The 115,343-nt window shown below is 60.3% G+C and carries 104 protein-coding genes, 2 tRNA genes and 2 pseudogenes (1 of these 108 cut by a window edge); 54 read left to right on the top strand and 54 right to left on the bottom strand.

Annotated features, from left to right (window positions below; translation table 11 throughout):
• The 8 genes from AC1RP7_RS07420 to AC1RP7_RS07385 all read right to left on the bottom strand — a co-directional run.
• Positions 1-1,492 carry the 5' portion of an AAA family ATPase gene (locus AC1RP7_RS07420; protein WP_493181536.1) on the bottom strand. 110 nt of this gene lie to the left of the window's left edge, so only the first 1,492 of its 1,602 coding nucleotides appear in the window; it begins with the start codon at positions 1,490-1,492; the stop codon falls past the left edge of the window.
• Between the two features lie 10 nt (positions 1,493-1,502).
• Positions 1,503-2,603 (bottom strand): 3-dehydroquinate synthase, encoded by a 1,101-nt coding sequence (gene aroB / locus AC1RP7_RS07415; protein WP_007989324.1) that lies wholly within the window; start codon positions 2,601-2,603, stop codon positions 1,503-1,505.
• A gap of 151 nt (positions 2,604-2,754) precedes the next feature.
• Complete coding sequence (aroK, locus tag AC1RP7_RS07410; protein ID WP_057712350.1) at positions 2,755-3,273, bottom strand: shikimate kinase AroK; 519 nt, start codon at positions 3,271-3,273, stop codon at positions 2,755-2,757.
• A 4-nt stretch (positions 3,274-3,277) separates the two neighbouring features.
• Positions 3,278-5,347 carry a type IV pilus secretin PilQ gene (locus tag AC1RP7_RS07405; RefSeq protein WP_493181535.1) on the bottom strand — a complete coding sequence of 690 codons (2,070 nt, stop codon included), beginning with the start codon at positions 5,345-5,347 and terminating at the stop codon, positions 3,278-3,280.
• Between the two features lie 13 nt (positions 5,348-5,360).
• On the bottom strand, positions 5,361-5,888 hold the full coding sequence (locus AC1RP7_RS07400) for a pilus assembly protein PilP (protein ID WP_150811961.1): 528 nt from the start codon (positions 5,886-5,888) through the stop codon (positions 5,361-5,363).
• Complete coding sequence (gene pilO, locus AC1RP7_RS07395; RefSeq protein ID WP_493181534.1) at positions 5,885-6,508, bottom strand: type 4a pilus biogenesis protein PilO; 624 nt, start codon at positions 6,506-6,508, stop codon at positions 5,885-5,887. The genes AC1RP7_RS07400 and pilO overlap by 4 nt, the downstream gene beginning before the upstream one ends.
• Entirely contained in the window at positions 6,505-7,071 is a 567-nt protein-coding gene (locus tag AC1RP7_RS07390) for a PilN domain-containing protein (RefSeq protein ID WP_493181533.1), read from the bottom strand. Before AC1RP7_RS07390 ends, pilO begins: the two co-directional genes overlap by 4 nt.
• Entirely contained in the window at positions 7,071-8,135 is a 1,065-nt protein-coding gene (locus AC1RP7_RS07385) for a pilus assembly protein PilM (RefSeq protein ID WP_493181532.1), read from the bottom strand. The genes AC1RP7_RS07390 and AC1RP7_RS07385 overlap by 1 nt, the downstream gene beginning before the upstream one ends.
• Before the next feature lie 218 nt (positions 8,136-8,353).
• On the opposite strand from AC1RP7_RS07385, the gene AC1RP7_RS07380 reads away from it, so the two are divergent.
• Complete coding sequence (locus tag AC1RP7_RS07380; protein ID WP_493181620.1) at positions 8,354-10,792, top strand: penicillin-binding protein 1A; 2,439 nt, start codon at positions 8,354-8,356, stop codon at positions 10,790-10,792.
• A gap of 230 nt (positions 10,793-11,022) precedes the next feature.
• Here AC1RP7_RS07380 and AC1RP7_RS07375 read toward each other — a convergent pair whose 3' ends face one another.
• From AC1RP7_RS07375 to rpmE, 3 genes are all read right to left on the bottom strand, one after another.
• The gene (locus tag AC1RP7_RS07375) at positions 11,023-12,291 is read right to left on the bottom strand and encodes a malic enzyme-like NAD(P)-binding protein (RefSeq protein WP_008047852.1); all 1,269 of its coding nucleotides are present in this window, start codon (positions 12,289-12,291) and stop codon (positions 11,023-11,025) included.
• Between the two features lie 183 nt (positions 12,292-12,474).
• On the bottom strand, positions 12,475-13,263 hold the full coding sequence (locus AC1RP7_RS07370; protein WP_407515054.1) for a thermonuclease family protein: 789 nt from the start codon (positions 13,261-13,263) through the stop codon (positions 12,475-12,477).
• 35 nt (positions 13,264-13,298) lie between these two features.
• Complete coding sequence (gene rpmE / locus AC1RP7_RS07365) at positions 13,299-13,517, bottom strand: 50S ribosomal protein L31 (RefSeq protein ID WP_008047849.1); 219 nt, start codon at positions 13,515-13,517, stop codon at positions 13,299-13,301.
• A gap of 289 nt (positions 13,518-13,806) precedes the next feature.
• Between rpmE and AC1RP7_RS07360 the strand changes: the two genes are divergently transcribed.
• From AC1RP7_RS07360 to AC1RP7_RS07315, 10 genes are all read left to right on the top strand, one after another.
• A complete protein-coding gene (locus AC1RP7_RS07360; RefSeq protein ID WP_493181531.1) occupies positions 13,807-16,026 on the top strand; it encodes a primosomal protein N' in 2,220 nt (739 codons plus the stop codon).
• A gap of 251 nt (positions 16,027-16,277) precedes the next feature.
• Entirely contained in the window at positions 16,278-18,014 is a 1,737-nt protein-coding gene (gene argS / locus AC1RP7_RS07355) for an arginine--tRNA ligase (protein WP_493181530.1), read from the top strand.
• A gap of 1 nt (position 18,015) precedes the next feature.
• Positions 18,016-18,723 (top strand): SPOR domain-containing protein, encoded by a 708-nt coding sequence (locus tag AC1RP7_RS07350; RefSeq protein WP_150726570.1) that lies wholly within the window; start codon positions 18,016-18,018, stop codon positions 18,721-18,723.
• A gap of 233 nt (positions 18,724-18,956) precedes the next feature.
• Positions 18,957-19,487 carry an ATP-dependent protease subunit HslV gene (gene hslV / locus AC1RP7_RS07345; RefSeq protein WP_007975582.1) on the top strand — a complete coding sequence of 177 codons (531 nt, stop codon included), beginning with the start codon at positions 18,957-18,959 and terminating at the stop codon, positions 19,485-19,487.
• A gap of 54 nt (positions 19,488-19,541) precedes the next feature.
• The gene (gene hslU / locus AC1RP7_RS07340; RefSeq protein WP_340312431.1) at positions 19,542-20,879 is read left to right on the top strand and encodes an ATP-dependent protease ATPase subunit HslU; all 1,338 of its coding nucleotides are present in this window, start codon (positions 19,542-19,544) and stop codon (positions 20,877-20,879) included.
• A 143-nt stretch (positions 20,880-21,022) separates the two neighbouring features.
• Positions 21,023-21,394, top strand: coding sequence for a gamma-butyrobetaine hydroxylase family protein (locus AC1RP7_RS07335; RefSeq protein ID WP_057712361.1), 372 nt, complete (start codon positions 21,023-21,025; stop codon positions 21,392-21,394).
• 259 nt (positions 21,395-21,653) lie between these two features.
• Positions 21,654-23,333: a class II poly(R)-hydroxyalkanoic acid synthase gene (gene phaC / locus AC1RP7_RS07330; protein WP_223501796.1), complete on the top strand. Its 1,680-nt coding sequence runs from the start codon at positions 21,654-21,656 to the stop codon at positions 23,331-23,333.
• Positions 23,334-23,490: 157 nt separating this feature from the next.
• The gene (gene phaZ, locus AC1RP7_RS07325) at positions 23,491-24,345 is read left to right on the top strand and encodes a poly(3-hydroxyalkanoate) depolymerase (RefSeq protein ID WP_057712363.1); all 855 of its coding nucleotides are present in this window, start codon (positions 23,491-23,493) and stop codon (positions 24,343-24,345) included.
• A 115-nt stretch (positions 24,346-24,460) separates the two neighbouring features.
• The gene (phaC, locus tag AC1RP7_RS07320; protein WP_090452657.1) at positions 24,461-26,143 is read left to right on the top strand and encodes a class II poly(R)-hydroxyalkanoic acid synthase; all 1,683 of its coding nucleotides are present in this window, start codon (positions 24,461-24,463) and stop codon (positions 26,141-26,143) included.
• A gap of 59 nt (positions 26,144-26,202) precedes the next feature.
• Positions 26,203-26,823, top strand: a complete 621-nt coding sequence (locus tag AC1RP7_RS07315) for a TetR/AcrR family transcriptional regulator (RefSeq protein ID WP_493181529.1) — start codon at positions 26,203-26,205, stop codon at positions 26,821-26,823.
• A gap of 192 nt (positions 26,824-27,015) precedes the next feature.
• On the opposite strand, the gene AC1RP7_RS07310 is transcribed toward AC1RP7_RS07315, so the two are convergent.
• The 3 genes from AC1RP7_RS07310 to AC1RP7_RS07300 all read right to left on the bottom strand — a co-directional run bounded on the left by AC1RP7_RS07310 (position 27,016) and on the right by AC1RP7_RS07300 (position 28,806).
• Complete coding sequence (locus tag AC1RP7_RS07310) at positions 27,016-27,852, bottom strand: phasin family protein (RefSeq protein WP_154861190.1); 837 nt, start codon at positions 27,850-27,852, stop codon at positions 27,016-27,018.
• Positions 27,853-27,862: 10 nt separating this feature from the next.
• Positions 27,863-28,285, bottom strand: coding sequence for a phasin family protein (locus AC1RP7_RS07305; protein WP_493181528.1), 423 nt, complete (start codon positions 28,283-28,285; stop codon positions 27,863-27,865).
• Positions 28,286-28,530: 245 nt separating this feature from the next.
• Positions 28,531-28,806 carry a polyhydroxyalkanoic acid system family protein gene (locus tag AC1RP7_RS07300; RefSeq protein WP_150811973.1) on the bottom strand — a complete coding sequence of 92 codons (276 nt, stop codon included), beginning with the start codon at positions 28,804-28,806 and terminating at the stop codon, positions 28,531-28,533.
• Between the two features lie 155 nt (positions 28,807-28,961).
• On the opposite strand from AC1RP7_RS07300, the gene ubiE reads away from it, so the two are divergent.
• The 12 genes and pseudogenes from ubiE (at position 28,962) to AC1RP7_RS07240 (ending at position 37,361) form a co-directional block, all read left to right on the top strand.
• Positions 28,962-29,732, top strand: coding sequence for a bifunctional demethylmenaquinone methyltransferase/2-methoxy-6-polyprenyl-1,4-benzoquinol methylase UbiE (gene ubiE, locus AC1RP7_RS07295; protein ID WP_007975568.1), 771 nt, complete (start codon positions 28,962-28,964; stop codon positions 29,730-29,732).
• Complete coding sequence (locus AC1RP7_RS07290; RefSeq protein WP_057712368.1) at positions 29,732-30,355, top strand: ubiquinone biosynthesis accessory factor UbiJ; 624 nt, start codon at positions 29,732-29,734, stop codon at positions 30,353-30,355. Before ubiE ends, AC1RP7_RS07290 begins: the two co-directional genes overlap by 1 nt.
• Entirely contained in the window at positions 30,352-31,956 is a 1,605-nt protein-coding gene (gene ubiB / locus AC1RP7_RS07285; RefSeq protein ID WP_090452651.1) for a ubiquinone biosynthesis regulatory protein kinase UbiB, read from the top strand. Before AC1RP7_RS07290 ends, ubiB begins: the two co-directional genes overlap by 4 nt.
• 81 nt (positions 31,957-32,037) lie before the next feature.
• Positions 32,038-32,439, top strand: a complete 402-nt coding sequence (gene hisI / locus AC1RP7_RS07280) for a phosphoribosyl-AMP cyclohydrolase (protein ID WP_007989281.1) — start codon at positions 32,038-32,040, stop codon at positions 32,437-32,439.
• Positions 32,432-32,764 (top strand): phosphoribosyl-ATP diphosphatase, encoded by a 333-nt coding sequence (locus AC1RP7_RS07275; protein ID WP_007975564.1) that lies wholly within the window; start codon positions 32,432-32,434, stop codon positions 32,762-32,764. Before hisI ends, AC1RP7_RS07275 begins: the two co-directional genes overlap by 8 nt.
• A gap of 25 nt (positions 32,765-32,789) precedes the next feature.
• Entirely contained in the window at positions 32,790-33,062 is a 273-nt protein-coding gene (locus tag AC1RP7_RS07270; protein ID WP_057712370.1) for a twin-arginine translocase TatA/TatE family subunit, read from the top strand.
• A 10-nt stretch (positions 33,063-33,072) separates the two neighbouring features.
• Positions 33,073-33,516 (top strand): Sec-independent protein translocase protein TatB, encoded by a 444-nt coding sequence (gene tatB, locus AC1RP7_RS07265; protein ID WP_150811974.1) that lies wholly within the window; start codon positions 33,073-33,075, stop codon positions 33,514-33,516.
• Positions 33,513-34,307, top strand: a complete 795-nt coding sequence (tatC, locus tag AC1RP7_RS07260; protein ID WP_057712372.1) for a twin-arginine translocase subunit TatC — start codon at positions 33,513-33,515, stop codon at positions 34,305-34,307. The genes tatB and tatC overlap by 4 nt, the downstream gene beginning before the upstream one ends.
• The gene (locus tag AC1RP7_RS07255; protein ID WP_493181527.1) at positions 34,304-35,011 is read left to right on the top strand and encodes a 16S rRNA (uracil(1498)-N(3))-methyltransferase; all 708 of its coding nucleotides are present in this window, start codon (positions 34,304-34,306) and stop codon (positions 35,009-35,011) included. Before tatC ends, AC1RP7_RS07255 begins: the two co-directional genes overlap by 4 nt.
• A 225-nt stretch (positions 35,012-35,236) precedes the next feature.
• A pseudogene (locus AC1RP7_RS07250) lies at positions 35,237-36,298 on the top strand (methyl-accepting chemotaxis protein); the annotation flags it as partial.
• Positions 36,281-37,153 carry a methyl-accepting chemotaxis protein gene (locus AC1RP7_RS07245; protein WP_493181619.1) on the top strand — a complete coding sequence of 291 codons (873 nt, stop codon included), beginning with the start codon at positions 36,281-36,283 and terminating at the stop codon, positions 37,151-37,153. The pseudogene AC1RP7_RS07250 and the gene AC1RP7_RS07245, both read left to right, overlap by 18 nt.
• 10 nt (positions 37,154-37,163) lie before the next feature.
• Positions 37,164-37,361, top strand: a complete 198-nt coding sequence (locus AC1RP7_RS07240) for a hypothetical protein (protein WP_493181526.1) — start codon at positions 37,164-37,166, stop codon at positions 37,359-37,361.
• Here AC1RP7_RS07240 and mdoH read toward each other — a convergent pair.
• The 18 genes from mdoH to hutC all read right to left on the bottom strand — a co-directional run bounded on the left by mdoH (position 37,349) and on the right by hutC (position 60,609).
• Positions 37,349-39,919: a glucans biosynthesis glucosyltransferase MdoH gene (gene mdoH / locus AC1RP7_RS07235; RefSeq protein WP_493181525.1), complete on the bottom strand. Its 2,571-nt coding sequence runs from the start codon at positions 39,917-39,919 to the stop codon at positions 37,349-37,351. The genes AC1RP7_RS07240 and mdoH overlap by 13 nt on opposite strands.
• Positions 39,912-41,726 (bottom strand): glucan biosynthesis protein G, encoded by a 1,815-nt coding sequence (locus tag AC1RP7_RS07230; RefSeq protein WP_057712377.1) that lies wholly within the window; start codon positions 41,724-41,726, stop codon positions 39,912-39,914. Before AC1RP7_RS07230 ends, mdoH begins: the two co-directional genes overlap by 8 nt.
• Positions 41,727-42,047: 321 nt before the next feature.
• Positions 42,048-42,485 carry a D-aminoacyl-tRNA deacylase gene (gene dtd / locus AC1RP7_RS07225; RefSeq protein WP_057712378.1) on the bottom strand — a complete coding sequence of 146 codons (438 nt, stop codon included), beginning with the start codon at positions 42,483-42,485 and terminating at the stop codon, positions 42,048-42,050.
• Positions 42,482-43,453 carry a prolyl aminopeptidase gene (pip, locus tag AC1RP7_RS07220; protein WP_493181524.1) on the bottom strand — a complete coding sequence of 324 codons (972 nt, stop codon included), beginning with the start codon at positions 43,451-43,453 and terminating at the stop codon, positions 42,482-42,484. Before pip ends, dtd begins: the two co-directional genes overlap by 4 nt.
• Positions 43,454-43,557: 104 nt before the next feature.
• Complete coding sequence (locus AC1RP7_RS07215; protein WP_493181523.1) at positions 43,558-44,475, bottom strand: alpha/beta hydrolase; 918 nt, start codon at positions 44,473-44,475, stop codon at positions 43,558-43,560.
• A 161-nt stretch (positions 44,476-44,636) separates the two neighbouring features.
• Positions 44,637-45,593: a choline ABC transporter substrate-binding protein gene (locus AC1RP7_RS07210; RefSeq protein WP_493181522.1), complete on the bottom strand. Its 957-nt coding sequence runs from the start codon at positions 45,591-45,593 to the stop codon at positions 44,637-44,639.
• A 264-nt stretch (positions 45,594-45,857) separates the two neighbouring features.
• Positions 45,858-46,661, bottom strand: a complete 804-nt coding sequence (hutG, locus tag AC1RP7_RS07205; protein WP_154861203.1) for an N-formylglutamate deformylase — start codon at positions 46,659-46,661, stop codon at positions 45,858-45,860.
• A 10-nt stretch (positions 46,662-46,671) separates the two neighbouring features.
• Positions 46,672-47,877, bottom strand: a complete 1,206-nt coding sequence (hutI, locus tag AC1RP7_RS07200; protein WP_154861204.1) for an imidazolonepropionase — start codon at positions 47,875-47,877, stop codon at positions 46,672-46,674.
• A 17-nt stretch (positions 47,878-47,894) separates the two neighbouring features.
• Entirely contained in the window at positions 47,895-49,301 is a 1,407-nt protein-coding gene (locus AC1RP7_RS07195; protein WP_008002958.1) for an amino acid permease, read from the bottom strand.
• Between the two features lie 109 nt (positions 49,302-49,410).
• Positions 49,411-50,943, bottom strand: a complete 1,533-nt coding sequence (hutH, locus tag AC1RP7_RS07190; protein WP_090452629.1) for a histidine ammonia-lyase — start codon at positions 50,941-50,943, stop codon at positions 49,411-49,413.
• A gap of 119 nt (positions 50,944-51,062) precedes the next feature.
• Positions 51,063-52,586 carry a histidine ammonia-lyase gene (gene hutH / locus AC1RP7_RS07185; protein ID WP_090452628.1) on the bottom strand — a complete coding sequence of 508 codons (1,524 nt, stop codon included), beginning with the start codon at positions 52,584-52,586 and terminating at the stop codon, positions 51,063-51,065.
• Between the two features lie 150 nt (positions 52,587-52,736).
• Positions 52,737-53,567 carry a quaternary amine ABC transporter ATP-binding protein gene (locus AC1RP7_RS07180; protein WP_052961897.1) on the bottom strand — a complete coding sequence of 277 codons (831 nt, stop codon included), beginning with the start codon at positions 53,565-53,567 and terminating at the stop codon, positions 52,737-52,739.
• Positions 53,564-54,415 carry an ABC transporter permease gene (locus AC1RP7_RS07175; RefSeq protein ID WP_057712387.1) on the bottom strand — a complete coding sequence of 284 codons (852 nt, stop codon included), beginning with the start codon at positions 54,413-54,415 and terminating at the stop codon, positions 53,564-53,566. The genes AC1RP7_RS07180 and AC1RP7_RS07175 overlap by 4 nt, the downstream gene beginning before the upstream one ends.
• Before the next feature lie 70 nt (positions 54,416-54,485).
• On the bottom strand, positions 54,486-55,454 hold the full coding sequence (locus AC1RP7_RS07170) for an ABC transporter substrate-binding protein (protein ID WP_218495268.1): 969 nt from the start codon (positions 55,452-55,454) through the stop codon (positions 54,486-54,488).
• A 69-nt stretch (positions 55,455-55,523) separates the two neighbouring features.
• Positions 55,524-56,993 carry a purine-cytosine permease family protein gene (locus AC1RP7_RS07165; RefSeq protein WP_057712389.1) on the bottom strand — a complete coding sequence of 490 codons (1,470 nt, stop codon included), beginning with the start codon at positions 56,991-56,993 and terminating at the stop codon, positions 55,524-55,526.
• Between the two features lie 164 nt (positions 56,994-57,157).
• A complete protein-coding gene (hutU, locus tag AC1RP7_RS07160) occupies positions 57,158-58,840 on the bottom strand; it encodes a urocanate hydratase (protein WP_349734694.1) in 1,683 nt (560 codons plus the stop codon).
• A 492-nt stretch (positions 58,841-59,332) separates the two neighbouring features.
• On the bottom strand, positions 59,333-59,902 hold the full coding sequence (locus AC1RP7_RS07155) for a HutD/Ves family protein (RefSeq protein ID WP_090452625.1): 570 nt from the start codon (positions 59,900-59,902) through the stop codon (positions 59,333-59,335).
• Positions 59,899-60,609 carry a histidine utilization transcriptional repressor HutC gene (hutC, locus tag AC1RP7_RS07150; protein WP_173677901.1) on the bottom strand — a complete coding sequence of 237 codons (711 nt, stop codon included), beginning with the start codon at positions 60,607-60,609 and terminating at the stop codon, positions 59,899-59,901. The genes AC1RP7_RS07155 and hutC overlap by 4 nt, the downstream gene beginning before the upstream one ends.
• 146 nt (positions 60,610-60,755) lie before the next feature.
• On the opposite strand from hutC, the gene AC1RP7_RS07145 reads away from it, so the two are divergent.
• Positions 60,756-62,120 carry a formimidoylglutamate deiminase gene (locus AC1RP7_RS07145; protein ID WP_493181521.1) on the top strand — a complete coding sequence of 455 codons (1,365 nt, stop codon included), beginning with the start codon at positions 60,756-60,758 and terminating at the stop codon, positions 62,118-62,120.
• A gap of 114 nt (positions 62,121-62,234) precedes the next feature.
• On the opposite strand, the gene AC1RP7_RS07140 is transcribed toward AC1RP7_RS07145, so the two are convergent.
• Together AC1RP7_RS07140 and AC1RP7_RS07135 are read right to left on the bottom strand one after the other, a co-directional pair.
• Complete coding sequence (locus tag AC1RP7_RS07140) at positions 62,235-62,804, bottom strand: lipocalin family protein (protein WP_057712393.1); 570 nt, start codon at positions 62,802-62,804, stop codon at positions 62,235-62,237.
• A gap of 30 nt (positions 62,805-62,834) precedes the next feature.
• Entirely contained in the window at positions 62,835-63,089 is a 255-nt protein-coding gene (locus tag AC1RP7_RS07135; RefSeq protein WP_007975531.1) for a hypothetical protein, read from the bottom strand.
• A gap of 281 nt (positions 63,090-63,370) precedes the next feature.
• Here AC1RP7_RS07135 and AC1RP7_RS07130 point away from each other — a divergent pair.
• A pseudogene (locus AC1RP7_RS07130) lies at positions 63,371-64,405 on the top strand (HAMP domain-containing protein); the annotation flags it as partial.
• Positions 64,406-64,498: 93 nt separating this feature from the next.
• Positions 64,499-65,263: a methyl-accepting chemotaxis protein gene (locus AC1RP7_RS07125; RefSeq protein ID WP_493181618.1), complete on the top strand. Its 765-nt coding sequence runs from the start codon at positions 64,499-64,501 to the stop codon at positions 65,261-65,263.
• Between the two features lie 117 nt (positions 65,264-65,380).
• On the opposite strand, the gene AC1RP7_RS07120 is transcribed toward AC1RP7_RS07125, so the two are convergent.
• The 5 genes from AC1RP7_RS07120 to AC1RP7_RS07100 form a co-directional block, all read right to left on the bottom strand.
• Positions 65,381-65,983 carry a DUF924 family protein gene (locus AC1RP7_RS07120; protein WP_493181520.1) on the bottom strand — a complete coding sequence of 201 codons (603 nt, stop codon included), beginning with the start codon at positions 65,981-65,983 and terminating at the stop codon, positions 65,381-65,383.
• Between the two features lie 3 nt (positions 65,984-65,986).
• A complete protein-coding gene (locus tag AC1RP7_RS07115; protein ID WP_150811990.1) occupies positions 65,987-66,997 on the bottom strand; it encodes a class 1 fructose-bisphosphatase in 1,011 nt (336 codons plus the stop codon).
• Between the two features lie 230 nt (positions 66,998-67,227).
• The gene (locus AC1RP7_RS07110) at positions 67,228-68,601 is read right to left on the bottom strand and encodes a DUF3999 domain-containing protein (protein WP_493181519.1); all 1,374 of its coding nucleotides are present in this window, start codon (positions 68,599-68,601) and stop codon (positions 67,228-67,230) included.
• Entirely contained in the window at positions 68,598-71,804 is a 3,207-nt protein-coding gene (locus AC1RP7_RS07105; RefSeq protein ID WP_493181518.1) for a DUF2339 domain-containing protein, read from the bottom strand. Before AC1RP7_RS07105 ends, AC1RP7_RS07110 begins: the two co-directional genes overlap by 4 nt.
• Before the next feature lie 290 nt (positions 71,805-72,094).
• Complete coding sequence (locus AC1RP7_RS07100) at positions 72,095-74,545, bottom strand: glycogen/starch/alpha-glucan phosphorylase (protein ID WP_493181517.1); 2,451 nt, start codon at positions 74,543-74,545, stop codon at positions 72,095-72,097.
• Between the two features lie 255 nt (positions 74,546-74,800).
• Here AC1RP7_RS07100 and AC1RP7_RS07095 point away from each other — a divergent pair, with 255 nt between their 5' ends.
• A complete protein-coding gene (locus AC1RP7_RS07095) occupies positions 74,801-75,238 on the top strand; it encodes a YkgJ family cysteine cluster protein (RefSeq protein ID WP_007970630.1) in 438 nt (145 codons plus the stop codon).
• Positions 75,239-75,457: 219 nt separating this feature from the next.
• On the opposite strand, the gene typA is transcribed toward AC1RP7_RS07095, so the two are convergent.
• Entirely contained in the window at positions 75,458-77,278 is a 1,821-nt protein-coding gene (typA, locus tag AC1RP7_RS07090) for a translational GTPase TypA (RefSeq protein ID WP_057712399.1), read from the bottom strand.
• Between the two features lie 139 nt (positions 77,279-77,417).
• The gene (gene thiI / locus AC1RP7_RS07085) at positions 77,418-78,872 is read right to left on the bottom strand and encodes a tRNA uracil 4-sulfurtransferase ThiI (protein WP_057712400.1); all 1,455 of its coding nucleotides are present in this window, start codon (positions 78,870-78,872) and stop codon (positions 77,418-77,420) included.
• A 328-nt stretch (positions 78,873-79,200) separates the two neighbouring features.
• Between thiI and glnA the strand changes: the two genes are divergently transcribed.
• The 6 genes from glnA to ntrC all read left to right on the top strand — a co-directional run bounded on the left by glnA (position 79,201) and on the right by ntrC (position 85,112).
• A complete protein-coding gene (gene glnA / locus AC1RP7_RS07080) occupies positions 79,201-80,607 on the top strand; it encodes a type I glutamate--ammonia ligase (RefSeq protein ID WP_008002929.1) in 1,407 nt (468 codons plus the stop codon).
• Positions 80,608-80,785: 178 nt separating this feature from the next.
• Positions 80,786-81,208: a cupin domain-containing protein gene (locus AC1RP7_RS07075; RefSeq protein ID WP_340312476.1), complete on the top strand. Its 423-nt coding sequence runs from the start codon at positions 80,786-80,788 to the stop codon at positions 81,206-81,208.
• Between the two features lie 25 nt (positions 81,209-81,233).
• The gene (locus AC1RP7_RS07070; RefSeq protein ID WP_493181516.1) at positions 81,234-81,749 is read left to right on the top strand and encodes a DUF4124 domain-containing protein; all 516 of its coding nucleotides are present in this window, start codon (positions 81,234-81,236) and stop codon (positions 81,747-81,749) included.
• Positions 81,746-82,366 carry a DUF4124 domain-containing protein gene (locus AC1RP7_RS07065; RefSeq protein WP_057712403.1) on the top strand — a complete coding sequence of 207 codons (621 nt, stop codon included), beginning with the start codon at positions 81,746-81,748 and terminating at the stop codon, positions 82,364-82,366. Before AC1RP7_RS07070 ends, AC1RP7_RS07065 begins: the two co-directional genes overlap by 4 nt.
• Positions 82,367-82,593: 227 nt before the next feature.
• Positions 82,594-83,679, top strand: coding sequence for a nitrogen regulation protein NR(II) (glnL, locus tag AC1RP7_RS07060; protein WP_057712404.1), 1,086 nt, complete (start codon positions 82,594-82,596; stop codon positions 83,677-83,679).
• A complete protein-coding gene (ntrC, locus tag AC1RP7_RS07055) occupies positions 83,676-85,112 on the top strand; it encodes a nitrogen regulation protein NR(I) (protein ID WP_046040882.1) in 1,437 nt (478 codons plus the stop codon). The genes glnL and ntrC overlap by 4 nt, the downstream gene beginning before the upstream one ends.
• 556 nt (positions 85,113-85,668) lie before the next feature.
• Here ntrC and AC1RP7_RS07050 read toward each other — a convergent pair.
• Positions 85,669-86,109, bottom strand: coding sequence for a hypothetical protein (locus tag AC1RP7_RS07050; RefSeq protein WP_340312484.1), 441 nt, complete (start codon positions 86,107-86,109; stop codon positions 85,669-85,671).
• Between AC1RP7_RS07050 and trmL the strand changes: the two genes are divergently transcribed.
• Positions 86,108-86,563, top strand: a complete 456-nt coding sequence (gene trmL, locus AC1RP7_RS07045; protein WP_090452600.1) for a tRNA (uridine(34)/cytosine(34)/5-carboxymethylaminomethyluridine(34)-2'-O)-methyltransferase TrmL — start codon at positions 86,108-86,110, stop codon at positions 86,561-86,563. The genes AC1RP7_RS07050 and trmL overlap by 2 nt on opposite strands.
• Positions 86,564-86,679: 116 nt before the next feature.
• Here the strand turns inward: trmL and secB are convergent, their stop codons facing one another.
• Genes secB through AC1RP7_RS07030 form a run of 3 tightly spaced genes read right to left on the bottom strand, consistent with a single transcriptional unit; the run spans position 86,680 to position 87,891 of the window.
• The gene (secB, locus tag AC1RP7_RS07040; protein ID WP_057397192.1) at positions 86,680-87,165 is read right to left on the bottom strand and encodes a protein-export chaperone SecB; all 486 of its coding nucleotides are present in this window, start codon (positions 87,163-87,165) and stop codon (positions 86,680-86,682) included.
• Between the two features lie 56 nt (positions 87,166-87,221).
• The gene (gene grxC, locus AC1RP7_RS07035; RefSeq protein ID WP_008047737.1) at positions 87,222-87,476 is read right to left on the bottom strand and encodes a glutaredoxin 3; all 255 of its coding nucleotides are present in this window, start codon (positions 87,474-87,476) and stop codon (positions 87,222-87,224) included.
• Between the two features lies 1 nt (position 87,477).
• Positions 87,478-87,891: a rhodanese-like domain-containing protein gene (locus AC1RP7_RS07030; RefSeq protein ID WP_008047735.1), complete on the bottom strand. Its 414-nt coding sequence runs from the start codon at positions 87,889-87,891 to the stop codon at positions 87,478-87,480.
• A gap of 153 nt (positions 87,892-88,044) precedes the next feature.
• Between AC1RP7_RS07030 and gpmI the strand changes: the two genes are divergently transcribed.
• From gpmI to AC1RP7_RS07010, 4 genes are all read left to right on the top strand, one after another.
• Complete coding sequence (gpmI, locus tag AC1RP7_RS07025) at positions 88,045-89,574, top strand: 2,3-bisphosphoglycerate-independent phosphoglycerate mutase (protein ID WP_349734715.1); 1,530 nt, start codon at positions 88,045-88,047, stop codon at positions 89,572-89,574.
• 253 nt (positions 89,575-89,827) lie between these two features.
• Positions 89,828-91,123, top strand: a complete 1,296-nt coding sequence (locus AC1RP7_RS07020) for a murein hydrolase activator EnvC family protein (RefSeq protein ID WP_057712408.1) — start codon at positions 89,828-89,830, stop codon at positions 91,121-91,123.
• Between the two features lie 34 nt (positions 91,124-91,157).
• Complete coding sequence (locus tag AC1RP7_RS07015; protein ID WP_057712409.1) at positions 91,158-92,477, top strand: S41 family peptidase; 1,320 nt, start codon at positions 91,158-91,160, stop codon at positions 92,475-92,477.
• 1 nt (position 92,478) lies between these two features.
• Positions 92,479-93,255, top strand: coding sequence for a divergent polysaccharide deacetylase family protein (locus AC1RP7_RS07010; protein ID WP_493181515.1), 777 nt, complete (start codon positions 92,479-92,481; stop codon positions 93,253-93,255).
• Positions 93,256-93,403: 148 nt separating this feature from the next.
• On the opposite strand, the gene AC1RP7_RS07005 is transcribed toward AC1RP7_RS07010, so the two are convergent.
• The 7 genes from AC1RP7_RS07005 to AC1RP7_RS06975 form a co-directional block, all read right to left on the bottom strand.
• Positions 93,404-94,159 carry a substrate-binding periplasmic protein gene (locus AC1RP7_RS07005; RefSeq protein WP_090452595.1) on the bottom strand — a complete coding sequence of 252 codons (756 nt, stop codon included), beginning with the start codon at positions 94,157-94,159 and terminating at the stop codon, positions 93,404-93,406.
• A gap of 78 nt (positions 94,160-94,237) precedes the next feature.
• Positions 94,238-95,008, bottom strand: a complete 771-nt coding sequence (hisF, locus tag AC1RP7_RS07000) for an imidazole glycerol phosphate synthase subunit HisF (RefSeq protein ID WP_007972752.1) — start codon at positions 95,006-95,008, stop codon at positions 94,238-94,240.
• Between the two features lie 9 nt (positions 95,009-95,017).
• On the bottom strand, positions 95,018-95,755 hold the full coding sequence (gene hisA, locus AC1RP7_RS06995; protein ID WP_027617356.1) for a 1-(5-phosphoribosyl)-5-[(5-phosphoribosylamino)methylideneamino]imidazole-4-carboxamide isomerase: 738 nt from the start codon (positions 95,753-95,755) through the stop codon (positions 95,018-95,020).
• Between the two features lie 42 nt (positions 95,756-95,797).
• The gene (locus AC1RP7_RS06990; protein WP_150812003.1) at positions 95,798-96,055 is read right to left on the bottom strand and encodes a DUF2164 domain-containing protein; all 258 of its coding nucleotides are present in this window, start codon (positions 96,053-96,055) and stop codon (positions 95,798-95,800) included.
• On the bottom strand, positions 96,056-96,694 hold the full coding sequence (gene hisH, locus AC1RP7_RS06985) for an imidazole glycerol phosphate synthase subunit HisH (RefSeq protein WP_057712412.1): 639 nt from the start codon (positions 96,692-96,694) through the stop codon (positions 96,056-96,058).
• Complete coding sequence (hisB, locus tag AC1RP7_RS06980; protein ID WP_003218037.1) at positions 96,694-97,287, bottom strand: imidazoleglycerol-phosphate dehydratase HisB; 594 nt, start codon at positions 97,285-97,287, stop codon at positions 96,694-96,696. Before hisB ends, hisH begins: the two co-directional genes overlap by 1 nt.
• A 266-nt stretch (positions 97,288-97,553) precedes the next feature.
• Positions 97,554-99,218 carry an OFA family MFS transporter gene (locus AC1RP7_RS06975; RefSeq protein WP_154861220.1) on the bottom strand — a complete coding sequence of 555 codons (1,665 nt, stop codon included), beginning with the start codon at positions 99,216-99,218 and terminating at the stop codon, positions 97,554-97,556.
• Between the two features lie 229 nt (positions 99,219-99,447).
• Between AC1RP7_RS06975 and AC1RP7_RS06970 the strand changes: the two genes are divergently transcribed.
• From AC1RP7_RS06970 to AC1RP7_RS06950, 5 genes are all read left to right on the top strand, one after another.
• On the top strand, positions 99,448-99,852 hold the full coding sequence (locus AC1RP7_RS06970) for an acetyl-CoA sensor PanZ family protein (RefSeq protein ID WP_057712414.1): 405 nt from the start codon (positions 99,448-99,450) through the stop codon (positions 99,850-99,852).
• Between the two features lie 78 nt (positions 99,853-99,930).
• Complete coding sequence (locus AC1RP7_RS06965) at positions 99,931-102,162, top strand: AsmA family protein (protein WP_493181514.1); 2,232 nt, start codon at positions 99,931-99,933, stop codon at positions 102,160-102,162.
• On the top strand, positions 102,159-103,226 hold the full coding sequence (gene mutY / locus AC1RP7_RS06960) for an A/G-specific adenine glycosylase (protein WP_150812006.1): 1,068 nt from the start codon (positions 102,159-102,161) through the stop codon (positions 103,224-103,226). Before AC1RP7_RS06965 ends, mutY begins: the two co-directional genes overlap by 4 nt.
• Positions 103,223-103,495 carry an oxidative damage protection protein gene (locus tag AC1RP7_RS06955; RefSeq protein WP_057397205.1) on the top strand — a complete coding sequence of 91 codons (273 nt, stop codon included), beginning with the start codon at positions 103,223-103,225 and terminating at the stop codon, positions 103,493-103,495. The genes mutY and AC1RP7_RS06955 overlap by 4 nt, the downstream gene beginning before the upstream one ends.
• Before the next feature lie 103 nt (positions 103,496-103,598).
• A tRNA-Phe gene (locus AC1RP7_RS06950) sits at positions 103,599-103,674 on the top strand.
• Between the two features lie 139 nt (positions 103,675-103,813).
• On the opposite strand, the gene AC1RP7_RS06945 is transcribed toward AC1RP7_RS06950, so the two are convergent.
• Positions 103,814-104,263: a carboxypeptidase regulatory-like domain-containing protein gene (locus AC1RP7_RS06945; protein ID WP_493181513.1), complete on the bottom strand. Its 450-nt coding sequence runs from the start codon at positions 104,261-104,263 to the stop codon at positions 103,814-103,816.
• A 253-nt stretch (positions 104,264-104,516) separates the two neighbouring features.
• On the opposite strand from AC1RP7_RS06945, the gene AC1RP7_RS06940 reads away from it, so the two are divergent.
• The 4 genes from AC1RP7_RS06940 to AC1RP7_RS06925 all read left to right on the top strand — a co-directional run bounded on the left by AC1RP7_RS06940 (position 104,517) and on the right by AC1RP7_RS06925 (position 107,532).
• Entirely contained in the window at positions 104,517-105,575 is a 1,059-nt protein-coding gene (locus AC1RP7_RS06940) for a PDDEXK nuclease domain-containing protein (protein ID WP_493181512.1), read from the top strand.
• Positions 105,576-105,643: 68 nt separating this feature from the next.
• Positions 105,644-106,618, top strand: a complete 975-nt coding sequence (locus tag AC1RP7_RS06935) for an alpha/beta hydrolase family protein (RefSeq protein WP_218495314.1) — start codon at positions 105,644-105,646, stop codon at positions 106,616-106,618.
• 38 nt (positions 106,619-106,656) lie between these two features.
• Positions 106,657-107,073, top strand: a complete 417-nt coding sequence (locus AC1RP7_RS06930) for a hypothetical protein (protein WP_008058485.1) — start codon at positions 106,657-106,659, stop codon at positions 107,071-107,073.
• 6 nt (positions 107,074-107,079) lie between these two features.
• Positions 107,080-107,532, top strand: coding sequence for a hypothetical protein (locus AC1RP7_RS06925; protein ID WP_057712423.1), 453 nt, complete (start codon positions 107,080-107,082; stop codon positions 107,530-107,532).
• A 71-nt stretch (positions 107,533-107,603) separates the two neighbouring features.
• On the opposite strand, the gene gabP is transcribed toward AC1RP7_RS06925, so the two are convergent.
• Positions 107,604-108,995 (bottom strand): GABA permease, encoded by a 1,392-nt coding sequence (gene gabP / locus AC1RP7_RS06920; RefSeq protein ID WP_057712424.1) that lies wholly within the window; start codon positions 108,993-108,995, stop codon positions 107,604-107,606.
• Between the two features lie 564 nt (positions 108,996-109,559).
• Here gabP and AC1RP7_RS06915 point away from each other — a divergent pair.
• The 7 genes from AC1RP7_RS06915 to AC1RP7_RS06885 all read left to right on the top strand — a co-directional run bounded on the left by AC1RP7_RS06915 (position 109,560) and on the right by AC1RP7_RS06885 (position 115,082).
• The gene (locus AC1RP7_RS06915; protein WP_007972784.1) at positions 109,560-110,333 is read left to right on the top strand and encodes an ABC transporter ATP-binding protein; all 774 of its coding nucleotides are present in this window, start codon (positions 109,560-109,562) and stop codon (positions 110,331-110,333) included.
• A 13-nt stretch (positions 110,334-110,346) separates the two neighbouring features.
• Positions 110,347-111,096 carry an ABC transporter substrate-binding protein gene (locus tag AC1RP7_RS06910; RefSeq protein WP_015093061.1) on the top strand — a complete coding sequence of 250 codons (750 nt, stop codon included), beginning with the start codon at positions 110,347-110,349 and terminating at the stop codon, positions 111,094-111,096.
• Positions 111,097-111,168: 72 nt separating this feature from the next.
• Complete coding sequence (locus AC1RP7_RS06905) at positions 111,169-111,864, top strand: ABC transporter permease (protein ID WP_057712425.1); 696 nt, start codon at positions 111,169-111,171, stop codon at positions 111,862-111,864.
• Positions 111,861-112,550: an ABC transporter permease gene (locus tag AC1RP7_RS06900; protein WP_057712426.1), complete on the top strand. Its 690-nt coding sequence runs from the start codon at positions 111,861-111,863 to the stop codon at positions 112,548-112,550. The genes AC1RP7_RS06905 and AC1RP7_RS06900 overlap by 4 nt, the downstream gene beginning before the upstream one ends.
• Entirely contained in the window at positions 112,531-113,760 is a 1,230-nt protein-coding gene (locus AC1RP7_RS06895) for a methyltransferase (RefSeq protein WP_493181511.1), read from the top strand. The genes AC1RP7_RS06900 and AC1RP7_RS06895 overlap by 20 nt, the downstream gene beginning before the upstream one ends.
• Positions 113,761-114,103: 343 nt before the next feature.
• Entirely contained in the window at positions 114,104-114,928 is an 825-nt protein-coding gene (locus AC1RP7_RS06890) for an FkbM family methyltransferase (protein ID WP_493181510.1), read from the top strand.
• A gap of 78 nt (positions 114,929-115,006) precedes the next feature.
• A tRNA-Thr gene (locus AC1RP7_RS06885) sits at positions 115,007-115,082 on the top strand.
• Positions 115,083-115,343: the final 261 nt, after the last annotated feature.

The raw sequence follows: 115,343 nt of genomic DNA, 5'->3' as shown, positions 1-115,343 counted from the left end.
GATTGGCGAAGTTGCCGTAGGTGATCACGTAGAGCGGCTTGCCATTGAGGACTTTCTTGAAATAACGGTACTCGCCGCCCTGCTCCTTGACGAAGCTTTGTGCGGCGGTTTCGGAGCTGGTGCCGAGGATTTGCACTACATAGTTACCCGGTGCCTGACCGGCGTACCAGGTGCCGCCAGCGGCCTTGGCCGCCGGAGCCGGTTTCTCGGCAGGCTTGGCCGCCGCGGCAACGACTGGCTTGGCTGGCGCTGGTGCAGGCTTGGCCACTGGAGCAGGCGCTGGTACAGGCGCTGGCTTGGCGGTGGCGACCTGAGTCGGCGCAGGCGTCGGCTTGGCCGCTGGTGTCGGCGCAGGGCCGGCAGGAACGCCCACAGGCGGCGCAGTGGTGGTCACGGTCGGCGGAGTGGCGCTGGAGCCTTCAACCGGCACGCCGTCGTCACCTTCGGTAATGCCACCTGCCGCTTCAGCCAGCGGACCGCGCATTACCGGTTGCGAGTTACCGACCAACGGCAATGGCATCGGCTGCGTGTTGCCAGCGAATTCTACGGCCGGAGCGCCGCCATTCGCTGTTGGCTGACCCTGGCCAAGCGGCAGTTGCGCCTGTTCATTGGCCGGCGCACCGGCGGTCGGTGCCTTGTTGCGACCTGGAATCAACCAGGCGGCAGCTACCGCGACCACGACCACGGCGGAAATCGCCAACACGTGTTTCTTCGGCATATTGAACCCCATTTTTGGACGCTTGACCGCTGAGCGGCTGGCGATCATGGCTTCGATCATTGCATCGCGGGCGACCTGATTGATGCTGCCAGGCCAACCTTCGGAGCTTTCGTGAATATCAGAGATCTGATCCGCGGTGAAAAGTTCGATACCGCGACCAGCGCCTTCGAGCCGCTGCTCCAGATATTCGCGGGTTTCCTCTTCGGTGTAGGGCTGCAGCTCGATGACGTGGAAACGCTCTTCCTCGAGATGCAAAGCCTCAAGCTGAGCAATCAGCGAGGTCTCACCGAACAGGAACACATGCGGGCGGCCTTCCGGCGCACCGGCAGCCAGGACCATCAGAGCCTCAAGGGCGGACTCGTCGAGTTGTTCGGCGTCATCGACCAGCAGATAGACTTCCTGCCCGGTCAGTGCAAGCTGCACCACCTGGGCCAGAATAGCGTCGGCATCAGCCTGGCCGACGTTCAACGCCTGGGCCACCAGACGCAATACCCCGGCCGCATCGCTGGCGCCGCGGGCAGAAACCACCACGCTTTGTACCGATTGCTTGTTGGTGCTGGCGACCAGAGCCTGACGCAACAGGGTCTTGCCACTGCCTTCTGGGCCAGTGACCACCAGCAGCAACTGACTGTAACGGGCCAGGTGATGCAGTTGTCCCAGCACAGGTTTGCGCTGGGCCGGGAAAAATTTGAAGCCAGGCACCCGTGGAGCAAAAGGGTCATGACTCAACTGGTAATGGCCGAGGAAGGCCTCGTCGGCATGCAAACTAGTCATTGTGTTCTTATTAACCTTTAAGCTGAGCCAGGGCGCGGTAGTCTGCCCCCAGCGTGGCCTGTAGAACCTCTTTCGGATAATCGTCGGTCACCACCGCTTCACCCATGTGGCGCAGCAGCACCAGGCGTAAACGACCGTCGATCACTTTTTTGTCAATGGACATATGTTCGAGGAAATCGGCTTCTGTCATTTCTTCTGGCGGAACGACCGGCAGCCCCGCACGCTGGAACAGACGAATGCCGCGATCGCGTTCCTGCTCGCTGATCCAGCCCAGCCGCGTGGACATTTCCAGCGCCATTACGGTGCCAGCAGCCACTGCCTCACCATGAAGCCACACACCATAGCCCATGTGGGTTTCAATGGCGTGGCCAAAAGTGTGGCCCAGGTTCAGGGTGGCACGAACGCCTGTCTCTTTCTCATCGGCACCGACCACTGCCGCCTTGGCCGCACAGGAACGCTCGATGGCATAGGTCAGGGCTTGCTGGTCCAGATTGCGCAGGCGATCGACGTTGTCTTCGAGCCAGGTCAGGAACGGCTCATCACAGATCAGCCCGTACTTGATGACTTCGGCCAGCCCGGCGGACAACTCGCGCGCCGGCAGGGTATTGAGGCTGGCGGTATCGATCAGCACCACGTTCGGCTGATAGAAGGCGCCGACCATGTTCTTGCCCAGCGGATGGTTGATCCCGGTCTTGCCGCCCACCGAGGAGTCGACTTGCGACAGCAGCGTGGTCGGAACCTGGATGAAATCGACGCCGCGCTGGTAGCAGGCGGCGGCAAAGCCGGCCATGTCACCGATCACACCGCCGCCAAGGGCGATCACCGTGGTGCGGCGGTCATGCCGGGCGGTCAGCAGACCGTCGAAAATCAGTTGCAGGGTTTCCCAGGTCTTGAAGGCTTCGCCGTCGGGCAGTACCACGGAAATCACCGAGAACTGCGCCAGGCTGCGGGTCAGACGCTCGAGATAGAGCGGCGCAACAGTCTCGTTGGAGATGATCGCTACTTGCCGTCCGCGAATGTGCGGGGCCAGCAGCTCGGGCTGATCCAACAAACCTTCGCCAATATGAATCGGGTAGCTGCGCTCGCCTAGATCGACCTTGAGTGTCTGCATGTGTCCCCACAGTGAAGATGGAATCAGGCGTACTGCCTTGAGTTAACGAATATCCACGGCCTCTGCTGGTGTGACGCCGTTCGGTAGCCATCCGCCACAACCTCGAACGGTCATGGCGGGACGCCGAGGATAGCGCATTTCGCGCGGCGCTTTAACGGGGTGGCAACTGCTGCAGACGCTCTAGAATGTCGAGTACGACCATTCGTGGCGGTCGCTCATCGGTTTCGACCACCAGGTCGGCAATTTCCCGATAAAGCGGATCGCGGATCGCCAGCAGATCCCGCAGGGTCTTGGCCGGATCGGCGGTGCGCAGCAATGGCCGATTACGGTCGCGGGACGTGCGGCCGACCTGCTGCTCGACTGACGCATGCAGATAAACCACCCGCCCACCGGCATGCAGTGCCCGACGATTGGCTTCGCGCATGACCGCGCCCCCGCCTGTCGCCAGCACCACACCGTCGCAATCGCACAGCTCGGCAATCATTGCCTGCTCGCGATCACGAAAACCCGGTTCGCCTTCCTTATCGAAGATCCAAGGGATATTGGCGCCCGTGCGCAATTCAATTTCCTTATCGGAATCTTTGAATGGCAGACGCAGCTCTTTGGCCAGCAACCGGCCGATGGTGCTTTTTCCAGCACCCATCGGTCCAACAAGAATCAAATTTCGCACAGAATCAATGACTCACAGCAATCGCCCGATTATTCATGATACGCGGAGTGAGGAATACCAACAGCTCGGATTTTTTCTCCGAAACCACATCACGCCGGAAAAGGCGGCCAAGATACGGCACATCGCCAAGAAATGGCACCTTATCTACAACCTTGCTTTGAGTATTTGAGAAAACACCACCAATGACGATGGTCTCGCCATCGTTGACCAGGACCTTGGCGTTGACTTCGTTTTTCTTGATGGGGGGTACATCCTGAACCTTGTTCAGGTAGTCCGGTTCGTCCTTGGTCACTTTGACTTCCATGATGATCCGGTTGTCGGGCGTGATCTGCGGTGTCACTTCCAGCGACAGCGAAGCCTCCTTGAACGACACCGAAGTCGCGCCGCTGGAACTGGCTTCCTGATAGGGAATCTCCGTGCCCTTGAGGATTTTGGCGGTCTCCTTGTCGGACGTGACCACCTTGGGCTGGGAGACGATTTCCCCGTTGCCGGTTTTCTCCATGGCCGTCAGCTCCAGGTCCAGCAAGACGTTATCGGTGATGAAGGCGATGCCGATTCCCGAGGTGTTGTTGGCTACGCCCATGTCGACGAACGGTGAGTTGGTGCTGGTACTGCCGGGCGTGCCAATGGTCGATGACCCATTGAGTCCATTGCTGACGCCGGAGGTGTTCCAGTTGCCCTTGTTCTGTATCGAGCCACCCCAGCGCACCCCGAGGCTTTTGTCATAGTCGACGTTAGCTTCGACAATGCGCGCCTCGATCATCACCTGACGCACAGGGATATCCAGCTGCGTGACGATCCTGCGCAGCTCATCCAGCCGGTCCTGGGTCTGATAGGCAATGATGTTGTTGGTGCGTTCATCGACGGTGATTGATCCCCGTTCGTCGGGTTTCGCTTCGGCACTGGTCACCGACTGGAAGAGCTTGGCGATATCCGCCGCCTTGGCGTAATTGACCTGCAACAGCTCCCGACGCAACGGCGCCAGATCGGCAATCTGCTTCTGCGATTCGAGCTCCTGACGCTCACGGGCAGCAATTTCATCGGCCGGCGCAACCAGCAGGACATTGCCGACCTTGCGCTTGTCCAGCCCCTTGGTTTTCAGCACCAGATCCAGCGCTTGATCCCACGGTACGTTCTGCAAGCGCAGGGTAATTCCCCCCTGGACCGTGTCGCTGGCCACCAGATTGAGGTTGGTGAAATCGGCGATCAGTTGCAGCACCGAGCGCACATCGATGTCCTGGAAGTTCAGCGATAGCTTCTCGCCGCTGTAGGCCTGTTGCCCGGCATTGCGTTTTTGCAGTTCATCGACCGTCGCCGGGCGAACGCTGACCGTGAGCTTATTGTCGGTCTGATAGGTCGAGTAATCGAACGTGCCGCCGGGTTCAATGCTGATGGTGGCTCGATCGCCGCTCGCGCTGGCATTGACGAACTGCACGGGCGTGGCGAAATCCTTCACATCCAGGCGCACGCGCAATCGCTCGGGCAATAAGGTCTTGGCAAATCCGACGATGATCCTGCCTTCGCGCTCTTGTATGTCGGGCGCAATCGATGGATCCGACAAGTCGATCACCACGTTGCCTTCGCCCTGGGCTCCCCGCTGGAAATCCACACCCCGAATGGCCTTGCCTGCCGTCGCGACGGCTCGTGCCGGAACCGGCGTTGCAGCGGCTGCGGGCTTGGATGTCGACGGTTTGACTCCCTGCCCGACAACAACCAGCAGATTGTTACCTTCTATTCGCGAGTCGTACGGGGCCGGCTGGGTCAGGTTGATGATCAATCGCGTACGGTCCCGGGCTTCCACCACCGTCGCACTTCGGGCATTTCCACTGCCCAGATCGTGAGTCTTGCTCGCCAGCTGACTGGCGACACCCGGCAAATCCAGGGCAATCCGGGCTGGCGAATCCGTCGTGTAGCCGTGGGGCACCGGGGGCGGCGCATCGAACGACAACTTCAACTCGACACGGTCACCCGGCAGCGCTGCGACATCCAGCGCCTTGAGATTGGCCGCTTGTACCATCGGCGACAACAACGCTATCCATAGCGAAAGGCCGACGGTGGAAAGAATCCTGTTCATTATTGGAGTTCCACTATGAGTGCTCTTTCAAAGGGATGGTCCGGGGACGCTCCAGCCACGCACCCTGACCATCGGGGACAATTTCAACCATATCGACTTGAGAGCCACTGATCGCAACGATCCGTCCGTGGTTACGCCCCAGGTAATCGCCGACTTTCAGCCGGTGCACCCCACCCGCCCCGCGCAGCAGGGCATAGGAGCCCGTTGCATTGGAAAGGGTGCCGACCATTTCAAACTGCTCGATGTTGAAGCCTTCGAGGTATTGTTTGACCCGACCCGGGTCGGGCTTGACGTTACCCGAACCCCGCCGCCGGGCCGCCAGATCGGTGCTGATCTGCGGCGAAAACGGGCTGCGCAGATTCGCCGCGTTGTAAGTGAATGCAGGGTAAGACTGGAATACTGGCGTTGGTTCAATCTTCCCCGGCCCGTGCAGGCGCATTTCGTTCATGTACGCGTCCAGATCGGTGTAGTCATCCCCCCCGCCACAACCGGACAGGGCAGACAGCAATACCACCACCGAAAAACTACGTGCCGGGCTCATTGATGCTGTCCCTTGTCGTTGTAGCGGTAGGTCTTGGCGAGGATGGTCAAGCGCAGTTTCGGACCACCCTCAGGGCTGACAGGAGCCAGATCGAAATCGTGCAAGGTAACGATTCGCGGCAACCCGGCCACACCACTGACGAAGGTGGCCAGGTCGTGGTAATCCCCGGTGACCGTGATCTGGATCGGCAGCTCGATGTAGAACGGCTGGGCCACCTCCGGCAGCAACTTGATCTCTTCGAACTCCAGGCCACTGCCGAGGCCCGTACGCGTGATGTCTTCGAGCAAGCCGGGCACTTCCGTATCACTGGGCAGTTGCCGCAACAGCACGACGAAGGTGTTCTCCATCTCTTTCAACTGCCGGGTATAGAGATCCAGGTTCGCCGCCATGCGGGCCTTGCTGGCGAACTGCTCCTTGAGTGTCGACTCTTCCTCGCGCTTGAGATCGAGCTGGCTCACAAGGTCGCGGGTGGAAAAGTTATAGCCAAAGGCCAGCACCAGAAGCACGAGCAAAGCAGCCACCAGACACTTGATCGCCAGCGGCCAGGCGCCCATGTTGCTGGTATCCAGATCATTGATGTCGATCTTGCGCAGCCCTTCGAACCATTCGGACAGACTCATTTGCCCCCCTCCGGTGTTGCGGGTTGAGTCTGGCGGACGGTCAACTGGAAGACGTTTGCCTGCTCCAACTGGCCGGCAGCCGTGGCCTTGACTTCGCTCAGGCTCGGCGCCTCGAACCAGTCTGATGCCTCGAGGTTGCGCATCAATTCTGAAACGCGGTTGTTGGATTGCGCGGCACCGGTGATGGACAAAGTCTTTGCGGTCATTCTCACTTCGGTGAAATACACGCCGTCGGGCAGGGCTCGCGCCAACTGGTCAAATATTCGCCCGCTGATTTGGCGATTGCCTTGCAGGCCCTGGATGACACCCATGCGCTCGACCAATTGCTGACGGCGCGCCTTGAGATCATTGATCTGGCTGATTCGCTCATCGACCACGGCGACTTGCTTGCCGATGTAATCGTTACGGGCGACTTGCTGGTCGATGGCACCGCTAATGACCTGGTTCGCAACCAGCACCGCCCCCATCGCGCCCACCATTGCCGCCACCAGGGCCAGCAGGAAGCGCTTGCGGCGGACTTCACGTCGCTCCTCGCGCCAGGGTAAAAGGTTGATCCGTGCCATCAGTCGAAGCTCCTGAGGGCCAGACCGCAGGCGATCATCAACGCCGGGGCATCACTCGCCAGGGCAGCGCCATTGACCTTGCTGCCCAGAGTCATTTCGCAAAACGGGTTCGCGACCTGGGTCGGCGTGCCCAATTGCTGCTCGATCAAACGGTCCAGCCCCGGGATCGACGCCGTACCGCCGGCCAGCAGGACATGATCGACGGCGCTGTACTGGCCGGAAGCCAGGAAGAAGTGCAACGAGCGCGATACCTGCTGCACCAGCGCCTCTCGAAACGGCTGCAAGACCTCAGCGGCATAGTCATCCGGCAACCCGCCCTTCTTTTGCGCCAGCCCCGCCTGCTCGAGCGTCAGGCCGTAGCGACGCTGGATTTCCTCGGTCAGTTGCCGACCGCCGAACAGTTGTTCGCGAGTGTAGATAATCCGCCCGTTGTGCAGCACGCTCAGGGTGGTCATGGTGGCGCCGATGTCCACCACTGCGACCGTCAAAGGTTTCTCGGAAACCGCGAGTCGACTGGTCAGAAGTTCGAATGAACGCTCCAGCGCGTAGGCCTCGACATCGACCACGCGGGCGGTCAGCCCCGCCAGGGCCAGGGCGGCCTCGCGGACTTCGACGTTTTCCTTGCGACAAGCGGCGAGCAGCACGTTGACGCGCTCAGGATTACGCCCGGAGGTGCCCTGGACTTCAAAGTCGATCGCGACTTCGTCCAGGGGATAAGGAATGTACTGGTCAGCCTCGATTTTCAGCTGGCTTTCCATTTCGTCTTCGCAAAGACCGGCATCCATCTCGATGGTCTTGGTGATCACCGCTGAGCCCGCCACGGCCACGGCCACGTTCTTGAGGGCGGTTCTGGCCTTGGCCAGCGCGCGAGTGAGGGCCAGCCCCACACCTTCGAGCTCGGCGATATTCTTTTCGATCACCGCGCCGACCGGCAATGGTTCGACCGCATAGGCCTCGACCCGGTAGCGCTCACCCTGACGGCTCAACTCAAGAAGTTTCACCGAGGTGGAACTGATGTCGATTCCCAGCAGCGTATTGGATTTTTTCTTGAAGAGTCCTGGCACTACCAATTCCCTATGACTTTCCGTGAGTTACGGACTCTGCAATGTCCATTGCGTTCAATCCACCCGTCTTGACAGCAGCGCCAGCCACGCTCCCGATCAGAAAAATGCTTATAATGCCCAGCGTTTTTTTCCGCTTTTTGCTCAAGCGCGGGTCGTTCTCGTTTAGCCTGAACCCTGTTGCCCAATTCATTTTTTACCCTGGATATCCAAAAGCCTTGATTCGTCTGCTGAAGTTTTTCGGTTGGTCCATCGTCGCGGTTTTCTGCGGACTCCTTCTGGGTCTGAGCGGGGCGTACCTTTACCTTAGTCCCGGACTACCGTCCGTGGAGGCGCTGAGAAGCATCCAGTTGCAGATCCCTTTGCGGGTCTACAGCAGCGATAACAAGTTGATCGCAGAATTTGGCGAAATGCGCCGTACACCGATCCGTTTCGCCGACATTCCCCCCAATTTCATCAATGCGTTACTAAGTGCTGAAGACGACAATTTCGCCAACCACTACGGCGTCGATCCGAGCAGCCTGATGCGTGCCGCGACCCAACTGGTCAAAAGCGGACACATCCAGTCCGGCGGCAGCACGATCACCATGCAGGTGGCGAAGAACTTCTTCCTGACCAGCGAACGCAGCTTTTCACGCAAGACCACCGAGATCCTGCTGGCCCTGCAGATCGAACAGCAGCTGACCAAGGACGAGATCCTCGAGCTGTACGTCAACAAGATCTATCTGGGTAACCGCGCCTACGGCATCGAGGCGGCGGCGCAGGTCTATTACGGCAAATCGATTCGCGATGTCAGCCTGGCGCAGATGGCGATGATCGCCGGCCTGCCCAAGGCGCCGTCGCGCTTCAACCCGCTGGCCAACCCGGCGCGCAGCAAGGAGCGTCGCGACTGGATCCTGGGGCGCATGTACAAGCTCGGAAAAATCAGCGAGGCCGACTACACCACTGCAGTCAACGAGCCACTGAACGCCAGCTATCACGTGCCGACCCCGGAAGTGAACGCCCCGTACATCGCCGAAATGGCCCGTGCCGAAATGGTCGGGCGTTACGGTAGCGACGCGTATACCGAAGGCTTCCGCGTCACGACCACGGTACCGAGCGACCTCCAGGAGCTGGCCAACACCGCGGTCCACGAAGGCCTGATGACCTACGATCAGCGTCACGGCTATCGCGGGCCAGAGTCGCGGCTGCCGGGCAAGACCCGCGAGGCCTGGGCAACCGAGCTGACCAAACAACGCATCATCAGCGGCCTGGAACCGGCCATCGTGACCCAGGTCGACAAGACCGGCCTGCAGGTGCTGACCCGCACCGGCCAGGAACACGTGAACTGGGACACCATGAAGTGGGCCCGGCCGTTCCTGAACACCAACAGCATGGGCGCCAACCCAAAACAACCGTCGGACGTGGCCCAGGTCGGCGATCTGATTCGCGTGCAGCGTCAGCCGGACAATTCGCTGAAGTTCAGCCAGATCCCGCAGGCCCAGGGCGCCCTGGTGTCCCTGGACCCGCAGAACGGCGCCATTCGTTCGCTGGTGGGCGGCTTCGCCTTCGAACAGAGCAACTACAACCGCGCATTGCAGGCCAAGCGCCAGCCGGGCTCGAGCTTCAAACCGTTCGTCTACGCCGCCGCACTGGATAGCGGCTACACCGCCTCCAGCCTGGTGAACGACGCACCGATCGTGTTCGTCGACGAGTACCTGGACAAGGTCTGGCGCCCGAAGAACGACACCAACACCTTCCTCGGCCCGATTCGCCTGCGTGAAGCGCTGTACAAGTCGCGCAACCTGGTGTCGATCCGCTTGCTGCAAGCGATGGGCGTCGGCAAGACCATCGACTACATCACGCGCTTCGGTTTCAACAAACAGGACTTGCCACCCAACCTGTCCCTGGCGCTGGGCACCGCGACCCTGACGCCGATGGAAATCGCCACCGGCTGGAGCGCCTTCGCCAACGGCGGCTACAAGATCACCCCGTACATCATCGACAAGATCGAAAGCCGCAACGGCGACACACTGTTCGTCGCCAACCCGCCGAGCGTGCCTCAGGGCGGCGCTGCCAGCGATGGCATTGCCGTGCCAGCCGCCCAAGCCTTCACGGTCAACGCAACGCCGGGCGAGGCACCGGGCACTACGCCGACACCACAAGCACCCGCCGTGGCCGAACGCATCGTTGATGGGCGCACCACGTACATCCTCAACAGCATGCTTGAGGATGTGATCAAGCTCGGCACCGGTCGCCGCGCGCTCGCCCTGGGCCGCCCTGACATTGCCGGCAAGACCGGTACGACCAACGAATCCAAGGACGCCTGGTTCTCCGGCTACAACGCCGATTACGTGACGACCGTGTGGACCGGCTTCGATCAACCGGAAAGCCTGGGTCGCAAGGAATTCGGCGGCACCGTCGCGCTGCCGATCTGGATGAACTACATGGGCGCCGCGCTCAAAGGCAAACCACCGCATACTCAACCGGAGCCCGAAGGCATCCTCAGCCTGCGAGTCGATCCGATCAGCGGTCGCGCGGCCAGCCCAGGCACCCCGGGGGCCTACTTTGAACTGTTCAAGGTCGAAGATACGCCACCGTCCGGGAACGAGCTGGGCAACGGTCTGGCACCTGGCAGCCCGCTACCGGCGGATGAACAGGCGCCGATCGATTTGTTCTGATTGCAGGACCAACATAAAGCCCCGCTCTTCTGTAGAAGGCGGGGCTTTTTTGCATCCGGGTTTCCTGTCATATCGCCATCGCGAGCAAGCTCGCTCCCACAGGGGTACGCATTCCAATGTGGGAGCGGGCTTGCTCGCGAAGAGGCCATCAGAAACCCCACAAAACCTTCAGGCACAAAAAAGCCCCGACTCTCACAAGCCGGGGCTTTTCGTTGAAGCGCTACAACGGCTTAGCCGTTGAACACGTCATCCACGCTTTTGAGCGGGTAGTTCTTCGGATACGGCAGGGTCGCCACGCCGGTCTCGATGGCAGCTTTGGCCACGGCATCGGAGATCAGGGTGATCAGACGGGCATCCATTGGCTTCGGAATGATGTACTCACGACCGAATTCCAGCTTGATGCCGCCGTAGGCGTCGCACACTTCCTGAGGTACCGGCAGCTTGGCCAGTTCACGCAGGGCGTTGGCCGCAGCCACTTTCATTTCTTCGTTGATGCGCTTGGCGCGAACGTCCAGGGCACCGCGGAAGATGAACGGGAAGCCCAGTACGTTGTTGACCTGGTTCGGGTAGTCGGAACGACCGGTGGCCATGATCACGTCGCTACGGGTAGCGTGCGCCAGCTCCGGGGAGATTTCCGGATCAGGGTTCGAGCAGGCGAACACGATCGGGTTAGGCGCCATCGACAGCAGGCCTTCAGCACTCAGCAGGTTCGGGCCGGACAGACCAACGAACACATCAGCGCCTTGCAGGGCGTCAGCCAGGGTGCGCTTGTCGGTCGCGTGAGCGAACACCGCCTTGTACTGGTTCAGGTCGTCACGGCCGGAGTGGATCACGCCGGTGCGGTCGACCATGTAGATGTTTTCGATGTTGGCGCCCATGCTCACCAGCAACTTCATGCAGGAGATGGCGGCAGCGCCGGCACCCAGGCAGACGATCTTGGCTTCCGGCAGGGTTTTGCCAGCGATTTCCAGGGCGTTGATCATGCCGGCGGCGGTCACGATAGCGGTGCCGTGCTGGTCATCGTGGAATACCGGAATATCGCACTGCTCGATCAGAGCGCGCTCGATTTCAAAGCACTCTGGTGCCTTGATGTCTTCCAGGTTGATGCCACCGAAGGTGATGGAGATGCGCTTGACGGTGTCGATGAAGGCTTGCGGGCTTTCGGAGTCGACTTCGATGTCGAAAACGTCGATGCCGGCGAAGCGCTTGAACAGTACGCCTTTGCCTTCCATCACTGGCTTGGAAGCCAATGGGCCGAGGTTACCCAGACCGAGAATCGCGGTGCCATCGGAAATGACTGCAACCAGGTTGCCTTTGCCGGTGTACTTGTAGGCCAGTTCAGGATCGCGGGCGATCTCGCGTACTGGTTCGGCTACGCCCGGGCTGTAGGCCAGCGACAGGTCGCGAGCGGTAGCAGTGGCCTTGGTGAGCTCGACACTCAGCTTCCCTGGACGAGGATTGGCGTGATATTCGAGAGCGGCAGTTTTCAGATCAGACATTTTGGCATTCCGCTTTTTACTGTTGGACAGACTGGTCAGCGAGGATACGCGCCTCGCAAAGTCCCCACAAGACTGACTGGTCACCCCTGTCAAGCGCCCGGCCCTACGACTTTGGGCCAAGAGCCACGGCAGACAAGGGTTAGACTGTTCACAATCAGCGCAAAAAATGTCTACAATTTTTTATCACTGCACGACTTGAAACATCGCCGGGTCGGTCAAGGGCAACATCCAGCGCGCCTGACCTTCTTTCAGTCCGCCACGTCGCGAACGATCCAGCACCCAACCGCGCGCCTCGATCTGCTTGCCTTCGAGCCTTTCCAGCAAGGCCGTATCAAACCGCCCCAGCAGATTGGGTGCAACGCGCAATACAACCGAATCCTGTAACTCGATCCAAACCCCGCCGCGATTGCGTTGAACCTTGCTCACACGACCGCTGAGCACGGCGAAACCGGAAGTGCTGATCTGCTCCGCCTTCAGTACAGGCGACTGGCGCCATACACCGAGCCCGGCCTGTCGAGCGCTGGTTTCTGCAGCTTGCTGACAGGCGACCAGATCGACATTTGGCGCCACGGCCACCTGAAAACCCAGGCCTTCGGCGAGCATTTGCGCTTCGAGGTTGACGCCATTGGCACCGTAGACATGAGCCAGGGTGCGGCCGTAATGGTCCTTGCCTTCTTTGCCAGGCAGCAAACCAACCTGCCCGTCGCTAGCCGCCACCAGGGCTTCGAGTCGCTTGCGCGCGACCACGGCGAACGGTTCGTCGGAACGGCCATTCTTGCCCAGCTCCGGCGTGTTCAAGCCGATCATGCGCACACTGCGGCCATCGCTCAGGCGCAGGGTGTCGCCGTCCACCACCCGCTGCACCGCGACGGGCGCCAGGCCGCTGGGTGCCGGGCAAAATGCCTGGGCGCCGGATAGCCAAATCGCGGACATAAAAAAGGCGCCCGCGAGGGACGCCTTTTTCATCAGCATGGAAAAACCGCAACGGCTTCCCAAGTTGATTGGCCTTAGGCCTTTTTCGCGCCGAAAGCACCGAAACGGTCGGCGAAGCGCTGTACGCGGCCGCCAGTGTCCAGAGTCTTCTGCTTACCGGTGTAGAACGGGTGGCATTCGTTGCAAACGTCGATCGCCAGGGCTTTGCCGAAGGTCGAACGGGTTTCGAACTTGTTGCCGCAGCTGCAGGTAACAGCAACTGCTGGGTATTCTGGATGGATATCAGCTTTCATGGTGTCTTCCTCAGGCTAGCGTGCCGCCACCCAACACTATTGTTGAATACCGCACGTAATTAGGCCGCGGATTCTACCAGACAATGCCAATCACGCAAGCTGTCCCTGAGACCGACCGTCTGCTAGGCTCCCGGCCCAATACGCGATCCCTGTGGGAGCGAGCTTGCTCGCGATGAGGGTGTGTCATTCGGCATATGCGTTGCCTGACACGGCGCTATCGCGAGCAAGCTCGCTCCCACAGGGGGACATGCAACCCCGCTTTTATCTTCCGCTGATCGAGATCCCCCGCGTGCCCGACGCCATTTTGCGCCTCGCCCTGCCTTCGCCGCTGCGCCGCCTGTTCGACTACCGCGCTCCGGCCGGTATCCTGCGCGCCCAGTTGCACCCCGGCATGCGCCTGCGGGTACCGTTCGGCCGACGGGAGATGATCGGTATTCTGGTGGAAGTCACCGACACCAGCGAAGTGCCGGTCGAGAAACTCAAGCCGGCCCTGGCCCTGCTCGACGCTACGCCACCGCTGCCGCCCGCGCTGTTCAAGCTGTGCCTGTGGACGTCCCAGTATTACCAGCACAGCCTCGGCGACACCTTGAGCTGGGCGCTGCCGGTTTTGCTGCGCCAGGGTGAATTAGCCGAAGCACGCCAGGAGCGCTTCTGGTCCGCCGCCCCTGGGGCCAGCCTCGACGATCCGCGCATCGCCCGCGCCCCGCGCCAGCGTGAAGCCCTGGCCACGCTGGCCCAACATCCCCATGGCGTCGCCCATCAATTGCTGAGCAAACTGATGCTGAGCAAGGACAGCCTGGATTTGCTGCTGGCCAAGGACCTGGTGCAGGTCGAGATCCGCCGGCACGCCCCGGGCGCACGCCACGAACACTGGCTGGCGCAACCGGAACTCCCCCTAAACCCGGAGCAGCGCGCCGCCTATGAGGCGATTCGCGCCGGCTTCGACAGTTATCACGCGTTCCTGCTGGCCGGCGTCACCGGCAGCGGCAAGACCGAAGTCTATCTGCAGTTGATCCGTGAAACCCTCGAGGCTGGCAAGCAGGCGCTGGTGCTGATCCCGGAAATCAACCTCGGCCCGCAGACCCTGGCGCGCTTCGAACAGCGTTTCAATGCCCGTATCGCGCTGATCCATTCGGCGGTCAATGACCGCGAACGCCTCGAGGCCTGGCTGGCCGCGCGGGACGGTGAGGCCGACATCATTATCGGCACCCGCTCGGCCCTGTTCACACCGATGAAGAACCCCGGCCTGATCATCATCGACGAAGAGCACGACGGCTCCTATAAACAGCAGGAAGGTTTGCGCTACCACGCCCGTGATCTGGCATTGGTGCGAGCGCGACAGGAAAACATCCCGATTGTCCTCGGTTCCGCCACCCCTTCGCTGGAAAGCCTGCACAACGCCTACACCGGCCGCTACGGGCTACTGCGCTTGAACGAGCGAGCCGGCGGCGCCAAACAGCCGCGCTTCCTGCGTCTGGACGTGAAAAGCCGCCCGCTGGACAGCGGCATTTCCGGGCCGATGCAACAAGCCATCGGCCAGACTCTGGCCGCCGGACAGCAAGTCCTGGTGTTCCTCAACCGCCGCGGCTTCGCCCCGACCCTGCTGTGTCATGACTGTGGCTGGATGTCCGAGTGCCAGCGCTGTGACGCGCGAATGACCGTGCACCAGCGTTACGGCGAGTTGCGCTGCCACCATTGCGGCTACGTCGAACGCGTGCCGCGCCAGTGCCCGAAGTGCAACAAGGTCGATCTGCGCCCCGTTGGCGCCGGCACCGAACGGGCCGAGGAGCGCCTGGCGATTCTGTTCCCGGACTATCCGGTGCTGCGGGTCGACCGCGACAGCACATCGCGCAAGGATGCGATGAACCAGTTGTTCGCGACCATTCAAAAAGGCCAGCCGTGCATCCTGATCGGCACGCAGATGCTTGCCAAAGGTCACCACTTTCCACGGGTGACGCTGGTGTCGATCCTCGACGCCGACGGCGGCCTGTTCTCCGGCGACTTCCGCGCCAGCGAGCGCATGGCTCAATTGATCGTGCAGGTCGCCGGCCGCGCAGGTCGCGCCGAAGAGCCGGGCAAGGTGATTATCCAGACGCACCTGGCCGACCATCCGCTGCTGGTGCAATTGACCGAGCAAGGCTATTTCGCCTTTGCCGAACAGGCCTTGAGCGAACGCCGCTCGGCCGGTCTGCCGCCGTTTGCGCACCTGGCGCTGCTGCGGGCCGAGGCGCATAAACCGGGTCAGGCCGAAGGCTTCCTGGATGAGGCTTGCAGCGAGGCGGAGCGTTTGCTGGCCGAGCAGAATCTGACCGGGATCGAGTTATTGGGACCGGTCCCGGCACCGATGGAGCGCCGGGCCGGGCGTTATCGTGCACAGCTGTTGGTACAGGCTACGGCGCGAGCACCCTTGCATCGATTGCTGGCCAGTTGGTTGCTGGTGCTGGAGCAGATGCCGAGCGGGCGGGCGGTGCGTTGGTCCTTGGATGTTGATCCGGTCGATTTGTATTAATTTGGAGATTGCCATCGCGAGCAAGCTCGCTCCCACAGTGGTTCTCTGGTGGAACTAAATTTTGTATCCACCTCAAAACCTGTGGGAGCGGCGGTGCGACGATTCGACTTGCTCGCGAAGAGGCCCTAATTGTCACCACACATCCACATCCTGCCTGCTAAGGTTGGCAAGCCCGTCTTCGCAACGGATAATGCCCAGTTTTTCCACCAGCGCATGATGCGCCGCCGCGCCTGCGGTCGAAAGAGAAGACCATGAAAGACACCATTCGCCAGCTGATCCAACAAGCCATCACCCAACTCGTCAACGAAGGTGTGTTGCCTGAAGGCCTGTCGCCGGCGATCCAGGTGGAAAACTCCCGCGACAAGAAGAACGGCGATTTCGCCAGCAACATCGCCATGATGCTGGCCAAGCCCGCTGGCATGAAGCCCCGCGACCTGGCGGAAAAAATCATCGCCGCCCTGCCGGCTGACGAAAATGTCGCCAAGACCGAAATCGCCGGCCCGGGCTTCCTGAACTTCTTCCAGAACACCGACGCCCTGGCCGCACGCCTGGACGCGGCCCTGGCCGACACCCACATCGGCGTGCACAAGGCCGGCCCGGTGCAGCGCACCGTGGTCGACCTGTCGGCGCCGAACCTGGCCAAGGAGATGCACGTCGGTCACCTGCGTTCGACCATCATCGGCGACGGCGTGGCCCGCGTGCTGGAGTTCCTCGGCGACACCGTGATCCGTCAGAACCACGTCGGCGACTGGGGCACCCAGTTCGGCATGCTGATGGCTTACCTGCAGGAAAACCCGATCACCAGCGACGAGCTGTCGGACCTGGAGAACTTCTACCGCGCCGCCAAGCAACGCTTCGACGAATCCGAAGAGTTCGCCGACCGTGCCCGTGGCCTGGTGGTCAAGTTGCAGGCCGGCGACGCCGATTGCCTGGCCCTGTGGACCAAGTTCAAGGACATCTCGCTGTCCCACTGCCAGAAGATCTACGAACTGCTCAACGTTAAACTGACCATGGCCGACGTGATGGGCGAAAGCGCCTACAACGACGACCTGATCAACGTGGTCAACGACTTGAAGGCCGCAGGCATGCTGGTCGAGAGCAACGGCGCCCAGTGCGTGTTCCTCGACGAGTTCAAGAACGCCGACGGCGACCCGCTGCCGGTGATCATCGTCAAGGCTGACGGCGGCTACCTCTACGCCACCACCGACCTGGCGGCCGTGCGCTACCGCAGCGGCAAGCTCAAGGCCGATCGTGCGCTGTACTTCGTCGACCAGCGTCAGGCCCTGCACTTCCAGCAAGTGTTCGCCGTGGCGCGCAAGGCCGGTTTCGTGACCCATCCGATGGAAATGGAACACATGGGCTTCGGCACCATGAACGGCGCGGACGGTCGTCCGTTCAAAACCCGTGATGGCGGCACCGTGAAGCTAATCGACCTGCTGACCGAAGCCCAGGAGCGCGCCTACACCCTGGTCAAGGACAAGAACCCGGAACTTGCCGAAGCCGAGTTGCGCAACATCGCCAAGGTGGTGGGCATCGGCGCAGTGAAGTACGCCGACCTGTCCAAGCATCGCACCAGTGACTACAGCTTCAACTTCGACCTGATGCTCAACTTCGAAGGCAACACCGCACCGTACCTTCTGTACGCCTACACCCGCGTGGCCGGCGTGTTCCGCAAGCTCGGCAAGGACTTCAGTGAAGTCGACGGCCAGATCGTCCTCGAAGCGGCGCACGAACATGAACTGGCGGCGAAGCTCGCGCAGTTTGGCGAAATCCTGAACAACGTGTCCGAAAAAGGCACCCCGCACATCCTTTGCACTTACCTGTACGACGTCGCCGGCCTGTTCTCCAGCTTCTACGAGAACTGCCCGATCCTCGCCGCCGATACCCCGGCACAAATGCAGAGCCGCCTGCGCCTCGCCGCGCTGACCGGACGCACCCTCAAGCAAGGCCTGGAACTCTTGGGCCTGGAAACTCTGGAGCGTATGTAAGTTGGCTGCCAAGAAAAAACCTGCACCCAAGCGTGGCGCCAGCCGTTACCAAGCTCCTGCAAAGCAACCGATTCCGGGTTGGTTGTGGATGGTCATCGGCCTCACGGTCGGTGCCTTCCTTGTGTTTTTGATGAAACTGGAGCCGGGCAAGGGCAGCGACACGGTCAAGCGTGAAAAGGTCGAGCAACAGCAGAAAGCCAGCAAGATCGCCGAGGCCAACAAGACCCCGCCGAGCCCGACGCAACCGGTGAAGCCGAAGTACGACTTCTACACCTTGCTGCCGGAATCGGAAGTCATCGTGCCGCCGGATGCCGTGCCGGAAAAAACCCTGCCGACGCCGCAAGTGCCGGCCATCCCGACCACGCCGGTCACCCCGGCCGAAGCGGCGAAGATCGACACCGCACGGGCCCAGGCTGCCTTGGCCGGGATTACTCCGCCTCCTGCACCACCGGTCAAGGCTGCGCCTGTGACGAAGTTTTTCCTGCAGGCTGGCTCGTTCCGCAAAGAGACTGATGCGGACAAGGTGCGGGCGCAGATCATCCTGCTGGGCCAGGCCGTGGCGGTTGAGTCCGGCACGGTGAAAGACGAAACCTGGTATCGGGTATTGGTCGGACCGTTCAGCAACCGTGAGCAACTGACCACTGCGCAGAAGCAACTGGCTGGCGCAGGTTTCAGCAATCTGCTGTTACAACAACGCCAGAGCCGCTGATCGATTGCCCCAGACACCGCGTCATCGTTCTTCGCGAGCAAGCCCGCTCCCACATTCGACCGCATTCCAATGTGGGAGCGGGCTTGCTCGCGAAGGCGCCCTGGTAAACACCACAGACTCCATCTGACTCACACCGCTCGTCCCCCGCCGCGTCCTACAGTTGAAATCCTCTCCACCACCCCCATATGAATGGGCATAAGGCATTTTCGCCCCGCTGCGTGGAGACTCTTCCCTTGACCACCATCGTTTCAGTTCGCCGCCACGGCAAAGTCGTCATGGGCGGCGACGGCCAGGTTTCCCTTGGTAATACCGTGATGAAAGGCAACGCGAAAAAAGTTCGCCGCCTGTACCACGGTCAGGTCATCGCCGGTTTTGCCGGTGCCACCGCTGACGCCTTTACCCTCTTCGAACGCTTCGAAGGCCAGCTTGAAAAACACCAGGGTCACCTGGTGCGCGCCGCCGTCGAACTCGCCAAAGAATGGCGCACCGACCGTTCCCTGAGCCGCCTTGAAGCCATGCTCGCGGTCGCCAACAAGGACGCCTCCCTGATCATCACCGGCAACGGCGATGTGGTTGAGCCCGAAGACGGCCTGATCGCCATGGGTTCCGGTGGCGCCTACGCCCAGGCCGCGGCCAGCGCGCTGCTGAAAAAGACCGACCTGTCAGCCCGGGAAATCGTCGAAACCGCCCTCGGTATCGCCGGCGACATCTGTGTATTCACCAACCACACCCAGACCATTGAGGAGCAGGACTGCGCCGAGTAAGCCCGTGCAGCCATCGCACCACGGCTCATTCTTGCTTGAGGTCCACTGAATATTATGTCCATGACTCCCCGTGAAATCGTCCACGAACTCAACCGCCACATCATCGGCCAGGACGATGCCAAGCGCGCCGTCGCCATTGCCCTGCGCAACCGCTGGCGCCGCATGCAACTGCCCGAAGAGCTGCGCGTTGAAGTAACGCCAAAGAACATCCTGATGATTGGCCCGACCGGTGTCGGTAAAACCGAGATCGCCCGTCGCCTGGCCAAACTTGCCAATGCGCCGTTCATCAAGGTCGAAGCGACCAAGTTCACTGAAGTCGGCTATGTCGGCCGCGACGTCGAATCGATCATTCGTGACCTGGCCGATGCAGCGATCAAGCTGCTGCGCGAACAGGAAATCGTCAAGGTTCGCCACCGCGCCGAAGACGCCGCCGAAGAGCGCATCCTCGATGCACTGCTGCCACCGGCGCGCATGGGTTTCAGCAACGACGATGCCCCAACTGCCGATTCCAACACCCGCCAGCTGTTCCGCAAGCGCCTGCGTGAAGGTCAGCTGGATGACAAGGAGATCGAAATCGAGGTCGCCGAAATGGCCGGCGTCGATATCTCCGCGCCACCGGGCATGGAAGAAATGACCAACCAGTTGCAAAGCCTGTTTGCCAACATGGGCAAGGGCAAGAAGAAAGCCCGCAAGCTCAAGGTCAAGGAAGCGCTCAAGCTGGTGCGCGACGAAGAAGCCGGTCGCCTGGTCAACGATGAAGAGTTGAAGGCCAAGGCCCTGGAAGCGGTCGAGCAGCACGGCATCGTGTTCATCGACGAAATCGACAAGGTCGCCAAGCGTGGCAACTCCGGCGGCGTCGATGTGTCCCGCGAAGGCGTGCAGCGCGACCTGCTGCCGCTGATCGAAGGCTGCACCGTCAACACCAAGCTGGGCATGGTCAAGACCGACCACATCCTGTTCATTGCTTCGGGTGCGTTCCACCTGAGCAAGCCGAGCGACCTGGTGCCAGAGCTACAAGGCCGTCTGCCGATCCGTGTCGAACTCAAGGCCCTGACCCCTGAGGATTTCGAACGCATCCTCAGCGAGCCTCACGCCTCGCTCACCGAGCAATACTGCGCTCTGCTGAAAACCGAAGGCCTGGGCATCGAGTTCCAGCCGAGCGGCATCAAGCGCATCGCGGAGATCGCCTGGCAGGTCAACGAGAAAACCGAAAACATCGGTGCCCGTCGCCTGCACACCCTGCTCGAGCGCCTGCTCGAAGAGGTGTCGTTCAGCGCCGGCGACCTGGCCAGCGCCCATGACGACAAGGTGATCCAGATCGACGCCGACTACGTCAACAGCCACCTGGGTGAATTGGCACAGAACGAAGACCTTTCCCGTTATATCCTGTAAGCCATACTTACAGCGATAGAGATCCTGTGGGAGCGAGCTTGCTCGCGATGAGGCCATCTCATTCGACATAGATGTTGAATCTGATACCGCTATCGCGAGCAAGCTCGCTCCCACAAGGTTCTGCACAAGACGGACATCTGGCCATGATCCCCACCGACATCAAGCTGCACAAAGCCTCGAAAACCCTGACGCTCAAATACGCGTCCGGCGAGGAGTACACCCTGCCCGCCGAGTTCTTGCGCGTGCACTCTCCTTCCGCCGAGGTCCAGGGCCACGGCAAACCCATCCTGCAATTTGGCAAGATCAACGTAGGACTGACCAAGGTAGAACCCGCCGGTCAGTACGCACTGAAATTGACCTTCGATGACGGCCACGACAGCGGCTTGTTCACCTGGGAATATCTGTACGAGCTGGGGCGACGTTATGACGCACTCTGGGAAGATTATCTGGCCGAGCTAAAAGCCGCCGGAAAAACCCGCGATCCGAACGAATCCGTCGTCAGGCTGATGCTCTAATCCGAGCCTCTTGCTCATTAGAGGGCATTTTCTAATTTCATCTGTTTGAATGCTCCGCTCCAGGGCCGCCGATTGGCCTGCTTGCGAAAAAAATTAAACTCGGGTAACCAATGGAACTGGCAAGTTCCCTGCAGTGCTCTCTGCATTAAAAAAGCAGCGATGCAGTATTAACGGTCACCCCGAGCAGTAGTACCTGGCATTGGCTGTGTGACTACACAGCAGGACCCGGTACTCGTCTCAGGACAATGGAGCGTCGTAGATGAGTAACAAGAATAACGATGACTTGAAGAGTCAAGCCTCGGAAAACACCTTGGGGCTGAATCCTGTCGTTGGACTGCGTGGAAAGGATCTACTGGCTTCTGCTCGAATGGTGCTCAGGCAGGCCATCAAGCAACCGATACACAGCGCCAGGCATGTCGCTCATTTCGGCCTTGAACTCAAGAACGTGCTGCTCGGCAAATCCGAGCTGCTGCCGACCAGCGATGACCGTCGCTTCGCGGATCCGGCCTGGAGCCAGAACCCGCTCTACAAACGTTATCTGCAAACCTACCTGGCGTGGCGCAAGGAACTCCACGACTGGATCGACGACAGTAACCTGCCGGCCAAGGACGTCAGCCGCGGGCACTTCGTGATCAACCTCATGACCGAGGCCTTCGCCCCGACCAACACGGCGGCCAACCCGGCGGCGGTCAAGCGCTTCTTCGAAACCGGTGGCAAGAGCCTGCTCGACGGCCTCTCGCACCTGGCCAAGGACCTGGTGCATAACGGCGGCATGCCGAGCCAGGTCAACATGGGTGCATTCGAGGTCGGCAAGACCCTTGGTGTGACCGAGGGCGCGGTGGTCTTTCGCAACGACGTGCTGGAGCTGATCCAGTACAAGCCGATCACCGAGCAGGTGCATGAACGCCCACTGCTGGTGGTACCGCCGCAGATCAACAAGTTCTACGTTTTCGACCTGAGCCCGGAAAAGAGCCTGGCGCGATTCTGCCTGCGCAACAACATGCAGACCTTCATCGTCAGCTGGCGCAACCCGACCAAGGAGCAGCGCGAGTGGGGCCTGTCGACCTACATCGAAGCGCTCAAGGAAGCGGTTGATGTGGTCACCGCCATCACCGGCAGCAAAGACGTGAACATGCTCGGTGCCTGCTCCGGCGGCATCACCTGCACCGCGCTGCTGGGCCACTACGCGGCAATCGGCGAGAACAAGGTCAACGCCCTGACCCTGCTGGTCAGCGTGCTCGACACCACCCTGGACAGCGACGTGGCCCTGTTCGTCGACGAGCAAACCCTGGAAGCCGCCAAGCGCCAGTCGTACCAGGCCGGTGTACTCGAAGGCCGCGACATGGCGAAAGTCTTCGCCTGGATGCGCCCCAACGACCTGATCTGGAACTACTGGGTCAACAACTACCTGTTGGGCAACGAACCTCCGGTATTCGACATTCTGTTCTGGAACAACGACACCACCCGGTTGCCCGCCGCGTTCCATGGCGACCTGATCGAGATGTTCAAAAGTAACCCGTTGACCCGTGCCGATGCACTGGAAGTGTGCGGTACGCCGATCGATCTGAAGAAGGTCACCGCCGACATCTTCTCGCTGGCCGGCACCAGCGACCACATTACCCCGTGGCGCTCCTGCTACAAGTCGGCGCAACTGTTCGGCGGCAACGTTGAATTCGTGCTGTCCAGCAGCGGACACATCCAGAGCATTCTGAACCCGCCGGGCAATCCGAAATCGCGCTACATGACCAGCACTGAAATGCCCGTCAATGCCGATGACTGGCAGGAAGAGTCGACCAAGCACGCCGACTCCTGGTGGCTGCATTGGCAGGCGTGGCAGGCACAGCGTTCGGGCAACCTGAAAAAAGCTCCGCTGAAATTGGGCAACAAGGCCTATCCCGCGGGTGAAGCCGCGCCAGGCACCTATGTGCATGAGCGGTAACTGACACACCTCGACTTCCCTGTGGGAGCGAGCTTGCTCGCGATGACGGTGGCAGGTTTGGCATATGCGCTGACTGACACTCTGCTATCGCGAGCAAGCTCGCTCCCACAAAGGGGTCGAGGAAGAATTTGAGAAAGCGACCCACAGGGCCAGAAGCATGCCGCAACCCTTCATATTCCGTACCGTCGATCTGGATGGCCAGACGCTCCGCACGGCGGTACGCCCCGGCAAGCCTCACTTGACGCCCCTGCTGATATTCAACGGCATCGGCGCCAACCTGGAGCTGGTGTTCCCGTTCATCGCTGCACTGGATCCGGACCTGGAAGTCATCGCCTTCGACGTACCCGGCGTCGGCGGTTCGTCGACACCAAACCGGCCGTACCGTTTTCCGAGCCTTGCGAAGCTCACGGCGCGGATGCTCGACTATCTCGACTACGGGCAGGTCAACGTCATCGGCGTGTCCTGGGGGGGCGCCCTGGCCCAACAGTTCGCCTACGACTATCCGGAGCGCTGCAAGAAACTCGTGCTGGCGGCAACGGCGGCGGGTGCGGTGATGGTACCGGGCAAGCCGAAAGTGCTGTGGATGATGGCCAGCCCGCGACGCTACATCCAACCGTCCCACGTGATTCGCATTGCGCCGATGATCTACGGCGGCGCTTTCCGTCGCGACCCGACGCTGGCCGCGAGCCATGCGGCCAAGGTGCGTTCAGCGGGCAAGCTCGGATACTACTGGCAGCTGTTCGCCGGCCTCGGCTGGACCAGCATCCACTGGTTGCACAAGATCCGCCAGCCGACCCTGGTACTGGCCGGCGACGATGACCCGCTGATCCCGTTGGTCAACATGCGCTTGCTGGCCTGGCGGATCCCCAACGCCCAGTTGCACATCATCGATGACGGGCATTTGTTCCTGATTACCCGGGCCGAAGCGGTGGCCCCGATCATCATGAAATTCCTGGAAGAGGAGCGCCAGCGCGCGGTGATGCATCCGCGTCCGGCGCCATTGGGCAGCTAAACCGCTGCATCAGCGGCCGGCAGGACGCCACGCCGCGCAACAACCCGTTACAGCGTCTATGGTGTTCTGGTTCGGTGTGTTTGTTTTTAGCCTGAAGACGAAGGAGTGTTGACTCATGCGCGAGAAACCAGCGAGGGATTCCTTACCGACTCCCGCCGCGTTCATCAATGCACAGAGTGCGATTACCGGCCTGCGCGGTCGGGATCTGTTATCGACCCTGCGTAGTGTGGCCGCCCATGGCTTGCGCAATCCGGTGCACAGTGCCCGACATGCCCTCAAACTCGGCGGCCAGCTTGGTCGTGTGCTGCTGGGCGAAACCCTGCACCCGACCAACCCGCAGGACACCCGTTTCACCGATCCGGCATGGAGCCTCAACCCGTTTTATCGGCGCAGCCTGCAGGCCTATCTTAGCTGGCAGAAACAGGTCAAGAGCTGGATCGACGAGAGCGACATGAGCCCGGACGACCGCGCCCGTGCCCACTTTGCGTTCACCTTGCTCAACGACGCCGTATCACCCTCCAACACCCTGCTCAATCCACTGGCGGTCAAGGAGCTCTTCAATTCCGGCGGTAACAGCCTGGTGCGCGGCATCAGCCATTTGGTGGACGATCTGCTGCACAACGACGGCCTGCCCCGGCAAGTCACCAAGCAAGCATTCGAGGTTGGCAAGACGGTCGCCACCTCCACCGGAGCCGTGGTGTTTCGCAACGAACTGCTGGAATTGATCCAGTACAAACCGATGAGCGAAAAGCAGTATTCCAAGCCCCTGCTGGTGGTGCCGCCGCAAATCAACAAGTACTACATTTTCGACCTGAGCCCCCACAACAGCTTCGTTCAGTACGCGCTGAAAAACGGTCTGCAAACCTTCATGATCAGCTGGCGCAACCCGGATGTGCGTCACCGCGAATGGGGGCTCTCGACCTACGTGGAAGCGGTAGAAGAGGCCATGAATGTCTGCCGGGCGATCACCGGCGCACGGGAGGTCAACCTGATGGGCGCTTGCGCCGGCGGTCTGACCATCGCCGCGCTGCAAGGACACCTGCAGGCCAAACGGCAGCTGCGCAGGGTGTCCAGCGCAACTTACCTGGTGAGCCTGCTTGACAGTCAGATGGACAGCCCCGCAACGCTGTTCGCCGACGAACAGACTCTGGAAGCCGCCAAACGCCGCTCCTATCAGAAAGGTGTATTGGACGGCCGTGACATGGCCAAGGTCTTCGCCTGGATGCGCCCCAACGATTTGATCTGGAGCTACTTCGTCAACAACTACCTGTTGGGTAAGGAGCCACCGGCGTTCGACATTCTCTACTGGAACAACGACAACACGCGCCTGCCGGCCGCCCTGCATGGTGACCTGCTGGACTTTTTCAAGCACAACCCGCTGACTCATCCGGGCGGCCTGGAAGTGTGTGGCACACCGATCGACTTGCAGAAGGTCACCGTCGACAGCTTCAGCGTCGCCGGCATCAACGATCACATCACGCCGTGGGACGCAGTGTATCGCTCGACGCTGTTGCTCGGTGGCGAGCGGCGCTTCGTGCTGTCCAACAGCGGCCATGTGCAGAGCATCCTCAACCCGCCGAGCAACCCGAAAGCCAACTACGTCGAGAACGGCAAATTCAGCAGCGACCCACGGGCCTGGTACTACGACGCCAAGCGTGTCGATGGCAGTTGGTGGACCCAATGGCTTGGCTGGATTCAGGAACGCTCTGGTGCGCAGAAGGAAACCCACATGGCGCTCGGCAACCAGAACTATCCACCGATGGAGGCAGCACCCGGTACTTACGTGCGCGTGCGCTGACGTTCAACGAGCCACGGCCACTGTCGGCCGTGGCAAGACCCGATCATTAAGAAGACTGGATGAAAACCCGCGACCGGATCCTCGAATGTGCCCTGCAGTTGTTCAATCAGAAGGGCGAACCGAATGTCTCCACCATGGAAGTTGCCAATGAGATGGGTATCAGCCCGGGCAACCTCTACTACCACTTCCACGGCAAGGAGCCTCTGATTCTCGGGCTGTTCGAGCGTTTCCAGGGCGAACTGGCCCCCTTGCTCGATCCACCGGCCGATGCCGAACTGGCACCCGAAGAATACTGGCTGTTCCTGCACCTGATCGTCGAACGCCTGTCCCACTACCGGTTCCTGTTCCAGGATCTGTCGAACCTCGCCGGGCGCCTGCCGAAACTGGCCAAGGGCATTCGCAACCTGCTCAATGCACTCAAGCGCACACTGGCGTCGCTGCTGGCACGATTGAAGGCGCAAGGGCTGCTGGTCAGCGATACCCAGGCACTGGGGCAACTGGTGGAGCAGATCACCATGACGCTGCTTTTCTCACTGGACTATCAGCGGATTCTTGATCGTCAGGGCGAGGTGCGATTGGTGGTTTACCAGATCATGATGCTGGTGGCGCCGCACCTGCTGCCATCGATGAAGTCTGCGACCGAACAGATGGCGATGGAGTACCTGGAAGACCACGAATAACCCTGACACCCACCAACCCTGTGGGAGCGAGCTTGCTCGCGATGGCGGCGGATCAGCCAACATCAATGTTGAATGTGATGGCCTCATCGCGAGCAAGCTCGCTCCCACATTGGGCTTGTGTCGGTCAGAGATTCGCACACAAACAAAAACGCCCGACCTTCACAGGCCGGGCGTTTTCTTGAGCCCTGAAAATCAGGACTGACTGGTTGGCGTCGATGGAGCTGGCGCGACAGTCGGGGTGACCGCAGGGGTCGGTGCGGTAGCGGAGTTCGAAGCGCTGACCGGAGCTGCCGGCGTTGCCGGTTTGGCAGCTGCCACTGCTGGTTTTGGCGCGGCGGCCTTTGGAGCTGCCGGCTTTTTCACCGCTGGTTTTTTCGCCGCAGCAGGTTTGGCCGCTGCAGTTTTCGCTGCAGGCTTGGCGGCCGGTTTAGCCGCTGGTTTAGCGGCGGCTTTTGCAGCCACCGGCTTGGCTGCAGGTTTGGCTGCGGCCGGTTTGGCGGCTGCAGTTTTAGCCGCAGGCTTGGCAGCAGGTTTAGCCGCTGCTTTTGCCAGTGGCTTGGCTGCGGTTTTGGCAGCAGGTTTGGCTGCCGCGGTTTTCGCCGCAACAGGCGCAACCTTGGCACCGGTCAGTTTTTCGATTTGCTTGGTCAGGGTTTCGACCTTGCTGTGCAGTGCCTTGACCTCGTTGCGGCTCGGTACGCCCAGACGCGAAATGGCGCTGTTCAGACGCTTGTCGAAAGCACCTTCCAGCTCATCCCACTTGCCCAGTGCGCGATCTTTCACGCCGCTGATGCGCGACTTGGCCGAAGAAGCGGAGTCCTTGGCGGCGTCGACAGTCTTGCCAACAGCGCTCTTGGTGAGCTTCTCGGCTTTCTCGCCGTCCTTAACCAATGCATCGAAGAGTTTGCTGCCGTCAGTGTCGATCTTCGAGTACACGCCTAAACCAGCCAGCCAGATTTTTCGGGAGTAATCTTCAACCTTCCCGATCCACGAGCTGCCTTCTTTTTCGGTTTTCTTTTTAACAGCCATCCCGTTCTCCTTAAGATTTACGCGCGACACGTTCGAGCAATGCCGTCAGCTCATCGAGCTTAGCAGAGAGTGTCTCAACGTCATGTTTAGACGGAATACCGATACGATTCAAGGTACTTGCGACACGCGTGTCGAACGCCTTCTCGACCTTGTCGAGTTGAACCTCGACCTTGCCTTTGAAAGTGCTGACTTCACTCTTGGCTTCATCGATCTCGGCATTGGCCGCTTCAAGCTTCTCAGCGACTACCTTTTTGCCTTTCTTTTCAACAACCTGACCAGCCTTGATCAGCTCTTGAAAGTACTCGCTGCCCTCTTGGCCGACCTTGGCGTAGGCACCCAGGCCTGCCAGCCAGATCTTGCGGGCATAGGATTTGACGTCGCCCAGTGTGCCGGTCGACGGGTCGATTGTTTTCTTCAAAATAACTTTGGCCATGGTGCACCTCACGCGCAGAAGGTTTGAGGAACTGCCCGGGAAAGTGTCGGGCTCTGGCACAAAGTAGGGAGAAAAATTAGAAACGGCACCCTAACAAATGACATAAACCTTTGAGAGCGCCACGCAAAAAACTGTGGGAGCGAGCTTGCTCGCGATAGCGATTCATCAGTCAAAATTAATGTCGACCGACACTGCGCCATCGCGAGCAAGCTCGCTCCCACAGGGGATCTCATTACAGCTGGAAATCAGGCCAGGGCCTTGTCGAGCGCCTTTTCGATTTCCGCTTTGATCATGCCGCTCATGGCCGACATCATCAGGCCCAGCTCCACGTCGACCTTGATCGAATCTTCACTGACATGCACCGCACCCTTCACACCCGAGCGCTTGAGGTTGAGGGTGTCGCCGGACCACTGCGGCTCCAGGCCATACTGATCGGAAAGTTTCTGCGCCAGCTTGTCGGCCTTCTCGCGAGCCGCTTCCTTACCCAGGCCATGGGCACGTTCAACACTAATACGGGCCATCAAATGACTCCTGCTTTATGGATGCTTTCCCGAGGCATCTTGACCTCTGCTGCGTCAAAACGTCCCGATGGTTGCCCATCTTACCTTCAGCCTTGCCAAGACAAAGCATGCCTTGGGGATTAGAATGTCGCGCATTCTCTTTTGGTGACAGCGATATGACTGATCAGCGCAAAGGCAGCGATGCCGAACCCACCACTCACTTCGGCTTCAAAAACGTTCCGGAAAGCCAGAAAGCGGAAAAAGTCGCTGAGGTTTTCCACTCGGTAGCCGCCAAGTACGACCTGATGAACGACCTTCTGTCGGGCGGCATGCACCGTCTGTGGAAGCGTTTCGCGATCGAACTGTCGGGCGTTCGTGCCGGTAACCGCGTGCTCGACATCGCCGGCGGCACTGGCGACCTGACCAGAAAATTCTCGCACCTGGTAGGCCCGACCGGCCAGGTCGTGTTGGCCGACATCAACGAATCCATGCTCAAGGTCGGTCGTGACCGCCTCCTGGACCTCGGTGTGGCCGGCAACGTCGAATTCGTCCAGGCCGACGCGGAAAAACTGCCGTTCCCGGACAACCATTTCGACTGCGTGACCATCGCCTTCGGCCTGCGCAACGTGACCCACAAGGAAGATGCCCTGCGCTCGATGCTGCGCGTGCTCAAGCCGGGCGGCCGCTTGTTGGTACTGGAGTTCTCCAAGCCGACCAACGCACTGATGTCCAAGGCCTACGATGCTTACTCGTTCGCCTTCATGCCGCTGATGGGCAAGCTGATCACCAACGACTCGGAAAGCTATCGCTACCTGGCCGAATCGATCCGCATGCACCCGAACCAGGAAACCCTGAAGTCGATGATGGTCGAGGCCGGTTTCGACCGCGTGACCTATCACAACATGACCGCAGGCATCGTTGCCCTGCACCGCGGCATCAAGCCCTGATGTTGCTCGCCGGCCTGCTCGCCAGCGTTGAACTCGGCCTGAACCGGGTGCTGCGTCTCGACAGCACGGCGCTGCCGCGGCTGGCGCATTTGACCGGCAAAGTGATTGCCGTCGATTGCCGCAGCCCGGTGCTGCAACTGTTCATCCTGCCTAGCGACGAAGGTCTGATGCTCGCCTCCCAGTGGGAAACCGGCGCCGACTGCACCTTGCGTGCACCGGCCTCGAGCCTGTTGAAACTGGCGATGAGCAAGGACAAGACCTCGGTCCTGCACGCCCCTGAAGTCGAACTCGACGGCGACAGCGGCGTGCTGCTGGAACTGGCGGCGATCCTCCAGGACCTGGAACTGGATTGGGAGTACGAACTCTCGCGCTGGCTGGGACCTGTGGCCACGCAACTGGTCGGCGGTCACCTGCGCAGCCGCGCCCGCTGGTATCAGCAAGGGTTCGCCAGCCTCAACCAGAACCTAGGTGAGTACCTGGCCGAAGAATCGCGCACCCTTGTCGGTCAGCGCGAAGCCGAAGCCCGATTCAGTGAGCTGGACCAGATCAAGCTTGATCTTGAACGTCTCGAGGCGCGTTTCGAGCGCCTTTCCCGATCCCTCGACCCAAGCGATAACGCATGAAGCTGCTTGCCGTCCGCCGTCTGTTGCGCATCCAGCGCGTCGTGATCCGCTACCGCCTCGATGACCTGCTGTTCGCCCTGCCGCTGCCCTGGTTCTTGCGGGCGCTGCGTTACGCCTTGCCGTGGCGCTGGTTCCCGCGCAAAACCCTGGACCTGAGCCGTGGCGCGCGTTTGCGCCTGGCGTTGCAGGACCTGGGGCCGATCTTCATAAAGTTCGGGCAGATCCTGTCCACTCGCCGCGACCTGTTGCCCGAGGACATCGCCGACGAACTGATGAAGCTGCAGGACCGCGTACCGCCATTCGACTCGCAAGTGTCGGTCAAGCTGATCGAAGAACAGCTGGGTAAGAAAATCAGCGAAGTCTTCAGCCGTTTCGACGTCGAACCGCTGGCCTCGGCCTCGGTGGCGCAGGTACACGCCGCGCAACTGAAAACCGGTGAAGAAGTGGTGGTCAAGGTGATCCGCCCGGGCCTCAAACCGGTGATTGCCCAGGACCTGGCGTGGCTGTTCATCCTCGCCCGCGCCGCCGAAAAACTCTCGGCCGATGCGCGCCTGCTGCACCCGGTGGACGTGGTCAGCGATTATGAAAAAACCATCTACGACGAACTCGACCTGCTGCGCGAGGCGGCCAACGCCAGCCAGTTGAAGCGCAACTTCGACGGCTCGCCGCTGCTGTACGTCCCGCAAGTCTATTGGGACTGGTGCCGGCCGAAAGTGCTGGTGATGGAACGCATCTACGGTATTCAGGTTACCGATCTGGCGACTCTGGCCGACCAGCGCACGGACATGAAAATGCTCGCCGAGCGTGGCGTGGAGATTTTCTTCACCCAGGTGTTCCGCGACAGTTTCTTCCACGCCGACATGCACCCCGGCAACATTTTCGTCAGCACCGTGAGTCCGTGGAGCCCGCAGTACATTGCGATCGACTGCGGCATCGTCGGCAGCCTGACCCCGGAAGACCAGGATTACCTGGCGCGCAACCTGTTCGCCTTCTTCAAGCGCGATTACCGTCGCGTGGCGCAGTTGCACATCGATTCGGGCTGGGTGCCGGCGGAAACCAAGCTCAACGAATTCGAAGCGGCGATCCGTACCGTGTGCGAGCCGATCTTCGAAAAACCGTTAAAAGATATTTCCTTCGGTCAGGTGCTGATGCGCCTGTTCCAGACTGCGCGCCGCTTCAACATGGAAGTGCAGCCGCAGTTGGTCCTGCTGCAAAAAACCCTGTTGAACATCGAAGGCCTGGGCCGCCAGCTGTACCCGGACCTCGATCTGTGGAACACCGCTCAGCCATTCCTCGAACGCTGGATGCGCGAGCGGGTCAGCCCCAAAGCCCTGCTCGGCAACGTGCACAGCCAATTCGAACAGATCCCGCACCTGGCCAACATGGCCCGCGACCTGCTCGAACGCATGTCCCAACCCCACGCCTACGACCCGCCGCCACCGTGGCGTCGACGCCGTGACGACTGGTTCCTGCGCCTGCTCGGTACGGCCCATCTGGCCGGTGGCGCCGTCCTTGCCGCTGGCGGACCGCTGAACCAGTTGGCCTATTGGCCGGCGGGAATCATGATGGCGGTCGGTTTGTATCTGGTCGTGCGCCGATAGCCAGTTGTGTGAACGACTGGCACACTGTTTGAACGCCTGAGCTCGGCTATTGAAGTGTCGAGCCCGCTGTCGGAGTCGAAGATGAAAAACTGGCTGGACGAGATCAAGTGGGACGCTGACGGCCTGGTGCCGGCCATTGCCCAGGATCACAAGACCGGGCGCGTCCTGATGATGGCCTGGATGAACCGCGAAGCACTGGAACTGACCGCTGCCGAGAACCGTGCCATTTACTGGTCACGTTCCCGTGGCAAGCTGTGGCGCAAGGGCGAAGAGTCCGGCCATGTGCAAACCCTGCACGAGATGCGCCTGGACTGCGACGCCGACGTCATCATCCTGATGGTCGAGCAGATCGGCGACATCGCCTGTCATACCGGCCGCCAGAGCTGCTTCTACCGCGTCTATGAGAACGGCGACTGGACAACCGTCGACCCGGTCCTGAAAGATCCGCACGCCATCTATTCCGCAGGGCACAAACATGAGTGACACTCTCACCCGCCTCGCCGAGGTACTGGAGGAGCGCAAAGGCGCCGCCGCCGACAGCTCGTATGTCGCCAGCCTGTACCACAAGGGCTTGAACAAGATTCTGGAAAAAGTCGGCGAAGAGTCGGTCGAAACCATCATCGCCGCCAAGGACGCCGCCGTCAGCGGCGACTGCAGCGATGTGATCTACGAAACCGCCGACCTGTGGTTCCACAGCATGGTCATGCTCGCCCAATTGGGGCAGCATCCACAGGCTGTACTCGATGAACTGGACCGTCGTTTCGGTCTCTCCGGACACGCCGAGAAAGCCTCGCGCCCGTCCGCCTGAATAACTATTAGAGAGGAGCAGCAGCATGGGCATTTTTGACTGGAAACACTGGGTCGTCATCCTGGTTGTCGTGGTACTGGTGTTCGGCACCAAGAAACTGAAAAACCTCGGCACTGACGTCGGCGAGTCGATCAAGGGCTTCCGCAAAGCCATGAACGACGATGAAAAACCGGCCGACCCGAACGCGACCCCGGCCCAACCGGTTCCTCCGGTTCAGCCACAGGCATCCGTGAACCAGCCGCACACCATCGACGTGCAGGCACAGAAAGTCGAAGAGCCGATCCGCAAAGACGTGTGAGCACTGACTAATGTTTGGTATCAGCTTCTCTGAACTGCTGCTCGTCGGCCTCGTCGCCCTGCTGGTGCTGGGTCCCGAGCGCTTGCCGGGCGCTGCGCGCACCGCTGGCCTGTGGGTCGGGCGCCTGAAGCGCAGCTTCAACGCAATCAAACAGGAAGTTGAACGTGAAATCGGTGCCGACGAGATTCGTCGGCAACTGCACAACGAGCACATCCTGTCGCTTGAGCAGGAGGCGCGGAAAATCTTCACGCCGACCCAGCAGGAGCCGACACCGGTGGAGCATGTGGGTACGCAGACGATTCTTGCGCCTGCCGCGGCTGTCGACCCGACACCTGCTCCGACGGCGGAACCTGCGCCTGTTGTGGCAGCGATGCCGGTTGAACCCGTTGCTCCAGCCGCCGCGCCGACAACGCCAGCGCCCAATGACACCACTTTGCCGCCGCGAGCCCCATGAGCGATCTCCCTGAAAACGACCAGCACATGCCGCTGGTTTCGCACCTCACCGAGTTGCGTACCCGCCTGCTGCGCTGCGTAGCGGCGATCTTCATCATCTTTGCCGGGCTGTTCGCCTTCACCCAGCAGATCTACACCTTCGTCTCCACGCCGCTGCGCGCGTACCTGCCCGCTGGCGCGACGATGATTGCCACTGACGTGTCGTCGCCGTTCCTGACGCCACTGAAGCTGACGATGATGGTCTCGCTGTTCCTGGCCATTCCGGTGATCCTGCACCAGATCTGGGGTTTCATCGCCCCCGGCCTGTACAAGCATGAAAAGCGCATCGCCGTGCCCTTGCTGGTCTCCAGCATCTTTCTGTTTTACGCCGGCATGGCCTTCGCCTATTTCCTGGTGTTCCCGCTGATCTTCAAGTTCTTCGCTGCCGCCACCCCGGCCGGCGTGGAAATGATGACCGACATCACCAGCTACCTCGATTTCGTCATGACGCTGTTCTTCGCCTTTGGCGTAGCGTTCGAGATTCCGGTGGCCGTGGTGCTACTGGTGTGGATCGGCGTGGTCGATGTCAAATACCTGAAGAAAATCCGTCCGTACGTGATCATCGGCTGCTTCGTGGTCGGCATGATCCTGACACCACCGGACATCTTCTCGCAGACCCTGCTGGCCGTTCCGATGTGGCTGTTGTTCGAGATCGGCATCCTGTTCGGCAGCCTGATCAGCAAGCGCGGCGACCATCCGGAAGACCAACCAGCTGACGATCACAACGACCAGCCGCCAGCGACCCAAGCGTGAACCTGCTGCTGCTCGAAGAGGCCGATTTCATTGCGGCCGACCGCGCGATCCTGCGTGATCGCCGGTTGACCCACATGCAGGAGGTCCACCGCTGCGAAGTCGGTGACAGCATGCGCGTCGGGCGAATCGGCGGTTTGATGGGTTCGGCCGAAGTGCTGCGCCTGGACACCGACGAAGCGGAATTGCGCGTCACCCTCGACCAGCCACCACCGGCCAAGCTGCCATTGACCCTGGTATTGGCCCTGCCACGGCCCAAGATGCTGCGCAGGGTGTTCCAGACCGTGGCGGCCATGGGTGTGCCACGGGTCGTGCTGGTCAACAGCTATCGCGTCGAGAAGAGCTTCTGGCAGACCCCGTTCCTGGAGCCAGAGGCGATTCGCGAGCAGTTAATCCTCGGCCTGGAACAGGCGCGGGACAGCGTGTTGCCGGAAGTCGTGATCGAGAAGCGCTTCAAGCCCTTCGTCGAAGACCGTCTGCCCGCGATGACCGAAGGCACCCTCGGCCTGGTGGGGCATCCGGGCAATTACCCGCCCTGCCCTCGCGCACTCAGCGAACCGGTGACCCTGGCCATCGGCCCCGAGGGTGGCTGGATTCCCTACGAGATCGACCTGCTGGGCAAATCCGGCCTGCAACCGGTGCAACTGGGCGAGCGCATCCTTCGCGTCGAAACCGCCGTGACCGCGCTGCTGGCACGCCTCTTTTAAATCCAGACACTGTCCCTGTGGGAGCGAGCTTGCTCGCGATAGCGGAGTAACAGTCGACATCCGTGTTGCCTGAAACAACGTCATCGCGAGCAAGCTCGCTCCCACAGGTCAACATTTGCCACAGATGATCACTTGCCCGTACATCGGGGATGTCACCTACAGAATCCAGCCCTCCTGCCGATAAAGCCCCCATAAAACCATTGTTTGGTCCGGGGGAGTTTCAGCATGTACCAATGGCTAGCCGAGAATCTGGGTAACGTCAGCGTCAAACGCAAGCTGGGGATCGGCTTCGGTCTGGTGCTGCTGCTGACCCTGCTGATCACCTTCACCGGCTGGAGCGGCCTGAGCGGCGTGACCAGCCGTGGCGATAAACTGGGGTTCATCGCCAGCCTCAACGACCTGACCAAGGACCTGCGCATTGCACGCCTGGGTTACGAGATGCGTCGCGGCGAACAAGGTCCCGGCGCTGTCAACGATCTGTTGGGCAAGCTCGATAGCGGCCTGCAGACCGCCCGCGGCCTGATCGAGCAACCGGCCGATACGGCCATGGTCGATCAACAACTGGCCGCTGTCGCCGAATACCGCCGCGCCTTCAACGACATGACCCAGGCCGGCGCCCAGCGTGAAGACGCCCGCAGCAAGCTCGGCGCCACTGCCGACAATGCCGTGGCCCGCGTCGCCGAAGTGGAAAAATCCATGCTGCAAGGCGACAGCGTAGCGGCGTTCAACAGCGTGATCGACCTGAGCAAACTGATCCAGCAGGCGCGCTTCCAGGTTCGCGGCTACACCTACAGCGGTAAGAGCGAAGCCGAACAGCCAGCCCTCGACGCGATCGACAACGCCCTGAAGAACCTCGAGAGCCTGCCGACCAAACTGCCTGAAGAACACATCGCCAACCTGCAACAGGCAACTGACTCGCTGAGGGCCTATCGCGCCGCCGTCAGCCAGTTCCGCGACTCCCAGGTGGCCAGCGCCAAGGCCCTGGCACGCATGTCCACCCAAGGCGACATCCTGTTGGACATGAGCCAGAAACTCACCGTCTCGCAAACCGTCGTGCGTGACACCGACGCCGCCCATGCCAAGAACATGCTGACCCTCGCCACCGTGCTGGCCATCGCCTTCGGCCTGCTGGCCGCCTGGGCGATCACCCGACAGATCATCATTCCATTGAACCAGACCCTGATCGTGGCCCAGCGCGTCGCCAGTGGCGACCTGACGCACAACCTGACATCGCAGCGCCGCGACGAACTCGGCCAGTTGCAACGGGCCATGCAAAGCATGACCCAAGGGCTGCGCGAACTGATCGGCGGCATCAGCGATGGCGTCACGCAGATCGCCAGCGCCGCTGAAGAGCTGTCTGCCGTCACCGAGCAGACCAGCGCCGGGGTCAACAGTCAGAAGGTCGAAACCGATCAGGTCGCAACCGCCATGAACGAAATGGCCGCCACCGTGCAGGAAGTTGCGCGCAACGCCGAAGAAGCCTCCGAAGCCGCCGTCGCCGCCGATCAGCAGGCCCGGGAGGGCGACAAAGTCGTCGGCGAAGCCATCGCCCAGATCGAACGCCTGGCCGCGGAAGTCGGTCACTCCACCGAGGCCATGGGCGAACTCAAGCGCGAAAGCGACAAGATCGGCAGCGTGCTCGACGTGATCAAGTCCGTGGCCCAGCAAACCAACCTGCTGGCCCTCAACGCCGCGATTGAAGCCGCCCGTGCCGGTGAGGCCGGCCGTGGTTTTGCCGTGGTGGCAGACGAAGTCCGCAGCCTGGCCCAGCGCACACAGAAGTCCACCGAAGAGATCGAAGAGCTGATCGTCGGCCTGCAAAACGGCACCCAGCAAGTGGCGACCATCATGGACAACAGCCGCACCCTGACCGACAGCAGCGTCGAACTGACCCGCCGTGCCGGCGGTTCACTGGAAAGCATCACCCGCACGGTGTCGGCGATCCAGGCGATGAACCAGCAGATCGCCGCGGCTGCCGAACAGCAAAGCGCCGTGGCGGAGGAGATCAACCGCAGCTTGCTGAATGTGCGGGATGTGTCGGATCAGACGTCGGCGGCGAGTGAAGAGACGGCAGCGTCCAGCGTTGAGCTGGCGCGGTTGGGGACGCATTTGCAGATGTTGGTGGGCAAGTTCAGGGTTTGAGGTGATCCGTATGCCTCGGCCTACCAAAGACCGAGGTGATGCCTTCGCGGGCAAGCCCACAGGGCTCGACAGTTTCGCTAATCGCATGAACGCCAAAGTGAAAGCGATCGACCAGACGCTGCCGTTACAGAATCTGGTGCAAGCTCAAGAACAAACTTCAAACCATAAAAAACCCCGCTTTCGCGGGGTTTTTTATTATGCCAACTGAGGCTGTACGCTCAACGGCTTGAGCGGCAGCAGCGGCGCGTGAGGATCGGCCTTCACCGACTTGCGCCACGCGCCCAGCCACTCTGGATGGCCCTCGCTCCAAACCTGCTCATGCAGGCGGGCCAGAGCTACCGGATCGCTCAACAACTGCACACGCTCGTTGTTGGTCAGGCCTTCGGGCCCGACTTTCATTGCATGCCGTACCCGTTCGATCCGCAGCCATTCGATCGGCTCGGACTGATTGTGCCGGGAAGTCGCCAACGAGCACGCCAGGGCGTTTTGCTGTGGATCGACCACCGAGCGGACGAAGCCGTCGTTCAGCGCGTGCCAGCGGTTTTCGTGGGTGTACTGGTCGGTCGCCAGCAGTGCCTGTGGCGGATTGTATTCCTCAGGGATCAGGAACAGGTTCTCGTCACGGGACTTCAGGCCCAGGCCGACACGGCTGGAGATCACCGACACCGGGATCGACAGCATCAACGAACCGACGATCGGCACCAGCCACCACAGGAAGCTCGGGTTCAGCCAGATCACCAGCATGGCCCAGAAGAAGCCCAGCAAGGTTTGCGGACCGTGGCGCTTGACCGCTTCGCTCCACGGCGTGGAGTCGTCGTCACGTTGTGGCGAGTTCCAGGTCGCGGCCCAGCCGAGGAACGCGGCGAGGACGAAACGGGTGTGGAAGATCATCCGTACCGGCGCCAGCAGCATGGAGAACAGCATCTCCAGGAGCATCGACAGGGTCACCTTGAACTTGCCGCCGAACTCTTTCGCACCCTTGGCCCAGATCAGGATGATGCTCAACAGCTTCGGCAGGAACAGCAGCACGATGGTGGTCGAGAACAGCGCGATCGCCTTGTCCGGATGCCATTGTGGCCACAGCGGATAGAGCTGACGCGGTTCGAGGAAGTATTGCGGTTCCATCAGCGTGTTGACCGCCAGCAGCGCGGTCGACAACACCAGGAAGAAGAACCACAGCGGCGCCGACAGGTAGGACATCACGCCGGTCAGGAACACCGCGCGGTGCACCGGGTGCATGCCCTTGACCAGGAACAGGCGGAAGTTCATCAGGTTGCCGTGGCACCAGCGACGGTCGCGCTTGAGTTCGTCCAGCAGGTTCGGCGGCAGTTCTTCATAGCTGCCCGGCAGATCGTAGGCAATCCACACGCCCCAACCGGCACGACGCATGAGCGCGGCTTCGACGAAGTCGTGGGACAGAATCGCACCGGCGAATGCGCCTTTACCGGGCAATGGCGCCAGGGCGCAGTGCTCGATGAACGGCTTCATGCGGATGATCGCGTTGTGGCCCCAGTAGTGCGATTCGCCCAACTGCCAGAAGTGCAGGCCGGCGGTGAACAGCGGACCGTACACGCGGGTGGCGAACTGCTGCATGCGAGCATAAAGGGTGTCCATGCCCGACGCACGCGGCGCGGTCTGGATGATCCCGGCGTCCGGCGTGGCTTCCATCAGGCGTACCAGACTGGTCAGGCACTCACCGCTCATCACGGAGTCGGCGTCGAGTACGACCATGTACTTGTAGTCACCGCCCCAACGACGGCAGAAGTCGTCGAGGTTGCCGCTTTTACGTTTTACGCGACGACGACGGCGGCGATAGAAAATCTTGCCGAAGCCCCCGGCTTCGCGGCAGACATCCAGCCAGGCCTGTTGCTCGGCGACGCAGATATCGGCGTCGTTACTGTCGCTGAGGACGAAGAAGTCGAAGCGGTCCAGGTCACCCGTGGCCGCGACCGATTCGAACGTTGCACGCAGACCGGCGAATACCCGAGGCACGTCTTCGTTGCAGATCGGCATCACCAGCGCGGTGCGCGCATCCTTTGGAATCGGCTCGTTACCAGCACTTTTACCGGAGATGCGGTATTTATCGTGCCCGGTTAGCAACTCGAGAAAGCCCATCAACGCGGTCCAGAAACCGGCCGAAACCCAGCAGAACAGAATCCCGAACAGGATCAGGATGCTGGTCTGCAATGCATATGGCAGCACTTGGGTGGCGGTTTGCAGTAACGGTTGGTGCAAGACTTCGTCGAGGTCGACGAATGACCAGCCCTGGTAAGGCATGAGGCCTTTCATGAACCAGCCGGCGACGATGGTCTGACCGAGCATCAGTACCAGCAGAATGTAGCGGCGGATCGAACCGACGGTGCGCCAGCGCGCGGCCGGCAGCACGTTCTCGTCTTTCGGCGGCTTCGGCGGATTGGTGCGACCGGTCAGACGCCGCCAGCCGCGCACCAGAATATTGGTGCGCCACGGCTCCGGCACGACCTTGGTCCGACGAATCGGTGGGGTCGCCTTAAGGCAGACGCGACCGCTGGCGTCGAGCACCAGCATTTCGGCGTCCTGCAATTCTTCGGCAGTGCTCAGGGTCAAGCGCTTGCCGACCGAAGCCTGGGCGGCCTCGGCTGGCGCGTCGAAAGTCGAGGACGACAGACGCTCATGCAGTTCACTGAAAGACCTGCAGCCCGCGAGTTCCGCGCGCTGCTGGTCGGTCATCGGCAGATGCGCCAGATACTCGGAAAGAGTTTCTGGCCGTACTTGAGAGTTACTCATCGGCAGGCAACTGATAGCTCCAGGTCTCGGTCAGGACTTCTTCAGTCGGGGCCGATTCCGGTGTGGCTGGGGCCGCGTCGGCAGCGACAGGCTGCTTGGCGTCTTTATTGGCCTTGTCCTTGGCATCTGCAACAGGCTTGGCTTCGGCCTGCTTGGCCTCCGCTTGCCTGGCTTCCTTGTCCGCTTTCTCTTGTTGCTTGGCGGCAACCTTGTCGGCCTTGGCAACCGACGAGTTCGACGACGGAATCGAAGTCTTGGCCAGGTCCGCCGGCACGATGTTCTGCACCAGCGCAGCACGCATCTCGGTGGACTTGCTCGGATCCTTGATCTTCAACCGCAAGGTCAGGCGCCAGCCTTTGGTTTCAGGATTATAGCGAACGCTGTTTTCCACCAGCTCGGCATTGTCGCCGACGCTGACCTGGCTGCGAACGTCCGCTTCGGCCGGCAAAGCCGCCAGGGAAGGGCCTTCAAAGTCCACCAGGTAGGCAACGCTGCCGTCCGGCTGACGAATCAGGTTGGACTGTTTGACGTCACCAGTGGAGCGCAGGGTCTGTTTGACCCAGGCGCTGTCCGGCGCGTGAATCGAGGCTTCATCCATGGTCCAGTGCATACGATAAGCGACATCGAGCGGTTGGCCAGGTTCCGGCAATTTTTCCGGATTCCAGAAGGCAACGATGTTGTCGTTGGTTTCGTCGGCGGTCGGAATCTCGACCAGGTCGACCGTGCCCTTGCCCCAGTCACCCTTCGGCTCGATCCAGGCGCTTGGGCGCTTGTCGTAGCGGTCGTCGAGGTCTTCGTAGTGGCTGAAGTCGCGGCCACGTTGCAGCAGACCGAAGCCGCGCGGGTTTTCAACGCTGAAGTTGCTCACGGCCAGGTGCTTCGGATTGTTCAGTGGACGCCAGATCCACTCGCCGTTGCCGGCATGGATCGCCAGACCGCTGGAATCGTGCAGCTCGCGACGGTAGTTCAGTACTTTCGACGGTTGGTTGGCGCCGAACAGGAACATGCTGGTCAACGGGGCGATGCCCAGTTTGCCGACCTTGTCACGCAGGAACATCTGCGCCTTGACGTCGACGATGGTGTCGCTGCCCGGACGCAGGGTCAGGCGGTAGGCACCGGTGGCACGAGGGGAATCCAGCAGGGCGAAGATCACCAGGTGCTTGTCGCCCGGCTTGGGCTGCTGAATCCAGAACTCGCGGAAACGCGGGAATTCTTCGCCGGACGGCAATGCGGTATCAAGCGCCATGCCGCGAGCGGACAAACCATAGACATGACCCTTGCCGACGACGCGGAAATAGCTCGCGCCGAGCATGGTCATGATTTCGTCTTGCTTGTCGGCCTTGTTGATCGGGTACAGCACACGGAAACCGGCATAACCCAGTTGTTCGGTGGCCTTTGGATCGAACTTCATATCGCCGAAGTCGAAACGACTCGGATCGTATTTGATCTCTTCGACGGTGTTCGCGGTGATTTCGTTGATTTTCACCGGCGTATCGAAATGCATGCCCTGGTGATAGAAGGACAGCTTGAACGGCGTCTTCTGGTCAGCCCACTCGGCTTTTTCCGTCAGAAAACGAATTTTCTGATAGTCCGCGAATTTCATGTCGCGGAACTCGTTCGGCAGGTTACTGCGCGGCGCTTCGAATTTCTGCGCGGCCAGTTCTTTTGCCTTGACCGATACATCATCCAGACTGAATGCCCAAAGCTGACCGGCGCTGAGCAGGCAGAGCAGTGCAGAGCCCGCTACCAGGGCGCTGCGTAACCGTTTGGCAGACAATTTTGGTGCGTTACAGGGACTAACAATCACGAGCAACCCTCGCCGAAAACAGATCAAAAAACCAACGGCCAGTTAAAGGGCCTGCACGGTGTACGGTATGAAAAAACCGCCCTTGCAAACCACTCTTGCCAAGTTGGCGAGCATTGTTCCGACTCCGCTGTGGCGAAATGATTCCCCAATCGGATCCGGACAAGTCTCTACCTAAGTCAAAATGGACCAACGAACGCTGATCCCCGTAGCGCGGGATTATCTAGTAGGCCGCGTTACAACGCATCAGGGGTAACAAAGTATTTATCGCGAAAAAGCCCTGTTTTCAGCCGAAATGAACGCAAAAACTTGTTTCAAGCGCTTTCAGGTCTGTAACAGGAAGGTTACCGGGCCATCATTGACCAGGTGCACCTGCATATCCGCGCCGAATCTACCTGATGCCACAGTGCCATGCACCTGTTTCGCTTTGCTTAATAGATAGTCGAACAGTTCCTCGCCCAACGCCGGAGGGGCCGCGGTCGAGAAACTCGGACGCAGCCCGTTTTTTGTATCGGCAGCCAGAGTGAACTGGGAGACCAGCAGCAGCCCGCCGCCCACATCCGCCAAGGACAGATTCATCTTGCCCTCAGCGTCACTGAATACCCGATAGTTAAGCAGCTTATTAAGGAGTTTGTCAGCGCTGGCCCGCGTATCGTCGGGCTCGACGGCTACCAGGACCAGCAATCCCTGATCGACGGCACCCACGATCTCGCCCGCGACCTCGACCCGCGCGCCGCGCACCCGCTGCAACAGGCCCTTCATGCTTCTTCAGGCGGCAGGTCGAGCAGACGCCGGGCCATCTGATTGGCGGCGCGTACCAGCGCGTCGGTGATGCCCGGCTCGGAAGCGGCATGACCGGCATCGCGGATGACCTGCAATTCGCTGTTCGGCCAGGCTTGATGCAATTCCCAGGCGTTATCCAGCGGGCAGATCACGTCGTAGCGACCATGAATGATCACGCCGGGCAAATGGGCGATCTTGCCCATGTCGCGGATCAGCTGATTCTGCTCCAGGAAGGCGTTGTTACTGAAGTAGTGGCATTCGATGCGGGCAATCGACAAGGCACGTTGTGGCTCGGAGAAGCGATCGACCACCATCGGGTTCGGACGCAGGGTCGCGGTGCGGCCCTCCCAGGTGGACCAGGCCTTGGCTGCGTGCATCTGGGCGATCTGGTCATTGCCGACCAGGCGCTTGTGGAACGCAGCGAGCAAGTCGTCGCGCTCGTCCAGCGGGATCGGCGCGATGTAGTCCTGCCAGTAATCGGGGAACAGGCGGCTGGCACCGGCCTGGTAGAACCATTCGATTTCCTGCGGACGGCAGAGAAAGATCCCCCGCAGGATCAGGCCGTGTACCCGCTCAGGATGGGTTTGCGCGTAGGCCAGCGCCAGGGTCGAACCCCAGGAGCCACCAAACAGCACCCATTTGTCGATGCCCAGATGCTGGCGAATCCGCTCGAGGTCGGCGACCAGGTCCCAGGTGGTGTTGTTTTCCAGACTGGCGTGGGGGGTCGAGCGACCACAACCGCGCTGGTCGAAGGTGACGATGCGATAAAGATTTGGATCGAAGTAGCACCGACTCTGGGCATCACATCCGGCACCGGGGCCGCCGTGGATGAACACCACCGGCAAACCTTCCGGTGAACCGCTTTCGTCGACATACAGCGTGTGGGTCTCGTCGACGGCCAGATCGTGCCGGGCGTGGGGTTTGATCTGCGGGTACAAAGTCTGCATTGCGCACTCCGTAAGGGGTCGAGGTCATCCCTGGGGGGACTTCTATTATTCTGCCGTTGGGCATCATAAACCCGAATTACGTCAATGAGCATGCCCGTGCGAAGTCAGAGTTTTTCCGCAAGATAACCAAACAGGGTTTCGTACAGCGCATCGACCTCGGCCACCTGCCCGCGGGCCCGTAAACAGCCATGGACCAAACCCTCGCCGACGTACAATGTGGCAGCAACGCCGGCAGTACTCAGTCGCTCGGCATACAGCACGCCGTCATCACGCAACGGGTCCAATTGCGCCACGGCGATCCATGCCGGTGGCAGTCTGCTGAAATCCGTGGCAAGCAATGGCATGGCGTAGGCGTTCGGATGGCGGGTGCCCTGCAGGTAAAGCGCGTGATAGCAATCGACGTCACTGCTGCTGAGTAACGGCGCGTCGATGCACTCACTGCGCGACGGCAGCCGTTGATCGCCGCCCAACCCCGGATAGATCAGAACTTGCGCCGCCGGCAACGGCTCGCCAGCATCGCGCAGCGCCAGGCACAACGCTACCGCGAGGTTGCCACCGGCACTGTCGCCGGCCACCAGCGTACGCGCAGGGTCAAGTTTGAACGGCCCGGTGCGCAACGCCCGCCAGACTTTGAGGCAATCGTCGAAGGCCGCCGGAAACGGATGTTCCGGCGCCAGGCGGTAATCGACGGCGATCACCAACACGCCGAGGGTCGAGGCCAGTTCCGCGCAAATGAAGTCGTGGGAATCCAGATCCCCCACCACCCAGCCCCCGCCATGTAGATAGACGATGCACGGCACGCCACCAGCAGAAGGTGAAACCGGCGGCTGATACGAACGAACGGCAACCCCCGCCAACTCGAAATCGACCACATACAACCCGGCGGGACGCGGCGGCGTGAATGCCCGGCACATCTCGCTGTAGGCCTGGCGCAATCCGGTGATACTGCTGTCGGTGCTATTGAAACTCAGGGTTCTGTCGACGAATGCCGTCATTTGTTCAGAGAGCGGATAAGGAGCCATAAGACTGGTGCAAGCCTGTTCAGGTTTTTAAGACGTACTTATGACCTGTGGGAGCGAGCTTGCTCGCGATTGCGAACTGACAGGCAACATAGATGTTGAATGTGAGGGCGCCATCGCGAGCAAGCTCGCTCCCACAGGTTTTGCAAACATCTGGAAAGGTGTCAGTTCTTCAGACTGGCCTGAACCGTGGCCACGCCATCCTTGCCATCAAAACTGCTGACACCCGCCAGCCAGCGCTGGAGATCTTCCGGATGCTCGCGCAGCCATTTTTTCGCGACATCCTGAGCCGTTTGGCGCTCCATGATCGGCACCATCAACTGGCTTTCCTGGGCGGCGGTGAAGGTCAGGTTTTCCAGCAGTCGATTGACGTTTGGGCAGCGCTGGGCGTAATCCGGCGCGGTTACGGTGGAAACGGTCGCTGCACCTTCATTCGGGCCGTACACGTCCTCGCTGCCGCTCAGGTAGGCGATCTTCATGTTGATGTTCATCGGGTGTGGAGTCCAACCGACGAACACCACGAACTCCTTGCGATTCACGGCGCGCTGTACGGCGGCGAGCATGCCGGCTTCACCGGACTCGATCAGTTTGAAATCCTTCAGGCCGAAGTGATTGGTTTCGATCATGGTCTTGATCGTGGTGTTGGCGCCGCTGCCCGGCTCGATGCCGTAGATCTTGCCGCCAAGCTGATCCTTGAATCTGGCGATGTCGGAGAAGGTCTTCAGGCCCGCCGCTTCTACATAGTCAGGGACTGCAAGGGTGGCCTGGGCATCGGCCAGACTCGGCTTGTCCATGACTTTGACTTGATTGGCGGCCAGGAACGGCGCGATGTTTTTGTCCATCGCCGGTTTCCAGTAACCAAGGAAAATGTCCAGGCGCTTGTCGCGGATCCCGGCGAAGATGATTTGCTGAACGGCGCTGGTCTGTTTGCTTTCGTAGCCGAGGCCATTGAGCAACACGTCGGCCATGCCACTGGTGGCGATCACATCGGTCCAGTTGACCACGCCCATGCGCACTGTTTTGCAGGAGGCGTCGTCAGCGGCCAGGGCGCCGGTGCTCAGGAGAGCCGTGCCGCAGAGGATTGAGAGACAGCGGGCGAACAAACCTTTGGTGCTTGTCATAGAGAGCATCTCGTGCGGCAGCGATTATTGTGAGGTCGGTGTCTTTGTGCACCGTGGCCAGAACATTACGCAGCAGACGAGCGGTAAAAGCGACCTGTGGCGACCGTGTTTTGCACGGTGGCGACTGTTACGTCGCGCTTTCAAAATGAACACTTACCTGTGGGAGCGAGCTTGCTCGCGATGGCGGTGGATCAGTCGACATAGATGCAACAGACAGACCGCTATCGCGAGCAAGCTCGCTCCCACAGGGTTACGCGTCAGGCTTTAGCGCTTGTAGTGTTTTTCACCCCAGGCCAGCAAGCCTTGCAGCAACTCCTTGAGCACCAACCGCGTCGGTTCCGCCAGATCCGGGCGATAGCGGAACGGCTCGAACTCTTCCATGTAGGTGCACTGCCCCAACTCCAGTTGCACCGCGTGGATGTTCTCGGCCGGATTACCGTAATGGCGGGTGATGTGCCCGCCCTTGAAGCGCCCGTTGAGTACGTGGGTGTAGTTGTCGTGAAGCGCGCAGATCGCTTCCAGTCGGGTCGCAAGCTGTGGATCGCAACTGGCGCCGTTGAAGGTGCCGAGGTTGAAGTCCGGCAACTTGCCGTCGAACAGGTGCGGGATGATCGAGCGGATCGAGTGCGCATCGAACAGCAGCGCATAGCCGAACTCGGCCTTCAGTCGCGCCAGTTCCTGCTGCAAGGTGCTGTGGTACGGCGTCCAGATCTGCTCCAGATAAGTCGCGCGCTCATCGGCAGAAGGCTCCAGCCCTTCGCGGAACAACGGAATGCCGTCGAACAGCGTCGCCGGGTACAGGCCGGTGGTCGCGCCCACGTACAAAGGCTTGTCGTCGGACGGTCGGTTAAGGTCGATGACGAACCGCGAGTACTCGGCCGCCAGGGTGCTTGCACCCAGTTCCGCGGCGAAGTCGTATAGCTGCGGGATGTGCCAGTCGGTGTCCGGCAGGCTTTTCGCGTCAGGGATCAATCCGGCTTCGACCGCAGGCGTCAGGCGCACACCGGCGTGGGGCATGCTGATCAGCAGCGGTACGTGGCCTTGTTTGAAGTTCAGAACCTTATCCACAACAGATCTCCTACAGACTTGATTCGACGCCGTGGCGCACGACGCGTTTTTCCAGGTCGCCGCCCAGCCAGTAACACAGGTCGGCCGGACGATCGATTTGCCAGGCGACAAAATCCGCGACCTTGCCGACCTCCAGCGAACCATGAGTATCGGCCATGCCCAGCGCGGTGGCGGCATGAATCGTCGCGCCGGCCAGGGCTTCTTCCGGGGTCATGCGGAAGCAGGTGCAAGCCATGTTCAGCATCAGGCGTAACGACAGCGCCGGCGAGGTGCCCGGGTTGAGGTCGCTGGCGATGGCGATTTTCACGCCGTGCTTGCGCAGGGCTTCCATCGGCGGCAATTGGGTTTCACGCAGGAAGTAAAAGGCGCCGGGCAACAGCACCGCGACCGTACCGGACTTGGCCATGGCGATGGCGTCGTCCTCGGTCATGAACTCCAGGTGATCGGCGGACAACGCGTGATAGCGCGCCGCCAGGCTCGAGCCATGCAGCGACGACAACTGCTCGGCGTGCAGCTTCACTGGCAGGCCCAGTGCCTGGGCGGTAATGAACACCCGCTCGACCTGCGCCGGGGAGAACGCCAGGTACTCGCAAAACGCATCCACGGCGTCGACCAGCCCTTCGGCAGCCAGGGCCGGGAGCATGTCGGCGCAGATGTGATCGATATAGTCGTCAGCGCGATCCTTGTACTCCGGCGGCAAGGCGTGAGCCGCCAGGCAGGTGCTGCGCACGCTGACCGGCAGTTCGGCGCCGAGGCGACGGGCCACACGCAGCATCTTGCGCTCGCTGGCCAGGTCCAGGCCGTAGCCGGACTTGATTTCGATACTGGTAACGCCATCACGCATCAGGCTTTTCAGGCGCTTGGCGGCACTGGCGAACAGTTCATCTTCGCTGGCTGCGCGGGTGGCGCGTACGGTGCTGGCGATACCGCCGCCACTGGCGGCGATTTCCGCGTAGCTGACGCCTTGCAGGCGCTGTTCGAATTCACCGCTGCGGTTACCGCCGAACACCGTGTGAGTGTGGCAGTCGATCAGGCCCGGCGTGACCCAAGCCCCGTTCAAATCATTGACGGCCGGGTACTCGCCCGCCGGCAACTCACCGCGCGGGCCGATCCACTCAATGTGCGCTCCTGACGTCACGATGGCCGCATCCTCGATGATCGAGTAGACGCCTTGTGCCATGGTTGCGACGTGACAGTGTTGCCAGAGAGTTTTCATCCTTGGCCTCCATTAGGTTATCGATGAGAAAAAGTAGGATCCTGCGTCACCAGGGCTGCCTGGCCCGCCGCCGGTTTCACCCACGTCAGGTAAGCCAGCACCAGCAACACGATCCAGACCACGCCGACGATCAGCGCTGCCTGGGTGTCCGGGAAATAGCCCAGCACGCCGAAAATGAACAGCATGAAGGCAATCGCCGCCGCCGGCGCATAAGGCCAGAGCGGTACCGGAAACTTCAGTTGTGCAACCTGCTCGGCGCTCATGGACCGGCGCATGGCCACTTGGGTCACCAGAATCATCAGCCAGACCCACACGGTGGCAAAGGTCGCGATGGAAGCGATCAGCAGGAACACGTTTTCCGGGATCAGGTAGTTCAGCAGCACGCCCAGCAACAACGCGGCACTCATCACCACGACCGTCATCCATGGCACGCCATTGCGCGACAGGCGCGCGAAGCCTTTGGGTGCATGCCCTTGCTGGGCCAGACCGAACATCATGCGGCCAGCGCCGAAGATGTCACTGTTGATCGCCGAAATCGCCGCCGTGATCACCACGATGTTGAGGATGGTGGCCGCCGAGCTGATCCCCAGCTTGTCGAAAATCTGCACGAACGGGCTGCCCTGGCTGCCGATCTGCTGCCATGGAAAGATCGACATCAGCACCAGCATCGTCAGCACATAGAACAGCAGGATCCGCAACGGTACAGCATTGATCGCCCGGGGCAGCACGTGCTGCGGGTCTTTGGCTTCACCTGCCGTTACGCCGATGATCTCAATACCGCCAAACGCAAACATCACCACCGCGAACGAAGCGATCAGACCGCCCATGCCATTGGGCATGAAACCGCCGTGGCTCCAGAGGTTGCTGATGTCGGTCGCTTGGCCGGGGGCCGAGCTGATGCCGAACCACATGATGCCGAAACCACCCAGGATCATCGCGACGATGGCGGCGACCTTGAGCAGCGACAACCAGAACTCCATTTCACCGAAGACTTTGACGTTGCACAGGTTCAGGCCGCCAACGATGGAAACGACACCCAGCACCCAGATCCAGCGGGAAACCTCCGGAAACCAGAAGCCCATGTAGATACCGAATGCAGTGACATCGGCCATGCCGACGATGACCATTTCGAATGCGTAGGTCCAACCGAGGATGAAGCCCGCCATCGGCCCCAGGTAGGTGCTGGCGTACTGGCCGAAAGAGCCGGCCACCGGGTTGTGCACCGCCATCTCACCGAGGGCGCGCATGACCATGAACACCGCCGCGCCACCGATCAGGTAAGCGAGCAGTACCGCAGGACCGGCCATTTGAATGGCCGAGGCAGATCCATAAAACAGCCCGGTGCCGATTGCCGACCCCAGCGCCATGAAGCGAATATGTCGGGCAGAGAGCCCGCGTTTCAAACCTTTTTCTGGCTGTTGCATTTCTCGTCCCTAATTATTGTTATCCGACGCAAAATCGAATCGCTGGCAAGCCAGCTCCTACAGGTTCAACGCAATCCATGTGGGAGCGGGCTTGCTCGCGAAGGGGCAATTACAGGCTAGGCAGCAACTTCGCCGAAACCAGCTCGTTCAGGCAACGCGAGGCCAACAGTTCAGACGCCGCATTGATGTCCGGCGCGAAGAAGCGGTCCTTCTCATAGAACGGCACTTCGTTACGCAGAATGGCACGGGCTTTTTCCAGTTTTGGCGAAGTCTTCAGACCATTGCGCAGGTCCAGGCCCTGGGCTGCCGCCAGCCATTCCACCGCGAGAATCCCACGGGTGTTCTCGGCCATTTCCCACAGGCGCTTGCCAGCCGCCGGAGCCATCGATACGTGGTCTTCCTGGTTGGCGGAAGTCGGCAGGCTGTCCACCGAATGCGGATGGGACAACGCCTTGTTCTCGCTGGCCAATGCCGCTGCAGTCACCTGGGCGATCATGAAGCCGGAGTTCACACCGCCGTTGGCCACCAGGAACGGCGGCAGTTGCGACATGTGCTTGTCCATCATCAGCGAGATACGGCGCTCGCTCAGGGAACCGATTTCAGCGATGGCCAATGCCATGTTGTCAGCGGCCATGGCCACCGGCTCGGCGTGGAAGTTGCCACCGGAGATCACGTCACCTTCAGCGGCGAAAACCAACGGGTTGTCGGAAACGGCGTTGGATTCGATCGCCAGTACTTCGGCCGCTTGACGGAACTGGGTCAGGCAGGCACCCATGACTTGTGGCTGGCAACGCAGGGAGTACGGGTCTTGTACCTTCTCGCAGTTTTCATGGGAGTCGGAGACTTCGCTGCGCTCGCCCAGCAGATCGCGATAAGCGGCGGCGGCGTCGATCTGGCCTTTCTGGCCACGGGCAGCATGGATACGGGCGTCGAACGGCGAACGCGAGCCCAGGACCGCTTCAACGGTCAGGCCGCCCAGTGCCAAGGCACCAGCAAACAGGTCTTCACCTTCGAACAGGCCACGCAGGGCAAATGCGGTGGACACCTGAGTGCCGTTGAGCAGCGCCAGGCCTTCTTTCGCGGCGAGGGTCAGCGGGGTCAGACCAGCAACTTTCAGCGCTTCGGTGGCTTCCATCCACTCGCCCTTGTAGCGAGCCTTGCCTTCACCCAGCAGCACCAGCGACATGTGGGCCAGAGGCGCCAGGTCACCGGAAGCACCGACCGAGCCTTTCAATGGAATGTGCGGGTAAACCTCGGCATTGATCAGGGCGATCAGCGCGTCGATCACCACACGACGGATGCCAGAGAAACCACGACTCAGGCTGTTGACCTTGAGCACCATGATCAGACGCACCAGCTCATCGCTGATCGGCTGGCCGACACCGGCGGCGTGGGACAGCACCAGCGAGCGCTGCAGGTTTTCCAGGTCTTCGCTGGCAATGCGGGTCGAGGCCAGCAGACCGAAACCGGTGTTGATACCGTAGGCGGTGCGGTTCTCGGCGAGGATCTGTTCCACGCAGGCAACGCTGGCTTCGATCTGGGCCGAGGCGCTGTTGTCGAGGGTCAGTTTCACCGGCTGCTGATAGACGTCACGCAGTTGGGCGAGGGTCAGTTGGCCGGGAATCAGATTTAGCGCAGTCATTTTTGTGCTCCTTTTGAGAGTTAGCTATTAACTAACCAGACGCTCCGGAGATGTCCGTTGTCCGTCGCTTCCCCCTTTTTGAGGGGGTGGCGCCTTGGCACGCTGGTTTTATAGGGAAATCAATTCAGATTCGGTAAGGTTTTTTGCAGCAAAACAGGGTCTTTCAGAACACTGGCAGCGGCGGCAATGTCTGGTGCCAGCCAACGGTCCTGGTCGTAGGCAGGAACTCGCTCACGCAGCAGACGCCAAGCGGTATCGGTGCCCGCACCAAAGCGTTGTTCCTTCAAGAACTCAAACGCCTGGGCCGCCAGCAAATACTCGATGGCGAGGATCTGCGTGCAGTTTTCCAGCGCGCGATGCAGCTTCAGTGCGGCGTTGGTGCCCAGGCTCAGGTGATCTTCCTGAAGACCGGAAGTGACGTAATTGTCGAGGACTGCCGGTTGCGCCAGTTGACGGTTCTCCGCGCACAGCGAAGCGGCCACGTATTGCACGATCATCATCCCGGAGTTCACGCCCGGGTTGGCCACCAGGAAAGCCGGCAGGCCGCTGACGTGCGGATTGATCAAACGGTCCAGACGACGCTCGGCGATGGAGCCGATTTCCGCCATGGCGATCGCCAGCAGGTCCGCCGCCATTGCCACGGACTGGCCATGAGGGTTGGCCTGGGACACCACGCGGTAATTGTCCGCGGTACCCAGCACCAGCGGGTTGTCGGTGGCGCCGTTGAGCTCGGTTTCGATCTGTTTGATCGCGTGCACCAGTTGATCGCGCGCAGCACCGTGCACCTGCGGGATCGAGCGAATGCTCAGGGCATCCTGGGTGCGAATGCCTTTGCTCTGGGCGATCACTTCGCTGCCGTCGAGCAAGGCCCGAAGGTTGATCCCGACCTGTTGCATGCCCGGGTGCGGCTTGAGCGCGATGATCTCCGCGTCGAACGCATCGATCTGCCCGCGCTGGGCTTCGAAGCTCATGGCGCCGATCACGTCGGCCCATTCCAGCAGGCGCGTGGCATCGGCAATCGCCAGGCAGCTCAGGCCGCTCATGCACGGCGTACCGTTTACCAGGCACAAACCGTCCTTGGCACCGAGCTTGACTGGTTGCAGACCTTCTTCGGCCAGCGCTTGCTGCGCGGAAACGATCTGCCCGCGATAGCTGACATTGCCCACGCCCAGCAGCGCGATGCCGATGTGCGCCATGTGAGTCAGATAACCCACCGAACCCTGGGACGGCACCTGCGGGGTGATGCCCCGGTTGAGCAGCGCCAGCAGCGCTTCGACGACCTGACGGTGCAAGCCGGATTTGCCGTGGCTGTAGTTGACGATGGCCGCGCACATGATCGAGCGGGTCTGCTCGTCAGTCAGCGGTGCACCCACGCCGCAAGCGTGGCTGAGCAAGGTGTTGCGCGACAACTGGCTGAGTTGTTCGTCCTGCAGCGAAACGTTGCACAGCGCGCCCAGGCCGGTGTTGATGCCGTAGGCACGTTCGCCGCTGGTGACGATGCGCTGGACGATGGCCTGTGCGTTTTCGATGCGCGCCCAGATCGGTGCCGAGAGTTCAAGCTGTGCGCCATGACGAGCAACGGCGACCACATCCTGCCAACTGACCTGCGACTCGGTGATAACGATTTTTTCAGCCTGGGACATCTTCAACCTCTGCGTACAAACCTGAATATTGATGCATCTTTACCGGCCTCATCGCGAGCAAGCTCGCTCCCACAGGTTTTGTGAACACCGGGGATCCACTGTGGGAGCGAGCTTGCTCGCGATGGGGCCAGCACAGCCGGCACAAACCTTTTAAACCACCGCCGCCCGACGCTGCACAAAGCGGTCGACATACTCATCCGCCGGCGAATGCAGGATCTCTCTTGGCGTGCCGACCTGGATCAGGCGGCCGTCCTTGAGAATCGCGATGCGGTTGCCGATGCGCACGGCCTCGTCGAGGTCGTGGGTGATGAAGACGATGGTCTTGTGCAGGGTCTTTTGCAGTTCCAGCAACTGGTCCTGCATCTCCGCGCGGATCAGCGGGTCGAGGGCGCTGAACGCTTCGTCCATCAGGATGATGTCAGTGTCCGCCGCCAGGGCGCGGGCCAAGCCCACACGCTGACGCATGCCGCCGGATAGCTGGTGCGGGTATTTGTTTTCGTAGCCCTTGAGGCCCACGGTGTTGATCCAGTGCAGCGCACGCTCAGCGCACATGGCTTTGCTTTCGCCACGGATTTTCAGGCCGTAGGCGACGTTGTCCAGCACGCTCTTGTGCGGCAACAGGCCAAAGCTCTGGAACACCATGCTGATCTTGCGCCGACGAAATTCGCGCAGGGCTTCCATGTCGTATTGCAGGATGTCCACGCCGTCCACCAGGATCGCGCCGCTGGTCGGGTCGATCAGGCGGTTGAAGTGGCGCACCAGGGTCGACTTGCCTGAGCCCGACAGGCCCATGATCACGAAGATCTCGCCGCTGCCGATGCTCAGCGACAGGTCGTTCACGCCGACCACGCAGCCGGTTTCGGCCAGAACCTGGTCCTTGGTCTTGCCCTGGCCGATCATGGCCAGCGCATCCTTGGAACGGTTGCCGAAAATCTTGAAGACGTTCTTGACTTCGATCTTGCTCACGGTTGCGTTGTTCATTTGCTCACCTCATGCCGTGCGCGACCATACGCCTGTGTAATGCGGTCGATCACCACAGCCAGAATCACGATCGCCAGACCGGCTTCAAGGCCACGCCCGACGTTGAGGGTCTGAATCCCCACCAGCACGTCTTCACCCAGGCCACGGGCACCGATCATCGAGGCGATCACCACCATCGACAGGGCCATCATGGTGGTCTGGTTGATCCCGGCCATGATGCTCGGCAGGGCCAGTGGCAGTTGCACGCCGAACAGTTGCTGCCAGCGGTTGGCACCGAAGGCGTTGATCGCTTCCATCACTTCGCCGTCGACCTGGCGAATGCCCAGATCGGTCAGACGGATCAGCGGTGGTGCGGCGTAGATCACCGTGGCGAAAATCGCCGGGACCTTGCCCAGGCCAAACAGCATCAGAACCGGGATCAGGTACACGAAGCTCGGCATGGTCTGCATGATGTCCAGCAACGGCATCAGCACCGAACGCAGGCGGTTGCTGCGCGCCGAGAGAATGCCCAGCGGAATGCCGATCAACACCGAAATGATCGTCGCCACCATCATCAGCGCCAGGGTCTGCATCAGCTTGTCCCAGAGGCCGACCGCCCCCACCAGGAACAGCAAACCAACGATGACGGCAGTGGTCACGACCTTGCGGGTCGCGTGCCAGGCCACACCGGCCACGATCGCCAGCATCAGCCACCAGGGTGCAGCACGCAGCAGGCCTTCAAGATTGACGATGGCCCACAGCAAGGTGTCGGAGATGCTGCGGAAAACGTCGCCGTAGTTGGTAACCAGCGAATCGACCCAACCGTTGACCCAGTCGGCGATGGAAAAGGTAAAGCTTTCGGGAAACATAAGAGACTCTCAATCAAGGGGTTGCGATCAAGCGTCCGACTGCCGTTGCCGACAGCCGGAGAAGCCCAACCTACAAGGCCGCGTCGATTTTCTTGGCTGCGTCTTCGCTCACCCATGCGTGCCAGACTTCAGGATGTTCCTTCAGGAAGATCTTGGCCAGTTTTGGTGATTCGATCCGCTCTTTGGTCATGCGCCCAAGGTTCTGGTTCAGCAGGTCGATTGGCACGTTGACCTTTTCCAGCACGGCCACCAGTTCAGGCGCTTCGTCGTGGAACGTCTTGGACAAGCCGACCTTGATGGTCACTGTCTTGTTCACGCCTGGTTTCTCTTCGAGTTTCACCGCGTCGATCTGGCCCATCAAAGGCGTTGGCGACCAGTAGTAGAACAGGATCGGCTCGCCACGCTTGTAGCTCGACAGCACAGCGGCATCCAGCGCCGGGCCGGTGCCTGGGCGGAAGTTGGTGTAGGTGCTTTCCAGGCCGTAGCTTTTCAGCATTTCGCTGTTGTCCAGCTCACAGGTCCAGCCGGCCGGGCAGTTGTAGAAACGGCCCTTGGAAGGCTCTTCGGCGTCCTTGAACACCGCCGAGTATTTGCCCAGGTCAGCAATGTTTTTCAGGTCCGGAGCCTTGGCTTCCAGCTTACGTTTGGCGTCGCCTTCGATCACGTAGCGCGGCACGTACCAGCCTTCGATCGCGCCAACAACCGGGGCGCCGACACCGACGACTTTGCCGGCCTTCTCAGCCTTGTTCCAGACTTCGCTGCGGCCGACCCACTCTTCGGCAAACACTTGAATGTCGTTGCTGCTCAGGGCGTTTTCCATGGTGATGGAGTTGCCCGGCAGGCTGTCGGTCTTGCAGTCGTAGCCTTTCTCCAACACGACTTGCATCACGTCGGTCAGCAGCATGGCGCTTTCCCAGTTCAAACCGGCGAACTTCACCGGTTTGCCCGACTCGCACCAACCCGCCGCCTGAGTGGCGCCGGCACTGGCCAGCAGGCCCATGGAAAGCAATGTGGTCAGCAGGGTCTTGTTCGATTTCATTGTAGTGACGCTCCTAATCATGAATTGGCTTACGGCAGTCAAGAGGCATCCAGCCCTGTCCACGTCCAATCAGGCCTGCGCCGCAGCGCGACCGACGTTCAGCTTTTGTTCGGTGATCGCGCCCTGCTCGACCGGCAGGATCAAACGATCAGGCACTGTGCCGTGCCATTTTTTTGCACACAGGTAATACAGGGCGGCGGGAAGCACCAGACCGATGACCCAGGAAATATCCACATCACCCAGGGCCGCCACCAGCGGACCGGTATAGAACTTAGTGGAGATGAACGGCAGCTGCACCAGCACACCGAACACATAGACGCTGATACCGAGGAGGTTCCAACGACCGTAGCGACCATTCGGATCGGCCAGAGCCGGTACGTCATAGCGCTCGCGAGTGATGCAGTAGTAGTCCACCAGATTGATCGCGCTCCAAGGGGTAAAGAACGCCAGCAAGAACAGGATGAAAGACTTGAACGCGCCGAGGAACGAGTGCTGACCGAGCAACGCCATCAGGGTCGCAGCACCGACGATGACCAGCACGAAGACCAGACGCTGCAAGTGCGTTACCTTCAGGTCGCCACGGAAACCGCTGATGATGGTCGCAATGCACATGAAGCTACCGTAGGAGTTCAGCGTGGAGATGGTGACCTTGCCGAACGCAATGCTGAAGTACAGCAGCGCAGCAGTGGCACCGGTACCGCCCAGACCAACGATGTAGGCCACTTCGTGACCGGCGAATTGCCCGTTGGCCGAAGCGGCAGCGAACACGCCGAGGACCATCGCCACCTGTGCGCCAATGACCGAACCCGCACCTGCGGCAAAAAAGGTTTTCACCGAGGAAATATTGCTCGGCAGGTAGCGTGAGTAGTCAGCCACGTAGGGGCCGAACGCGATCTGCCAGGACGCCGCGAGCGACACCGCCAGCAGGAAGCTGCTCCAGCTGAAGTGACGGATTTGCAGGAGAGCGCCGACGTCGGTCTGGCTCATCAGGCGCCAGAACAGATAAACGAAGGCAATCACACCGATGACGCTGGCAACTCGGCCGATCCAATGGATCACCCGATAACCGAGCACCGTAACCAGCACGATGACACTGGCAAAAATGAGGATACCGACGCTGTCGCTGACGCCAAACAACTGGCCCAGCGCCTGGCCGGATAACACGGTTCCCGTTGCGGTGAAGCCCAGGTACATCAGGCACACCAGCACGATCGGGATGGCCGCGCCGTACACGCCGAACTGTACCCGGCTGGAAATCATCTGTGGCAGGCCAAGCTTGGGGCCTTGCGCGGCATGCAGCGCCATTACGCCACCGCCGAGCAGTTGGCCGATCAACAGACCGATCAACGACCAGAACACATCACCGCCAAGCACCACCGCCAATGCACCAGTGACAATCGCGGTGATTTGCAGGTTGGCACCCATCCACAGGGTGAACTGGCTAAACAGACGACCGTGTCTTTCCGCTTCCGGGATGTAGTCGATCGAACGCTTCTCGATCAACGGTTTGTTGCCTGCACGTTCGCTGTTAACAGCCATGGTTCAACCTCTGTGGATTGTTCTAATAGTTCACTGAGCGTCGTTGTGATCTGCTTTTCTGTGGGAGCGAGCTTGCTCGCGATAGCAATCTGTCAGCCAGCACAAGTGTTGAATGTGCCGGCCTCATCGCGAGCAAGCTCGCTCCCACATAAAGCCGTACAGCGTTACTTGCCGGTAATCATCGGCAGGTTCAGCCCTTGTTCCTTGGCGCAGTCGATGGCGATCTGGTAACCGGCATCGGCGTGACGCATGACGCCAGTGGCCGGGTCGTTGTGCAGCACGCGAGCGATACGCTCGGCCGCTTCGTCAGTACCGTCGCAGACAATCACCATGCCCGAATGCTGGGAGAAGCCCATGCCAACGCCGCCGCCGTGGTGCAGGGATACCCAGGTCGCGCCGCTCGCGGTGTTGAGCAGAGCGTTGAGCAGTGGCCAGTCGGAAACGGCGTCGGAACCGTCCTGCATCGATTCGGTTTCGCGGTTCGGGCTCGATACCGAACCGGAGTCCAGGTGGTCGCGGCCGATCACGATTGGCGCGGACAACTCGCCGCTACGGACCATTTCGTTGAACGCCAGGCCCAGCTTGGCGCGCAGGCCCAGGCCAACCCAGCAGATACGTGCCGGCAGACCCTGGAAGCTGATGCGCTCGCGGGCCATGTCCAGCCAGTTGTGCAGGTGGGCGTCGTCCGGGATCAGTTCCTTGACCTTGGCGTCGGTCTTGTAGATGTCTTCAGCGTTGCCCGACAGTGCAGCCCAACGGAACGGGCCGATGCCACGGCAGAACAGCGGACGGATGTAGGCCGGTACGAAGCCCGGGAAGTCGAATGCGTTTTCCACGCCTTCTTCTTGCGCCATCTGACGGATGTTGTTGCCGTAGTCAAAGGTCGGGATGCCTTGCTTCTGGAAGTCGAGCATCGCTTTAACATGCACGGCCATCGATTGCTTGGCGGCCTTGATCACGGCAGCAGGTTCGGTCTTGGCGCGAGCGCGGTATTCGTCCCAGGTCCAGCCGGCTGGCAGGTAACCATTGAGCGGGTCGTGGGCGCTGGTCTGGTCGGTGACCATGTCCGGGCGTACGCCGCGCTTGACCAGTTCAGGCAGGATTTCAGCCGCGTTGCCCAGCAGCGCGATGGAAATCGCTTTGCCTTCGGCGGTGTATTTGGCGATGCGGGCCAGTGCGTCGTCGAGGTCTTTGGCTTGCTCGTCGACGTAGCGGCTTTTCAGACGGAAATCGATGCTGACCTGCTGGCATTCGATGTTCAGCGAGCAAGCGCCAGCCAGGGTTGCAGCCAGAGGCTGGGCGCCACCCATGCCGCCCAGGCCGGCGGTCAGTACCCACTTGCCTTTGAGGTCATCGTTGTAGTGTTGGCGACCGGCTTCGACGAAGGTTTCGTAGGTGCCCTGGACGATGCCCTGGCTGCCGATGTAGATCCAGCTGCCGGCGGTCATCTGGCCGTACATGGCCAGGCCTTTGGCGTCCAGTTCGTTGAAGTGTTCCCAGCTCGCCCAGTGAGGAACCAGGTTGGAGTTGGCGATCAGTACGCGCGGGGCGTTGCTGTGGGTCTTGAACACGCCGACCGGCTTGCCGGATTGCACCAGCAGGGTCTCGTCGTCGTTCAGGTTGGTCAGGCTTTCGACGATCTTGTCGTAGCATTCCCAGTTACGTGCAGCGCGACCGATACCACCGTAAACCACCAGCTCTTTAGGGTTCTCGGCGACTTCCGGGTCGAGGTTGTTCATCAGCATGCGCAGCGGCGCTTCAGTCAGCCAGCTCTTGGCGGTCAGCTTGTTACCGCGTGCGGCACGGATTTCGACGTCGCGAAACTTGGTACGTTTATTCTCGGTCACGAAAAGAACTCCTCAGCAATCAATCCAAACCAACCCAGGCAGTGGGCGAGCAAGCCAATGGGCATCAGTGCACACCGGCGAATCAGTGGACGATGGTTGAGTCTTCGTGACTCATACGCATACGTCTTTACTTGTACATACAAGCATATGCAATCAAGCGGCCAACTTGTTGGATGAGCATTCAAGAAAAGTTCGGAAACAGCTGGAGAGCCCTTGGAACAAGGGTTTTGGCGTAGATGAAATTTTTCGAGGGGATTTTTTGGAGGATAGGCGGATTGTTACTTGAGCGTGGTTTTGCGCCACGCTGGGGCATTCGGTAACAAGTTGGTGCGCGGACGGAAACGGTCTGAGGGGTAGCACAACATCGCGGGCAAACATGGCCCCTGCAGGAGCCGAGCTTGCTCGCGATGGTCGTGAACGATAACGCGTAGAACCAGATGCCCAGCGGCGAATTTGGGTTATTCGCGAGCGAGCTCCTACAGGGATGGTGTATCAGCGTGCGACGAGTTCGATCACGCAGCAGGCGCCATTGCTGGAGACTTCCAGCAATCCGGTGTTACCGACCAGTTGCAGGCAATCGTGGCGACCCAGTTGCGAAGCGCTGGTACCGACCTTCACTTCAAGCGCATCGCTGATACTGAAGACCAGCACAGTCCCCGCCTCACTGAAAAACCGCTGCTCGCCCGACAACCACTGCAACCGCGCGGCGTAACGCTGCGGTGCGTAAATGAGGTTGAAATCGCGAATCGCACCGCCGAGCAATGTGCAGGAAACCTTGCTTTCACCGCTGAAGGCAAATGGGTCCAGCGGTAACAGTGGCCGAGTATCCTGGCCATCCACCGTCAGGCTCATGCCGTCGCCCTGCAAAACAGTGATCACTCGCTCGTAACCGGCGAAGGTGGAAAACCCGCCCGATTCGCCAATGTCGGCAATCGACAGGCGCCAGCCAAAGCCATCCAGACCGGTGCCGGCATCGCGGGTGATTTCTTCGGTACTGCCGCCGCCGTTCTTCCACGGCATGCGCGGGTAATCTTTGGCGCGTAAAACCTTTAACTGATTCATTTATGGAACCGACCTTCCAGACGATGACGGGAACCGGGGTGGATCAAGCGAGCGGCGGTCACCGGCTGACGGCCGGACCAGGTGCGGCGACGGATCAGCAGGCACGGCTCGCCTTTTTCAATCTGCAGCAATTTGCATTCGGACGACTCGGCCAGGATCGCCTCGACCACGTGCTCGCCTTCGGTCAGCGGCGCGACCTGGTTCAGGTAGGCGTAGGGCGTTTGCAGGGTGAAGTCCTGCTTGAGGTAGTCCGGCGCCACCAGTGCATTGACGAAACGATCTTCGATTTGCACCGGAATATCGTTTTCGAAATGCACGATCAGCGAGTGGAACACCTTCTGCCCTTCGCGCATGTCCAGGGCCAGGGCGCGCTCGGAGCCGGCGGCCTCTTCTTCAAGGGTGATGACCTTGCAGGTGTGGCGATGACCGCGAGAGGCGATTTCATCGGCGATGTTGTGCACTTCGAACAAGGCAGACTGGCTTTTCGGCTCGGCGACGAACGTGCCGACGCCTTGCATGCGCACCAGCAGGCCATCGGCGGTCATCTCGCGCAGGGCGCGGTTGATGGTCATGCGGCTGAAACCCAACTGGCTGACCAGCTCGCTTTCCGACGGAACGCGGTAGTGCGGCGGCCAGTTTCCACTGTCGATTTGCTGGGTGATCATTTGTTTGACGCGGGCGTACAGGGGCGCCGGACTGTCGCCCATGTTCGCGGCCAACGGAGAGACTGGAGGCGGAGTCGGCACGGTTAATCCTTGGTCGTTTAGTAGATGTCGCTAGCTTGCCGGAGTTTACCGGGCAGGCAAACGTCTGTATATGTATATACAAATAACACACGATGGGGTGCTGAACCATGTCCGCCTTCTTTGCCGAACGCGCGCTGCTGCCTAGTGGATGGGCCAACAATGTACGTCTTGAGGTCAGCGCCGACGGCGTTTTGACCCATATCCAGGCCGATTCCCATGCAGATGGCGCCGAGCGGTTGAGCGGTCCGCTGCTGCCTGGCATGCCGAACCTGCACTCCCACGCCTTCCAGCGGGCCATGGCCGGGCTGGCGGAAGTGGCGGGAAATCCGAACGACAGTTTCTGGACCTGGCGCGACCTGATGTATCGCCTCGTCGGAAAAATCAGCCCGGAACAACTCGGCGTCATCGCCCGTCAGCTGTACATCGAAATGCTCAAGGCCGGTTACACATCGGTGGCGGAATTTCATTACGTACACCATGACATCAGTGGCCAGCCTTACGCGGACCCGGCCGAACTGGCCCTGCGTATCAGCCAGGCTGCAGGTTCCGCGGGTATCGGTCTGACCCTGCTGCCGGTGCTCTACAGCCACTCCGGTTTCGGCGGCCAGACTCCGAACGAAGGTCAGCGTCGCTTCATCAACAGCACCGAAAATTACCTCAAGCTGCAATCGCGCCTGCAACCGCTCCTGGCGCAGCAGCCGGCGCAGGCCCTGGGCCTGTGTTTTCACTCGCTGCGCGCGGTCACGCCGCAACAGATCAGCGAAGTGCTGGCCGCCAGCGACAAACAATGCCCGGTGCACATCCACATTGCCGAGCAGCAGAAAGAAGTCGACGACTGCCTGACCTGGAGCGGTCGTCGTCCGCTGCAATGGCTGTACGAAAACGTCGAAGTCGACCAGCGCTGGTGCCTGGTCCACGCGACCCACGCCAACCCGGAAGAAGTCACGTCGATGGCCAGGAGCCGCGCCATCGCCGGCCTGTGCCTGACCACCGAAGCCAACCTTGGCGACGGGATTTTCCCGGCGGTGGATTTCCTCGCCCAGGGCGGCCGCATGGGCATCGGTTCCGACAGTCACGTGTCATTGAGCGTGGTGGAAGAATTGCGCTGGCTGGAATACGGCCAGCGTCTGCGTGATCAGCGGCGTAATCGTTTGTACGGCGCGGATCAGCCAATGGTCGGCCGCACGCTGTTTGATGCCGCGCTGGATGGTGGTGCCCAGGCGCTGGGTCAGCCGATTGGCGCCCTGGAAGTCGGCAAGCGCGCCGACTGGCTAGTGCTCGATGGCAATGACCCGTATCTGGCAACGGCGAGCGGCGACGGAATTCTCAACCGCTGGTTGTTTGCCGGCGGCGATCGCCAGGTGCGGGATGTGTTGGTCAATGGCCAGTGGGTAGTGCGTGACGGGCGGCATGCCGACGAGGAAGAAAGCAGCCGCGCCTTCACTCAAGTCCTGCGCGAACTCCTGGGCTGACACAAAACAACTGTGGGAGCGAGCTTGCTCGCGATAGGGCCATCAGATTCAACATTGATGTTGTCTGACAGTCCGCTATCGCGAGCAAGCTCGCTCCCACAGTGTTATCTGTAATCAGTTGGACGTCTCGGCCATCTGCTTTTCCGAGGCCCGCCAGATCAGCCGCGTGGTGTCGTACCCCTGCTGACGTGCCTTGCTCAGCAACTCCTCACGCACCACACCGTTCACGGTCGGCGTGCGCGACAACAGCCACAGATACTTGCGGCTCGGGTCACCGACGATGGCGGTCTTGTAGTCATCGCTGACGTACAGCACCCAGTATTCGCCCTTCGCCGAACCCGGGATCAGCCTGGAAAACCAGGTATCGAACTCGACCCACAGCTTGTCGCTCTTGCCGGGCACCTGTGGATAAGCCGTGCCCTTGACCTCTTCCCATTGCCACTGTGCCGTCAGGCAGCGGTTCAGCACTGCGAGGTTGCCGTCGGGCTTGAGCGTGTAATGGGCTTCGGACTGCGCGCAGTCGCGCTGGAAGTACATCGGCATACGAGCCAGCTCGTACCAGGTGCCCTGGTAGCGCTTGAGGTTGACGCTATTGACCGTCTTGGGGGCCAATGGGTCCTGGCCAGACGTGGCACAGCCGGCCAACACCAGGCCGGCAAAAAGGATGATCAATAACCGCTTCATTATTTTTCTCCCGTGGGCGATCGCCCCGGTTTACTTCAGGCCTTGGCCGGAAAACATCAGCACTTTGTCACCGGCAAACTGCACGCTGATAAAGCTGTTCTTGTCGCCCCAGGTGCAGCTGGACATGCCGAGCGCGCCTGAACAATCGGCGGGTTTGCCCAACAGGGTCTCCACATCGGCCTTGGCCATGCCGGCGGAGAGCTTCGAGTAGTTTTCCTGATTGACCTTGCTGCAGGCAGCGAGCAATACGCAGAATGAAAGCAGGGCGATGGAACGCAACGACATGGTGAAACTCCGGGGGCGTAGGGGATTGGCATGGCTGCCAAGCTGAAGCTTAGAAGAGAAAACCCCTGTCAGGTTCCCTGCCCGGCAGGCTATTTATCGGGCCACTCGTCTACCTTTTGCCGAAAATCAGCCACTTTGCCTGTTTACCGGGCATTTCGTCGTTTTTCAGAGAATTCGCCTAATCTTTGGCGCCGCTCAGTCGACATAAATGCAACGCAAAGCCACGTCAGTGGCATTTGCTCCCCCATTTTGTAGAACAGCCCCTCTGCGGTAGCTCACCCATGACCAGAAACATGAAGTTCAGCCACAAGATATTGCTGGCTGCCGCCCTCGTGGTGGCCGTCGCATTCGCTTGTTTCATCCTGTTCAACGACTATCGCCAACGCGAAACCTTGCGCAACAGTACCGAAGCCTCGATGCAGGAACTCGGCAGCCTGACCACCAGCAACATCCAGACCTGGCTGGAAAGCCGCATGCAATTGCTGCAGTCGATGGCCCAACAGATCAACGCCGACGGCAAAGCTCCCGCTGGCCTGAAACGAATCATCGACCTGCCCGCCTACACCGGCAACTTCCAGCTGAGTTACTTCGGTGGCGCCGACGGCGTGATGTTCTCGGTCCCGGCGGGCAACCGCGCGGCGGACTACGATCCGCGCGCCCGTGGCTGGTACAAGGCGGCCAATAGTGCGCAACAGACCATCGTCACCGAACCCTACATCGCCGCCTCCTCCGGCAAGCTGGTGATCACAGTCGCCACCCCGGTGCAGCACCTGGGCCAGATGATCGGTGTCGCCGGCGCCGACATCGACCTGTCCAGCGTCAGCGCGATCATCAACTCGCTGAACTTCGGCGGTCACGGCCATGCGTTCATCGTCGGTGCCGACGGCAAGATCCTGATTCACCCGGACAGTAAGCTGGTGCTCAAGAACCTGACCGAGGCCTACCCCAACGGTGCGCCGAAAGTCAGCCCGGGCATGAAGGAAGTCGAGATCGACGGCAAGCGTCAGTTCATCTCTTTCACCCACGTCAACGGCGTGCCATCGGCGGACTGGTACGTAGCGCTGGTGCTCGACCAGGAAACCGCGTTCTCGATGCTCAGCGAATTCCGCACCTCGGCGATCATCGCCATGGTCATTGCGGTGGTGATCATCATCGCCCTGCTGGGCATGCTGATCAGCCTGTTGATGCAACCGTTGCTGACCATGGGTCGCGCCATGCATGACATCGCCGAAGGCGAAGGTGACTTGACCAAACGCCTGACCATTCACGGCCACGACGAATTCGGCGCGCTGGGGCTGTCGTTCAACCGTTTCGTCGAACGCATCCATACCTCGATCATCGAAGTATCCTCGGCCACCGGCCAAGTCAACGAAGTGGCGCTGCGGGTAGTCGCCGCCTCGAACTCGTCGATGTTCAACTCCGACCAGCAAGCCTCGCGCACCAGCAGCGTGGCCGCCGCGATCAACCAGCTCGGTGCCGCCGCCCAGGAAATCGCCCAGAACGCCGCCCTCGCCTCGCAACATTCCAGCGATGCCCGCAGCCTGGCCGAAGACGGTCAACAGGTGGTGGATAAAACCATCGCGGCGATGCAGCAACTGTCGGCCAAGATCAGCGACTCGTGCGGCAACATCGAGACCCTCAACAGCAACACGGTCAACATCGGGCAGATCCTGGAAGTGATCACCAGCATCTCCCAGCAGACCAACTTGCTGGCACTCAACGCCGCCATTGAAGCGGCCCGCGCTGGCGAGGCCGGCCGTGGTTTTGCCGTGGTGGCCGATGAGGTGCGCAACCTCGCTCACCGCACCCAGGACTCGGCGCAGCAAGTGCAGACGATGATCGAAGAGCTGCAAGTCGGTGCCCGGGCAGCGGTGGGCATCATGACCGACAGCCAGCGCCAGAGCGAAAACAGCGTCGGCATCGCCAACCAGGCGGGTGAACGCTTGGGCAGCGTGACCCAGCGCATCGGGGAGATCGATGGCATGAACCAATCGGTGGCCACCGCGACCGAGGAACAGACCGCCGTGGTGGAGTCGATCAACGTCGACATCACCGAAATCAACACGCTGAATCAGGAAGGTGTGGAGAACCTGCAGTCGACCTTGCGTGCGTGTGCCGATCTAGAGCAGCAGGCGGCGCGGTTGAAGCAGCTGGTGGGTAGTTTCAGGATCTGAGGCAACCTCACCGGCCTCATCGCGAGCAAGCTCGCTCCCACAGTAGATCTCCAGTGCAACTAAGATCCCTGTGGGAGCGAGCTTGCTCGCGATGACGGCGTCAGCTACAACGAAAAATCAGAACCGAGAGCCCGGCTTCGACAAAAACTCGAGTTCCTCGGCCGTCGACTCCCGCCCCAACACCGCATTGCGATGGGGAAACCGCCCAAACTGCGCAATCACCCTCTGATGCCGCTCGGCGTAATCCAGGTAATCGGCAAACAGCGTTCGGTCACCCTCAGGCTGCTGCGCCATCAGTTTGATGTAGCGCGAGACGCCTTCGTTCTGCACCGCGAGGTTTTCGCTGTGCTCGAACACCAGATAGATGAACACCCGCTGAATCGGCTGCAACTGGCGATCGAAATCCGCCGCAATACCTTGGGCTACCAATTTCTGTGCGCGGGAATCGCCGGAGAATGCTTTGGGAGTGTCGCGAAAGATCATTCGCGGGATTTGATCGAGCAGCAGCACCAGGGCCAGCCAACCTTCGGGACATTGCATCCACTCGGTCAATCCGCCGGCCAGTGCCTGCTCGGCCTGGCCCCCGAAACGCTCACGCGCTTCGAGGTCCTGGCTGTCGCGCTTGCCAAACCACAACTTGCCCTTCTGCGCTGCCACTTCCTTCGCTGACCCGAAACTTCCGAACCACCAATCAAGCAACGGCTGCCAGGGCGCGGTCATGGTTTATTCCTTGTGGTAAGCCGTGACGCGGGCAACTTCTTCTTTCGAACCGAGGAACACCGCAACACGCTGGTGCAGGCCTTCCGGCTGGATGTCGAGGATGCGCTGGTGGCCGTCGGTGGACGCGCCGCCTGCCTGTTCCACCAGGAACGACATCGGATTGGCTTCGTACATCAGGCGCAGTTTGCCCGGCTTCGACGGCTCGCGGCTGTCGCGCGGGTACATGAACAGACCGCCACGGGTCAGGATGCGGTGCACGTCAGCCACCATCGCGGCAACCCAGCGCATGTTGTAGTTCTTTTTCAGCGGGCCTTCATCGCCGGCCAGCAATTCGCTGACGTAGCGCTGTACCGGTGCTTCCCAGTGACGCTGGTTGGAAGCGTTGATGGCGAATTCCTGGGTGGTTTCAGGAATGGTGATGTTTTCGTGGGTCAGTACGAAACTGCCCATCTCACGGTCCAGGGTGAAACCTTTCACGCCGTCGCCCAGGGTCAGGATCAGCATGGTCTGCGGGCCGTAGATCGCGTAACCGGCGGCCACTTGCTGGGTGCCTGGCTGCAGGAAAGCCTTTTCATTCAAGGGCTCGTTCTGGCTCAGGTATTCGTTCGGGCAACGCAGTACCGAGAAGATGGTGCCGACCGGGGCGTTGATGTCGATGTTCGACGAACCGTCCAGCGGGTCAAATACCAGCAGGTACGCGCCTTTCGGGTATTTGCCCGGAATCTGGTAGGCATTGTCCATTTCTTCGGACGCCATGCCGGCCAGGTGACCGCCCCATTCGTTGGCTTCGAGCAGGATCTCGTTGGAGATCACGTCGAGCTTTTTCTGCACTTCGCCCTGGACGTTTTCAGTGCCCATGCTGCCCAGAACGCCACCCAGGGCGCCTTTGGACACGGCGTGGTTGATCTCCTTGCAGGCACGCGCCACCACTTCGATCAGGAAGCGCAGATCGGCAGGAGTGTTGTTGCTGCGGGTCTGCTCAATCAAATAGCGACTCAAGGTAACGCGGGACATGGAAGGCTCCGGTGGAATGGGGGGGCTAAAAACCCGCGCAGTTTAACGCGAGTCGGGGCGCATTTCCTCCTATCAGACGTGATCGGCCAAAGAGAGTTCATGTGCGGGGATGAGCGTAGTAGGAAATGGACTGGATGTGAGCCTGGGAACTGCGGTCATTTCGGTATTTTTCAGTGACTGGACGAACGCTTTCGCGAGCCTGCTCGCGATTGGGTGCGCAGCATCCATTGTCAGGATTTGACAGAGGGCTTTCGCAGCAAACTGAACGCCATCGCCGCCAGGAACAGGACACTGAGCAACAACACCGCCCACAAGCCGAACTTCTTCCACTGGGTGTCCATCGTCGCCAGCGTTTTCTCTGTCGATGCATTCGAAACCACCGCCCCGACATCCACAATGGCCCTGCCCAAGGTCGCGAGCTTCGCCGGGCTGTAATCCGGAATCAGCGTCGACAGCGGCAAGTTCGCCGCCTTCGCCGTCGAATTCCCCACGACCAGCGTGTAAGGCCCAGGCCCGCGCGCCAGGAACACCAGTTGTGTGGCACGCACGGCATACTTCAGCGTCGGCACCCGATCACCCAGGCCGCCACCGCGTTCGTCCACGGTCAGCTTCAATTGCTGGACGATTTGCCCGGACAACTGCAATTCGTTTTGCACCACATCCTGACCGTTCTGGGCCAGGCGATAGAGCAAACCGCTGCCCGCCGACTGCCATGGCAGACTGCTGTCGCGACGGCCAGCCAGGTTCACTGGCGCCAGGCTGTTGGGCTGGCTCAACTCGACCTGCACCCGCTCGACATTCAGCCCCATCGGCAACTGCCAGGTGTATTCACCCGCCTTCACGCTGCTGCCGGTCAACCCTTGGGACCAGACCAACGGCAGCGGCAGGCTGCGGGTACTGGCGCTCTGTAGTTGTGCCGAAGTCAGTGTCGGTGCCGAATGCGGCGTGATCCACAGTAACCGCAGGTAGCGTGCCGACTGGCCCGGCAGGTTGACTTCATGCTGCTCGACCCGCTCGTCGGAAAAGGTCAGGCGCGCCACCTGCCCTTCGCCCCAGAACTGCCAATGCTGCAAATCGTCGCTAGCTTCGATGGTGAAACGCTGGAAGCCGTCGCGCTCGCTGCTCCAGTCCAGAACCAGCTGCTGCAACGGCGCCTTGATAGCCGAAGCGTCGAGCAACCAGCCGCGCAGCTCTTCCTCACCCGCCTCCAGCTGACTGGAGGGCTGCACCTCGACCAATGTGCCGTTGGTGCTCGATTGCACCCGCACGCTCGGCGCGGTTTCAGTGGCGTCCACCGAGTTGTACAGCGGAAACCATTTCACCTCGGTCAAGGTGCGCGCTTCATTGCTCCGCGCCGATTCCCGGGCCAGGGCATAAGCCTGAACTTCGCCCGCCGCATTGAACACACGTACATCGCTCAGGTCGGCCTGCCGTGCATTCAGTTGTATGTTCAGGGGCAGTTCAAGGCGATACCAGGGCCCTTCGCCCGTCACCGACAAAGGCACTTGGGTGGTGAAGTCCGCCGGTTTTTCCTGGGCAACCGCCGACAACACTACGCCCATGGCAACAGCGCCCAGCCAACCCAGGTTCAGCTTCTGACTCAAGATGACACTCCTTCGGATTCCGGGACCGGTTTCTCGACATCCGGCACAGCTTCGGCACGCTTGGGCGGCAGCGGGGCGAAATAGCCCACCACCAGCAGCAACACGCCGACACCGATAAACGACACGATCCGCGCCAGCCCACCGCGATTACTCAATTCGACAAAGAACAGCTTAGCCACGACCACACCTATCAAGGCGGCGCCGATCAACCAGACTTCGCGGTGGCGACGCAAATGGCCACCGATCATCAGGCTCAGGGCCATCAAGGTCCAGACGATGGACAACCCGGCTTGCACCCGCATCGACGCCAACAACAGATCCAGCTCGAACGGCACCCCGCTCCAATGGTGCGCCGTACGCATTACCAATGCCGTAAAGAACACGAACAGCGAGGCACCTGCGACCCCTTGCGTGGCGATGGCGGCGTAATCCTTGTACAGCGCCAGTTGTGTCATGGCGCTGCGGGACCAGACATAGATGCCGAACAGCGCGAACAACAGGCCCAGCTCCAGCGGGTTGATCAATGGCACGTAGGGCAGTGGCTCGGCGTTGCCGTCACTGGCGACATTCGCCAGCCAGAACCAGCCGAGCATCAGCAACGCCAGCGGCGCGGCGGCGTATACACGGTATTCCCTCGAGTACGCCGCCACCGGCCACGGCCACGCGCGAGGCGCCGCCATCAGAACCAGATACAGACTTGGCAAAATCGCCCAACCCAACCAGCGCCAAGCGTTGTATTGCTCGGACAACACCAACAAGCCATAACGCAGCTCCAGCGCCAGCACCCCCATCAACAGCCAACAGCCGAGCACATGGGCGACACTCGTCACGCGTGCTGGCAGCATGGGCGCCAGGCGTCGCAGGGACATGAAATGCACCACGAACACGGCGGCCCACGCCAGCCAGCCGACGTCGGCCGCCGGGTGGTAACGCGAGTGCCAGGCCGCCAGCAGCACCAGCGCCGCCGCGGGAATCAACACCGTACTGAGCACCCCCAGTGACGGCCATTTCAGGCGCAGCGCCAACACCGTCCACAACGCAACACTCACAGCTGCGATGCTCAACAACAAAGTCGCCTGCATCGGCAGCGACGCAAAATGCAGCACTTCGATGACCCAGGCCAACGCCCACCAGCCCGCGCCCCACACCAGCAACGCCTGGGACAATCGCAATAGGCTCAGCCCTTCGAATGCTTCGGGCGAATGCCCCATCTGCAAACGCCAGGCCCCGACCATCGCTGCCAGCCCCAACACCAGCGGCGCCCAGAATCCAGCATGAGCCAAGGGACTCAGCCCTTCACTGAACAGCGGCCCCGTCACCAGGAACAGTGCACCACCCAACAGTTGCACAGCGAGCGCGGTGAATACGAATGCGCGCGATGGCAGGCGCAAGCCAACCAACAACGTCAACGCCCCGGCCAAGGCCCAACTGATCACCGTGCCGGGGCTGAAGAAAAACAACGGCGCCAGCAAATAGAGAAACGCCAGCCCGAGGCACGCCAGGACTGGCAGACCTTTTAGCTCCCAAGGCCTGATCTGCTCCGGCAAGGCTTTACGCAACTGGTAGAAGCTGAACAACAACGCAACGCCCAGTAACAGTGCGCCTAGCGGTACACCACCGAGCAGGCTGCTCTCGCTGTTGTGCAGCTCGCTGAGAAACACCAGCGCCGAGCCCAGTTGCAGGAGCAAGGCAAACGCCCGGGCCAGGGGCCTTTGCTGGCGAAGGCCGAGCCAGAAGATCCCCGCGCCCTCCACCGCCCACGCCGCTGTCGTCCAGCGTGCATCGAGCCCCAGCGGAATCGCCAGGCTGGTGAAGATCACGCCCAAGGCCAGGCAGGTTTCCCCCAGCAACAGCGTGCGCCCGGCCATCAGCCAACGGGCAAGTCCCATGTAAATGATGCCAAGCGCCAAGGCACTGAACGCCGCAGCGAACTCCAGATGCTGCACCAGTGCGAACTGCAAGCCGAAACCCACCAGCGGCGGACCGAACAGCAGCGTGCCGTCGACGTAGTCGCCCTTGCGCGCCGACCATTGCAGCAGCGATTCGCGACTGCTCTCTGCCGGTGCATCGCTCATTTCCAGCAGCCTGCGCCGGGCGAACAGCAGACCAATGGCCAGGTACATCAGGAAAAACAAAATCAGAAACGGCTCGGTGCTCCACAACTGCTCCGGCGAGTAGGAACGCAGGCCCCAGGCGAAACCGATGCCGAAGGTGCCGCTGAACCCGATGACATTCAACAGCCGCCAGGCCTTGAACCAGGCGATGGCGAAGATGCCGGCGTTGAGCAGGGCAAAGTAGCTGAACAGCGCGACGTGGCTGCCGGCGCCGGTGGAGGCCAGCAGCGGCGCGGCGAATCCGCCCAGTGCGGCAGCGGCGGCCAACCCCAGGGAGTCCTGGGTAATGGCGAGAATCGCCGAACAGACTGTCACCGCCACCAGCAGGCCAAACCCCGATGTGGGATCGAGCAGCGGATGCAGGCGCATCGCGGCAAACACCGTCAGGTACAACACGGCGATCCCGGCCCCTTGCAGGATCAACGCATAGCTGCTGTTGCGCGCCCGTAACCACCAGCCCAGCCCGAGCAACCCCAAGGCTGCCGCCGCAACGCCTGCGTACCGCAACTCAACCGGCACCACCACGCCTTCGGTGGCATAGCGCAGCAAAAAGGCCAGGCCAAGGAACAACAGCACTACGCCGACCCGCAACACGGTATTGCCGCCGAACAACCAGGCGCGGGCACGGCTGATAGCGCGATCGATAAGGTTCGGGTCGCGCGGAGGGACAGGTGGTTGTGCCTGGCGAGCGATCGGCTCGGGCTTCCAGGCATCGGCGGGCTGCGAACGGTTGGTTTCGGTGGCCGCTGCGGCGATCGGCTCGAGTTCGGGCGGCAGCTCCCAGACCAACTCCGGGGCTGCGGCAGGCGCTTCATCGAGGATGGTTTCAGGTGAGACAAGTGGCTCGCGGGTTTCCGGGGCCTTGACGCCCGATGCTTCGAGCAGCGCCAGCCGTTGCTCGACCGCCTGCAGCGCTACCTGCGCCTGTTCCAGCAAACGCTGCTGCTCGACTGCCTGCGAGTCCATGCGAGCCATGCGAAGGGCCTGGCCGATACCCAATCCGAATAACGCGCCCAGCAGCGCATCGCTGAATGACTCGTCGAGTATCCAGCCGAGCACCAGCCCTATCAGCATGAACATCCATTGCATGGTCGATATCCCTAAGCGGCCCCATCATGAGGCAAGTCCAAGCGGTACAGTGTCTGATCAGTCTAGTGCGAAAACACCACAACCCCCTGTAGGAGCGAGCTTGCTCGCGATGAGGCCATAACATTCAGCATTAATGTTGAATGTCAGTGCGCTATCGCGAGCAAGCTCGCTCCCACAAGGGATTGTGGTGTGTTCAGAATCTGATCAACCCTGCCGCCCGGTAATCCAGCGCCTAGTATATCGACCCGGCCCGTCAACAACCGGGCCTTGCTCGCAGTTCTGGCTGAAAACTACTCCAGTGCCTTCCAGATTTCCGTGGCGTACTCGCGAATGGTCCGGTCCGACGAGAACCAGCCCATCCGCGCCGTGTTCAACACCGCCGAGCGCCACCACTCCTTCGAATCGTGCCAATGGGCTTCGACGCGCATCTGGGCGTGCCAGTAGGAATCGAAGTCGGCGCAGACCAGGAAGCGGTCGTAGTCCACCAGCGAATCGATCAATCCGGCGTAACGGGACGGATCGTCCGGCGAGAACACCCCACCACGAATCGCTTGCAGCACATCGTTCAGACGATGGGACGCGGCGATATCCGGCACCGCGCTGAACTCATGATTCTGTTTGCGCGCCTCCACCTGCTGCGCGCTGAGACCAAAGATAAACATGTGCTCGGTGCCGATGCGCTCGCTCATTTCCACGTTGGCCCCATCCAGGGTACCGATAGTCAGCGCGCCGTTCAGGCCGAATTTCATGTTGCTGGTGCCAGAGGCTTCGAACCCGGCGGTGGAGATCTGCTCGGACAAATCCGCCGCCGGAATGATGCTCTCCGCCAGGCTGACGTTGTAGTTGGGCAGGAACACCACTTTGAGCAAGCCGCGCACGGTCGGGTCGTTGTTCACCACCCGGGCGATGTCGTTGGTCAGCTTGATGATCAGTTTGGCCTGGTGATAGCTCGCGGCTGCCTTGCCGGCGAAGATTTTCACCCGTGGCACCCAGTCGATTTCAGGCTCCGCGCGAATTGCCTGGTACAACGCCACAGTGTGCATCAGGTTGAGCAACTGGCGTTTGTACTCGTGGATTCGCTTGACCTGCACGTCGAACATCGCCGCCGGGTTGACCGCCACGCCCAGTCGCTCATGAATCAGGTACGCCAAGGCTTTCTTGCTGTGCAGGCGTTGCTCGGCAAACGCCTTGCGGAATGCACTTTTCTCAGCGAACGGTTCAAGGGCGAGCAAACGCTCTTCCGGGTTGTCCAGCACCTCGGGGCCAAGGGCATCGACCAGCATCGAGGTCAGCTCGGGGTTGGCCTGATACAACCAGCGGCGGAAGGTGATGCCGTTGGTTTTGTTGTTGATCCGCTCCGGGTAGAGCTTGTGCAGTTCGGAGAACACCGTTTGACGCATCAGCTGCGTATGTAGCCCGGACACACCGTTGATGCTGTGGGACCCGAGAAACGCCAGGTTGCCCATGCGCACCCGGCGACCGTTGTCTTCCTCGATCAGCGACACCGCGCGCAGTACGTCGAAGTCGTGAATGCCTTTGGCCCGCAGGGAGTCGATGTGGTGGGCGTTGATCAGGTAAATGATCTGCATGTGCCGCGGCAACATGCGTTCCATCAAGCCGACCGGCCAGGTTTCCAGCGCTTCGGGCAGCAATGTGTGGTTGGTATAGGACAGCGTATCGACGGTGACCTGCCACGCGGCATCCCACGCCACGTCATACACGTCGACCAGTTGCCGCATCAGTTCAGCCACGGCAATCGAGGGGTGAGTATCGTTGAGCTGAATCGACGCGTGATCGCCCAGGGTCAGCACCGAGGTGTGCATGTTGCGATGGCGGCGCAACAGATCCTGCAATGAGGCGGCGACGAAGAAGTACTCCTGGCGCAGGCGCAACTCCTGGCCGGCCTCGGTGCTGTCCGCCGGGTACAGCACCCGGGAGATGCTTTCGGCCCTGGCCACTTCGGCCACGGCGCCCAGGTGGTCGCCGGCGTTGAAACGCTCCAGGTGCAGATCTTCCATCGCCCGGGCACGCCACAGGCGCAGCGTGTTGACGCTCGCCCCACGCCAGCCGACCACCGGCGTGTCGTAGGCAATCGCCCGCACGGTTTCCGCCGGGGACCAGACTTGTCGGGATTTGCCGGTGTCGTCGGTCAGGGTCTCGACACCGCCGCCGAAACCGATGGTGTAAGCCACTTCCGGCCGCTCGAACTCCCACGGGTTGCCGAAATCCAGCCAGTGTTCGGTCTGCTCCTGCTGCCAGCCATCGACAATCGCCTGGCGGAACAACCCGTGCTCATAGCGGATGCCGTAGCCATGACCGGCGATGCCGAGGGTCGACATGCTTTCCAGGAAACACGCCGCCAGACGCCCGAGGCCGCCGTTGCCCAGGGCCGCATCGGGCTCCAGCATGCGGATGCGCTCAAGGTCGACGCCGAGTTCGGTCAGGGCTTCGCGGGCCACGTCGAGCAGGCCGAGATTGCTCAGGCTGTCGAACAACAGCCGACCGATGAGAAATTCCAGGGAGAGGTAATAGACGCGCTTCTGACCTTTGCGGTAGATCTGCCGCGTGTGGTCCATCCAGTGCTCGACCATGTGATCCCGCGCGGCCAGGGCAATGGCTTCGAACCAGTCGTGGTCGAAGGCGTGATCCGGGTCTTTACCCACTGCATAAGTGAGTTTGGTCAAGACGGCGTCGCGGAATGCGGCCACCTCTGCTTCGCGAACAAGTGGTTCTTGAGTCATCGATAGGACCTCGAGCGAGCTTGGAGTTGTCTGAGCCTAGACGGTCTGACAGGCGGTAGAGGCTCTGGTTCGGCAGTTTTTCCTGTAAGGGCGAATCGGGTCGGCAATACATTGTCGTGTACCTGATTCAATGCAGGGGCCGTGCCGGATTAGCGGTTTATTGGTCGGCCGTGAAAAAATCTGGCGAAAGGTTGTTCAAAAATCCACCAGTCCCGGTATGATCGCGCGCCCTGATGCACACGCTGGTAACAAACGATGATGAAGCCGAACCTGATCGCTGCCGCAGAGATCGACCGCCTCGATACCTGGGCCAAGTACTCTGCCCCGATGTGCGGCTCGTGCATGTCCAGCTGCTGCACCCTGCCCGTCGAGGTCAAGATCAAGGATCTGATCCGCATCGGCGTGGTCGATGAGTTCGAGCTGGGTGATCCGCCGAAGAACATCGCCAAGCGCCTGCAAAAGGAAGGCTTGGTCGAACGCTTCAATCAGAAGTCAGGGATCTTTACCCTCCAGCGCATGAGCAACAACGATTGCCTGTACCTGGATCGTAAGAGCCGTCTGTGCACTATTTATGATAAGCGCCCGGATACTTGCCGCAATCACCCGAAAATCGGCCCGCGGCCGGGGTATTGCGCGTACAAGCCAAAAGAAGTGGAGCGCGAGCGGAATTCGCGGTCGATTGAGCGGTTCTGATATTTCCTGAAACCCGTGGCGGCTGATCGGCCGCCATCGCGAGCAAGCTCGCTCCCACAGGGGTTCTGTGGTGTTCACACAATTTGTGGTTCACCTCGAACACTGTGGGAGCGAGCTTGCTCGCGATGAGGCCCGAACAAACACCGCATAAATCCCAGACAAACAAAAACGCCCCCGGTCTCTCGACCGGGGGCGTTTTCGTTCAGCCAGGGCTAAATCTTATGCCTTGGCTTTCTTGGCAGCGCGGGTACGCTCGCTTTCGTCCAGGATCTTCTTGCGAAGACGGATGGACTTAGGAGTTACTTCACACAGCTCGTCGTCCTGGATGAATTCCAGAGCCTGTTCCAGGGTGAAGCGAACAGGTGGAACCAGAGCGATGGTTTCGTCTTTACCCGAAGCACGCATGTTGTCGAGCTTCTTGCCCTTGGTAGGGTTAACGCCCAGGTCGTTGTCACGGCTGTTCAGACCAACGATCTGACCGTTGTAGATTTCCTGACCGTGTTCTACGAACAGCTTGCCACGCGCCTGCAGGGTTTCCAGGGAGTAGGTCAGTGCCTTGCCGGTTTCAACCGAAACCAGAACGCCGTTCTGACGGCCGGACATGTCGCCGGACTTCATCACGTCGTAACGGTCGAAGATCGAGGTCAGGATGCCAGCACCGTTGGTCAGGGTCAGGAACTGGTTACGGAAACCGATCAGACCGCGAGCAGGGATGTTGTATTCCAGACGTACACGGCCCTTGCCATCCGGCACCATGTTGGTCAGGTCGCCCTTACGCAGGCCCATCTCTTCCATCACCTTGCCCTGGGATTCTTCCGGCAGGTCGATGGTGACGTTTTCGAACGGTTCGTGCTTCACGCCGTCAACCAGACGGATGATCACTTCCGGACGGCCTACAGCCATTTCGAAGCCTTCGCGACGCATGGTTTCGATCAGTACCGAGAGGTGCAGTTCGCCACGGCCGGAAACCTTGAACTTGTCAGCCGAGTCGCCTTCTTCAACGCGCAGTGCAACGTTGTACAGCAGCTCTTTGTCCAGACGTTCCTTGATGTTACGGGAAGTCACGAACTTGCCTTCTTTACCGCAGAATGGCGAGTCGTTTACCTGAAAGGTCATGGAAACGGTTGGCTCGTCGACGGTCAGCGGCTTCATCGCTTCGACCGTGTCCGGGTGGCACAGGGTGTCGGAGATGAACAGCGAGTCCATACCGCTGATGCACACGATATCGCCTGCTGCAGCTTCTTCAACGTCGATGCGGTGCAGACCGTGGTGACCCATCAGCTTCAGGATACGACCGTTACGCTTTTTGCCGTCGGCACCGATAGCCACAACCGGGGTGTTCGGCTTGACGCGACCACGAGCGATACGGCCAACACCGATAACACCCAGGAAGCTGTTGTAGTCCAGTGCGGAGATCTGCATCTGGAACGGACCTTCACGGTCAACAGCCGGCGCCGGTACGTTGTCGACGATCGACTGGTACAGCGGGGTCATGTCTTCAGCCATTTCGGTGTGGTCCAGACCGGCAATACCGTTCAGGGCCGAGGCGTAGACGACTTTGAAGTCCAGCTGTTCTTCGGTGGCACCCAGGTTGTCGAACAGGTCGAAGATCTGGTCCAGAACCCAGTCCGGACGCGCGCCTGGACGGTCAACCTTGTTGATGCACACGATCGGACGCAGGCCGGCTTCGAAAGCCTTCTTGGTCACGAAACGGGTTTGCGGCATAGGGCCGTCTTGAGCGTCAACCAGCAGCAGAACGGAGTCGACCATCGACATTACGCGTTCAACTTCGCCGCCGAAGTCGGCGTGGCCCGGGGTGTCCACGATGTTGATGTGGTAGCCGTTCCAGTTGATGGCGGTGTTTTTCGCCAGAATGGTAATACCGCGCTCTTTCTCCTGGTCGTTGGAGTCCATCACGCGCTCGTCGTTGAGCTCGTTGCGCTCCAGGGTGCCGGATTGACGCAGGAGTTTGTCTACCAGGGTGGTCTTACCATGGTCAACGTGGGCAATGATGGCGATGTTGCGTAGATTTTCGATCACTTGTGTATCTCGATCAGAGGATTCGGTGTGCTGACAAGTCTTGGCAGCGATTAACAGTAGCGTCCGTGAAAGCCGTTACAGCTTGACGGTGGCATCGGGGGGCCGGTGACGCAGGCCACAGGCAAACAGCCCCGGGCACTTAGCTCGGTCGATAAACGCGCACATTGGCATGCCCCTCACTGAGCAAATGGTGGGCATGCAGGCGACTCATCACGCCTTTGTCGCAATACAGCAGGTACTGGCGAGTAGGGTCCAGTTCCTTGAAACGAGCGTTCACTGCATAAAACGGCATCGTTTGTACCTCGATGCCAGCGAGATCCAGCGGGTCGTCTTCAGCGGCATCCGGGTGACGGATGTCGATGACGATCTGACCGGCCAGCGCTTCGCTGACTTCTTCAATCTGCAAGTCCTGGCCCAGTTCATCGATCACGCGATCGATCGGCACCAGCTTGGCGTTTTCGAGCGCACGCTCGAGTACCGCCATATCGAATTCTTTCTCTTCATGCTCGACGCGATAGCGCTTGGCCGCGGTCTTCGGATTGACCGAGATGACGCCGCAGTATTCCGGCATGTGCCGGGCGAAATCGGCGGTGCCGATTTCGATTGCCGTGTCGATAATGTCCTGCTTGTGACTGGCGATCAGCGGGCGCAGTACCAGCTTTTCGGTCACGCAGTCGATCACTGACAGGTTCGGCAGCGTCTGGCTCGACACCTGGGAGATCGCCTCACCGGTGACCAGTGCGTCGATGTGCAGTCGATCGGCAATTTGGGAGGAAGCGCGCAACATCATACGCTTCAATACTACGCCCATATGACTGTTATCGACTTTGCCGAGAATTTCGCCCAGCACTTCTTCGAACGGCACACTGACAAATAGCACGCGCTGGGAGCTGCCGTACTTCTTCCAGATGAAATGCGCGACTTCCATGACGCCCAGTTCGTGGGCACGTCCGCCCAGATTGAAGAAGCAGAAATGCGCCATCAGGCCGCGGCGCATGATCTGGTAGGCCGCCACGGTGGAGTCGAAGCCACCGGACATCAGCACCAGGGTCTGCTCCAGCGCGCCCAGCGGATATCCGCCGATGCCGTTGTGCTGGCTGTGGATCACGAACAACCGTTGGTCGCGAACTTCGATCCGGACTTCGATTTCCGGCGCTTTCAGGTCGATCCCGGCTGCGCCGCACTCGCGACGCAGCTTGCTGCCGACGTATTTTTCGACGTCCATCGAGCTGAACGTGTGCTTGCCCGCACGCTTGCAGCGCACCGAGAAAATTTTCCCGGCCAGCGCATCGCCGTAGTGCTGCCTGCACTTTTCGGTGATGTCGTCGAAGTCGCCCAGCGGGTACTCGTCGATCTGCAGAAAGTGCGCGATGCCCGGCATGCAGGTCAGGCGTTCACCCATCTCTTTCAAGGCTTTCGGGTCGGTAACACGGGTTTCCAGCTCGAGATTGTCCCACACGCCGTTCACCACCACGGCCGGGTCCAGATCACGGAGCACGGCGCGGATGTTTTTGGCCAACTGGCGGATAAATTTCGTCCGGACAGGTCGACTCTTGATGGTGATCTCGGGGAAGACTTTTACGATTAATTTCATGGAAACAGCGCGCGCATGGCCTGCCGAAAAAGGGGGGCGCGGATTATAGCGGAAATTGCTCAAGGTTTAACCAGTTAATGTGCAGAAGGTTTTGCATGCACCAAAACAGGTCACTTATTGGATATGGCGCCACATTACAGGGCGAGCTTTTCTGCTTTAAAGGGCAAAACGCCCTCTCAAGCGTGATTTTGGGGCAAAAAATCCATGCTGGGGCACTGGCATGCAATTTGCTCCCTTGTGAGGCAGGTTGCCTTGGCAGAGTATTCGCGCCGGCATCACAAACATTTAAGGGCATCCACTACCAGCCCTAATACACCCGGAGGACACTATGTCGAAGTCGGTTCAACTCATCAAAGATCATGACGTCAAGTGGATTGATCTGCGCTTCACGGACACCAAAGGCACTCAGCACCACGTGACCATGCCGGCTCGCGATGCGCTGGATGACGACTTCTTCGAAGTCGGCAAAATGTTCGACGGCTCCTCCATCGCCGGCTGGAAAGGCATCGAAGCCTCCGACATGATCCTGATGCCGGACGACTCCACCGCTGTTCTGGATCCGTTCACCGAAGAACCGACCCTGATCCTGGTCTGCGACATCATCGAGCCTTCGAGCATGCAAGGCTACGACCGCGACCCACGTGCGATCGCCAAGCGCGCCGAAGAGCACCTGAAAGCCACCGCTATCGGTGACACCGTATACGCAGGTCCTGAGCCAGAGTTCTTCATCTTTGACCAGGTGAAGTTCAAGTCCGACATTTCCGGTTCCATGTTCAAGATCTACTCTGAACAAGGTTCGTGGATGTCCGACCAGGACATCGAAGGCGGCAACAAAGGCCACCGTCCAGGCGTCAAAGGCGGCTATTTCCCGGTTCCGCCGTTCGACCACGACCACGAAATCCGTACCTCCATGTGCAACGCACTGGAAGAAATGGGCCTGACCGTCGAAGTTCACCACCACGAAGTGGCGACTGCCGGCCAGAACGAAATCGGCGTCAAGTTCAACACCCTGGTGAAGAAAGCCGACGAAACCCAAACCCTGAAGTACGTCGTGCACAACGTTGCCGATGCCTACGGCCGCACCGCGACCTTCATGCCTAAGCCTCTGTACGGCGACAATGGCTCGGGTATGCACGTGCACATGTCCATCTGGAAAGATGGCAAGAACACCTTCGCTGGCGAAGGCTATGCCGGCCTGTCCGACACCGCCCTGTACTTCATCGGCGGCATCATCAAGCACGGTAAGGCCCTGAACGGCTTCACCAACCCGGCGACCAACTCCTACAAGCGTCTGGTTCCAGGCTTCGAAGCTCCAGTGATGCTGGCCTACTCGGCTCGCAACCGTTCCGCTTCGATCCGTATTCCTTACGTGTCGAGCCCGAAAGCCCGCCGTATCGAAGCACGCTTCCCGGATCCGGCTGCCAACCCGTACCTGTGCTTCGCCGCACTGTTGATGGCTGGCCTGGACGGCATCCAGAACAAGATCCACCCTGGCGACGCCGCTGACAAAAACCTGTACGACCTGCCGCCTGAAGAGGCCAAAGAGATCCCACAAGTTTGCGGCAGCCTGAAAGAAGCCCTGGAAGAGCTGGACAAAGGTCGTGCGTTCCTGACCAAAGGCGGCGTTTTCAGCGACGACTTCATCGACGCTTACATCGCCCTGAAAAGCGAAGAAGAAATCAAGGTACGTACCTTCGTACACCCACTGGAATACGAGCTGTACTACAGCTGCTGATCCGGTAGCGCCGCGGCACGCGGCGTGACAAAAAGAGGCCTCCTTCGGGAGGCCTTTTTTGTAGGCAACTTCCGACAATAAAGTTAGACATCTCTTCGGGCACACACAGCATCGTCCGGCATCAACCCATCTGAATGACTCGTAGGCTGTTCTCTACCTGCAATCAACGGATGGAATGATGAAAATTTTCCCACTCAAGACGCTACTGGCCGCTCTCACCGCCCTCGCCCTTCTAGGCTGCACCACAATTTCCCCATCGACAGACATCGAACGGGAAATCCTGCTTCAAAGCAGCAAGTCGTGGGATGGCACACCTTACATTCGCTACCCGGATGCCGTGCCCGAGCTGACAGTGCTCAAACTCACGATACCTGCCAATACCAAACTCCCCTGGCATACCCATCCCATTCCCAACGCGGGCTACATCCTCTCAGGCGAGTTAACGATCGAGGACAGGAACAGCGGCCAGACCAGACGCGTCAAACAAGGCGAAGCACTGGCCGAAATGGTCAATATCACTCATCGCGGAGTCACCGGCGATGAACCGGTAGAACTTGTTGTGTTCTATGCTGGCAGCGAAGGTATTCCATTGGCGGAGTAGTCTTTGCTTCACACAGGGAGTCCGAATGCGGCCACTTTTATTACTTCTACTGCTGTCCTTCATTTCTCCTGTGATGGCCCAAATCTACAAATACACCGATGCCGCCGGCAATACCGCCTACAGCAATCAACCGCCCGATGGCGTTGACGCCCGGGTGGTTGATTTGCCACCGATCAACAGCATCGAGCGTCAACCGCCCGTCGATCCTGCACAACCTCTGGCAGGCAATAACACCGAGCCGACCCACCGAGCCTACGAAAAACTGGAACTCACCGGCCTGCCCACCACAGAAGCGTTACGTGCCAACAATGGCACCTTCACGATTAACGTACTGATCAAACCGCGCCTGCAAGCCACCCACCTGTTACGCCTGCTACTGGACGGTCAGCCCTACGGCCAGCCAGGCAACGTGCCGACCCTGCAACTGGTGAACATCGATCGCGGCGAACACCGCCTCGCCGTGCAAGTGATCGATGGCGAAAACGTTGTGCAGCAGAGCCCTGCGGTGACATTCACCGTACAGCGGGTGCACAAACCTTGAAGGTCTGGCTACTGATTGCCTGCCTGATCGCCCAGCCCGCCTCGGCAGAGGTCTTCATGTATGTCGATGTTCAGGGCAACCGGGTTTTCACCGACCAGCCAAAACCCGGCGACGCCCGGCGTGTACCGCTGACAAAGAGCAATCGAATAGCGGCCAACCCCACCAGCGTAGGACCGTTGATCGCCGAGGGCAGTCCTGAAGTACAGGCGCTGTTCCACTATGAGGTGCTGCGTATCCTGATCCCGGAACCCGACGCAACCATCCGCAGCAACACTGGCGAAGTCATTGTCAGCGCCACCAACGAACCGGCCCTGCAACCCGGTCACCACTACCGGTTGCTGCTCGACGGCCAGCCCACCGCCGAACCTGGCCTGAGCCCGGTGTTCCCGCTGAGCAACATCGATCGCGGCAGCCATACCCTGTCCGTGGAAATCCTCGACGAACAGGGGCGCATCGTCGAACGCACCGCCAACCAACCTTTCCACATGCAGCGCACGTCTCTCGCCCAGAAGCGCAGGATCAAACCCTGCACTCTCGAAGACTACGGCCAGCGGCCGGAATGTCCGCTCAGCGACAGACCAGGCGAAGAAAAAAATCCTTTCTTGAGACTCTTTTAACCTCGCTCAGGCTTGCGCACTATATTGGTGCAATTGTTTGCACCGTACTCACACTCCAACCCATTTTGGTTCGAAAGTACCCGCGATAGCTGGCAGAACGCCACGTAAACGAGCGTCAAACGCCTGTTTCAGGCGCTGAACGCTTCTTTTCGGAGCCTTGGTTTGGTTTTTGCATTTTGCCCGTATCAGCATTTTTTTACGCACGCTCTGCCCTAAAAGAGGTCCCGATGACCATTAGCGACGCACTCCACCGTTTGCTACTCGACAACCTCACCACTGCCACCATCCTGCTCGACGCCGAACTGCGCCTCGAGTACATGAACCCGGCGGCAGAGATGCTGCTGGCCATCAGCGGTCAGCGCAGCCATGGGCAGTTCATCAGTGAGTTGTTTACCGAATCGACCGAAGCGCTGAACTCGTTGCGCCAGGCCGTCGAGCAGGCGCACCCGTTCACCAAGCGCGAAGCCATGCTCACCGCCCTCACCGGTCAGACCCTGACCGTCGACTACGCAGTAACACCGATTCTGAGCAACGGCGACACGATGCTGCTGCTCGAAGTCCACCCCCGTGACCGCCTGCTGCGGATCACCAAAGAAGAAGCACAACTGTCGAAACAGGAAACCAGCAAGATGCTGGTGCGCGGCCTTGCCCATGAAATCAAGAACCCCTTGGGCGGGATTCGCGGCGCAGCACAATTGCTGGCCCGGGAACTGCCGGAAGAGAGCCTGCGCGACTACACCAACGTCATCATCGAAGAAGCCGACCGCCTGCGTAATCTGGTGGATCGCATGCTCGGTTCCAACAAACTGCCGTCGCTGGCCATGTGCAATGTCCATGAAGTGCTTGAGCGTGTCTGCCATCTGGTGGAGGCTGAAAGCCAGGGCTGCATCACCTTGGTGCGCGACTACGATCCAAGCATCCCCGACGTCCTGATCGATCGCGAACAAATGATTCAGGCCGTGCTGAACATCGTGCGCAATGCGATGCAGGCCATCAGCAGCCAGAACGAACTGCGCCTGGGGCGCATCAGCCTGCGCACCCGCGCCATGCGCCAGTTCACCATCGGCCACGTACGCCATCGTCTGGTGACCAAGATCGAAATCATCGACAACGGTCCGGGCATCCCGGCAGAACTTCAGGAAACCATTTTCTTCCCCATGGTCAGCGGTCGCCCGGACGGTACCGGGCTGGGCCTGGCCATTACCCAGAACATCATCAGCCAGCACCAGGGCCTGATCGAATGTGACAGCCACCCCGGCCACACCACCTTCTCGATCTTTCTGCCACTGGAACAAGGAGCCACATCGACATGAGCCGTAGTGAAACCGTGTGGATCGTCGATGACGACCGTTCTATCCGTTGGGTCCTGGAAAAAGCCTTGCAACAGGAAGGCATGACCACGCAAAGCTTCGACAGCGCCGATGGCGTGATGAGCCGTCTGGCGCGCCAGCAGCCGGACGTGATCATTTCCGACATCCGCATGCCCGGCGCCAGCGGTCTGGAGCTTCTGGCGCGGATTCGCGAACAGCACCCGCGGCTGCCAGTGATCATCATGACCGCGCACTCCGATCTGGACAGCGCTGTCGCGTCCTATCAGGGCGGCGCCTTCGAGTACCTGCCCAAGCCGTTCGACGTTGATGAAGCGGTTTCCCTGGTCAAGCGCGCCAACCAGCACGCTCAGGAACAACAAGGCCTGGAAGTTGCCCCGACCCTGACCCGCACCCCGGAAATCATCGGCGAAGCGCCGGCGATGCAGGAAGTGTTTCGCGCCATCGGACGCTTGAGCCACTCCAACATCACCGTGCTGATCAATGGTGAATCGGGTACCGGTAAAGAACTGGTGGCCCACGCGCTGCATCGCCACAGCCCGCGGGCAGCGTCGCCGTTCATTGCGCTGAACATGGCGGCGATCCCCAAAGACCTGATGGAATCCGAACTGTTCGGCCACGAGAAAGGCGCGTTCACGGGCGCGGCCAACCTGCGTCGCGGGCGTTTCGAGCAAGCCGACGGCGGTACGCTGTTCCTCGACGAAATCGGTGACATGCCCGCTGACACCCAGACCCGCTTGCTACGGGTACTGGCCGACGGCGAGTTCTACCGCGTCGGCGGTCACGTGCCGGTGAAGGTCGATGTGCGCATCATCGCCGCGACTCACCAGAATCTGGAAACCCTGGTGCATGCCGGGAAATTCCGTGAGGACTTGTTCCATCGCCTCAACGTGATCCGCATCCATATCCCGCGCCTGTCGGATCGCCGCGAAGATATCCCGACCCTGGCCAAGCACTTCCTCGGCCGCGCTGCCCAGGAACTGGCAGTCGAACCGAAGCTGCTGAAAAGCGAAACCGAGGAATACCTGAAGAACTTGCCATGGCCCGGCAACGTGCGGCAGTTGGAGAATACCTGCCGCTGGATCACGGTGATGGCTTCGGGTCGCGAAGTGCACATCGGTGACCTGCCGCCGGAGCTGCTGAGCCTGCCTCAGGACTCGGCGCCCGTGACCAACTGGGAGCAGGCCCTGCGCCAGTGGGCCGACCAGGCGCTGGCCCGTGGTCAGTCAAGCCTGCTCGACAGCGCCGTACCGGCCTTCGAGCGGATCATGATCGAGACCGCCCTCAAGCACACCGCCGGTCGCCGCCGCGATGCCGCCGTCTTGCTGGGTTGGGGACGCAACACCCTGACTCGCAAGATCAAGGAATTGGGGATGAAGGTTGATGGCGGGGATGATGATGAGGGGGATGAGGGCTAAACAGCCTTTAGTACTTCGCTGATCTTTAGGCCCAATCGCGAGCAAGCTCGCTCCTACAGTGGATTTTCGGTGTTTTCACGATCGTGCAGACACCATCGAACCCTGTGGGAGCGAGCTTGCTCGCGATGCTTTTTGGGTTATCAGTGCACCGCCGCAATGCACCGTGAACCGCAATCGCGCACAACCACTGCCCTGAAACCCCGCCATAAAACTCGATACTACCCGCCACCCAAAAACACAAAAGCCCCAGATTTCGGGGCTTTCAGCGCTTCAAAGCGTTTTTTTGTTCCAAGCTGTTAAAACCTGGCATGCCCCCTGCAATAACCCTTTCAAGTGAATCAGTTCACCTACCCGGTTTCGGGGACCTTGGTACAGGCAGGCCGGGGATTCCCCTCTTTACATCGGGCTCACACCGCACCCGCGACGAGCCCAGCCGTTTTGGGGCCCTTGATACAGGCAGGTCAGGGGTTCCTTCTTTACACCAGGCTCACACCGCACTCGCGACGAGCCTCCCGTTTCGGGAACCTTGGTACAGGCAGGCCGGGGATTCCCTCTTTTATTGCTCCCGGAGATGGATCTCCAGCCGCCAGCGGTGATCAACCTCGCTACCGACCCATTCGCCCCGCAGGGGCCGGGCCGCTACCAGTGTCAGCAACAACCCCCCATCGCTCAAACGTACCCGCCAGTTCACGTCCTTGCCGCCGAGCTTGAGCTGACCTTTCTGCGCCTTGCCCTCGGCGCCAAACAGCAGCGCGACACTGCCGTCCACAATTTCGCCGTGGGTCTTGGGTTCATTGTTGAACCACACCACCAGCCCGTCGTTCGTCACTTCCACCTGCTGCAACTGACTGGGGTCTGGCGTGGTCAGGCGACCGATCATCATCCCGACCATCACCCCGACAATCGCCAGCGAGCCCATTACCCGCAGGAATAGTTTCGAACGCACGCCTTCTGGCGGCGTAGAATGCGCGTCATCTTTGCCTTCGGAGCCGTGCATGTTTCACGTCATCCTTTTCCAACCAGAAATTCCGCCGAATACCGGCAACGTTATCAGGCTGTGCGCCAACAGTGGCTGCCACCTGCATTTGATCGAACCGCTGGGCTTCGAGATGGACGACAAGCGCCTGCGCCGGGCCGGCCTCGATTACCACGAGTATGCCACCCTGCAACGCCACGCGGACCTTGCCAGCTGCCTGGAGAGCCTCGGCCATCCACGACTGTTCGCCTTCACCACCAAGGGTTCGCGGCCGTTCCACGATGCCAGCTTCGCCCCGGGCGATGCATTCCTGTTCGGCCCGGAAAGCCGTGGCTTGCCCGCCGAAGTGCTGGATGCCCTGCCCGGCGAGCAACGCCTGCGCCTGCCGATGCGCGAGGGCTGCCGCAGCCTGAATCTGTCCAATACCGTGGCGGTGGCCGTTTACGAAGCCTGGCGTCAGAACGACTTCAAGTAACCCCCAAAAAAATGTGGGAGCGAGCTTGCTCGCGATGGCGGTGCATCAGTCAACATTGATGTTGAAGCTGGTGACCTCATCGCGAGCAAGCTCGCTCCCACAGTATTGAAACGCTTTTACTGAACGGTCGGAGTCTCGCCAGCAGCCTGCATGCGTTGCAGCTCTTGCGCATACAGCGCATCGAAGTTCACCGGAGCCAGCATCAGTGCCGGGAACGAACCGCGGGTCACCAGGCTATCCAGGGTTTCGCGAGCGTACGGGAACAGGATGTTCGGGCAGAACGCACCCAGGGTGTGGCTCATCGAAGCGTCATCCAGGTTCTTGATCAGGAAGATCCCGGCCTGTTGCACTTCAGCGATGAACGCCACTTCGTCACCGTTTTTCACGGTAACCGACAGGGTCAGCACGACTTCGTGGAAGTCGGCTTCCAGCGTCTTCTGACGGGTGTTCAGATCCAGAGCGACGCTCGGCTCCCACTGCTGGCGGAAGATCGCCGGGCTTTTCGGAGCTTCGAAGGACAGGTCACGCACATAAATGCGCTGCAAGGAGAATTGCGGTGCAGTTTCTTCTTCGTTCGCAGCAGTGTTCTGTTGGTCAGTCATCGCAGATCCTTCTTGATCCAGGGTTCTTTTAGGTTTGCTTGTTTGGGGTATTGCCGTCAGGCCCTGAGCAGCGCGTCGAGCTTGCCGGCACGCTCCAGGGCGAACAGATCATCACAACCGCCCACGTGGGTGCTGCCGATCCAGATTTGCGGCACGGACGTACGCCCGGCCTTCTGGGCCATCGCAGCGCGCACCTGCGGCTTGCCATCGACCTTGATCTCTTCGAAGGCCACACCTTTGTTCTCGAGCAGATACTTGGCTCGCGAGCAGTAAGGGCAGTAATCGCTGGAATAGACGACGACGCTACTCATATCACTTCACCAGCGGCAGATTGTCGGCTTTCCAGCTGGAGATACCGCCGGACAGCTTGGCGGCGGTGAAGCCGGATTTCATCAATTCGCGGGCGTGGGTGCCGGCGGTCTGGCCCATGGCGTCGACCAGGATGATGGTCTTGGCCTTGTGCTTTTCCAGCTCACCTACACGTGCGGTCAGTTTGTCCTGAGGGATGTTCAGCGCGCCGACAATGTGACCGGCGGCGAAATCCTTGGTCGGACGAATGTCGATCACTACACCTGCGTCCTTGTTGACCAGCCCGGTCAGTTCGCCGGTGCTCAGGCTACGGCCGCCGCCCTGCATTTGATAGGCAATCAGCAACGCCAGCAGTACGACGAAAATACCGACGAGAATGTAGTGGTTAGTGGCAAATTGAATCAGGTTAGCAACCATCGAAGGAGGTTCCAGGGCGTTAAAATGTCGGCCAGTATACACAGCCACTATGGTGGGCCAAACCCCGTCCGGCGGTGACGCGGCCGGAACTTCGCTTTAAACTGCCACTCCCTTTTCCATTGCTCCTTTTTATCTCAGCCACGAGTGGATTCCATGACTACCACGCCTAAACCTTTGGTCCTGATGATTCTCGACGGCTTCGGTCACAGTGACAGCCCTGAATCCAACGCTATCTTCGCCGCGAAGAAGCCCGTACTGGACCGCCTGTGGGCCACCGTGCCGAACGGCCTGATCTCGGGCAGCGGCATGGACGTCGGCCTGCCGGACGGCCAGATGGGCAACTCCGAAGTCGGCCACATGAACCTGGGCGCCGGTCGCGTGGTGTATCAGGACTTCACTCGCGTCACCAAATCGATCCGCGACGGCGAGTTCTTCGAGAATCCGACCATCTGCGCTGCCGTGGACAAAGCGGTCGCCGCCGGCAAAGCCGTGCACTTCATGGGCCTGCTGTCCGATGGCGGCGTACACAGCCACCAGGATCACCTGGTTGCCATGGCCGAACTGGCCTTCAAGCGCGGCGCTCAAAACATCTACCTGCACGCTTTCCTCGATGGCCGCGATACTCCGCCGAAAAGCGCGCAGTCGTCGATCGAACTGCTCGACGCGACCTTCCAGGCCCTGGGCAAAGGCCGGATCGCCAGCATCATCGGCCGCTACTACGCCATGGACCGCGACAACCGTTGGGACCGCGTGTCCCAGGCCTACAACCTGATTGTCGATGGCCAGGGCGAATTCAACGCCGCCACCGCCCAGGAAGGCCTGCAGGCGGCATACGAACGTGGCGAGAGCGACGAATTCGTCAAGGCCACCTCCATCGGTGAGCCGGTAAAAGTCGAAGACGGTGATGCCGTGGTGTTCATGAACTTCCGCGCCGACCGTGCCCGCGAGCTGACCCGCGTGTTCGTCGAAGACAACTTCAGTGAGTTCGAGCGCGCCCGCCAGCCGAAACTGGCCGGTTTCGTCATGCTGACCCAATACGCCGCCAGCATTCCTGCGCCGTCGGCTTTCGCGGCCGGCAGCCTGGAAAACGTACTGGGCGATTACCTGGCGAAAAACGGCAAGACCCAACTGCGCATCGCCGAAACCGAAAAATATGCCCACGTGACCTTCTTCTTCTCCGGCGGCCGCGAAGAACCGTTCCCGGGCGAAGAACGCATCCTGATTCCGTCGCCGAAAGTCGCCACCTATGACTTGCAGCCGGAAATGAGTGCACCGGAAGTCACCGACCGCATCGTCGACGCCATCGAAAACCAGCGTTACGACGTGATCGTGGTCAACTACGCCAACGGCGACATGGTTGGCCACAGCGGCGTGTTCGAAGCGGCGGTCAAGGCCGTTGAATGCCTGGACCTGTGTGTGGGACGCATCGTCGATGCCCTGGAAAAAGTCGGCGGCGAAGCCTTGATCACCGCTGACCATGGCAACGTCGAGCAAATGTCCGATGAAACCACCGGCCAGGCGCACACTGCGCACACCACCGAGCCGGTACCGTTCATCTATGTCGGCAAGCGCGACCTGAAGGTGCGCGAAGGCGGCGTGCTGGCGGACGTGGCGCCGACCATGCTGAAGTTGCTGGGCCTTGAGCAGCCCAAGGAAATGACCGGGACTTCGATTCTGGTGTAACCGGGATATCCCGAACACTGAAAAACCCTGTGGGAGCGAGCTTGCTCGCGATAGCAATCTGACAGCCAACATCTATGTTGAATGATCGGACGCCATCGCGAGCAAGCTCGCTCCCACAATGGTTTATGGAGTTTTCGAAATGGAATTCAGTCTGTCGCTCGCTCCAGTCATCACACAGTCAGAAATGGGCATTTTTTTTGCTGCCCATGGCGGGCATACTAGGCCGTCCCTTTCCCTGGTGCCGCCCGCCCCTATGCTTCGCGTCCTGATAGCCCTAGCTCTGACATGCCTGCTCCAACCGGCCTTTGCTGACGAGCGCGCAGATACCCAACAACAGTTGGACGCCACGCGTCAGGACATTGCCGAGCTGAAGAAGCTGCTGGGCAAGCTGCAGGAAGAAAAGTCCGGTGTGCAGAAAGAGCTCAAGGGCACCGAAACCGAAATGGGCAAGCTCGAGAAGCAGGTCGAAGCCCTGCAAAAAGAGCTGAAGAAAAGCGAAGCCGAGCTGCAGCGACTCGATGCAGAGAAAAAAAAACTCCAGAGCGCGCGCATTGAACAGCAACGACTGATCGCCATTCAGGCCCGGGCGGCCTACCAGAACGGTCGCCAGGAATACCTCAAGCTGCTGCTCAACCAGCAGAATCCTGAAAGATTTGCCCGTACCCTCACCTATTACGATTACCTGAGCCAGGCTCGCCTGGAGCAGTTGAAGAATTTCAACGAAACCCTGCGCCAACTGTCCAATGTCGAGAAAGACATCGCCATGCAGCAGGCGCAACTGCTGGTGCAGCAAAGCAGCCTCGACACCCAGCGTGATGAGCTCGAGAAAGTCCGCAAGGAGCGCCAGCAAGTCCTGGCCAAGCTCAATGACGACGTAAAGGCCCGCGATCAGAAACTGGCGGCGCGCGAGCAGGATCAGGCAGACCTGTCTAAAGTCCTTAAAACCATTGAAGAAACTCTGGCACGCCAGGCCCGTGAGGCAGAAGAAGCGCGACAAAAAGCGCTGATTGCCCAGCAGGAAGCCGAAAAAAAGCGTTTACGTGAGGCCCAGGCGCAGGCAGATGCCAGCGACGATGCCCCACGCAAACCGGTCAGATCGACACCTGGCGCACTGGTTTCCAGTTCCGGCGAAACCTTTGGCGGTCCGTTTGCGTCAACCCGCGGCAAACTTCCCTGGCCTGTCGATGGTCGACTGCTGGCGCGCTACGGTGAAAGCCGAGGCGACGATGCCCGGACCAAGTGGGATGGCGTGATGATCGGCGCGTCTGCCGGCAGTGCGGTGCGTGCCGTACACGGTGGTCGCGTGGTGTTCGCCGACTGGTTGCGCGGCGCCGGGCTGCTGGTGATCCTCGACCACGGCAATGGTTATTTGAGTCTGTACGGTCACAACCAGACGCTGCTCAAGTCTGCCGGTGACGTTGTAAAAGCCGGTGAGCCTATTTCCACTGTCGGTAGCAGTGGCGGGCAGGACACACCAGCGCTGTATTTCGCAATTCGTCAGCAGGGTCACCCGAGTGACCCTGCGCAATGGTGCCACGCGCAAGGATAGGCGTAGAGTCACCTACATTAGGAGTTCGTTCGACATGCTGCATTTGTCCCGCCTTACCTCGCTGGCCCTGACGATCGCCCTGGTGATCGGCGCGCCTCTGGCGTTTGCCGCTCAACCAGCGCCGGTGGTTGCGCCTGCGGGCACAGCCGCGACCACCAAGGCGCCGCTGCCGCTGGATGAGTTGCGCACCTTTGCCGAGGTGATGGACCGGATCAAGGCCGCTTATGTCGAACCGGTGGACGACAAGACCCTGCTGGAGAACGCCATCAAGGGCATGCTCAGCAACCTCGATCCGCATTCCGCCTACCTGGGCCCTGAAGATTTCGCCGAGCTGCAGGAAAGCACCAGCGGTGAGTTCGGCGGGCTGGGCATTGAAGTCGGCGCTGAAGACGGCTTCATCAAGGTGGTGTCGCCGATTGACGACACTCCGGCCTCCAAGGCCGGTATTCAGGCCGGCGACTTCATCGTCAAGATCGACGGCCAGCCGACTCGCGGCCAGAGCATGACCGAAGCCGTGGACAAGATGCGCGGCAAGATCGGCCAGAAAATCACCCTGACTCTGGTGCGCGATGGCGGCACGCCGTTCGACGTGACCCTGACCCGCGCCGTCATCCAGGTCAAGAGCGTGAAGAGCCAGTTGCTGGAATCGGGCTACGGCTACATCCGCATCACCCAGTTCCAGGTCAAGACCGGTGAAGAGGTTTCCAAAGCCCTGGCCAAGCTGCGCAAAGACAACGGCAAGAAGCTCAAGGGCATCATTCTCGACCTGCGCAACAACCCGGGCGGGGTGTTGCAGGCGGCGGTGGAAGTGGTCGACCACTTCATCACCAAGGGCCTGATCGTTTACACCAAGGGCCGTATCGCCAACTCCGAGCTGCGTTTCTCTGCCACCGGCAAGGACGAAAGCGAAGCCGTGCCAATGGTCGTGTTGATCAACGGCGGCAGCGCCTCGGCTTCGGAAATTGTCGCCGGCGCCCTGCAGGACCAGAAACGCGCCGTGCTGATGGGCACCACCAGTTTCGGCAAGGGCTCGGTGCAAACCGTGCTGCCGCTGAACAATGAACGCGCATTGAAGATCACCACAGCGTTGTATTACACGCCGAACGGCCGCTCCATCCAGGCCCAGGGCATCGTCCCGGACATCGAAGTGCGCAAGGCCAAGATCACCAGCGAGCAGGACAGCGATTACTTCAAGGAAGCGGACTTGCAGGGTCACCTGGGCAACGGCAACGGCGGTGTCGACAAACCGACCGGTTCCAGCGGCAAAGCCAAGCCGATGCCGCAGGACGATGATTACCAACTGGCCCAGGCCCTGAGCCTGCTCAAAGGGCTGAGCATCACGTCCGGCCGTTGAGATGTTTCTGCGGTTACTGATCGGTCTGCTGTGTTGTCTGGCGGGTGTTGTTCATGCAGAACCCGCCGGATCGACGTCCCACAAAGCCTACCTGAGCCTGATCATCGATGACCTGGGGCAGAGCCTGCCCCGGGATCGCCGCGTGCTGGCCCTGCCCGGCCCGGTGACTGCGGCGATCATGCCCGATACACCCCACGCCACCGAATTCGCCCGCGAAGCCCATCGCGCCGGCAAGATCGTCATTCTGCACATGCCCATGGATCCGGCCACCGGACCGTTCGCCTGGCATCCCGAGCTGCCCGTCGATGAGCTGGAAAAACGCCTGAACGCCGCGTTCAAAATGGTCCCGTACACCAGCGGCATCAACAACCACATGGGCAGCCGCATGACCGCACAACCAACGGCCATGGCCTGGCTGATGGCGGCCTTGCAGCGACGGCACAAGTTCTTTGTCGACAGCCGCACCAGCGCGCAGACCGTAGCCGCTGCCCAAGCGCAGAAGATCGGTTTGGCGAGCGTTTCACGGGATGTATTTCTCGACGATGAGCGTACCGAAGCAGCGATTTTGACCCAGTTGCAGACCGCGATCAGCCTCGCGCACAAGCAGGGTTCGGCGGTGATGATCGGGCATCCGTATCCACAGACGCTGGCGGTACTGGAACGCGAACTGCCCAAGCTCAAGGCTCAGGGGATCGAGTGGATTGATATCCGGCAGATGATCAGTGTGCGCGGAAACCGGGCGACGGAGGCGCATGGCAAGGATGGGGTGTACCGCTGAGTCTGCGGCACCACAAAACTACCGTGGGAGCGAGCTTGCTCGCGATGGCGCCATCAAATTCAACATCTCTATCGACTGGCAGACCGTCATCGCGAGCAAGCTCGCTCCCACAGTGGTCCGGGCATGGCTAACAGGTTGGTATTGAATCCTACAGATACTGCGCCATTATCTCGTCCACCCGACCTTCCTTGCGCATCTGATCCAGCGCCGCCTGGAGCTTGGCAACCGTCTCGTCCGGCACGTCCTTGTTCAGTGCCAGGTACAGTTCGGCACTGTTGAAACGCAATACGGTTTTCAACCCGTTAACCCCTTCCTGGCGCGCCAGATAGCGCCCGGCCGGGTCACCAGTGGCCCACAGGTCGATCTGCCCGTTGACCAGTTTTTTCGCGTTGTCCTGGTCGCGCAGTACAACAATCGGATTGAGTCCCTGCTTGGCCAGCGTCTCGGCAATGGCGTCGCCCTTGTAGGCGCCGATCTTGTATTTGCGCGCGTCATTCAAGGTTTCGAGGGTGATCTTGCTGTCAGCCTTGGCCAGCATGATCCAGTCGTCCGGGCCAATCGGGCCGACCCATTTGAAGAGTTTTTCGCGATCGGGCAAGCGCGCCATGACGAATACGCCGTAACCGGGTTTTTCCAGGGTGAGTTTGTAGATTCGCTCCCAAGGGAAACGCAGCGTCAGGCTGTAGGTGATGTCGGCGCGCTTGAATATCTCGCGGACGATATCGGTGGCGATGCCATCGATGTTCTCGTCCTGAGCGAAGTTCTTGCCGTTCTTCGCCATGTTGTACGGCGGGAAGTTTTCCGTCAGCAACACCAGGTCGGTATCGGGACTGTCTTTAGCGTTTGCTCCATTGATCAACAACAGAGAGGCGCTGGCAAGGACGAGAAGAAAGCGTTTAAGCATGTCTGGCTACCGAAATCCATGGCGTACCCAAGAGTGCCTTGGGTACGCCATGGTGTCCACTGGCCTGTACCGGTTTGTTTAACGCATCACGATTCCGCGATGGGCCATATAGGCCTTGGCTTCCTGCACGGTGTATTCGCCGAAGTGGAAAATACTCGCCGCCAGTACCGCGCTGGCGTGGCCTTCGATAATGCCGTCGGCCAGGTGTTGCAGGTTACCGACACCGCCAGAGGCGATCACCGGAATGCCCAGTGCATCACTGATGGCGCGGGTGACGCCCAGGTCAAAGCCGTTTTTCATGCCGTCCTGGTCCATGCTGGTCAGCAGGATTTCGCCGGCGCCCAGGCCTTCCATTTTCTTCGCCCACTCAACGGCGTCGAGACCGGTTGGTTTGCGACCGCCATGGGTGAAGATTTCCCAGCGCGGGGTTTCGCCCGGTCCGGAAACCTTCTTCGCGTCGATAGCCACCACGATGCATTGCGAACCGAAATGCTGCGCGGCTTCGCCGACAAATTCCGGGTTGAACACTGCGGCGGTGTTTATCGAGACCTTGTCCGCGCCGGCATTGAGCAGGTTGCGGATGTCCTGCACGGTGCGCACGCCGCCGCCCACGGTCAGCGGGATGAACACCTGGCTGGCCATGCGCTCGACGGTGTGCAGCGTGGTGTCGCGGCCATCGACGCTGGCGGTGATGTCGAGAAAGGTAATCTCGTCGGCGCCCTGCTCGTCGTAGCGACGAGCAATTTCCACCGGGTCACCGGCGTCGCGGATGTTTTCGAATTTCACACCCTTGACCACCCGGCCGTTGTCCACGTCCAGGCAAGGGATGATGCGTTTGGCCAGCGCCATGATCAGTCCTCAGCCTTTGTACGAATCGCAGAAAGCTTGCGCTTCAGCGACATCGAGGGTGCCTTCGTAGATCGCACGGCCTGTGATCGCACCGATGATGCCTGGCGCCTTGGCGTCGAGCAGGGTCTTGATGTCACCCAGGTTGTGGATGCCGCCGGAAGCGATCACCGGGATCTTTGTTGCAGCAGCCAGTGCCGCGGTGAACGGTACGTTGCAGCCCTGCATCATGCCGTCTTTGGCGATGTCGGTATAAACGATCGAAGACACGCCGTCGGCTTCGAACTGCTTGGCCAGGTCGATCACCTGGATGGTGCTGATTTCAGCCCAGCCGTCAGTGGCGACAAAACCGTCTTTGGCATCCAGACCCACGATGATTTTGCCCGGGAACGCGCGGCAGGCTTCTGCAACAAAGGCCGGATCTTTCACGGCCTTGGTGCCAATGATCACGTAGCTAACGCCCGCTTTCACGTAGTGCTCGATGGTTTCCAGGGAGCGGATACCGCCGCCGATCTGGATCGGCAGGTTCGGATAACGCTTGGCGATGGCAGTGACCACTTCGCCGTTGACCGGCTGGCCTTCGAAGGCGCCGTTCAGGTCGACCAGATGCAGACGACGGCAACCGCCCTCCACCCACTTGGCAGCCATGCTCACCGGGTCATCGGAGAACACTGTGGAATCTTCCATGCGGCCCTGGCGCAGACGAACACAGGCACCGTCTTTAAGATCGATAGCGGGAATAATCAGCATCTGGCAAACCTTCAAATTCGAATGTTCAGCTTGGCTCGGAAATCAGTTTTTCTCGAGCGCCCACAGGTCGCTTTCGATGCTTTCGAACCTCTCTTTGAGGTGCGCCTGCACATCGAAAATCGCCCTGTTGTAATAGTGCGGAGCAATTTCACGTGTAAACAGCTCAAGAATCTCCGCCGCCTCGAACGAGCCGAGGTCGAGTTCGAAGCGGTCTTCCATGAAACGCTTGATCTTGCTGGTGGCCTCGCTCTCCTGTTCGGGAGTGAGGGTCAGAATCGGCGGCTTCTTCTTGACGGCCATTTACCAGCGACCGTCCCACGCGGCGAAGTTCTGCAGCAACTGCAGGCCATGGGTATGGCTTTTCTCCGGGTGGAACTGCACGGCGAAACGCGAACCTTCGGCCAGCGCCGCGGCGAAATCGACACCGTAGTGACCGCCACCCACCACCTGCCGCGCGTTGGCGGCAGCGATGTAGTAGCTGTGCACGAAGTAGAACCGCGCCAGGTCCGGAATGTCGTGCCACAGCGGGTGACTGACCTTCTGCTTCACTTCGTTCCAGCCCATGTGCGGGACTTTCAGGTGTTCGCCGTCTTCATGCAGGTCTTTGCCGAAGAACTTGACCGCGCCCGGGAACAGGCCGATGCAGTCGACACCATCGTTCTCTTCGCTGGTGTCGAGCAAGGCTTGCATGCCCACGCAGATGCCAAGGAACGGCCGGTCCTGGCTGACTTCACGCACCAGCGAATCGAAGCCGAGGCGACGGATCTCCGCCATGCAATCGCGAATCGCGCCAACGCCGGGGAAAACCACCCGGTCGGCCTCGCGAATCACATTGGCATCACTGGTGATCAAAACCTTGCCGGCACCGACGTGCTCGAGGGCCTTGGCCACCGAGTGCAGGTTGCCCATGCCGTAATCGATAACCGCGACTGTCTGCATTACAGGACGCCCTTGGTCGATGGCATTTGCCCGGCCATGCGGTCATCGAGCTCGACGGCCATGCGCAGTGCGCGGCCGAAAGCCTTGAACACGGTTTCGATCTGGTGGTGGGTGTTGGTGCCACGCAGGTTGTCGATGTGCAGGCTGACCAATGCATGGTTGACGAAGCCCTGGAAGAATTCCTGGAACAGGTCAACGTCGAAGCCGCCGACGGTGGCGCGGGTGTACGGAACATGCATCTGCAGGCCTGGACGGCCGGAGAAGTCGATCACAACCCGCGACAGCGCTTCATCGAGCGGCACGTAGGCGTGGCCGTAGCGACGGATGCCTTTTTTGTCGCCGATGGCTTTGGCAAACGCCTGGCCGAGGGTGATACCGACGTCTTCCACCGTGTGGTGGTCATCGATATGCAGGTCGCCCTTGCTGACAATATCCAGGTCGATCAGCCCGTGACGGGCGATCTGGTCCAGCATGTGCTCAAGAAAAGGAACACCGATATCGAATCGGGCCTTTCCGGTGCCATCGAGGTTGATCGAGGCTTTGATCTGGGTTTCCAGAGTGTCGCGCTCGACAGACGCCTTACGTTCGGCCATCACCAGCTCCGCAAAATCATTGGGCGAAAAAGGCAGCCATTATAGGCGTGCGGGGCCGAAACAGAAACACGAGAGGTGATATCGCTGACGGAATGAATTCGGGGGTGCCGGCGATGTACATGTCCATACAAGCCATTTGGCACACCACAAAAAAATGTGGGAGCGAGCTTGCTCGCGATAGGGCCATCACATTCAACATTTTTGCTGACTGTCAGACCGCTATCGCGAGCAAGCTCGCTCCCACAGGTTTCGGGTTGAAACTGGTGTTAGTGAAACAGCACCGCCGTCTTCTGCAAGGTCACCCAAACACCCCACGCCAGCGGAATGCCCACCACCAGCCACGCCGCAACCGCCAGCGGCTTGGTGCCCGGCGCGGCTTTCCACTCCAGCACGGTGCTGCTGTCGGCGCCTTTGTCATGGCCCAACGCCTGTTCGGCGGCCAGTTCGGCGTCGGTCATGAAGTACTTGTCAGCCACCGGACGCACCAGCAGGTTGCACAGGAAACCCAGCACCAGCAGGCCGGCGAGGATGTACAGGGTGATGTCGTAAGCCGCCGCACGCTCGACGCCGATGCTCAGTTGATATTCACGCAGATAGTTCACCAGCACCGGACCGAGCACACCGGCAGCAGCCCACGCCGTCAGCAGACGACCGTGAATCGCACCGACCATTTGCGTACCGAACAGGTCCGCCAGATACGCCGGAACAGTCGCGAAGCCACCGCCATACATCGACAGGATGATGCAGAACGCCGCCACGAACAGCGCGATGCTGCCCAGGTGACCCAGGTTCGGAATCAGTCCGTACAGGGCAAAGCCCAGAGCGAAGAACACGAAGTAAGTGTTTTTGCGGCCCAGGTAATCCGAGAACGAAGCCCAGAAGAAGCGCCCGCCGATGTTGAACAGGCTGAGCAAACCGGTGAAGCCGGCAGCGATGGCGGCGATCGAAGCCAGTTGCGAAGCGTCGAGTTGGCCGAACGCCAGGTCATTGCCCAGCAACTTGCCAGCGAACACTTCCTGCAACAGTGGCGACGCCATGCCGAGGATGCCGATACCAGCCGATACGTTCAGGCACAGCACCAGCCACACCAGACGGAACTGCGGCGTCTTCCAGGCCACATTCACGTGAACATGACGATGAGTGATCATCGCGTTCGAGGCTTTTTTCGCCGGGGCCGTCCAGCCTTCTGGCTTCCAACCGGTTGGCGGAACGCGGTAGGACAGTGCGCCACCGATCATGAACACGAAGTAGATCGCGGCCATCACCAGGAAGCTCTGCCAGACGCCGACGCTGGTTGGCGAGGCGAAATGCCCCATCAGAGCCGCCGCCAGCGGGGCGCCGACCATTGCGCCGCCGCCGAAGCCCATGATCGCCATGCCGGTCGCCATTCCGCGCTTGTCCGGGAACCATTTGATCAGGGTCGACACCGGCGAAATGTAGCCCAGGCCCAGGCCGATACCGCCAATGACCCCGGAGCCGATCCACATCAGCCAGATCTGGTGGGTATACACCCCCAGCGCCGAAATCAGCAGGCCGCCACACCAGCACAGTGCCGATACGACACCGGCCTTGCGCGGTCCGGCATGCTCCAGCCAGCCACCCCAGATGGCGGCCGAGCAACCCAGGAAGATGAAGAACAGGGTGTAGATCCAGCCGAGCATCGAGATCGGCCAGTCACACTGGGACGAAAAGACTTGTGCGATAAAACTCATGTCCGGTGCGCAGGCCACTGGAGCGGAGATGCCCAGCGCCTTGGACAGCGGCAACCAGAACACCGAAAAACCGTAGGCCATGCCGATGCACAAGTGGATGGCCAACGCGGCCGGTGGCACCAGCCAACGGTTGAAACCGGGCTTGGCGATGATCCGCTCCTTGGACAGGAACGCAGGCTGGTCGGCGCTGAAGCCGTCCGCCGTGATGCTCGTGGTCATTGTGTATCCCCCAATTATTTGTATGGTTCGCCAGCCACAGCTCACTCCCGGCCTTTATGCACGCAGGCATGACCGTTTTTTGTAGAGCACCTTGTTGTGCGACAACAGGTCGCAGAAGGACGGACGAACGGGCAAAGGTTACCATTTGCAAGTGACAGAAAAACCAAACTGACATCACCTTTTGTACGTCATCTGATCTCTATCGCTTCATGACCTCACAGGAATCACCATGCCGATCATTGTCGAGCCGCTGAACCAAGCCACTGCCCAGGATCGACAGGATCTGCAGAAGATCTACTGCGACGCCCCGGACTGGCTGTTCGCCCCTTTTTCCGGGGCCGCGCAGTTGATCGAAGACTGTTTGCGCGACGGCACACTGATCGCCGGACGCTTCAACGATCGCCTGCTGGGCGCGGCCCGGTTGCAAAGGCACCAAGACGCCTGGCACTTGTCCCAAATATGTGTTCGAAAAATTACCCGTCGCCGTGGTGTTGCCGAGCGTCTGGTTGCCGAAGCCCAGAAAATGGCCGCGCAATCGGGCATGCCCCTGCGCCTGCTGGCGCCTGCCGGGCATCTGGAGGCTCAGGCGCTGGCCGCCAAGCTGAAACTGCCACTGGATGTGCTGCCGGCGTGATCACTGACCGGTCGTCTGTTCGGGGGCGCTATACTCCTCGGCTAAATTTTGAATTCGACTAATTACAAGGACTCGCCCATGAAAGCGTTCGGCAAAATCCTGGGTCTGGTACTTCTCGGGCTGTTGCTGATCATTGTGGCGCTGGGCTTTGCCCTGACCCACCTCTTCGATCCCAACGACTACAAAGACGAGATCCGCCAGATTGCCCGCGACAAGGCCCACATCGAGCTGACGCTCAATGGCGATATCGGCTGGAGCCTGTTCCCGTGGCTGGGCCTGGAACTGCACGACGCCAGTGTCGCGACCATGGTCAAACCGACCGAACCGTTTGCCGACTTGCAGATGCTAGGCCTGTCGGTACGCGTACTGCCGCTGCTGCGCCGTGAAGTGCAGATGAGCGACGTACGTGTCGAGGGCCTGAACCTGCGCCTGAACCGTGACAAGGACGGCCATGGCAATTGGGAAGACGTCGGCAAGCTGCCGGCACCGGCCAACACCGGCGCGACCAGCACCCCGCCAGCCGCTGGCGAACCGGCGCCCGAAGCCAGCGTCGCGGCGGAAAAACCGCCTCAGCCGATCCGCCTGGACATCGACAGCCTGACCGTGAACAACGCACGGGTTGAATACACCGACGAACGAACCGGCAAGAGCTTCAGCGCCGAAAGTATTCAGTTGAGCACCGGTGCGGTTCACGACTCCGTCAACATTCCGCTCAAGCTCACGGCTTTCCTGTCCGCCAACCAGCCGGCATTGCGGGTTCGAACCGAGCTCAATGGTGAGGTGCGTATCGCACGCGCGCTGCAGCGCTATCAGCTCGAAGACATGAAATTGTCCGGTGAAGTGACCGGCGACCCGCTGCAAGGCAAGACCATGACGTTCTCCGCCCAGGGCCAGCTGGTGCTGGACAAGGCCGCCAATGTCGCTGAGTGGACCGGCATCAAGATCTCCGCCAACCAGCTGCGGGCACTGGGTGAACTGAAAGTCAACGACCTCGACAAGACTCCACAAGTCAGTGGCGGCATCTCGATCGCCCAGTTCGACTTGGCGAAATTCGTCGATAGCATCGGCCAGAAACTCCCCGCCATGGCCGAAGGCAGCCTGAGCAAGGTCGAACTGGTCAGCCGTCTGGCAGCAACACCCACCAGCCTGGCGCTCGACAACATCAACCTGAAAGTCGACGACAGCATCTTCAGCGGCCGCATTGCCGTCGAAGATTTCGCCAAGCAATCGCTGCGCGCAGCACTCAAGGCCGACACCTTCAACGTCGACCGCTACCTGCCGCCGAAATCCGCCGAGGCCAGTAGCACCACGCAGGTACGCCAGGCCGAAGTCGCCAGCACCGAAGCCGATGCCATGGCCGGCGCCGGCAGTACTCCGTTGCCACCCGCGCCGACCAAGGACGCCTGGAGCAGCGACCGCCTGTTGCCCGTGGAACGCTTGAGCAAACTCGATGTGGACGCCGACCTGACCTTCGGCCAGTTGACCCTGCAAAAATTGCCGATTCATAACGCTGCGCTCAAGGCCATCGGTCAGGGCGGCCTGCTGACACTGGCCAACCTGCGCGGCGATCTGTACGAGGGCAACTTCGAAACCACCGGCACGCTCGATGTGCGCCAGCCAGTGCCGGCGCTGAAACTGCAGACGAAGATCAGCCGGGTACCGGCGGAAAAAATCCTCGAAAGCCAAGGCAAGAACCCGCCCGTCAAAGGCCTGGTCACGCTCAACAGCAGCCTGACCGGCAGCGGCAACAGCCAGAAAGCGTTGATCGATACCCTCAACGGCAATGCCAGTTTCGTCATCAACAATGGCGTGCTGCTCAACGCCAACCTTGAGCAACAGCTGTGCAAAGGCATCGCCACGCTCAACCGCAAAACCCTCAGCGGCGAGCCCCGGGGCAAGGACACACCGTTCCAGGAGCTCAAGGGCAACCTGACCTTGCGTAACGGCGTGGCCAGCAACCCGGACCTGAAAGTGCGCATCCCGGGCATGACCGTCAACGGTGACGGTGACATCGATCTGCGAGTGTTGGGCATGGACTACCGCGTCGGCATCATCGTCGAAGGCGATACCAGCGCCATGCCGGACCCTGCTTGCCAGGTGGGCGACAAGTTTGTCGGCATCGAGTGGCCGCTGCGCTGCCGCGGCCCGCTGGAGCTGGGCGCCAAGGCTTGCCGTTTGGATAACGACCGCATGGGCCAGGTCGCGGCCAAACAGGCTGGCGACAGGATCAGCGAAAAAATCGAGGAGAAATGGGGCGACAAAGTCGACCCGAAACTGAAAGACGCGCTCAAGGAAATGTTCAAGCGATGAGAGCCGAGCAGTTTTCAACGGCGGTGCTGGACTGGTTCGACCGCCACGGCCGTCACGATTTGCCCTGGCAGCAGGACATCAACCCGTATCGGGTGTGGGTCTCGGAAATCATGTTGCAGCAGACCCAGGTCAGCACCGTGCTGAACTACTTCGACCGCTTCATGGCCTCGTTGCCGACGGTCCAGGCGCTGGCGTCCGCGCCGGAAGACGAAGTGCTGCACCTGTGGACGGGCCTTGGTTACTACACCCGCGCGCGCAATTTGCAGAAGACCGCGAAGATCGTCGTCGAGCAGTACGGCGGCGAATTTCCCCGGGACGTGGAAAAACTCACTGATCTGCCGGGGATCGGCCTGTCCACCGCCGGCGCCATTGCCAGCATCAGCATGGGCCTGCGCGCGCCGATCCTCGACGGCAACGTCAAACGGGTGCTGGCGCGCTTTACCGCGCAAGAGGGCTACCCCGGCGAGCCAAAGGTCGCCAAACAGCTCTGGGCCAACGCTGAGCGCTTTACGCCGCAGACCCGCGTCAACGCCTACACCCAAGCGATGATGGACCTGGGGGCGACGCTCTGCACCCGCAGCAAACCGAGTTGCCTGCTGTGCCCGCTGGAAAAGGGCTGCGAGGCGCACATGCTCGGCCTGGAAACCCGCTACCCGATCCCCAAGCCGCGCAAAGCCATCCCGCAGAAGCGCACGCTGATGCCGATGCTCGCCAACGCCGAAGGCGCGATCCTGCTTTACCGTCGCCCGTCCACGGGCCTGTGGGGCGGTTTGTGGAGCCTGCCGGAACTCGACGACCTCGATGACCTGCCGCACCTGGCATCGCAGCACTCGCTGGAACTGGGCACACAACAGGCATTGCCAAGCCTGGTGCACACCTTCAGCCATTTTCAGTTATCCATCGAACCCTGGCTGGTTCAGGTCCAGGAGAGCGGCCATCACGTGGCCGAGGCTGACTGGCTCTGGTATAACCTCGCCACCCCGCCGCGCCTGGGCCTTGCCGCCCCGGTCAAAACCTTGCTCGAACGCGCGGCCGCCGTATTGAACGCAGGAGAGTCGTCATGACCCGCACCATCATGTGCCGCAAGTACAAAGAAGAATTGCCTGCCCTGGAGCGCGCACCGTTCCCGGGCGCCAAAGGCCAGGACATTTTTGACCACGTCTCGGCCAAGGCCTGGGCAGATTGGCAAAAGCACCAGACCCTGCTGATCAACGAAAAACGCCTGAACATGATGAACGCCGAAGATCGCAAATATCTTCAGGGCGAGATGGACAAGTACTTCTCCGGCGAGGATTACGCCAAGGCCGAAGGCTACGTGCCGCCGTCGGAATAACCCCGATTTATCGGGGGTCGGAACGTAAGCGACGGTAATAATTAAAATTTTTTTGAAAACTTGCTTGACGACCCCCTGAAAAACCCGTTTAATGCGCCCCGTTGCCCAGATAGCTCAGTCGGTAGAGCAGGGGATTGAAAATCCCCGTGTCGGCGGTTCGATTCCGTCTCTGGGCACCAAAATACCGAAAACCCTGAATCGCAAGATTCAGGGTTTTTTTATGCCTGCGGGAAAGTGAAGACACCCAAACCGCCTCCCCAAGAACCCTGAACTGCAAGATTCAGGGTTTGATTCCACGCCTTGATTTGCAGCCTCTCGCTAACTCGCATCATTCCAATGGAAAACCAGGTTACGGGCTGCACCACTGCCAACATCGGCAACGTCCTGCCGTGTTTCGCCGTTACGCGTCGCAATGACCGTATATCTACCGGCAGGCAGTTTCACGTAAACCAGCGGACCGGCGTCATTGAGCGTCAGTACGGTCTGCCCCGGGGCTTTCTGAATAACTACATTCACATCAGGAGTGTATTCATTTCCCGTCCCGACAGAGAACGTCATGTGCAGGTTGTAGCCAGTGGTCTGCTGGATGGCCTTGGACTCATCCTCGCCGATACCGCCGGACAGGTAGGTGATGCCGTTTTGCTCCTGGCTTTGCACCTGCACCCCCTGGCCGTCGATGGGCTCAAGGCTGGCGGCAGGTGTCATCGCTGGAAACATCAGCATGCCTGCAGCGGTGAGGGGCAACAGGAGTGTATGGAGGTATTTCATGATGACGACTCCCGGGTTCTGCGGAACCCAATCGTTACATCCTTTGGATTTCCAGTCGCAGGGAGGGGTTTTAGATTGATTTGGCCTGAGTACGAAACGTACTACGCCATTTGTTCCTCAGCCCTCGCCCGGATTTAGACCCGTCCTGCCGAAGAGCCCGGTATTTCCTGCCTGTTTCTCAGCAACTCCCGGCATCTTCGAAGGGGCTCTCTTGTCATTCTCTTTCGCTGTTCAACCTGCTGCGGAAGACCTCATGACGGCCCCCACCCCCAACGACACTCACGACCCCTATCTCGCATCACTGCTTGGCAACCTTGGCAAATTGATCCTTCAGGCACGCCAGAAAGTGCTTCGGGCGGCCGACACCGTGCAAGTGCAAACCTGTTGGCAAACTGGTCGGCACATCGTTGAGTTCGAACAGAACGGCGCGCGACGGGTCAGGTATGGCAAAGAGTTACCGTCGACCTTGGCCAAAACGCTAACTGCGGAGTTCGGAAAGGGATTTGACGCTTCCAACCTTCGGTACATGCGTCTGTTCTATCAAGCCTTTCCAATTCGTGACGCACTGCGTCACGAATTGAGCTGGACCCACTACCGCCACCTGCTTCGGGTCGACAACGACAGCGCTCGTCTCTGGTACATGAACGAATCAGCCACCCAAAACTGGTCAAGCCGAGCGCTGGAGCGCCAGATCAATACGCTGTACTACGAACGCCTGCTGGCGAGCCGCGATCGCGGCAGCGTCAAGCAGGAGGCCGCCACCCACATTCAAGACATGAAGGCCAGCCCTCGGGATTTCATCCGTGATCCGGTGGTGCTGGAGTTTCTTGGTTTACCCAATGCCGGCAAGCTTCAGGAAAGCGAGATCGAACAAGCGCTGATCGAACAATTGCAGGGCTTCTTGCTGGAACTGGGCAAGGGTTTCGCATTCATTGCCCGCCAACAACGCATCAGCACCGACAGCAAAGACTTCTACATCGACCTGGTGTTCTACAACTACCTGCTCAAGTGCTTCGTCATCTTCGATATCAAGCGCGGTGAACTGACCCATCAGGACCTGGGGCAGATGGACATGTACGTGAGTATGTACGACGACCTGAAACGCAGCGCGCAGGACAGCCCCACCGTCGGCATCATTCTCTGTGCGCAAAAGGATGAATCCGTGGTGCATTACTCAGTGCAGGAAGGAAACGAGCAACTGCTCGCCAGCAAGTACAAGCTTGTCCTGCCGAGCGAAGAGGAACTCCGTAATGCACTGGATCGGGAGCGGATGGCACTTGAAGAACGACGGCTCGACCAACCACTGCGTTGAGGCCAATGGATTGTTCATCAACGACATCAAGACTATTGTTGGCAGCTACCCGCAAAGGTCCGACGCCGATGAATTTGCAGGAAACGCCTTCACTCGTCCCAACTCAAATCGAGTTGCCATTGCAACGCGTTGCGTCCGGTGAACCGTTCAAGGAAACCGCTGCAGACGGCTTTGTCCTCGGTGGCTTCACCTGGCGACACCCTTCTCGGGACGCCGCTCGTCCGGTCGTGATCATCAATGCCGCCACCTCGGTCCGTTGTCGCCACTACTCGCGCTTCGCCGACTACCTGTTCGTCCACGGCTTCGATGTCATCACCTATGACTACCGCGGCATCGGCGAGTCGCGGCCGGCATCGCTCAAGGGTCTTCAAGCCTCGTGGACCGATTGGGGAACGCTGGATTTCGAGGCGATGCTCAAGCGCGCACAGCGTGAGTTCCCACAACAGCCTATCGATGTGGTCGGCCACAGCTTTGGCGGCTGTGCAGCGGGCCTGGGGGCGTCCGGGCACCTGATCCGGCGCCTGGTGACGGTCGGTGCGCAATTCGCCTACTGGCGCGACTATGCGCCCGCTCATCGCTGGCGGATGTTCGGCAAGTGGCATGTGGTGATGCCGCTGGTGACGATGCTGTGCGGCTACTTTCCGGGCAAACGGCTCGGCTGGCTGGAAGACACACCCGCCGGCGTGGTCCGTGACTGGAGCCTCTCCACTGCCCGCTACGAGAAACGCTCCAGCGGCCGCACAATCAGCAAAACCGCCGGGCAGCTGCCCTTTGCCGACGTCACCGCGCAAACCCTGGCCATCAGTATCAGCGACGATCCCTACGGCACGGTCCCGGCCATCGAACGCCTGCTCGGCTACTTCACCGGCAGCACAAACTCTCACCTGCGCATCCATCCTGAAGACATCGGCGAAGAAGAAGTCGGACATTTCGCCTTTTTTCGCAGCGCATACCAAGCCACACTATGGCCCATTGCATTGGCCTGGTTGCAAAACGGCGAACTGGTCCCCGGCACACCCGGGCGAACGGTGCCACGCAGCTGAGCCACCCGCCCCTTTCAACGAATTACGGAACGACGCCCATGGCCTCCGCCAACAAGCAGCAAAAACGCGCCTCCCGCGCCAAGGCCAAGGCCAAGCAGAACCGCACCCAGCGGGCTGCCGCGCCGGTGGAACTGGACCCGAACGACGATCGCATCGACTTCGAATCGGTGGACCTGACCGAACTGTTCAAGAAAATGATCGACGCCGAAAAGATCAGTCAGCAAGCCATGTGCACGGCCTTCCTCGAAGATCCATTGCTGGAACTGGTGTATGAGCAGGAAGGCGAGGAAGGCGCGATGGACTTCATCCTTGCCGCGCTGATCGAATATCGCCAATGGTCGACCGAAACCGACGAAGCCGGCGCCCTGGCGTGGATCGAATCACCGGCCTTCCAGGCCGACTACGTGGCGGCGTCCGACGCCATTGCCGCGCAAACCCAACAGAAACCGAACTGAGTTCCCATGGCCTCCCTGAACAAGCAACAGAAACGCGCCAAGCGCGCAAAAGCCAAAGCCAAGCAGATCAATATCCATGGCCGCAAACCCGCCGCGCTGGACGATGATCTTGGCCACCTCGCCGAGCCGATCCCGGAATACACCCTGGCGATGTTCAGCAAAATGCGCGACGCGGAAGCCGTCAGCCGCAGCGAAATGCTCTCGGTGCTGCTGACGAACCTGGCCTTTATCATCATCGACCATCCAGAACTGCTGGACATGGAAAACGCCGACGACGAAGGCATGGCCGCCACCCACCTGGCCGCCGACATGCTGATCGACTACCGCATGTGGGCCGACGGCATGGACCGCGAGACCGCCCAGGCGTGGCTGAGCGAACCGCAGTTCATTGCTGACTTCGGTGACGCACTGGATGTCTACCGCGAGTCGCTGGAAGCGCCGGAAGAAAAAGCCGAGTAAGGGTTACGACTCAAACAAAAACGGCCGCTTGTCATCACTGACAGCGGCCGTTTTGCGTTACGCGGTATGGATCAGTTCAGCACTACCGCGCCACGCTTTTCCAGTTTGCGACGGCGAGCCACCAGCAAGCCGGCCGCTACCACCAGAGCACTGAGCAAGCCGGTCGCGAGAATTTCCACACGATGGGCTTCCTGGAACAGCATGATGGTCAGGGCCGCGACGATGAAGACGATCACCGCGTAGGTCAGGCCCGGGAACAGCCACATGCTGAAGGCAATTTTCTCCCCGCGCGCTATACGCTGCTTGCGCATGCGCAGTTGCGAAATCGCAATCACCAGGTACACCAGCAATGCGATGGCGCCGGAGCTGGCCAGCAGGAATTCGAACACCGCAGCCGGAGCTACGTAGTTGGCGAATGTTGCCAGGAACGCTGCGCCAGTGGACAGCATCACCGCCCAGTATGGCGTGCCACTTTTATTGGTGCGGGTAGACATGGCCGGCGCATCGCCGCGCTTGCCCAGGGAGAACAACATCCGCGACGAGGTGTAGAGCGCCGAGTTCAGGCAGCTGGTCACAGCGACCAACACCACGATGTCGACGATCATCTTGGCGTTAGGGATGCCCATGCGCTCAAGTACAGTCTGGTAGGAGCCCAGGCTTGCCAGTACCGGGTCGTTCCAAGGCACCAGAGCCACGACGATGAAGATCGACACGAGGTAGAACAAGCCGATCCGCCAGATAACCGAGTTGGTGGCCTTGGAGATTTGCTTGCCAGGGTTCTTCGATTCCGCGGCCGCGATGGTCACGATCTCGGTGCCCATGAAGGAGAACATGGTGGTCAGGATAGCACCCAACACCGCGCCCATGCCGTTTGGCAGGAAGCCCTGGGTGTCGAACAGATGGGAAACGCCGCTGACCTGGCTGCCCGGCAGGAAGCCGAAGATCGCCATGAGGCCCAGAACAATGAAACCGATGATGGCCAACACTTTGATCAGGGCAAACCAGAACTCGAATTCACCGTAGTTCTTCACGCTGAACAGGTTGGTCACGGTCAACAGCATCGTGATGACCAGGGCGAAGGCCCAGATGTCCACACCAGGGAACCACGCATGCAAGATGGTCGCGGCAGCGTTGGCTTCCAACGGGATCACCAGAACCCAGAACCACCAGTACAACCAGCCGATGGTGAAGCCGGCCCAGTGACCGATCGCGCGGTCGGCGTAAGTCGAAAACGAACCGGTGTCCGGCGAGGCTACGGCCATTTCGCCGAGCATGCGCATCACCAGCACCACCAACATGCCGGCGGCGGCGTAAGCCAACAGAACAGCCGGACCTGCAGCGGCGATGGCGTGACCCGAGCCAACGAACAAGCCGGCGCCGATAACCCCGGCAATCGACAGCATGGTCACGTGGCGCGGTTTGAGCCCCTGTTCGAGGCCATTAGAGCTTTGGGTACTGCTCATTAAAACTACCTTTGTAAGGAGAAGCGAATGCGTGCATCCCGTTCGGCGGACCTTCTCGTAAAAAGAAGCCAACAGGGCGTTCTGGATTCTGCACGCAATAATTGCGCCAAAATATTTCAAAACCCTCTAGCCCGGCGATCTCGCCTCGACCGGACGGTCATCGCAACCCTTTGAATTTAATGGCACTTTGCCAAAGCGTTACCCTGCGCCCCACTTTTGCGGTTACATCAGCGCACCGGAAACACACCTGAAAAGTGCTCAGCGCACATTAAAAGTGCACAAGCGGTGCATTTGGCCGGATAGCGCTTCCAACACCCTGTCAAAGCTGGCAACATCGCGCCTTTTTTTGCGGCAGCCACCGCGCTTTTTATCGACAGGCAAGGTTCAAACGGCTGTTCGGTTGTTGATGGGGCGACAGTCTGCTGCGTCGATGCGACAACCTGCCACACACCAGCCGATTACCGTCCGTAGCGCTGTTGGCTGCCATTGAAACGCTATGCTAGGTTGGCCGCCTCGCCAGGAAGGCCGCCAACAGCAGGAGCGCAACATATATGAGGAACGCACATGGCTGAGGCCACGCCCGCGCTTGAAATCCGCAACTTGCACAAACGCTACGGTTCGCTGGAGGTGCTCAAAGGCATCTCGCTGACCGCCCGCGACGGCGATGTGATCTCGATCCTGGGTTCCTCCGGCTCCGGCAAGTCCACGTTCCTGCGGTGCATCAACCTGCTGGAGAACCCGCACCAGGGCCAGATTCTGGTCGCCGGCGAAGAACTCAAGCTCAAGGCCGCGAAGAACGGTGAACTGGTGGCCGCCGACGGCAAGCAGATCAATCGCCTGCGCAGCGAAATCGGTTTTGTATTTCAAAACTTTAACCTGTGGCCGCACATGAGTGTGCTCGACAACATCATCGAAGCCCCGCGCCGCGTGCTCGGCCAGAGCAAGGCCGAAGCCATCGAAGTGGCCGAAGCCCTGCTGGCCAAGGTCGGCATCGCCGACAAGCGCCATGCCTACCCGGCGCAGTTGTCCGGTGGCCAGCAACAACGCGCGGCCATCGCCCGCACCCTGGCCATGCAGCCCAAGGTCATCCTGTTCGACGAGCCCACCTCGGCGCTTGACCCGGAAATGGTCCAGGAAGTACTTAATGTCATCCGCGCGCTGGCCGAAGAAGGCCGCACCATGCTGCTCGTGACCCACGAAATGGGCTTCGCCCGTCAGGTCTCCAGTGAAGTGGTGTTCCTCCACCAGGGCCTGGTAGAAGAGCAAGGATCGCCACAGCAGGTGTTCGAAAACCCGCTTTCGGCGCGCTGCAAACAATTCATGTCCAGCAACCGCTAACGGAGCTACCCACATGCAGAACTACAAAAAGGTCTTCCTGGCTGCCGCCGTCACCCTGGCGTTCAGCGCCGGTGCCATGGCCGAAACCCTGAAGATGGGCATCGAAGCGGCTTACCCGCCGTTCAACAATAAAGATGCCAGTGGCAATGTCGTCGGCTTCGACAAAGAGATCGGCGACGCCCTGTGCGCCAAGATGAAAGTCGAGTGCACCGTCGTGACCTCCGACTGGGACGGCATCATCCCGGCCCTGAACGCCAAGAAGTTCGACTTCCTGATCTCCTCGATGTCGATCACCGACGAGCGCAAGCAAGCGGTGGACTTCACCGACCCGTACTACTCCAACAAGCTGCAGTTCATCGCCAAGAAAGACATCGACTTCAAAACCGACAAGGCCGCGCTCAAAGGCAAGATCATCGGCGCCCAGCGCGCGACCCTGGCCGGCACCTTCCTGGAAGACAACTATGGTGACGACATCACCATCAAGCTCTACGACACCCAGGAAAACGCCTACCTCGACCTGACTTCCGGCCGCCTGGACGGCATCCTGGCCGACAAGTACGTCAACTACGAATGGCTGAAAAGCGACGCTGGCCGTAGCTACGAGTTCAAGGGTGACCCAGTGGAAGAGAGCGACAAGATCGGTATTGCCGTGCGCAAGAAAGACCCGATCCGCGAGAAGCTGAACACCGCGCTGAAAGAAATCGTCGCTGACGGCACCTACAAGAAGATCAACGACAAGTACTTCCCGTTCAGCATCTATTGATACTGACCTGCCTGACCGGCGCCTGATGGCGCCGGTTCTCGGCCTTGCCTGCCGCGATTTGAAAAGAAATCCATGATTATCGACCTCTACGGATTCGGCCCGGCGCTCGCCGCTGGCGCGCTGATGACTGTGAAACTGGCACTCTCGGCCCTGTGCCTGGGGCTGGTACTCGGTCTGCTCGGCGCCTTGGCCAAGACTTCCCCGTACAAGCCGCTGCAATGGCTTGGCGGCACTTATTCGACCCTGGTTCGCGGTATCCCGGAATTGCTCTGGGTGCTGTTGATCTACTTCGGCACGGTCAACCTGATGCGTGCCCTGGGCGAGTTCTTCGGCAACCCCGACCTTGAACTCAACGCCTTCGCCGCTGGCGTGATTGCGTTGGGCCTGTGCTTCGGCGCCTACGCCACGGAAGTGTTTCGCGGCGCGATCCTCGCCATCCCCAAAGGCCATCGTGAAGCCGGCGTGGCCCTGGGCCTGTCGAAATGGCGAATCTTCACCAAGCTGATCATGCCGCAGATGTGGCGCATCGCCCTGCCCGGCCTGGGCAACCTGTTCATGATCCTGATGAAAGACACCGCGCTGGTGTCGGTGATCGGCCTGGAAGAAATCATGCGTCATGCGCAAATCGGCGTGACCGTCTCCAAGCAACCGTTCACCTTCTATATGGTGGCCGCGTTCATGTACCTGAGCCTGACGGTGCTGGCGATGACCGGCATGCACTTCCTGGAAAAACGTGCCGCTCGCGGCTTCGCGAGGAGCACCCAATGAACTGGGAAGTCATCATCAAGTGGCTGCCGAAACTGGCTCAGGGCGCAACCCTAACCCTGGAACTGGTGGCCATCGCCGTGATCGCCGGTTTGCTGCTGGCCATTCCACTGGGCATCGCCCGCTCGTCGCGCCTGTGGTGGGTGCGGGCATTTCCCTACGGCTACATCTTCTTTTTCCGTGGCACGCCGTTGCTGGTTCAGCTGTTCCTGGTCTACTACGGCCTGGCGCAGTTCGACGCGATCCGTAACAGTTCGATGTGGCCGTACCTGCGCGATCCGTTCTGGTGCGCCACGGCGACCATGACCTTGCACACCGCGGCCTACATTGCGGAAATCCTGCGGGGCGCCATCCAGGCGATTCCACCGGGCGAGATCGAAGCGGCACGGGCACTGGGCATGTCCAAACCAAAAGCGCTGTTCTACATCATGCTGCCGCGCGCCGCGCGCATCGGCCTGCCGGCCTACAGCAACGAAGTGATCCTGATGCTCAAGGCCAGCGCCCTGGCCAGCACCGTGACCCTGCTGGAATTGACCGGCATGGCCCGCACCATCATTGCCCGGACCTACCTGCCGGTGGAGATCTTCTTCGCCGCGGGCATGTTCTATCTGGTAATGGCTTACGTGCTGGTGCGTGGCTTCAAGCTGCTGGAGCGCTGGTTGCGCGTCGATGCCTGCCAAGGGCGTTGATAGCGGCGTGTTGACGGGCGAGGCCCTGCTCGCCCGTTTCACCGCGCTGGATGCTTTTCTGACAGAGCATCAGGCACTGTGGAAACCCCGACCGTTCACTCATCGGCATCTTCCCTGGGAAACGTCCAACCCTGCTCTGGCCGAATGGCTACGCAAGCGGTCGCTGGAAGACGCGGAAAACGCTCACAACCAACCTGCCCTTCTGAATGCACCGGAGCCCTTTGCTTCCCTGGCAACAATGTCCGCTGCCTTGAGTACCGTGGATGAGTTGCCGGCTCGCACACTAGAAGCGGCGGGCCATCGGTTGAACGTCGATGTACCGGGGCGCAAATGGCAACAGATCGAAGCCTTCGCCAGCCGATTGCAGTTTTCCGAAGCACCGCAGCATTGGATGGACTGGTGTTCGGGTAAGGGACATCTGGGCCGCCGCCTGCTGCAACCGGGGCAACAACTGACGTGCCTGGAATACGACCCGGCACTGGTAACCAGCGGCCAGGCACTCAGCCAGCGCCATCACCTGCATGCGCTGCATATCGAACAAGATGTGCTCGCGGCAGACGCAGCTTGTTTACTGGGTGCGTATCACACGCCCGTCGCACTTCACGCCTGCGGTGATTTACATGTGCGGCTGATTCAACTCGCCAGCGTCACAGGCTGCAAACAGCTCGCCATCGCGCCGTGTTGCTACAACCGGATCAGTCTTGCCCAATACTCGCCGATTTCCTCGGCCGCCAAAGGCTCCGGCTTACAGCTTTCCCTCGACGACCTCGCGTTGCCCATGAGCGAAACCGTTACCGCCGGTGCCCGCGTGCGACGTCAACGCGACACCTCCATGGCCCGGCGCCTGGGCTTCGACTTGCTGCAACGGCAACTGCGCGGAATGGACGAGTACCTGCCAACCCCCTCCCTGCCCAGCGCCTGGCTGGACAAACCCTTCGCCGATTACTGTCATCATCTGGCCACTCTCAAAGAGTTATCCACAATCGGCCCGCAAGATTGGTCAGCCCTCGAAGCCTCTGGTTGGCAGCGACTGGCCGAAGTGCGCAACCTTGAACTACTACGCGGACTTTTCCGACGCCCACTGGAGCTTTGGCTGGTCCTTGACCGGGCACTTTTCCTCACCGAGCAGGGTTACAGCGTCCGCGTCGGCACCTTCTGCGAACCCCCGCTCACGCCGCGTAATTTCCTGCTCCTGGCCGAACGCGCTTAAATACATCCGACCTGTGGATAACTCTGTTGATGAAATAATCGTGGATCCAATATCCACGCCTGTTTCAGGGCTAAATCCACACTGTTCATTTTTTATACACTCGCATAAAAAATCGAAAAAACAGGTATTTGCGAACAAACGAGAACGGATCCACAATTTCGACCTAAACCCAGTGCGCTGCCAATGGCATTGTGCATAAGCATTTAATCAAAACGACATAAATGCCTAATCCCGGATCGCAGACAGGGGAAATTGCACCCTTTCATTACTCTTGATATACACACACGCAAGGGCGCCGGCAGCGCCGCCACGAACAAGAACATTCCTCCGACAGGATGCGCCAGTGACGTTCATTTCCTACGCACAGAATTTCGAAGACATACGCCTGTGGCGCGCCCTCAAAACCGTCGAGAACGGCTTCTACATCGACGTCGGGGCAAACGATCCCACCCATGACTCCGTCACCAAGGCGTTCTACGACAACGGCTGGACCGGCATCAACGTCGAACCGATGCCCAACTATTTCGAAGCCCTGAGCCAGCAACGCCCCAAAGACATCAACCTGCAGTGCGCGGCCGGGGAAAGTGCTGACGAACTGACCTTCTACGGCATCGCCGGCACCGGCCTTTCGACCCTGGACCCGGCCATGGCCAAACTGCACCGAGACGCCGGCATGGACGTGCGCAGCCAAACGATCAAGTCCCGCACCCTGGCCTCCATCTGCGAAGAACACGCCCAGGGCCGCGCCATTCACTTCCTGAAAATCGATGTCGAAGGCCACGAAGAAACCGTCCTGCGCGGCATGGACTTCAGCCAATGGCGGCCATGGGTGATCCTTATCGAAACCCCCTGGGCCCGCGACCAGGCCTGGGAAACCCTCGTCACCGACGCCGGCTACCACTCCATCCTGTTCGACGGCATCAACACCTACTACCTCGCCGAAGAACACCTGAACCTCAAACCCGCCTTCGACATCCCGCCGTGCAACCTGGACGAGTTCCAGTTCTGCAAAGGCCACAACTTCAGCCACCCTGTCGGCGACACCGAACACCAACTCGCCGCCGCCCTGCAACGCGCCGAACAGGCTGAAGCACAGCTGCGCGCGATGCAAAACAGTCGAACCTGGCAAGCCATCCAGAAACTCAAGAAAACCCTGCTGCGAGCCTGACCTGAAGCCCGCGCAAAAATAGTCAAAATTCAGGGGTTTACAGAAGCCAACCAATCGCTATAATCGTCGCCCTGACACGCCGGTATAGCTCAGATGGTAGAGCAACTGACTTGTAATCAGTAGGTCCCGGGTTCGATTCCTGGTGCCGGCACCATACAGAACAACGACTTAGGCTCACCTTACGGTGGGCCTTTTTCGTTTCTGGGGTTTCACACCGGATTTGGTCACAGCTTCTCAGTTGACTGGAGGTGGCGGCAGCCTTTTTGACTGGCACCTCGCTGCACCCTCCCTGCTGTTCAAACTGAACGAAAAGCAACTTGCCCGAGGCGGTTTCCCACGCGACAAGCACGCACACTGGCGGAGTGCTTGGCCTTCCTGGGCTACAAAGAACGCGCCGAGCCGAAAGCTGCTGCGA

The organism is Pseudomonas sp. GW822-FHT01E03 (genome assembly GCF_058802985.1).
Note: the sequence above shows the minus strand (reverse complement) of the source record. Positions and strands in the feature narration are given on the sequence as shown.

Excerpts from the sequence above, each read along its gene's own strand:
- aroB (WP_007989324.1), bottom strand. The coding sequence starts at position 2,603 with ATGCAGACACTCAAGGTCGATCTAGGCGAGCGCAGCTACCCGATTCAT.
- AC1RP7_RS07405 (WP_493181535.1), bottom strand. The coding sequence starts at position 5,347 with ATGAACAGGATTCTTTCCACCGTCGGCCTTTCGCTATGGATAGCGTTG.
- AC1RP7_RS07400 (WP_150811961.1), bottom strand. The coding sequence starts at position 5,888 with ATGAGCCCGGCACGTAGTTTTTCGGTGGTGGTATTGCTGTCTGCCCTG.
- pilO (WP_493181534.1), bottom strand. The coding sequence starts at position 6,508 with ATGAGTCTGTCCGAATGGTTCGAAGGGCTGCGCAAGATCGACATCAAT.
- AC1RP7_RS07390 (WP_493181533.1), bottom strand. The coding sequence starts at position 7,071 with ATGGCACGGATCAACCTTTTACCCTGGCGCGAGGAGCGACGTGAAGTC.
- AC1RP7_RS07375 (WP_008047852.1), bottom strand. The coding sequence starts at position 12,291 with ATGTCTGATCTGAAAACTGCCGCTCTCGAATATCACGCCAATCCTCGT.
- AC1RP7_RS07370 (WP_407515054.1), bottom strand. The coding sequence starts at position 13,263 with ATGCTGATGAAAAAGGCGTCCCTCGCGGGCGCCTTTTTTATGTCCGCG.
- rpmE (WP_008047849.1), bottom strand. The coding sequence starts at position 13,517 with ATGAAAGCTGATATCCATCCAGAATACCCAGCAGTTGCTGTTACCTGC.
- argS (WP_493181530.1), top strand. The coding sequence starts at position 16,278 with ATGAAAGACACCATTCGCCAGCTGATCCAACAAGCCATCACCCAACTC.
- hslU (WP_340312431.1), top strand. The coding sequence starts at position 19,542 with ATGTCCATGACTCCCCGTGAAATCGTCCACGAACTCAACCGCCACATC.
- AC1RP7_RS07335 (WP_057712361.1), top strand. The coding sequence starts at position 21,023 with ATGATCCCCACCGACATCAAGCTGCACAAAGCCTCGAAAACCCTGACG.
- phaC (WP_223501796.1), top strand. The coding sequence starts at position 21,654 with ATGAGTAACAAGAATAACGATGACTTGAAGAGTCAAGCCTCGGAAAAC.
- phaZ (WP_057712363.1), top strand. The coding sequence starts at position 23,491 with ATGCCGCAACCCTTCATATTCCGTACCGTCGATCTGGATGGCCAGACG.
- phaC (WP_090452657.1), top strand. The coding sequence starts at position 24,461 with ATGCGCGAGAAACCAGCGAGGGATTCCTTACCGACTCCCGCCGCGTTC.
- AC1RP7_RS07315 (WP_493181529.1), top strand. The coding sequence starts at position 26,203 with ATGAAAACCCGCGACCGGATCCTCGAATGTGCCCTGCAGTTGTTCAAT.
- AC1RP7_RS07310 (WP_154861190.1), bottom strand. The coding sequence starts at position 27,852 with ATGGCTGTTAAAAAGAAAACCGAAAAAGAAGGCAGCTCGTGGATCGGG.
- AC1RP7_RS07305 (WP_493181528.1), bottom strand. The coding sequence starts at position 28,285 with ATGGCCAAAGTTATTTTGAAGAAAACAATCGACCCGTCGACCGGCACA.
- AC1RP7_RS07300 (WP_150811973.1), bottom strand. The coding sequence starts at position 28,806 with ATGGCCCGTATTAGTGTTGAACGTGCCCATGGCCTGGGTAAGGAAGCG.
- ubiE (WP_007975568.1), top strand. The coding sequence starts at position 28,962 with ATGACTGATCAGCGCAAAGGCAGCGATGCCGAACCCACCACTCACTTC.
- AC1RP7_RS07290 (WP_057712368.1), top strand. The coding sequence starts at position 29,732 with ATGTTGCTCGCCGGCCTGCTCGCCAGCGTTGAACTCGGCCTGAACCGG.
- ubiB (WP_090452651.1), top strand. The coding sequence starts at position 30,352 with ATGAAGCTGCTTGCCGTCCGCCGTCTGTTGCGCATCCAGCGCGTCGTG.
- hisI (WP_007989281.1), top strand. The coding sequence starts at position 32,038 with ATGAAAAACTGGCTGGACGAGATCAAGTGGGACGCTGACGGCCTGGTG.
- AC1RP7_RS07275 (WP_007975564.1), top strand. The coding sequence starts at position 32,432 with ATGAGTGACACTCTCACCCGCCTCGCCGAGGTACTGGAGGAGCGCAAA.
- AC1RP7_RS07270 (WP_057712370.1), top strand. The coding sequence starts at position 32,790 with ATGGGCATTTTTGACTGGAAACACTGGGTCGTCATCCTGGTTGTCGTG.
- tatB (WP_150811974.1), top strand. The coding sequence starts at position 33,073 with ATGTTTGGTATCAGCTTCTCTGAACTGCTGCTCGTCGGCCTCGTCGCC.
- tatC (WP_057712372.1), top strand. The coding sequence starts at position 33,513 with ATGAGCGATCTCCCTGAAAACGACCAGCACATGCCGCTGGTTTCGCAC.
- AC1RP7_RS07245 (WP_493181619.1), top strand. The coding sequence starts at position 36,281 with ATGCAAAGCATGACCCAAGGGCTGCGCGAACTGATCGGCGGCATCAGC.
- AC1RP7_RS07240 (WP_493181526.1), top strand. The coding sequence starts at position 37,164 with ATGCCTCGGCCTACCAAAGACCGAGGTGATGCCTTCGCGGGCAAGCCC.
- mdoH (WP_493181525.1), bottom strand. The coding sequence starts at position 39,919 with ATGAGTAACTCTCAAGTACGGCCAGAAACTCTTTCCGAGTATCTGGCG.
- dtd (WP_057712378.1), bottom strand. The coding sequence starts at position 42,485 with ATGAAGGGCCTGTTGCAGCGGGTGCGCGGCGCGCGGGTCGAGGTCGCG.
- pip (WP_493181524.1), bottom strand. The coding sequence starts at position 43,453 with ATGCAGACTTTGTACCCGCAGATCAAACCCCACGCCCGGCACGATCTG.
- AC1RP7_RS07215 (WP_493181523.1), bottom strand. The coding sequence starts at position 44,475 with ATGGCTCCTTATCCGCTCTCTGAACAAATGACGGCATTCGTCGACAGA.
- AC1RP7_RS07210 (WP_493181522.1), bottom strand. The coding sequence starts at position 45,593 with ATGACAAGCACCAAAGGTTTGTTCGCCCGCTGTCTCTCAATCCTCTGC.
- hutI (WP_154861204.1), bottom strand. The coding sequence starts at position 47,877 with ATGAAAACTCTCTGGCAACACTGTCACGTCGCAACCATGGCACAAGGC.
- AC1RP7_RS07195 (WP_008002958.1), bottom strand. The coding sequence starts at position 49,301 with ATGCAACAGCCAGAAAAAGGTTTGAAACGCGGGCTCTCTGCCCGACAT.
- hutH (WP_090452629.1), bottom strand. The coding sequence starts at position 50,943 with ATGACTGCGCTAAATCTGATTCCCGGCCAACTGACCCTCGCCCAACTG.
- hutH (WP_090452628.1), bottom strand. The coding sequence starts at position 52,586 with ATGTCCCAGGCTGAAAAAATCGTTATCACCGAGTCGCAGGTCAGTTGG.
- AC1RP7_RS07180 (WP_052961897.1), bottom strand. The coding sequence starts at position 53,567 with ATGAACAACGCAACCGTGAGCAAGATCGAAGTCAAGAACGTCTTCAAG.
- AC1RP7_RS07175 (WP_057712387.1), bottom strand. The coding sequence starts at position 54,415 with ATGTTTCCCGAAAGCTTTACCTTTTCCATCGCCGACTGGGTCAACGGT.
- AC1RP7_RS07170 (WP_218495268.1), bottom strand. The coding sequence starts at position 55,454 with ATGAAATCGAACAAGACCCTGCTGACCACATTGCTTTCCATGGGCCTG.
- AC1RP7_RS07165 (WP_057712389.1), bottom strand. The coding sequence starts at position 56,993 with ATGGCTGTTAACAGCGAACGTGCAGGCAACAAACCGTTGATCGAGAAG.
- AC1RP7_RS07155 (WP_090452625.1), bottom strand. The coding sequence starts at position 59,902 with ATGAATCAGTTAAAGGTTTTACGCGCCAAAGATTACCCGCGCATGCCG.
- hutC (WP_173677901.1), bottom strand. The coding sequence starts at position 60,609 with ATGGGCGACAGTCCGGCGCCCCTGTACGCCCGCGTCAAACAAATGATC.
- AC1RP7_RS07145 (WP_493181521.1), top strand. The coding sequence starts at position 60,756 with ATGTCCGCCTTCTTTGCCGAACGCGCGCTGCTGCCTAGTGGATGGGCC.
- AC1RP7_RS07140 (WP_057712393.1), bottom strand. The coding sequence starts at position 62,804 with ATGAAGCGGTTATTGATCATCCTTTTTGCCGGCCTGGTGTTGGCCGGC.
- AC1RP7_RS07135 (WP_007975531.1), bottom strand. The coding sequence starts at position 63,089 with ATGTCGTTGCGTTCCATCGCCCTGCTTTCATTCTGCGTATTGCTCGCT.
- AC1RP7_RS07125 (WP_493181618.1), top strand. The coding sequence starts at position 64,499 with ATGTTCAACTCCGACCAGCAAGCCTCGCGCACCAGCAGCGTGGCCGCC.
- AC1RP7_RS07120 (WP_493181520.1), bottom strand. The coding sequence starts at position 65,983 with ATGACCGCGCCCTGGCAGCCGTTGCTTGATTGGTGGTTCGGAAGTTTC.
- AC1RP7_RS07115 (WP_150811990.1), bottom strand. The coding sequence starts at position 66,997 with ATGTCCCGCGTTACCTTGAGTCGCTATTTGATTGAGCAGACCCGCAGC.
- AC1RP7_RS07105 (WP_493181518.1), bottom strand. The coding sequence starts at position 71,804 with ATGCAATGGATGTTCATGCTGATAGGGCTGGTGCTCGGCTGGATACTC.
- AC1RP7_RS07100 (WP_493181517.1), bottom strand. The coding sequence starts at position 74,545 with ATGACTCAAGAACCACTTGTTCGCGAAGCAGAGGTGGCCGCATTCCGC.
- AC1RP7_RS07095 (WP_007970630.1), top strand. The coding sequence starts at position 74,801 with ATGATGAAGCCGAACCTGATCGCTGCCGCAGAGATCGACCGCCTCGAT.
- thiI (WP_057712400.1), bottom strand. The coding sequence starts at position 78,872 with ATGAAATTAATCGTAAAAGTCTTCCCCGAGATCACCATCAAGAGTCGA.
- glnA (WP_008002929.1), top strand. The coding sequence starts at position 79,201 with ATGTCGAAGTCGGTTCAACTCATCAAAGATCATGACGTCAAGTGGATT.
- AC1RP7_RS07075 (WP_340312476.1), top strand. The coding sequence starts at position 80,786 with ATGAAAATTTTCCCACTCAAGACGCTACTGGCCGCTCTCACCGCCCTC.
- AC1RP7_RS07070 (WP_493181516.1), top strand. The coding sequence starts at position 81,234 with ATGCGGCCACTTTTATTACTTCTACTGCTGTCCTTCATTTCTCCTGTG.
- glnL (WP_057712404.1), top strand. The coding sequence starts at position 82,594 with ATGACCATTAGCGACGCACTCCACCGTTTGCTACTCGACAACCTCACC.
- ntrC (WP_046040882.1), top strand. The coding sequence starts at position 83,676 with ATGAGCCGTAGTGAAACCGTGTGGATCGTCGATGACGACCGTTCTATC.
- trmL (WP_090452600.1), top strand. The coding sequence starts at position 86,108 with ATGTTTCACGTCATCCTTTTCCAACCAGAAATTCCGCCGAATACCGGC.
- AC1RP7_RS07050 (WP_340312484.1), bottom strand. The coding sequence starts at position 86,109 with ATGCACGGCTCCGAAGGCAAAGATGACGCGCATTCTACGCCGCCAGAA.
- secB (WP_057397192.1), bottom strand. The coding sequence starts at position 87,165 with ATGACTGACCAACAGAACACTGCTGCGAACGAAGAAGAAACTGCACCG.
- grxC (WP_008047737.1), bottom strand. The coding sequence starts at position 87,476 with ATGAGTAGCGTCGTCGTCTATTCCAGCGATTACTGCCCTTACTGCTCG.
- AC1RP7_RS07030 (WP_008047735.1), bottom strand. The coding sequence starts at position 87,891 with ATGGTTGCTAACCTGATTCAATTTGCCACTAACCACTACATTCTCGTC.
- gpmI (WP_349734715.1), top strand. The coding sequence starts at position 88,045 with ATGACTACCACGCCTAAACCTTTGGTCCTGATGATTCTCGACGGCTTC.
- AC1RP7_RS07020 (WP_057712408.1), top strand. The coding sequence starts at position 89,828 with ATGCTTCGCGTCCTGATAGCCCTAGCTCTGACATGCCTGCTCCAACCG.
- AC1RP7_RS07015 (WP_057712409.1), top strand. The coding sequence starts at position 91,158 with ATGCTGCATTTGTCCCGCCTTACCTCGCTGGCCCTGACGATCGCCCTG.
- AC1RP7_RS07010 (WP_493181515.1), top strand. The coding sequence starts at position 92,479 with ATGTTTCTGCGGTTACTGATCGGTCTGCTGTGTTGTCTGGCGGGTGTT.
- AC1RP7_RS07005 (WP_090452595.1), bottom strand. The coding sequence starts at position 94,159 with ATGCTTAAACGCTTTCTTCTCGTCCTTGCCAGCGCCTCTCTGTTGTTG.
- hisF (WP_007972752.1), bottom strand. The coding sequence starts at position 95,008 with ATGGCGCTGGCCAAACGCATCATCCCTTGCCTGGACGTGGACAACGGC.
- hisA (WP_027617356.1), bottom strand. The coding sequence starts at position 95,755 with ATGCTGATTATTCCCGCTATCGATCTTAAAGACGGTGCCTGTGTTCGT.
- AC1RP7_RS06990 (WP_150812003.1), bottom strand. The coding sequence starts at position 96,055 with ATGGCCGTCAAGAAGAAGCCGCCGATTCTGACCCTCACTCCCGAACAG.
- hisH (WP_057712412.1), bottom strand. The coding sequence starts at position 96,694 with ATGCAGACAGTCGCGGTTATCGATTACGGCATGGGCAACCTGCACTCG.
- hisB (WP_003218037.1), bottom strand. The coding sequence starts at position 97,287 with ATGGCCGAACGTAAGGCGTCTGTCGAGCGCGACACTCTGGAAACCCAG.
- AC1RP7_RS06975 (WP_154861220.1), bottom strand. The coding sequence starts at position 99,218 with ATGACCACGAGCATCACGGCGGACGGCTTCAGCGCCGACCAGCCTGCG.
- AC1RP7_RS06970 (WP_057712414.1), top strand. The coding sequence starts at position 99,448 with ATGCCGATCATTGTCGAGCCGCTGAACCAAGCCACTGCCCAGGATCGA.
- AC1RP7_RS06965 (WP_493181514.1), top strand. The coding sequence starts at position 99,931 with ATGAAAGCGTTCGGCAAAATCCTGGGTCTGGTACTTCTCGGGCTGTTG.
- mutY (WP_150812006.1), top strand. The coding sequence starts at position 102,159 with ATGAGAGCCGAGCAGTTTTCAACGGCGGTGCTGGACTGGTTCGACCGC.
- AC1RP7_RS06955 (WP_057397205.1), top strand. The coding sequence starts at position 103,223 with ATGACCCGCACCATCATGTGCCGCAAGTACAAAGAAGAATTGCCTGCC.
- AC1RP7_RS06945 (WP_493181513.1), bottom strand. The coding sequence starts at position 104,263 with ATGAAATACCTCCATACACTCCTGTTGCCCCTCACCGCTGCAGGCATG.
- AC1RP7_RS06940 (WP_493181512.1), top strand. The coding sequence starts at position 104,517 with ATGACGGCCCCCACCCCCAACGACACTCACGACCCCTATCTCGCATCA.
- AC1RP7_RS06935 (WP_218495314.1), top strand. The coding sequence starts at position 105,644 with ATGAATTTGCAGGAAACGCCTTCACTCGTCCCAACTCAAATCGAGTTG.
- AC1RP7_RS06930 (WP_008058485.1), top strand. The coding sequence starts at position 106,657 with ATGGCCTCCGCCAACAAGCAGCAAAAACGCGCCTCCCGCGCCAAGGCC.
- AC1RP7_RS06925 (WP_057712423.1), top strand. The coding sequence starts at position 107,080 with ATGGCCTCCCTGAACAAGCAACAGAAACGCGCCAAGCGCGCAAAAGCC.
- gabP (WP_057712424.1), bottom strand. The coding sequence starts at position 108,995 with ATGAGCAGTACCCAAAGCTCTAATGGCCTCGAACAGGGGCTCAAACCG.
- AC1RP7_RS06915 (WP_007972784.1), top strand. The coding sequence starts at position 109,560 with ATGGCTGAGGCCACGCCCGCGCTTGAAATCCGCAACTTGCACAAACGC.
- AC1RP7_RS06910 (WP_015093061.1), top strand. The coding sequence starts at position 110,347 with ATGCAGAACTACAAAAAGGTCTTCCTGGCTGCCGCCGTCACCCTGGCG.
- AC1RP7_RS06905 (WP_057712425.1), top strand. The coding sequence starts at position 111,169 with ATGATTATCGACCTCTACGGATTCGGCCCGGCGCTCGCCGCTGGCGCG.
- AC1RP7_RS06900 (WP_057712426.1), top strand. The coding sequence starts at position 111,861 with ATGAACTGGGAAGTCATCATCAAGTGGCTGCCGAAACTGGCTCAGGGC.
- AC1RP7_RS06895 (WP_493181511.1), top strand. The coding sequence starts at position 112,531 with ATGCCTGCCAAGGGCGTTGATAGCGGCGTGTTGACGGGCGAGGCCCTG.